This is a genomic window from Peribacillus sp. TH27, assembly GCF_016650915.1.
Classification (GTDB): Bacteria; Bacillota; Bacilli; order Bacillales; family DSM-1321; genus Peribacillus; species Peribacillus butanolivorans.
Genome location: NZ_JAEKEV010000002.1, coordinates 1,095,760 through 1,211,102, shown reverse-complemented (window position 1 = coordinate 1,211,102; position 115,343 = coordinate 1,095,760). Strand labels below are relative to the sequence as shown.

Genomic DNA, 115,343 nt, shown 5'->3' with positions numbered 1-115,343 from the left:
GGTTCGCAGGTACAGGCTGGCGGCGGAAGCTGTTCATAAACTTTTCTAAAACCCTTCTGATTTCAGGAGGGCTTTTTTATACTCGTAAATCCTTATACAGTGCCCATTCGTGACACATATCCCAAAACATGCGCATAAAATAACCTAGGTTTAAAACAATACAGCAGTTTTCAAACAATAAAAATTCTACGCACACTAGACTTTTACCACGCATAGGATGAATGGAAACTGTATGAGGAGGGTTCGCTAGCATGTCACAATATAGAGAGATAATTACTAAAGCGGTGGTGGCAAAGGGACGGAAATTCACAAAGTCCTCACACACCATTTGCCCGGCTCATCATCCTTCTAGCATTCTAGGTTGTTGGATCATCAACCATAAATACGATGCAAAGAAAGTCGGCAAAAAGGTAGAAATTCACGGCAGCTACGAAATCAACGTTTGGTATTCCTATAACCATAATTCAAAGACGGAAGTTGTTACTGAAAAAGTACAATATACCGACGTGATTTCGCTGAAATACCGTGATCCGGATTGTCATGATGACCATGAAATCGTTGCACAAGCTGTCCAACAGCCTAATTGTTTAGAAGCTTGCATCTCCCCATGTGGACAAAAAATCATTGTCCATGTGGAAAGAGAATTCTTTGTAGAAGTCGTCGGCGAAACAAAAATTTGTGTCGCTGTAAATCCAGATGGCCGCTGTGAGGATGACTGGGGCTCTGATTTCGATGATGAGGAATTCGAAGATTTAGATCCGGATTTCCTAGATGAATTCGAAGACGAATAGACGAATAGAATATAGAAAGTCACTACCGGATGACATTCCCTTCATCCGGTTTTATTTAATTTGAAGAGGGACAGGCTTTATGCAGGCATATTGATATACCAGTCCCAATAAGTTTACGGATAAAATGTTAAGTTTTACTTGTTAATACCTGTAGAGAATTAGTGAATTTATCGGCTTTACTCACAGGTTCAGGGATTTACCATGCAATATCGAATACAGGCAATGTTGCTTTCCCATATGTTATAATAAAAGACATATGTGAGTAATAGATTTTAGTTAGGAAAGGTTTTGAAGGAATGGCTGGATATACTCCGATGATTCAACAATATTTAAAAATTAAGGCAGAGTATCAGGATGCCTTTTTATTTTTTCGTTTAGGCGATTTTTATGAAATGTTTTTTGATGACGCGCTGAATGCGTCACAGGAGCTCGAAATAACATTAACGAGCCGAGAAGGTGGAAGTGAAGACCGAATTCCAATGTGCGGGATTCCGTATCATTCGGCGGCTAATTATATTGATATATTGATAGAAAAAGGATTTAAAGTGGCGATTTGTGAACAGACAGAAGATCCTAAGCAAGCCAAAGGGGTAGTTCGCAGGGAAGTTGTCCAGCTGATTACGCCGGGAACGAAAATGGATAGCAAGGGTCTTCGTGAAAAAGAAAACAATTACATTGCGACGATCACTCATTTTTCTAATGACCAGTTTGGTTTTGGATACAACGATTTATCGACAGGTGAAAATAAGGTCACTTTGATTGAGAACTTTGATGAGGTACTGAATGAATTTGCCATCCTTGGTGCGAGCGAAGTTGTTATTGCTGCTGATTTTAATGAAGAATGGAAAAAGAAACTTCAGGAACGGGGCGCTGCCGCTTTATCATTAGAGGACAATTTGGAACATAGTGAGTCGTTCGTTCCTTTACTGCATCTATTAAAGGACGAAAAGCAGATGACAACGACCTCTCGTTTATTGAATTATTTATATCGTACCCAAAAACGAAGTCTTGATCATTTGCAGCCGGTTCTTGCATATGAGACGTCACACTATATGAAAATTGATTATTATAGCAAACGAAATTTGGAATTGACCGAAACCATCCGTTCCAAAGGTAAAAAAGGATCATTATTATGGCTTCTTGATGAAACGAAAACAGCAATGGGTGGACGTATGCTTAAGCAGTGGATTGACAGACCACTCATTAATAAAAAACAAATTGAGCGGAGACAAAGTCTTGTTGAAACACTGAAAAGTCAATACTTCGAACGTCAAGACCTCCGTGAGCGCCTGAAGGAAGTGTACGATTTGGAGCGGCTTGCCGGACGGGTCGCCTTTGGAAATGTTAACGCGCGGGACTTGATCCAGTTGAAACGTTCGTTGCAACAGGTGCCTGTCATCCGTGAAATTGTAAAGTCAATGGCCTCTAATCAGGATATTTCTGTTCTTGCCGATAAATTGGATCCATGTGAAGAAGTGACAGATTTGCTCGAAACTGCGCTTGTTGAAAACCCGCCGTTGTCCGTTAAGGAAGGGAATATTATTCGAGATGGTTTCCACACTGAGCTGGATACATACCGAGATGCCAGTAGGAACGGAAAAACTTGGATTGCTCAGCTTGAACGAGAGGAACGGGAACGCACAGGGATTAGGTCATTGAAAATCGGTTATAACCGTGTGTTCGGTTATTATATTGAAGTCACCCGGGCTAATCTGCATCTGCTTGAAGAGGGGCGCTATGAACGGAAGCAGACTTTAACGAATGCTGAACGTTATATCACACCTGAATTAAAAGAAAAAGAAGCGTTAATTTTACAAGCCGAGGAAAAAAGCATCGGTTTAGAATATGACTTATTCCTCAATCTTCGCGAAGAGATAAAAAGCTATATCCCGCGTTTACAAGATCTAGCGAAAGGCGTCAGTGAGCTAGACGTTCTACAGTGCTTTGCCACTATTAGCGAAGAGCGTCATTATGTGAAGCCGGTCTTTTCAGAGAATCGAAGAATTTTTTTGAAGGAAGGACGACATCCTGTAGTCGAAAAAGTGCTTCAATCACAGGAGTATGTCCCAAATGACTGTTTTATGGATAGCGAACGAGAACTACTCTTAATTACAGGTCCGAATATGTCCGGGAAAAGTACGTATATGCGTCAGATTGCGTTAACATCTATTCTGGCACAGATTGGCTGTTTTGTATCAGCAACTACAGCTGAATTACCTATTTTTGATAAAGTGTTTACTAGGATTGGAGCGGCCGATGATCTGATTTCCGGCCAGAGTACGTTTATGGTCGAGATGCTCGAAGCAAGAAATGCGATCACTAATGCGACTGAAAACAGTCTGATTTTATTTGATGAAATTGGACGTGGGACCTCCACTTACGATGGTATGGCACTTGCTCAGGCCATCATAGAATATATTCATGAAGAAATTGGAGCAAAGACACTCTTTTCAACACACTATCACGAATTGACTGTACTCGCATCGGAGCTACCTAAATTGAAAAATATCCATGTTAGTGCAATTGAGCAAAATGGAAATGTTGTCTTCCTTCATAAAATAAAAGAAGGACCAGCAGATAAAAGTTATGGAATTCATGTGGCTAAGCTTGCTGATTTGCCGAAACAGTTAATTGACCGTGCAGCAGATATTTTAGCACAGCTAGAAAATGAAAATGGCCAAGCAAAGGAATTGCCTGCACAGCCAGCCGTTGTTTCAAAAGAACAAATTACTGAAACTGCTCCTAAAGCTGAGGTCAATGAGGCACAGCTATCCTTTTTCAGAGAAGAGGCTCCTAAAGAAAAAATAAGTTCTTCTCCTAAGGAAAAAAAGGTGCTCGATGACATTAAATCGCTTGATATCCTGGAAATGACACCACTCGAAGCGATGAATATTCTTTATAAATTGCAAAAGAAACTAAAATGAAATATTGAAGTGAGGCGATGAAAATGGGAAAAATCATACAGCTTGACGAGGCTTTATCGAATAAAATCGCTGCTGGCGAAGTTGTTGAACGCCCTGCCTCAGTCGTGAAGGAACTTGTGGAAAATGCCATAGATGCTAACAGTACCATCATAGAAATCGAACTAGTGGAGGCTGGACTTGGTTCTATCCGAATTGTAGACAATGGAGATGGGATATTAGCTGATGATATTGAGGCAGCTTTTAAACGTCATGCTACAAGTAAAATAAAAGATGAGAATGACCTTTTCCGGATTCGGACGCTTGGTTTCCGAGGCGAAGCTATGCCGAGTATCGCTTCAGTTTCCCGTTTCGAACTGAAAAGCTGCACAGGTGAAGGTGTAGGAACACGTATACTTCTTGAAGGGGGCATCGTTAAGGAACTCGAAGCTTCTTCCAGTCGGAAAGGTACGGATATCATGGTTTCCGACTTGTTTTACAATACACCTGCCCGGTTGAAATATATGAAAACAATTCATACCGAACTCGGTAATATTACGGATGTCGCTAACCGGCTGGCACTTTCCCACCCGGATGTTTCGATTCGTTTATCACACAATGAGAAGCGTATCCTGCATACGAATGGTAATGGGGATGTGCGGCAAGTACTAGCAGCAATCTACGGTATGAATATCGCGAAAAAGATGATTCCGATTCAGGCAAGCTCTTTGGACTTCACTCTATCTGGATATATCGTTATGCCCGAGGTCACTCGTGCCTCACGGAATTATATATCAACGATGATAAACGGTAGGTTTATTAAAAACTATGCACTTGTGAAAGCAATCTTGGATGGATATCATACGCTTCTTCCTATTGGACGTTTCCCGATTGCTTTATTAAATATTGAAATGGATCCAATTTTGGTCGATGTCAACGTTCATCCATCTAAAATGGAGGTAAGGCTTAGTAAGGAACAGGAATTGTACAATCTTGTGTCGGAAACAATTAAATCTGCTTTCAAAAAACTGTCTTTAATTCCAAGTGGATATACACCCTCACCAAAGCTGGAACAGGTAAAAAGTGAGCAAACTACGCTAGATTTAGATCATGTCGTGGAAAGCGGGAAGCGGGTCCTTGAAGAAGCAAAGAAAGAAGCCTCACTCCTGAAGAATACCTTGATTCGAGAAAATCAGGAACAGAAGAACTATCAAGATCCTGTTGAAGAAATCGTGAATATCGAACCAATAGAGGAATTAGTTTACAGAAGTGACGAACAGCAGCAAATGGAAGACACGTATATCCCGGTCATTCCGGAAGACGAAAGAAGACCATATTTCGAATCCGCAAAAGGGTATACAACATATACAGTCGAACAAGAGGAAGAGATCGAAATCGATGAATCGGCAAGCCGCATCCCGCCCATGTACCCTATAGGGCAAATGCATGGTACGTATATTTTCGCCCAAAACGAAAAAGGCTTGTATATCATCGACCAGCACGCTGCCCAGGAACGGATTAAATACGAATATTTTAAAGAAAAAGTCGGACGTGTCGAAAACGAGCTACAGGATATGCTGGTTCCCATCACACTTGAGTTCTCGACCGACCAATGTATCCGAATCAATGAATACCAGCATGAACTAGAAAAAGTAGGCGTCTATTTAGAGGAGTTCGGCTATAATGCCTATATAGTTCGGTCACACCCTCAGTGGTTTCCTAAAGGTATTGAACAGGAAATCCTTGAAGAAATGATTGAACAATTGTTATCTATGAAAAAAGTCGACATCAAAAAACTCCGCGAAGAAGCGGCGATCATGATGAGCTGTAAAGCCTCTATAAAGGCAAACCGTCATCTGCGGAATGACGAAATTCAAGCACTATTAGATGAACTAAGACAAACAACAGACCCATTCACCTGCCCACACGGAAGACCTATCATCATCTCATATTCGATTTATGAGATGGAGAAGATGTTCAAGCGGGTTATGTAATTATAAACGCTGGAGAACCCTTTATTTACAAGGGATTTCCAGCGTTATTTTGGTGAAATGACCACTAAATGACCACATTTATTGGTCTATGCTCTTTTTACCTAGAGCTTTTGAAAAGTTCTCTGCTGAAGAGTCCTGTATATTCTAAGTAACATGACTATATTTATCTAAGGTTATAGAAACATTTGAATGTCCTAATCTTTCTGATACCACTTTAGAATTTTCTCCGATCTCCAACATTATAGTTGCATGTGTATGTCGTAAATCATGAAATCGAATCCTCTTCATTCCTGCAAGCTTACTATCATAAAGAAACTGCTTGAGTATCGTATTGGGATTGACTGGTTCTCCGCCAAAAGCAGAAACGACAAAGTGATCCTCTATTAACTTCAACCCCACTTTTAATAGTTGTGCCTGTTTCTTATTCCTTTTTCCGTTATGTGTTTTAGGTGTTTGTAAAACAAGACCTTGACCTGAAATATAATAAAGGGAATGCTGCACAAAAATTTTCTTTTTGTTAAAATCCATATCCTTCCATTTTATCAATGGAATACATGTGGTGGTGTTCCTATGCGACTAAGGATGGAAGACCAAAACAAGTTTCCAATTTGGGTAAGTGTATTTGGAAATTAAAAAATGCTGTATATGGCAATATTTTTTTGTATGTAAAATTAGCCGAAAATATATAAAAATATGTATATTTTTCGACTTATAAAAATGTTCAATTAGGTACTAAAGTGCCAGTTCACCGTTCGCTAAACAAAGACATCATCTCAACTTGTTCTATATCACTCTTTTATTACGATATCTTGCTTTGAAAAAGCGTACTCCAATCAAATAATTTTTTAATTCTGTGTACTAACAACTGTACTTGAACTTAGGCTCTGTCTGAATATAAAAGGCATTTCTTACTTGTGCACTCCAATTTGCAAAGGCTGATCTCCATTCAGGAGTGTTAAAGAATTGATCTACAGTTTGAGTTTCAGAATGCCAAACTATAAATAGGTTGAGTGGGGCAATTCCTCCTGCCCAAATTCCATTATTTGCGTCAGTATTTTCTTCCCTTACTAATAATAAGGGTAGACCAAATTGAAAAGCCATTGAAGGTTCTACTTGTGAATAAACTGATCCTTCCCAGAACGGAGTGGATGGTGGAAGGGGTCCCTCATTGACGCCAACTGTCTTAATTTGAAAACGACGGAGGTTTACTGCCAACATTCCATAGCTTGATGAAACTAACCGACGAATATCGGTTAAAATGGCTTCGGGATAACTTTCGCTTAAAGGTAATGTACGTGGAAAAAGCAAAGCATTCTCAATCTCAAAAATTAGACGGTTTAGAAACTGTCGTTGGTTATCATTTAAATGAGTTGTCGTACTTAAAAATATGGGAATACGATAAGCACGGTCAATACACTCTTGGTGTGCCGATGATGAATATACTTCTTCCTTTAAAGGTTCATTTTTAGAATTGCTTGAGGAATCTGTACCTTTATTATCTTTATATTTATCTTTATCTTTATATTTATTTTTATCACTACCCACTTTTCTCATCTCCTTTTTTAATTAATATATGGGAAGGGATTAAGTATTGATTGGACATAACAATCTGACTTCTATCCCTTTTTTTGATAAGGACTTTAAAGAACAAAAACTAATAATTTATGCCTAAATTTGATTTTTTTGTTTTAAACCTACAGACTGATTAGTATTTGTACTATCAAATCAGGGTGACGATGGAAAAGGAGGATTATAAGATTTTCCGATTAAACCAGCAGGAATCTATTTTGGATTAAATAAAATAATGAAGACCACAATAAGTGGTCCCTTTTATTTGTTCAAAAATCAACATTAATGTTTAACAAAGCCTAATAACGAAGGGATGTTTTGAAATGGCAAATTTAAAAAGAAACATGATCGAATTGGTAAAAGAAGTGAAGGAAGCTGAAATTGAAACGGTAAAGTATCTCACACCTGAATTTATTCCTTTTTCTGTAGTTTATGAAGCAATCGATATGACACAAGAAATTGATAAAAGCGAAGAGGCTAAAAGTGCTGCATCTTAAAAAGAATTGATTGATAAACTGTTAGATTTTGTAGCAAACAAGATTTATAACAAGCAAAAGAAGAACTATTCAATGGCCTTCATGCCCCAGATGATATCCAAACCCTGCAAGAACAAATTATTTTTGTGCACAGGGCCGTCAAAATGATGAAACAAATAAGTTTTTGGCGGTGAGAAGCACCCATAAGCCGAATAGTTCTTTTTATTTTGTATACAAATGGGGTGAAAAAGATGAATGTTTCAATTGGGTTATTGATCACTCTTATTGGTTCATTATGTACGGAAACAGGGGCTGTCCTAGGATTGTTAACATATAGCCGAAATAGAAAAAACGATATCAAAAGTAATGTCAAAAATGATGCTACAGAATCGGCAATCATTAGAACAAAGTTAGACAATATTGGTCAATCAGGTGATTTAATTAGGATAGATTTTAAAGCATGTGATCAACCTTGGACTGCATTATTAGAAAGTTAGTTCTTTGATGAAGAACTAAATAACTTACTAAAGCCCCTATTGTATAAAGTATTTTGAATATGTTGTGAGAAATATCTCATTGAATCAATTTGAATTTGTCATACAAAGCTTGTAATTTTTATAACCTTAGAAAGAAGTTAATTATGATCAGAAAGGAGCGGAAATATGCTTCTCTCTAAATTTGTAGATGAACTTCCTATCCCACCTATTTTAAAAGCTCGATGGAAAGATCAATTTCATACTTATTATGAAGTGAATATGACAGAATTTAAACAATCACTCCATAGTGAGTTAAATGATACAACTGTATGGGGCTATGAAGGCAGCTATCCAGGACCTACAATTGAAGTAGAGAGCGGAGAAAAAGTGTTTATCAAATGGATCAACAATCTTCCAGAAAAACATCTTTTGCCGGTAGACTATACGGTACATGGTGCCCATTTGGATGTACCAGAAGTACGAACGGTAGTACATGTTCATGGCGCTAGTGTTGAACCGGAAAGTGATGGCTACCCGGAGGCTTGGTTTACAAAAGGATTCAAACAAGTGGGTCCATATTTTAGAAAGCAAATATATCAATATGATAATAACATGCGGGCTTGCAACCTCTGGTATCATGATCATTCACTTGGTATCACAAGACTCAATGTATATTCTGGATTGGCAGGGTTTTACTTTGTAAGAGAGCAACGGGAAAGGTTATTAAATTTACCAGCTGGTCAATACGAAATCCCACTTATGATTCAAGACAAAACCTTTAATTATGATGGTTCTCTTTATTACCCAAGAAAGCCAGAAAAACCAGTTGTGGAATTAGAAACATCGATAGTTCCTGAATTTTTTGGGAATACAATCCTAGTGAATGGCAAAGTATGGCCCTTTTTAAAAGTGGAACCACGTAAATATCGATTTAGGCTGCTTAATGCATCTAACACCCGTTTCTATAGGTTCAAGCTTGATTCGGGACAACTTATTTATCAAATCGGAACGGATGGAGGATTAATGGAATATCCGATAGGAGTCAAAGAAATCATATTGGCACCTGCAGAAAGAGCAGATGTCATCATTGATTTTACCAATCTTGAGGAAATGAATATTATCGTGAAAAATGACGCTCCCGCACCTTTTCCAGATGGGGATCCTGCAAATGCAGTAGGTATAGTGATGGAATTTAGAGTCTCTCTTCCTCTTACAAGTATTGATACCAGTGTTATTCCGTCGTATATGGAGCCTTTTCCAAAGATTATTGAACAGTCGGCTTCAAAGGAGAGATACTTAACTTTAAATGATAATATGGATCAGTACGGACGGGAATTCATGTTATTAGATAATAAACCGTGGGATGCTCCTATTACAGAAAATCCAAAATTGGGATCAACCGAAATATGGTATCTAATTAACTTAACTACAGATACTCACCCTATTCATCTTCACTTAATTGATTTTCAAATATTAGACCGGAGAGATTTCGATGTAGAAAAGTATAACAAGGAGAGAATTATCCATTATACGGGCCCCGCGTTGCCACCCGAACCACAAGAACGAGGAGGGAAGGATACAGTTAGAGCTAATCCTAAACAAGTAACTCGAATTATCATGAAGTTTGGTCCCTATACAGGATTGTATGTTTGGCACTGTCATATATTGGAGCACGAGGATTATGAGATGATGAGACCATATATTGTTATCCGATAATAGACTGTATCCTGTCAATCCTCAATGCACGCTAGGGTATATTTTGATACAGAGCATGCGATTTTTTTGAATGTATTCAAGGAGATTTGAAGCGTAATATAAAAACTAGTGATAAAGTTACTTTTTACTCATTTATTTAATTTTATCAATCCTATGTATTCATGACTTTTCATTTCCGAATAGAAAACTTGTGGTCATTTTTGTGGTCATTCATATTATGGTGGTCACCCAATGTGGCAAATAAGTATTATTAAATCCAGCACATACTTGGATACGATTATTCAATACTAGGATTTATCTTTTTCAAATTTCATATTCCGACTAGTTTCTTCTATAATATATGAGAATTTAAAATTGATTCCTCTCTATAATTTAGTGGAGTATAGCGAAAATATATGAAATCGACTTTTTAAAAGAGTCATGTAATTAATAGCAATGGAGAACCCTTTTTATATAGGGTTCTCCATTGTTTTTTGAATGAAAAAATCATTTAATAACACCTATTTATTTTTCTAAACCTGTCTTTCAAATTTTTTTAAAAATTATCAGAAGATGAGTAAACTTTTAGTAAAAATAATACTGAGGATTAGATGGAATTTGATAGTTATATGCCGGAGTTGTATACATTTGGTTTTCATAGTGATTTATATACTGCTGCGGATATTGATGTGTAACCCCTTCACTAGCTCTGTTGCAGTTAGCAGGTGGACCAATAAATGTTGCTGGTTTGACTGGTGCAATTGCTTTTTTCCATTGGTTTTCATCCATGCAATAGGTATGCGCCATAATATCCGGAGGTGTCAATTTCAAGATATCCGAACCAAGAATTACTTCGGGCGTTGGTGCATTAAAAATAGCAAGTAGATGTGTGTCATCAACAGTCGCCACTTCATAATGCCACCAACCTTGTGGAACGTTGGCTACTTGACCAGGTGTAATAGGATAATTCTGTATTTGTTTTGTAAAAGGATTCAGTAATGAAACAGTTGCAGCTCCAGAAATACAGTAAACTAGTTCTGCAGCATTTTGGTGATAATGCGGTTCCACCACATTGTTGACGCTCAGGAAAATATCTAGTAAAGACGTATTTTCAAGTGTGTTCAATTGTTTGACACCTAATACATTTATATAATTTTGATTATCTTTTTTTACGAGGAGACTTTTATTTATATCAAAAGTGAATTGTGTTGATGGTGAAGTGTAGTCCATATATGAAACCATAGTATATCATTCCTTTTAAAAATCGAAGTTTAATGCAGGATATGTATATATTCATTTTAATGTGCAAATGCCTAGTTAAAAATAAATTGTTGTACAGTTTGTAACAAATGCAAATGGGAATCCGATGTAAGAGTAATATAATAATTAATTCACCTAAGGTGTTTATAAAATAAAAGCACTTCAATTTAATACTATTAATTTAAATAATATAAAAAGTTCAGGCGTATAATTTCAAACGTCTGAACTTTGTTTAATTGGTTATATTAAATAGTAATGCTTAATTTTATTGTGCGAGAACTAGGAAGTTCCTTGACCCAGCTAGGATAAATTTCGATTGTAAGTTAGATATATATTCCATTTTATTCTGTGGCAAACAGCTCTATAAAAATCCAAAACATTAATTCGTATCAAGGCCTGTTGGCATATACCTTACTTTTGATAGACATTGAAGAATAGATGTACAAACCAAAGCAGTGATTGACTTTATTGCATATCAAGTAATGAAAATCAATCGTAAAAAGAAACGGCAATTCAGTTTTAGATTGCCTAGATGAGACTCTTTTTGTAGAGATTAGCCAGAGTTTGACGATATGGGTACCCATATTAGTTTTGTATTTAACGCTAGAAGATAGAAGGTATTAATTGAGCATTATTCTTCTATAATATTGAAATGAAATGGCTTATCTGAATTTTCACTATAGTCTAATTTTAAATAAGCAGAATTTTCCCATTGCGTGTTATGAAATTACAGTGATATAATGTTTCCTATGATTTTAAAAGTTTAACATAGGAAGTGGCTAAATTGTCGAACAATTCAAAAGAAAGTAAATTCGTCCCGTACGTATCTGCATCTAAATCTCTACCAGAATTAACTGTAACAGCTATAATTCTAGGGATTATTCTTGCCGTCGTATTTGGGGCAGCAAATGCATACTTAGGCCTACTTATTGGATTAACTGTCTCTGCTTCAATACCCGCAGCGGTAATCTCCATGGCTATTTTAAGAGGGATTTTTCGTAGGGATTCAATTTTAGAGAACAATATTGTGCAAACGATGACCACAGCAGGTGAGGCCATTGGTGCCGGTGCTGTATTTACTATTCCAGCATTATTCATGTGGGATATCGAAGTGAGTCAAGCATTTATCATTTTCGTTGTATTAACTGGGGGATTCCTAGGAGTCTTTATGATGGTTCCCCTTCGTCAACTTTTAATTGTGAGAGAACATGAAACATTACCTTATCCTGAAGGTACGGCATGTGCTGAAGTACTGAAGTCAGGTGAAAAAGGTGGTACAAGTGCCAAGTTAATCGGAGCCGGATTAGTAATCGGTGGAGTTGTTAAAGCGCTTGGTGATGGATTTAAGCTTTTCAAAACAGAAGTTGAAACAGGAATTTCGAATTTTAAAAATGCAGTAGTTGGTCTTGATGCCTTTCCTTCTCTTTTGGGAGTAGGTTATATCATTGGACCACGTGTTGCTGGTCAAATGCTAGGTGGAGGGTTATTAGCCTGGGTCGTTCTTATACCAGCAATTAGTTTCTTTGGAAGCACCAATACAACAGCTATTTTCCCTTCTGATGTACCAATCGGTGAATTGGACGCATGGGGAATATGGGATAACTATATCCGTTATATTGGAGCTGGTGCAGTTGCTACTGGTGGATTAATCACTTTAATTAAAACATTACCTATTCTTTTCAGTTCAGTTTTTGATACTCTTAAAGGCGTAAAAGCTAATAAAGGACATCTTAAATCTGGTTCTATACGTACTGAAAAAGACATACCAGCTAAATACGTTTGGTTGGGAACAATCATTGTTATTTTAATCATTGCTTTCACACCTATAACAGATGTAGGAATCATCGGTGCGATTGCAATTGCGATTTTTGGATTTTTATTCGTAACAGTGGCTTCAAGGGTTGTTGGAATCGTCGGAAGTTCTTCTTCCCCTGTTTCTGGAATGACTATAGCCACACTATTAATTGTAGCGATTGTTTATAAAGCTACTGGTTTTACAGGTACAACGGGAATGGTGGCCGCTTTAACCGTGGCTGCAATCATTTGTACAGCACTTGCTGTTTCAGGTGACGTTTCTCAAGATTTAAAAACAGGTTATATCGTAGGTGGAACGCCATGGAAACAACAAGTTGCTATGATGATTGGTGTTGTCGCTTCTGCATCAGTGATTGGGTTTATCCTAGTTCTTATGGATAATGCCTATACAATGGGATCTGCAGAACTTCCTGCACCTAAAGCGGCACTTATGAAAATACTTGCTGAAGGTGTTCTTGGAGGAGACTTACCTTGGACCCTTATCTTTATCGGTGCGGCCATTGCCATCACTTTAGAGTTTTTCGGTCTAAATTCACTAGTTGTTGCAGTAGGTATTTACTTGCCAGTTCATACTAGTGCCCCAATTATGATTGGTGGATTTGTACGTTTCTTCGTTGAATACTTCGCGAAAACAAAAGAAGCACTAAAAGCACGAGTAGATAGAGGTACATTATTTGCATCTGGATTAATAGCAGGAGAATCATTAATTGGTGTGTTTATTGCAATATTGATTGCAGCAGGAGTTCAAGTTCCAGCTGCTGCGAAATTAGCAAGCAATCTGATTCCATTCTTACTATTCCTTGCTCTAGCTGGATTGCTCTGGTTCATATCTAGCAAAGGGAAAAAAGAAGATGCTTCGTAAACGCAAATCACAAAAGAGGAATCTGTTAACAATGGTTCCTCATTTGGAAAGACGCGTCACTTTGGAACATGATTCTTCGGAAGCAACCTTTTTGATCATTCAACGGACCAATTTTGTGGAAAGAATAACGATTCGTTTTTTCAAACAGCCTTCAGTTCGCCGAATCAAGCTAGATAAATTTGGAGCATTTGCTATTCAACAAATGGAATTCCAAAGAAATGTTAATCAGATTTCTGAAGCTATGAGCGAACATTTTGGTGAGGAAGCAGAACCAGCCCTACCACGGTTAATGAAATTTTTGGAAATTCTTGAGGTTCATGATTGGATCATATGGGATGCAGATGAAGAGAAATGAAAAACAAGCTGAAGCATATTTTGATGCTTCAGCTTGTTTTTTGCTGTTTTGGAAAGTCTAGTATAGAGAAAACATATAGAATAATTATTCGAAATGATATCAAGGTAGTCAGGAATTTTATTTCATTATTTCAAGTTACACCTATTTATATATTAAAAAATGAACAACGAGTATAATTATTTGTAATCTATTTATTGTAGGTGTATTCTAGACATGTTGGGCATAAATAAAAAAAAGTAAGAACGTTATATTCATGAAAAGCAGGTGGAGAATTATGGGGAGAGTACAAGGTAAAGTAGCGTTAGTGACAGGTGGAGCATCTGGTATTGGATTATCTATATCCACATTAATGGCTAAAGAAGGCGCAAAAGTCGTGATAGCTGATTTTAATGAAGCAGGAGCTAAGGAAGCGGCAGAAAGCATTAAAAAACAAGGTGGAGAAGCAACCGGAGTATTTTTAGATGCTGGACAGGCAGATTCGATTAAGGCTGCTGTTGACTTTACAATAGAACAATACGGAACTATTACAGTACTAGTTAATAATGTTGGCTTAACTAACTTACATAAAGATCTTGATGTCGTGAATTTAGATTTGGATGAATGGGATCGACTTATGGATGTAAACTTGAAAAGTGTACTATTAGGAAGCAGATTTGCTATTCCACACATGATTAAAGCAGGTGGAGGTTCCATTATCAATACTGCATCAATGGCTGGGTTTGCGGGCGATGCCGTACGATCAGCTTATGGCGCGTCAAAAGCAGGTGTTGTGAACCTGACTCGTTATATCGCTGCACAATATGGTAAAGATCATATTCGTTGCAATGGAGTGGCACCAGGCCTTATTTTAACTCCTGCAGCAAAGGATAATATTCCTCCAGCTGTACTCGATATATTTGCCAAGTATAATGCATTGCCATACCACGGTGAAGCGGATGATATCGGATATACCGTTGTATTCCTTGCATCTGATGAGTCAAAATTCATTACAGGACAGACGATCCAGGTGGAAGGCGGCCACTATATGGCCAACCCAAGTATCTCCGATTTCAATGAATTTGTAGCAAAAGCACAGTCGAAATAACGATAGAGTAGATATTCATATAATAAACTTTACCCCGAATAGCACTTTTATCATTCGGGGTTTTTAACATTAGCTAGAAGGCATCTTATGAAAATAATAATGAAAAAATACAATCCTCGACATAAACAAGGGCTTACGATTAAATTAATTTTTTTATATAATAAACCATGAAAAATCACAATTCCATTTAAGCAGGTGTGTCTAAATGAAAGAAACATATTATGATGAATTGCTAAACATCAAAACAGTAGGAGAACAAAAGGAATTTAATAAGTCTTTGCATTATCATCGTTATGAGCCAACGCCATATAGCGCACTAGAACAATTATTCAAGAAGTATCAATTAAAAAGTAGTGATCGCATTGTGGATTTTGGTTGTGGTAAAGGGCGATTGAATTTCTTTATTCATTACTTATTTCAAGCTTCTGTTGTTGGAGTAGAAATGAATAGAACTTTCTATATAGAAGCTATTGAAAACCGATATAGGTATATGAAAAAAACGAATAAAAACAAAGATAATATAGAATTTCATTGTTGTTTGGCAGAAAATTACGAGATTGATTTGCGAGACAATCGTTTTTATTTCTTTAATCCGTTTTCCGTGCAAATTTTCATGAAAATCATTAATAATATATTGCTTTCATTCGAAAAGGAACCACGGGAAATCGAATTGGTTTTATTTTATGGATCAAAAGATTATATCTTTTTCTTAGAAAATCAAACCGCTTTTGAAATGAAAGAAGAAGTAATGTTACCAGATTTGTCTGAGCATAATCCTTATGAGAAATTTGTCATATATCAATTGTTATAGTAAACAAAACTCTTTTTGGAAGGTAATAAACTATTCATAAAAAAAGTTTCAAATCGACATGGATATTTTGCATTGAAGGAAAGGTAGTTTCTCCTTAATTATCCAAACTCCAAAAAAACTTGTGAAATTTATCTATTTATTACTATTTTTGTAGAAAGTTCACTTAATTGTGATATTTTATATCTAGGACAGAAATCTGTTACTTTACCAGTAAAAGTGCACTTCATTGATATGAGGATGTAAACAGCGGTGATCCTGCTGGTAGTTAACCGCAGATTTTGTCACTGGTAGAAAATCATTTGCGGTTTATTTTGTAAGGGGGATGATGGAGAAATGGGAAAAACAAAGAATCGGTGGCTGATTGCTGCCTCGGCAGTTGGGATTCACCTGTCGATTGGTTCTGTGTATGCTTGGAGCGTATTTACGAAACCACTTGCAAGTGAATTCGGATGGGATTTGACTGATATTAGCTTAACATTTAGTATTGCAATTTTGTTTCTTGGCCTATCCGCGGCATTTCTTGGACATTTTGTTGAAAAGTATGGTCCTAGAAAAGCTGGCATACTCTCAGCCGTTTTTTTTGGCTTAGGTATTTCGGGTGCTGGTGTAGCGATCAACATGGAATCATTGCCTTTACTTTATATTGCATATGGAGTTTTCGGTGGAATCGGACTTGGCGTAGGGTATATCGCCCCTGTATCGACTTTAGTGAAGTGGTTTCCAGATCGTAGGGGGCTAGCGACTGGTCTAGCCATTATGGGCTTTGGATTTGCGGCACTGATTAACTCACCAATCATTCAAAGTTTGATTGGTTCTATTGGAATTGCTAATACCTTTTTTACTCTTGGAACCGCTTACTTTATTATAATGATAGCTTCATCTCTTTACTTGGAGCCCCCGGAGAAAGACTGGCTACCTGATGGGTATAAAGAAAAAATTAAAATGGGAAAAGTGAAGCCATTGCAGGATCTTTCGCAACTAACGGCAAACGAGGCAGTAAAGACAAAACGTTTTTATTATCTCTGGCTTATGCTGTTTATTAATATTACCTGTGGGATTGCTATCATTTCAGCAGCATCTCCACTTGCTCAGGAAAGTATTGGATTGAGTGCCGTTGCAGCAGCTGCCCTAGTTGGGGTTCTTGGTGCTTTTAATGGCCTTGGACGTATAGGTTGGGCATCTGTGTCAGATTTCATTGGTCGCCCGAATACGTATACCGTATTTTTTTCCATACAAGTCATCGCATTCCCACTCTTGACAGTTACGGATAATCCAGTTGTTTTTCAAATTTTATTAGCGATTATTTATACCTGCTATGGGGGAGGGTTTGCTTCGATTCCAGCGTATATCGGTGATTTGTTCGGAACAAAGCAGTTAGGTGCTATTCATGGGTATATTTTAACGGCATGGGCAGCAGCAGGTCTTGTTGGACCGATGTTCGCTTCATGGATTAGAGAAACAACAGGTAGCTATTCCCAAAGCTTAATCGTTTTCACAGGTTTTTTCGTGGTTGCTTTGATCATCTCTATATTGATTCGCTTGGATATAAAGCGCTTGAAAAATATCAAGACTAACGATATTAAACAAATCGGTGTTTGATAATATCCTGACAAGTCTATTAATTGAATGTAAACATCTCCGAAGGATTGAGAAATCATAAATAAGTATGAATTGGAGTTCAGCAATAAACACCTTTTTATATTAAAGCTTTGTAGAATAATCTTGGTAAAGATTATATTATTAGCCACAGCAATCTTTATAATGATTGCTGTGTTTTTGTATTTGAAAAACCATGATTAAATAAAATATTGAATTAACCTTTTTAAATGAATTAAAAATGAGAAAACTTCCATATGGCACAATATAGGGAACATTATATTCCTTAGATTAAGAGAATTACATATAAAAAAACGAATTGCCTTATTGAAGCAAGTATCAGTCTTTTTTTAGTGTTTAAATATTTTAATAGTTTCGTTCAATAACAAAGTGTGCACGGTCGCCTCTAAAGAGGGTCTTAGAGAATTCAATAACCGATCCATCATTCTCATATGTGTATGTTTCTAACGAAAAACAGGGTGAACCATTAGGGACTTCTAACTTATCTGAAATGGAGTCATCGGCAAGGGAAAATTCCAAGTGTTCGACTGTTTTTTTTACTTTTAAACTAAACTGTGTTTCAAGCACATTAAAGAGTGATTTTTCACAGGCTTCAATATTCAGCCCAGGCGTTTTGTACCAAGGGAGATAGGCTATTTCATATTGAAGTGGGACATCGTTCACGTAACGCACACGCTCTAGCTTGTTGACAGGATCACCTACGTTTTGCTTGAAAAGATTGGCTAGGGTAGCGTTTGCTTCGATAACCTTTAAGCTTATGACCTTTGTAGAGGGGTTTTTCCCTTGCATCGTGACTTGCTCAGAGAACTTTTCAACCGTGCTTGTAAGAAATTGCTTCACTTTATTTTCCGAAACGAAAGTCCCTTTGCCTTGAACACGATAGATATAGCCTTCGACAGTCAATTGCTGTAAAGCAGTGCGAACTGTTGTCCTGCTTACTCCGTATATTTTACAAAATTCCGCTTCAGTTGGTAATTTTGTATTCGTTTGATATTCGCCGTTTTTTATTAGATCGATAATTGATTCCTTAACTATGGAATGCAATGCCGCTTCTTTATTCATGGTTTCCAAAGTGATTCCTCCTTAACTCTTTCCAATATATACATTAAGATTATCTCGGATAAGTTCAATAATCAACATTAAATAATAAATTTGTAGTAACAAGTAAAAATTTGTGTTGATATTTTCTATATTTGTAACTACAATATAAATACAGAGGCAATAATACCCAGTTTAGTAATTATCTTTTAAGGAGAGTGATGTGAAAAAGACAAATCATTGGTTGAGCAAAAAATGTGTGATTTCATTTATTGTAAAAATACAGAATAATCAATTATTAAAAAGGGGGGTAATTTCAATGAATATCTTATTATGTTGTTCAGCCGGAATGTCTACAAGTTTGCTAGTTACCAAGATGGAAGACAGTGCAAAGAAACAAGGAGTAGATTGTAAAATATGGGCTGTTGGTTCTGCAGAAGTGAACAACGAAATGGATAAGGCTGATGTCATTTTATTAGGTCCACAGGTTCGATATCTTCTTTCTAAGTTACAGGAAGCAGGAAAAGAAAAAGGAATTCCAGTCGCAACCATCAATCCAATGTTCTATGGTCTATGTAATGGTGAAGAAGTACTAAAACAAGCCACTACTTTAATAAAAGGAGAATAAGGATATGATGACTTTTATTGATAAGTATATTATGCCTGGAGCTGTAAGGGTAGGGAATAACCGTCATTTACTTGCAATTCGTGATACGTTGATTGGAATGATAGCGATTACAATGATCGGGTCGTTTGCTGTCCTGTTTAATAACCTTGGGCAAGTCATCAAGCCTTATGGAAGAATGATGGAGGCCATTTTCGGCCCTGCATGGAATACGCTTGGCAGTGATATTTGGTTTGGAACCTTTGCGTTTATGACGGTATTCGCTGTGTTCGGTATTTCTTATAAACTAGCAAGATCGTACGGGGATGACGGTTTTGAAGCAATGTTGGTTTCTGCAGCCTGTTTTTTCTTATTATTGCCTCAAATCGGCAATGTCACTTTAACCATCGATGATAAGGATGTTACAGGTGGAGCGTGGGGATTCGTCAGCGTAAATTATTTTAATGCAACAGCCTTATTTACAGGAATAGTCGTTGCCCTTTTAGCAACAGAGATATTTGTTAGACTTTCAAGAGTAAAATATTTAGTCATTAAATTACCTGATGGAGTACCACCAGCAGTAGCTCGTTCATTTGCAAAGTTAGTGCCGGGTATGGCAACAATCTTTTTTGCTGGTGTGTTCGGACTACTTTTCCGTAAAGTTACAGATGGACAGGTATTAAATGACTGGCTTAGTAAAGTAATTGTCTCCCCCTTACAAAGTGCTGTAGATTCACTGCCATTTGCCATTTTACTAGTATTTCTTGTTCATTTATTATGGATGATTGGTTTACACGGACCAAATATCCTTGGTGGAATTACAACACCGCTTTTTGAAAGTTCGGGAGTGAAAAATATTGATTTATACGCACAAGGTGTCAAAGATATGGACCAATACGGAGTACTGGCAGGTTCTTTCCTAGATGCATTTGTTTATTTAGGTGGATCTGGAGCAACATTGGGTCTGATCATTGCAATGGTCATTGCCGGCCGAAAACGTTATAAACAGATGATTGCACTTGGAGGGGCACCAGGGGTGTTCCAGATTAACGAACCCATTCTATTTGGATTGCCTATTGTTCTGAACCCAATGTGGTTCATACCATTTGTCCTCGGTCCAGTAATTACAACAGTTATTTCTTATATAGCAGTAAGTAGCGGAATGGTTTTTCCAATTGTCGCTAAGATACCTTGGGTTACACCACCGATTATTGGAGGATTTCTTGCTACAGGGGGACATATGTCGGGAGCGGTATTAGTTGCTATAAATTTAGTCATTTCAACAGTGATTTATTTACCATTCGTTTATGCCCAAGTGAAGATAGACACAAAAAATAAAACAGAGCTTACAAAAGATTCAGAAACGCTAAACGTTTAAGAAAGTAGTGATAAAAGTGGAAAAAGAAGAATTATACCAATTATCATTTCAACTGATTTTATATAGTGGAAATGCGAGAAGCTTCGCAATGGAAGCCATGCAAGAAGCGAAGAAAAAAGAATTTAATTCTGCTAGATTGAAAATCGCTGAGGCAGAAACAGAATTATTACAAGCCCATAAATTTCAAACTCAATTAATCCATGCAGAAGCAGGGGGAGACCAATTTGACCTTCCAATTCTCCTCGTACATGCTCAGGATCATTTAATGACAGCCATGACGTTAAAGGATCTTGCGATAGAAATGATTGATCTGCGTGAAGAGTTTTTAAATGCAGATGCTGTGAAGGAGGGGACAGCAGAATGAGTAAGGGGTTAAAAATTGTCACAATTGGCGGCGGCTCGAGCTATACGCCGGAACTGATTGAAGGTTTTATTAAATACCATGAAGAGCTTCCTGTAAGCGAGATTTGGCTTGTGGATATCGAAGCGGGAAAGGAAAAGCTTGAAATTGTTGGGGACTTGGCAAGAAGGATGGTTGAAAAGGCTGGTGTAAAGATTGATGTTCATCTAACATTAGACAGAAAGAAAGCGCTTAAAGGAGCTGACTATGTAACAACTCAGCTACGTGTTGGTCAGCTCGCTGCTAGGGCTCTTGATGAAAAGATTCCACTGAAACACGGAGTTATTGGACAGGAGACGAACGGACCAGGTGGACTTTTCAAGGCATTTAGAACAATTCCTATTATTCTTGATATAGCTCGTGAGATGGAGGAAGTTTGTCCGGATGCATGGTTGATTAACTTCACAAACCCTGCTGGTATGGTAACGGAAGCTGTGTTACGTCACAGTAATATTACCAAAGTCATCGGACTTTGCAATGTACCGATTGGTATGGAGCGTGGAGTAGCCGATTTAATGAACGTGGAGCCCTCAAGAGTGCGGATCGACTTTGCTGGTTTGAACCATATGGTTTACGGCCTCGATGTATTCGTTGATGGGAAAAGTGTGAAAGATCAAATCATTAATCTGATAACAGATCCAGCTAAAGCCGTTACAATGAAGAATATTCACGCAATGGGCTGGGAGCCAGAATTCCTTAGAGCTTTAAATTTGTTCCCTTGTCCATACCACAACTACTATTACAAAACAGGAGATGTGCTTGCTCAAGAGTTGAAGGATGCTGAAAAAGGAGAAACACGCGCTGAGGTGGTTCAAAAGCTTGAAGAAGGATTATTCGAGCTATACAAAGACAAGGGGCTGGCTATTAAGCCACCACAGCTTGAAGAGCGAGGAGGCGCTTACTACAGCGATGCAGCAGTGCGTTTAATTTGCTCGATGCATTCGGATAAGTGTGACATTCAAGCGGTAAATACTATCAACCATGGTGCAATTGAGGGAATTCCGTATGGTTCGGCTATTGAAATTAGCTGTGTGATTACTAAGGATGGTCCGAAACCAATTAACGTAGGAGAGCTTCCAGTGGCGATTCGTGGTCTAATCCAGCAAATCAAGTCATTTGAAAGAGTGTCCATCGAAGCTGCAATCTCAGGTAACTATGATACTGCATTGCTTGCTATGACGATTAATCCTCTCGTTCCAAGTGACCGGGTTGCGAAACTTATTTTAGATGAAATGCTTGAGGCGCATAAAGATTTCTTGCCACAGTTTTTTGAAAAAAAGGAATTGCAGGATAACCTATCATGATTGAAGTTCTTGTAAATGCAGATGATTTCGGGTTAACTAAATCAGTAAATTATGGAATTTTGGATAGCCACAAATATGGAATTGTCAATTCAACAACAATCATGATGAATGCAAAAGCAACGGAGCATGCGATTGAAATCGCAAAGAGGACGCCCTCGTTGAAAGTCGGTATACACTTGGTATTGACATGGGGGACACCTTTGTTGAGCGATGTGCCGAGTTTAATTGACGATTCCGGACACTTCAAGAAACAAGGGGTGGTATATGGTGAACCAGCCGACATTTCTTTGCTTGAATTGGAAAGAGAGTGGTCAGCTCAGATTGAAAGATTTTTAGAATTTGGTCTTTATCCGTCTCATTTAGACAGCCATCATCATGTACACGGGATTGAAAATTTTCTGCCGGTTGTAAAAAATCTGACAGAGAAATATCAACTTCCTGTGCGTAATGCTGGAAAACATTTTGCTGGTGTCCAAACCGTTACAGATGTTTTTCTTGATGATTTTTATGGAGAAACGGTGGTTGAAGATTATTTTCATAATCTCAAGGGTCGGGTAATCGATGGGCAAAGTGTGGAAATAATGACTCATCCTGCTTATATGGATGAAGATTTGATGCAAGTATCTTCCTATAATAGTAATCGCTTAAAGGAGACCAGGATTTTGACAAACGCAAGATTGCCAGAGGGTTTTATCCTTAGATTTGGCATCAACCAAGTTATTTAGTAGGTTCTTTTAGGGGCAAAGATTGTTTCTATATTTTATCGACTTTCAAAAAGGGACCATTCATCTCAAGGATGAATGGTCTCTTTCTATCCTTAGATAATGTATGGAATTTCTCTAAATGGGGGGGGTTTATGTAGGTATCTTCTGTTCAGGATTTGTGAAGTAGGGGAGGAAAGCCAAGAGACTTGGGTTGAAGTTTTTGGTGTAGTTGCAGACGTATCAATGAAAAATCCTTAATAATCTATATGAACTGGACCACGGGACTGAGAAAAAATATCTAGAATAGCTATTGTGAGTATGACCCTCGATCAAGCAATCATTTATTTTACTTCACGTTCCCCTTGTTCCAGTTCATGGAATACTCGATTTCCAAGCTTCCATTTAAAAATAATCATTTAAAATGGAAGCTTTCAATCATAGTGCAATATTACATTTCTTTAGTTCAACATTTCACTTAATAAGCAAGGCTGAACATTGCCTTAATATGAGACAGGTAACGAACATTACTTGCTTCTTTCATTAATGAAGCTGGTAGACCTTTAAGTGGGGTGTTATTAGCTCCAACTGTAGCAACAGCATCCTTACGACCAAGGCTAGCAAGTGTTCCTGAGTTTACAGGTGAAAATTCTTCTAGTTTTTTGCCTTCTAATGCTGCATATAGGTTGTAACCAACAAGTTCTCCCATTTGCCAAGCATTTTGTGCAGTTGGTGCGTATGGGCGGCCACCTTCTGGAGGGAAAGCAACAGCACTATCTCCTACAACAAATACGTCATTATGAGATTTAGATTGTAGATACTCATTAACAGTTGCTTTACCACGATCTACTTCAAGACCTGATTCACCAACGATAGGAAGAGCAGCAACGCCACCAGTCCAAACAAGCGTATTAGCAATGATAGTTTGTCCATCTTTCAAAGCAATTTCATTTCCTTTAACACCCGTTACAGGCAGACCTGTTAAGAATTCAACGCCACGTGCTTCTAAGCTTACCACTGCACGTTCAATTAAAGGATCAGGTAATACTGGAAGGATTTTTGGACCAGCTTCAACAAGCTTGATTTTCAAGTCTTTGAAGTCTACGCCAAATTGTTTAGCGATTTTAGGGAAATGATCAACGATTTCACCAACTAACTCAACGCCAGTTAATCCACCGCCGCCGATTACAATCGTTGCATCTGCTTCATTTTTTGTTTGTGCATATTCACGAATACGATCTTCGATATGTTTGTAAATTTTGTTAGCATCATTTACAGATTTTAGCACCATGCTATTTTCTTCAAGTCCTGGAATACCAAAGAATCCTGTTTGGCTACCTAAAGCTACAACAAGAGCATCGTATGATAAAGTAGAACCATTAGAAAGTTTTACTTCTTTTTTATCTACTGAGAAAGATTCCACTTTCGAAATGGTAAGATCGATATCTTTTCCTTTGAAAAGTTTCTCTAAAGGTATTGAAACAGCTGGTTCAGAAATTGATCCGCCTGCAAGACGGTGAAGTTCTGTGATGATTTGGTGTGTTGGGTATTGGTTCACCACTGTTACTTGGACTTCATCTTTATTAAAATATTCACGAACAGTTAATGCAGATAGTAATCCAGCATAGCCTGCACCTAAAATGACGATTTGTTTTGACATATTAATCCCCCGTCCTTACTAATTGAAAGTTTAAAGATTTATTTTTTTAGACTATTTCGTTCTGCTGAAATTTCAAGAAAAGCACTCGCGAAACGGAAAAGCTTTTGTGCTTGTGGGTCTTTCATCATTCTTAACAAACCGAAAAGACCGATTACATCATTGTTTTCTTCTGCACGATCTTTAGCTTCGATTGCATTAGCTGCAAGCCCTTTCACTGAATCAACTACAGGTACAGCGATTTCTGTAATCGCACTAACCGTATCCTTTTTTAATACTTCATCAGTTGCTACTGATTGAGCAAAATCATAAGACTTTGTCAAGATACTTACTAGTTCAGTCAATTTTGGCAATTGCTCAACTAAAGTATTCAATGATTCCTGAACCTCAGGCTTTAAAAGCTGATCCAGAATATCCAGTTGTTCTTGGTTTGCAGTGAAATTAAATGATTCTTGTTCAGGCTTTGTTTTTGAAGCTACATCTACCATATCTATTTCCCCTTTACGTTAAACTTAATTTACTTTGTATTAAATTTAAATCTTCACTACTTATCATACGACTCTAGACACTTAATTTCAAATATATTTTTTATGTTATGAATATAACTTTAAAGTTATTAATTTAAGTTAGTATTTGGGATTTATCATTCATCTTAATATTTCAAGAAAACATTAGAAGTATTCTATGTATAACACTTATTTCCATGGGGATTTAAATAGACTTCTTCCTCCTCAGTAACAGCATTTTACACCAAAAATAGGAGACACTTTACTTCCTTGAAATAATGTTAGTACCAAACAAATAATAATTGGACGTTTTCACGTGTACTCCATGTCATTAGGATTACTAGAATTTATAGTTGTTATTCAGGATTTTTTAGAAACTAATTATTTTGTTCATATGAGAAAAAAGTCAAAGAGGAACCATGAACTTCTTGCGGCTTTTGCTGACCAGTTGTTCAAGACGAAAAGATAAGTAAATGAGGCACAGATCCTTACTTAATAAAGTTTTTTTCTTTTCTTATCTTATCGTTGATATATTCAGGAAAGGGATTTTATTAATGCATTTCTAAATATCAAAAATACATTTTGAGGTAATCTTGGATCCGCAAGTGAGAGGAATGAGGTAGATAGTATAATTTTTACTTCATTAAATTGTTTTTTATTTTGGATTATCGTTTATGCTTCATTTCTAGGGAATTAAATTTCGAATGTGGATATTACTTACTTCCTTGTGCTTTTGGTTTAATCTTGAGTGTCAAAAGCGTATAAAAGCTTTCAAACACGAAAACTTTTCAAAAAAATCTCTGAGGTTAAAGTTCTTCAAACGGATCTAGGCAATTTAAAGCAGTGAGCTCAGTGAGTATATTCAAATCCAACTGAAATTAAAAGTAGGAGGGACCACTTGAGGTAAATACCGAAGTTAGGTGCATGGTGGATGCTAAAGCCTATCTAGGATAAGAAACTTGGGTAGGAGCATCTTTGGTTTTCGACGGAGGTAGGGATAAGGCTGATTTAAACATACTGTGTTAAATCCTCCAAGGAAAAATAAAGTAGTTTGGAGGAAGTGTGGACCGTTGGTGAATGAATCATTCCATTTGAAACAATTGAAGAAGCGATTAAAGTAGTTTAAGTATTTTCTTCTTCAATGTAGTGTAGTACTTTGAGAAAAACGCAATATTTAAACAAAGAAAAAATCCCTGTTTGCGATTAAAAAGTAGGGATTTTTTTGCATCATAATGAATAAGGGAAAAGGATTCGGATTGGTGTTTATTCAAGAAAAGCACCCGTTAGCTTAATGATAGCTTGATGTTATCTTAATTGAAAACTCACTCTTGTGTTTCAATGGTTTCCTAACCCATAAACAGATTCCATTGCCCCAATCATTGATAGAATAGTGCTCCATTTATTAGGATTTGCTATTATGTTCCACAGTTATGACGACATTTCCCTTCTTGTGTCCTTTCTCGACATATCTATGAGCTTCAACTATCTCTTCAAACGCATAGTATCTGTCAATGACCACTTTTAACTTCCCCGTCTCAACAAGTTCTTTGAGGAAGTTTAGAGCTTCGGAATTTTCAGGTGAATTTTGACCCAAAATTAATTTCCTGTTGCTTGTCAATTTGGTCCATAGCATTCGCACACCAGGTAATGGTACAGTGACGTTTATATAGGTTCCGTCCTTCTTTAGGGATTTCATACAACCTGAAAACGAACTTTTGTCTACCGCTTCAAAAATAACATCGTAAGTCTCGCCCTTACTCGAAAAATCTTCTCTAGCGTAATCAATTACCTGATCGGCTCCCAGAGATTTTACCAATTCTAAATTCGTGGTACTGCATACCCCTGTAACATCTGCTCCGAAATACTTGGCAATCTGTACTGCATAACTTCCTACACTTCCTGAAGCACCATAGACAAGAACCTTTTGACCACTCTTAATGTTAGCTTTTCTAAGATAAAACAATGCTGTTCGTGCCCCAATTGGAATGGCAGCGGCTTCTTCAAAAGATAAATTGTTGGGTTTAATAGATACTGGTCCATTTTCAGGTAGACACTTATACTCGGCATAAGCACCATAACCAATTTGGGAAGCTGCAAAAACCTGGTCACCTTCCTTAAACTGCTTGACATCTTTACCTACTGACTCAACTTCCCCAGATAACTCCAAACCCAATATAGATTTTTTGGGACGTCTAAAACCAAGTGTTATTCGAGCAGGCAGCCAAACAGAAAGAGGAACTGTAAAACTCCTTGACCGAATATCTGCTACTGTTACGGTAGTCGCTTTTACTTTTACCAGTATTTCATTTTCCTTAGGAGTAGGTTTTTTTACCTCTTTCAACTGAAGAACGTCGGGTGGACCGTACTTTGTATACACAATTGCTTTCATTTATCCTCCTCCACTTCGTTCTATTCATTCATATCTACGAACACGAATAAATAGAACGAAGTTTTCACTCTTTATTATCAACTGCTGCCTTCCAACGAGATGTTCAGTATTGGGCATAACTTCTACTAGTGTTTCTGCAGCCTTCTTCGCAACATTTGTTGCACCTGCTTTTGATATAGCTTTGTATAATTTCTCTTCAGTCGATGCTTTCGTGTGTAACCCAATAGGATATTCTAAAACTATTTCATAACAGAAGGAGAACCCAATTTCTTGAAAGCTTTGTTCAAAACTGGGTGAGTAACCTATAATAATTTTTGAACTTGATTTTTGCTTCGAGTAAGTTGAATATTTAAATACCAATATCGCATAACGGTTCTAAATAGGGATTGTAATACCGTTTGTGGTCTAATAAGGGTAACGCCTTGCATGAAGATGTAATAGCTTATGCCATCCCTAAAAGACACTACCTTTGCACCCATTGAATTTGAGTTTCATTGATCCCTAAATTATTTTTGCGAAATTCTCCAACAGATTTATTTTCAACTTGGAACAAATCATACCCTTCATTTAGTAAAGCCTGTTGAACCAAATATGAATAATGTCCACAAGTGGGCTCTAGTAAAATCAAAAAATCCTCTTTTGTTATACTAAACTGTCTTTCTATTTGTCTTAGAGCTTATAAAAACTGAGCAATTCCAGAACTATCGATGTTGAATTTCATGGTTTTAGTGCGTTTCCAAGCTATCCTTTCGGGTGTAAAAAAGCATATAATTTAATACAAGAAGCGACATGAAAGCTAGCTCCTATATTAATGTCAGGATTATATTGAAGATGAAAACAAGAGTAATTGAACAAGAATGAGTCTTTATGAGCATCTTCTAAACCCAAAAATGCCCGCATTTCAAGTGAAATGTGAGCATTTTTTTATCTACCTTAAATTAATTAATATTAAATATCTTATGCTTCATTCAATAAGAAACTAACTATGAAGGACATCATATACGTTGGCTATTTTAGAACTTCTTTAATGAATGTCGTCAGGATAATAGATAAGTATGTAAAAACTAACTAGTTCTTTTGAAGAGTTTATATAGCTATGTTCAGTACTAGAACTAAAGTTAATTGTTTCATTAGTAGTTAATACAAACCCCTTACCATGTATATCAATTGTAAGTTCACCACTTTTTATCAGTATATATTCTTCACCGAGATGCTTTTCTGATATATGACTATATCCAGGCTTTAAGTCTACTGTAAAAATTTCGAATTTTTTTCTGGATGATATGGAAAGATAGAATAGACAAGATAATTTCCATTATTATCAATTACTGGAGGTAGTTGATTAATGTTTATTTTTTCAATTTGTGGCTTTACAGCTTCCTTCATAAAAACAGAAAAAGATACTTGCAATCCATTTGCAATTTTCCATAGAGTAGTGACGGTTGGACTAGACTTCCCTTTTTCAATTTGAGCTAACATCGCTTTGCTAACTCCCGTAAGATTAGCTACTTTATCTAAACTCAATCCTCGTTTTTTTCTTAAATTGACAAGATTATTGGCTATAACCTCTTCAATAGGTTCCATAAATAATCCTCCATTAAACTTATTGTTGTTTATTATAACATACAAATGTACAATATAACAAACAAGGAGGTATTAATGAAGTGTTAAAAGTAATTGATATGGACGAAAACATTCTTACATTTCATCAAGGGGTAAAAGATTGCATTCCAACCTTAATAGGATACATCAGTATTGGAATTGCAGCAGGAATTGTTGGAGTATCTTCAAATCTGAGTATTTTAGAAATTGCTTTATTATCAACATTAGTTTATGCAGGTGCATCTCAGTTTATCATTTGTGCATTATTAGTGTCAGGAAGTCCAATTTCAGTCATTATATTAACGACTTTTATTGTGAATTTACGAAATTTTTTATTAAGTATGACCCTAGCTCCTCACTTTACTAAATATTCTTTAATGAAAAATATTGGTATTGGAGCACTTGTTACAGATGAATCATTTGGTGTTGCCATTAACAAAATTATTAAAGGTGAAAAGATTAATGATCAATGGATGAATGGATTAAACATAACAGCCTATATATCCTGGATCATATCCTGCGTTTTAGGAGCGATCTTTGGTAAATGGATTTCTAATCCAGAAATATTAGGATTAGACTTTGCTTTAACAGCAATGTTTTTGACATTACTTGTTTTACAATTACAAAGCATTAAAGAAGGCAAACTTAAGCTTTACATATCTCTAGTCCTGTATGTTGTAATAACAATGTTCCTTCTATGTATGTTTGTTCCTTCTCATATAGCTATTATTTTAGCGACTATTATTGTTGCAACAATCGGGGTGATGAGAGACAAATGAGTTTTAACTTAACCATTATTCTTGTAATTTTGGGATGTGCAATTGTAACCCTTATTCCAAGAATTATTCCATTTTTGGTTGTAAGAAATATTACTCTTCCAATGCCCATAACTAAATGGCTTTCATTTATCCCTATTTGCATTCTTACAGCACTTGTCGTTGACAGCATTATCATTGAAGATGAATCTCTAATATCAATTGATTGGAGTGTACTTACTGTTATTGTACCAACTCTAATTATAGCCTTATGGACGAAGAGTTTATCAGTTACAGTAATAGCTGGAATAGTTCTTATGGCTATTGTAAGGTATATATTCAATTAACAGTTTTAATAAATGCATATTAGATTAGCTAATATTTAATTAATTTCATATTTGAGAATCAAAGGTGTTTATTCAGTTATCGGGAGCATGAGTTTAAGAATGGGGGTCGCCACGCCATAAAATCGTCACATTCAACCTTTTAATAGGGGTGTGGTGATTATTGGCATTTTGGATAGGATACAGAACTTGAATGTTGAAAACCAATACCTGTGTTTTTGCTTCTTTCATTCTAGCTATATAGACTAAATCTTTTGTTTTATGTTCTAGTTTTAAGACCTTCTTCTACACATTTTTTCAAAATTTATATTCGCTCTAAGCGGGGAGAAATCCTTTTTTAACAACGTTTGTTCTTAAGTTGACATAGAATTGTAATAAAAAAATATCAGAAAATACTGAAAAAATTAGTAAAATTATGTTAATATATTTAAAAAAAGTATTTTTCAAGGGTCTCATCGAGAGAAGAGCTAGGGGGCGTTGTCAAAGCTTTAATGGTCGCCAGGACTTATTCCGTGAATTATCATCGTAAAGAATAATCAACTTGGCTATTTATTTTAGCAAAAAGACTGAATTTTGGCTGAAAGGTAATAGGTAAGATACCTATATTGTTAAAAAACCTCAAAAATAGCCCCTAATTTGAAATTTCGAAGTGAATATTTCTTGAAGAATCAGGATTAGCATGTAGTGAAGAGTAATATATTAATAGTATGTTGCTACACATAAAATTGAAATGGAGTTGATAGAATGGTAAATATTACTGGATACGGAAAAGGCTCGCAAGATGCAGTAAATAACTTTGAAAAATATGTGGGTTTTGAAATCCCTGGGGATTATAAACAATTTCTCCTTGAATATAATGGTGGTACCACTACTGTACAAAACTGCAAGTTTTTTGTGGATGCGTTAGACACCCTCGTTTGTTTAAATGTATTATATGGATTGGATCTTGAGGAAAAAGAGCTTGATTTACAGAAATGGCATGAGGAGAATAAAAAAGACTTACATAAGAATTGTATAATCATAGGTAATGACACGTATGCTGGTAAAATTTTGCTTATATATAACGAAGAGGAAAAAGGAGTTTATTTCTGGGATCAGGGTTGGTATTCGGATCCATCAAGCCAGGATGAAAATATATATAAGGTTGCAGAAAGTTTTAAATCTTTCATTGAGGGACTGAAGATCCCAGAGGAAATCTAATTTTATTTGAATCCCCTTGATTGGCTCTGACCTTTCAAGGTTTTTTATTGTGAATTTACAAAGAAAGCACAGATTGATATGATTTCTGAGTAGAAGGGAAATTATTACATAAACAAGAGATGCATTTTCGAATAGGTATATTAATTTCGCAACTTGTAAAATTTGGTATTGCAAACTATTCGTTAGAGGAGGAAAAGATGTATAAAATCTTTTTGGTTGAAGACGATGTCAAAATAGCTGCAATTTTAATCAATTATTTAAAAAGATACGGGTATGAAGTTTCTGAAGCTAAGAGATTAGACCATGTCTTTGTCGAGTTTAAAGAGATGAAGCCTGATTTGGTTTTAATGGATATTAATCTACCTTTTTTTGATGGCTTCCATTGGTGCCGCCAAATGAGGACGATTTCAAAAGTTCCCATTTTATTTATCTCAGCAAGGACTGATGAAATGAACCAAGTCATGGCAATTGAACATGGTGGTGATGATTATATTACAAAACCATTCCATTTGGAAGTCGTACTAGCGAAAATAAAGAGTGCTCTTCGACGGGCATATGGCGAGTATGCGGGAACATCATCACTCCATCAACAGGTAAAAGAAATGGATGGATTAACCCTTTATACGGAAAAGGCGATGATTGAATACCAGCAAAATCAGGCGATATTAACCCAAAATGAGTTTCGTTTATTGAATTGTTTAATTCGACAGTACGACACCATTGTTTCTCGTGAAGATTTACTTGAAGCCTTATGGAATGATGATTCATTTGTTGATGATAATACTTTGACAGTCAATGTCACAAGGGTACGGAGAAAACTCGAAGACATTGGCGTCAAACATGCCATACAAACCAGCAGAGGAAAAGGGTATCGGCTCAAGGTAATGCAAGGTGAAGATAAGTGAATCTACTTTCCTTTATAAAAGACCGTCTTTATTTTATATTTTATACCATTCTATTAGGATGTTTGCTTATTCTTACATATGTATTAGTCATTCTAGAAGCGGGAAATCAGATATCGATATCTAATATCTTCTATATGATTGTTCTCTTCATTTTTATGCTGTTACTATTTTTAGCGATTGATTACATAAGGCATTACCGTTTTCTTAATCAGTTAGTAAGGATGAAGCAAGAACCGAGTTTGACTTTTGAATTTGTCGAAATCTTTATGAATCCTGTGACAAAGGAACAAAAAACATGGATTGAGCTTTTTCACCAAATGAACCAGGCTACTATTACGCAATTACAAGAACAAATAAAAATGAAGGAACAATATGAGCTTTTGATTCACCAATGGGTTCATCAAATGAAGACGCCTGTTTCAGTCATTTCTTTACTAATTCAAGAAGGGAAAAGGACATTTTCGGATGAGTCGATGAAGGGTTTTCTTAAAGAGCTTGGAGAGGAAAATGACCGTTTTCGCAGGGGGCTGGAAATTATTTTACACGGAGCAAGGCTGCAGCGTTTTTCTGAGGATGTAAAGGCCGAGCCGATTGATTTAATAAATCTAGTCAAGCAAGTAATTAACGAGGAAAAAAAACAGTTCATTCAACGGACCATTTATCCCAAGCTTGAAACTGAGAATGAGAATTTTCAAGTGCATTCAGATCGTAAGTGGCTCCACTTTTCCATCAGTCAAGTTGTCTTTAATGCATTGAAGTATTCAAGGCAGGGAGTGGGGGATACTATTACGTTCAGCATTACAGAAAAAGGTCGTGATATTGTCCTTTGCATTACGGATCAAGGCATAGGAATTGCCCCTCATGACTTAAAACGAGTGTTTGATCCATTTTTTACAGGAGAAAATGGACGAACACAACAAGAGTCGACGGGAATGGGATTATACTTAGTAAAGGAAATCGTTAACAGGCTTGGACATAGGGTTAGCATTCAATCGACTGTTTCTGAGGGATCTACAGTGCAATTTCTCTTTAACACAAATACCTTACATGAAAGATGACAAAATTGTAAGGTTGTTAGGCGGTTATGTAATAAACATCGATGTGAGCCTCCTGCTTTATTCTTTATACTTTACTTTAGAAAGAGGAGGTCATATAGATGGCGATATTAAAAACAGAGCAACTATCCAAAACCTATTTTCAAAAGCAAGGAAATTTATTTCATAAAGCGTTAGACAACTTTACCATGGATGTTCAAAAAGGGGAGTTTGTTGGGGTGATGGGACCATCCGGGAGCGGAAAAACAACTTTGCTGAACCTAATGGCAACCATTGATAGGCCCACTTCTGGGAAAGTCATTTTAAATGAAAAAAACCCTAATGAATTGAAAAACCGTGATCTTGCTTTGTTTCGCAGGAGGGAAATTGGTTTTGTTTTTCAGGATTTTAACCTTCTTGATACACTCACAGTTCGTGAAAATATTCTTCTTCCTTTAGCGTTAGATCATTATAAACAGCAAGAAATGGAAGATCGAGTAAATCAGTTGGCACATCTTCTTAGTATAGAGGGAATTTTAGATAAACGGACTTTTGAAATTTCTGGAGGTCAACAGCAACGAACCTCATGTGCAAGAGCAATGATTCACGAACCATCCATTATTTTAGCGGACGAACCGACAGGTAATTTAGATTCCAAATCTGCCAAGCAGGTGATGGATACCTTCACAACGCTTCAGAAGGAAAAAGGGGCATCCATACTAATGGTCACCCATGACCCAACTGCTGCTAGTTTTTGTGATCGGATTCTATTTATTAAAGATGGTAAGTTCTTTTCTGAGGTTCACAATGGAGGGGTAAGACAGAGCTTCTATCAACGGATTTTAGATACGTTGAGTGTACTGGGAGGTGGCTATCATGAACCTTCGACATCTCGCTAAGAGAAATATCCAAGGAAATACCCAACGTTATCTTGCCTATTTTTTCAGCATTGTCTTTTCCGTTTCAATCTTTTTTATCTATGCATCCTTTATCTTTCATCCTGACATAGTCAATGCAAATATTAGTGGTGGGCAGATTGTGCGTGTTGCGCTTATTGCGGCTGAAATAGTAATCATTGTTTTTTCCGTTTTCTTTATCTCTTATTCTAATACAGCTTTTATACAGCCGCGAAAAAAAGAGTTTGGTTTGCTCACACTATTTGGAATGTCTAAATCTCAACTTAGAAGACTAATTTATATGGAGCAAACGATTGTGTCTCTTGTATCGATTGCGATTGGGGTAGGTTTGGGATTTTTATTCTCAAAGTTGTTCCTAATGATTGTTTCGTCTTTATTAGCGGTCGATGAACCATTAGCATTTGTCTTGGTCCCTAAAGCTTTTGTTTATACGATTGTTGGTTTCTTTTTATTATTTCAGTTATTATCACTCCTATCTTTGTTACAAATCGAAAATTTAGAGGTAGTCGATTTACTAAAAGATAAACAAAAACCAAAAAAGATGCCATTCGTATCCAAGTGGTTAATTGCATTATCCGTAATTTGTTTAAGTATTTCTTATTATTTGGCAGCTACTATGACACTAAACAATTCATTACTACGAGTATTGCCGATTTTATTTTTCGTGCTGATTGGTACTTATTTTTTATTCAGCCAAAGTATTGTTGCTATGTGCAGAAGGCTGTATAGGAAGAAGAAAAGCTTATATAATGGGACGAATTTAATTACTCAAACTAACCTTATTTTTGATATTAAGAATTATTCGAGATTATTCTTTTTGACTTCGATTATTACTGCTGTCATTTTGACAGCAGCTGGAACGCTTTTTATGTTCACTGCAGATTTAAAGAAGCAGGGGATGGATAACATTCCACAAGCAATCGGCTGGATAGAAAATGATGCTTCTGTTTATTCCGTTATTGAGCCTTCAGAAGTAGAGAAAACCTTAAAGAAAGATGGATTTAAGGTACCCTACAAAGTCAATGTGACAGGTGTGCCGGTTACAACTATGATTCCCCAAATAGGTACAGGAGAACCTAGTGAAAATCAGTCATTATTAATCTCGGAAAGAGACTATAACAAAGTCGCAGCATTTCGAAAGCTAGACCCTGTCGAGTTGTCGGGAGATGAAGCATTATTTATTTTTCCTTATGCAACACTAGATTCTCAATTCGTACAACGAGGTGATCAAAAGGAACTTCATTATGGAAAAAATATCATACAGGTAACTATGTTAGGGCAGCGGAATCAAACCGTAATAGCCCCAATCGGATTAGCAACTACTCTGATGGTTGTCGATGATAAGTTGTATACTGATATTACTGATAATGTGCCTCTAAAACAAAAGGTAAGGGTGCGCGGGTACGAAGTTAAAGATTGGGAGGATGCATTAGAAGCATCTGAGAAAATCGAAAAAATAGCTATTAACCCTGAACAGAATAAAGTGCAAACAAGAGCACCGATTTATGAGAAAGTGAGGCAGGGAAGTATGTTAACTCTATTTATCGGCCTGTTTGTCAGTTTATTATTCTTTATCGTCCAAGGAAGCATGATGTATCTTCGTGTGTTTACGAATTTGGAAGATAAAAAAATCCAAATTAATGCTCTGCATCGAATGGGGTTAACAGGAAAAGAAATCCGCAAAATCCTAAGTGCTGAGATACGCATTCTATTTTTTGTTCCTTTTGTAATTGGGATGATTCATGCGATCGTTGCTTTCATCGCATTAAGTAATTTATTGGGCTCTAATTTGCTCGGCTATTCGGCTATAGTTATCGGAACCTATTTTCTTCTTCAGCTACTATATTACCAAGTAACAAAGATAATGTATGAGCGGGCAGTTATTAGTACGATTAAATAGAATAAGGTGCCAATTAAGAAGGAATCAGACGCTTATTCTCTGATTCCTTCTTGTTTGATATTAAGATATTGAATCCAGAGGTTTTTTCTGGTGTGAGCTACGACTATGAGTGGGAACCTTTGGTGTTCCCTTTCAAATGTTTCTATCCTCATTCTTAAGGAACAGGCCAAATTCAATTTGATTTTTTCAAAATCTATAAGTAGTTCAATAGTGCCAGCAAGAGTGAAACAGACTGTTTTTTGGTTTAGCTAGATAATATGTTACTAAAAGGTGAATGAAATAATGTGAAAATTGGTATGTATTGTACTCATAAAACCTTTTCATTCTTGAAATATTTTCATATAAAGGGTAAAATTATTTATTTCAAGAGGCAATAGAATATTATTGGCTTTTTTGAATGTTAATAACATAGTTTAGGTGGGGGAACGTATAGTTAGATGTTGGATTTTATTAGTTTATTTGTAAAATATAAGGAAGTGGAATGGTTTTTTTAGTTTATAAAAATTGGATTTAAAGTAGTTTGAAATGTAAAGAGTTTCAGGATCATAGCAAGTTGAGAAAAATTCAAAAGAACGAAGTGAATTATCTGGTAATTATTTGATTAAATATAGTCTTATAAGCCTGCTATTATAGAGGTGATTTGATTTTTCTCTATTTCTTTGTCCCTTTATATAGTAAACTCAGAATGGGTTCGTTAACTTTTAACTGCTAGAGATGAGGTAAATTTAATGCTATGAAAAATAAAAAGTTAAGGGCATTTCTTTATTTGACCATTATTTTATTAATACTATTTATTCTTCTAAACATGTTTTCTACTTATTTAAGTATTAAAAATTCTGTTCAGAAATCTGTTGCGAATCAAAACTTGGTAGCTGCTAAGTCTATTGCTGACTCAATGGATATAGAGGCGTATAAACGTTTCCTCAATAACCCAGTAAAGAGCCAAGAATATACGGATATAGAAACCTACTTAGAGGATGCACGTGAAAAAATTGGGGCTTTGTATGTATATACTCTGATGGTGGATAATCCGAAAGAATCGAGAGCTATGATTACCGGGTTTTCTAAAGATTCTAAAAAGGAATTTCCTATTGGAGGGGTGTGCACGGTTCCTAAAAAGCAGGTCAAACAAGCCTATGAAGGAAAAAGCTTTATTACTGGAATACTGAAGGATCCAGCATATGGCGAATATTTGACTGTAGGGGTGCCAATAAAAGATCATGAAGGCGCCATTATTGGTTTTTTAGGTATTGATGTGGGCGCAGAGGATATTAATACCATTAACGGAAAGGTATTAAAAAGCAGTATTGCCATCCTCGTTTATAATGGGGGCTTTGTTATTATGCTGTTAGTTACCTTTTTTGTGATTCAAAAATGGTATCAAAAAGAATTGAAACGGGAAGTGGGGGATACTGAGGATACGTATCAATCAGAATTTCAATCACTTATCGCTTCTGTCCGCTCATTAAGACATGATTTTTCAAATCATATTCAAGTTATACATGGACTTCTCAAGCTTGGTGAAAATGGTAAAGCATTAGATTATTTAACCGGTCTCTCAAAAGAAGTGCGATCGATTGAATCGATGAAATTGGATGTGAATCATCCTGGCTTATCTGTACTTTTAGAGACGAAAAAGCTCTCAGCCCAGAATTATAACATCGATATTACACTTGATGTTTCTCCTAATTCTTTCAACATGGTCAAAACAATTGACTTGATTAAAATGTTATCGAATGTAATCGACAATGCTATTGAGGCAACGACTGAATTACCTGAGCAAGAACGCCGAATGAATATAATCTGTAAAGCCAACGAAGAAAAGTATACGTTTGAGGTTACCAATACCGGACCTATGATTTCTACTATAGATCGGGAAAATATTTTTGTCAGCGGCTTTTCTACCAAAAAGGCACAAAAGGGGGAGGTTAGAGGACAAGGCCTGTTTATCGTAAAAGACTTAGTTAACAGGTATGATGGTGACATTACCGTAAAGTCTAATGAGACAGGAACCACCGTTACGATGATGATACCTGTATATGGAAGAATGAGCTAGTTCCTTTTGTAATAGAGAATTTAATGATAGGAAAGTAAATAGACCGGTTTGATACGGTCTATTTTTCTTTTTTTATTATAGAATGCATTACATACAGATTTAGGTGGTTAATAATATGGTTTGTCTCTTATTTAATCTCTCAAGTTTCATTCCCTTATTCATAATAATTTTAAGTATCCCATTTATTCAGAACCTTCTTTTAGTACCTTTAATAACTATGTTGCTAGGAGCCTTGATACGACTGGCCTTACGAAAGATTACTTATGAAAAATACAGACATCCGATAAGCGGGCATCATCAGTAACCTTTTCGAATGGATTGGTAAATTACGAAACACACTACTATAGAAGAAACTATATTTTTTACAATAGAGGTCTGTTTTACTTTGAAGTCAAGATGGCCGGTCAAGCAAGTCTGAATATCTATTTCTTTTCACCATTACTTTCAACGGGAATGAAAACCTTATGTTGATTGTTCGAAAGTTTTTTAAGTGTTTGATATAAATATTTTTTGTTGTGCCTATTCCTGGAGCCATTTGATGTAAAGAACGCTGAACAACACCCTCCCAGTCGATATGTAATAGCGAATATAAGCAAGTATCGAATTCAGTAGAGGATACATTACGTAATAGATAATGGTATGTTTCTTCATAAATCATTTTTCTCGACTCCTTTTAGGGTGCGTAGTCATCTTTTCTTCAGAGAGAAAAGCACCTTTATCGTCTAAATAAACCTTTTAATGAAAAAAGTAGCATCACTTAAAAAAATATTAATCACCTTGTTTTAGTGAATATTATTCAGGGTGGTTTCGATAGAAGATGTGAATAAACTAATAGCTTTTGGACATAATGGATAGATGTTTGGCTGCTTTCCCCGAGATTATGATAAGATAGGGAAAAATCATATAAGGCAGTGAGAATGTTGAAACAACAAAAAAGAAAACTTCTCGTTATCATCGGACCGACTGCTGTTGGTAAGACGAAAATGAGCATTGAGTTGGCTAAACAATTTAATGGTGAAATTATCAGTGGAGATTCCATGCAGGTTTATAAAGGGATGGATATAGGGACTGCGAAAATCAAGAGAGAAGAAACAGAGGGAATTCCTCATTATTTGCTTGATATTAAGGAACCGGATGAACCATTTAGCGCGGCTGAGTTCCAGGAGCGTGCTAATGCATGTATCGAGGATATCCAAAACAGAGGAAAACTCCCTATTATCGTCGGTGGTACAGGTCTATACATACAATCGGTCATTTATGATTATCAATTTTCAGAAGCGCCATCTGATCCCAGTTACAGGGGTATGTTGGAAAAACAAGTTAAGGAATTAGGAATCGATCCTGTTTTTGAACAATTACGGAGTGTTGACCCAGAAAGTGCAAAACGTATTCATCCTAATAATGTAAGAAGGGTAATCAGAGCACTTGAGATTTTTCATTGTACAGGAAAAACGATGAGTGAGCAGTTGGATGAACAGCCGACAGAAATGAAATATGATACGTGCATCATTGGTTTGACAATGGATCGGGAAAAATTATACCAGCGTATTGATCAGCGCGTCGACGGGATGATAGAAGAAGGGCTGATTCAAGAGGTTCAGTCATTTTATGATCAAGGTTTGAGGGATTGCCAATCAATACAGGCTATTGGCTATAAAGAGATCTATGATTTTATTGATGAAAGAGCATCATTAGAGGAAGCAATAGAGGCTTTAAAGCAAAATTCTCGCCGATATGCTAAAAGGCAATTGACTTGGTTCCGGAATAAAATGGATGTAATTTGGTTTGATATGACCAATCTAGAAGATTTTTCAAAAAAAATACATGAAATATCTGGGTTTATAGCAGGAAAGCTTTTCAATAAAGGCGAATACATAAATTTAGAGAGAAAAGAGGAGGACTAATACATGAAACAATCAGTAAATATTCAAGATCAGTTTCTTAATCAATTACGAAAAGATGGTACGTATGTAACGGTATTTTTATTAAACGGTTTCCAAATTAGAGGACAGGTTAAAGGGTTCGATAATTTTACTGTTTTATTTGAATCAGAGGGCAAGCAGCAATTAGTCTATAAACATGCGATTTCTACATTCGCTCCACAACGTAATGTCCAAATTGATTACGAAGTGAAGGAATAATCATATAAATGGATCAAAAAGACAGGCTTCGCTTATAGCGACCTGTTTTTTTTTTTTGAGCCTACTCTTGTATCTTTTTCAAGGATTCGATTATTTTACGCACACGTTTTGAATATATATTAAGGGACGGATTATTTTCCGGGAAAGCGCAGGAAATGACATTTTCAAAAAAAGAATTGATGAAATGGAGATAAAATTGTCGTATTTATATTCTAGAGGTGAGAATCCTGTTTAATTAAGTCGCCGTTTGAAGAGGGAATTAGCTAATTATTCTAAAAGCTTAGGAAATCATGAAGAGTAATAAGGGAATTTCCCGATTGGTTTAGTTTAAAGGCTGTGCTCATTACTACGGCATATGGCCATCATAAATCGAATGAAAATTGTGGCGTCAGGGGTCCAAGATGGAGAGGTGAATGCATTGGAACAACCGATCCGTATGAAAAATAACGGGCAAATCAACATTGTGTTTAATGCGGAAAATAGAAAAGCGCTACAAAAGGATCTGCCGATAAAAGAAAAAGAAATTTTAGTGCAAGAAATTCCCCACCAGCATGTAGCATTAAAGGAAATTGAAGATGAATTAAAAGCGCTAGTTGGCATGGAAGAAATGAAACGGATGATAAAAGAAATATATGCCTGGATCTACATCAATAAGCAGCGGGAAACAAGAGGGCTGAAGACTGGTCGTCAAGCGCTCCATATGATGTTTAAAGGAAATCCTGGAACAGGGAAGACCACTGTTGCACGTTTAATTGGAAAGTTGTTTCAAAAAATGAATGTACTCTCGAAGGGGCATTTAATTGAAGCGGAGAGGGCAGATTTGGTCGGAGAATATATTGGTCATACGGCCCAAAAAACGCGTGATTTAATTAAAAAGGCCATTGGCGGGATATTATTTATTGATGAGGCCTATTCCTTGGGGAGAGGAGGCGAAAAGGACTTTGGCAAAGAAGCCATAGATACGCTCGTGAAACATATGGAGGACCGACAACACGAATTCATTTTAATTCTTGCAGGATACTCACGAGAAATGGATTATTTTCTCAGTCTAAATCCTGGCCTTCATTCCAGGTTCCCGCTTGTTGTAGATTTTCCAGATTATACGATTGATCAGTTGATGGAAATATCTGATCGAATGCTTCAGGAACGTGAATATATTATGAACAGGGATGCTGAGAGAAAATTAAAAGATCATTTAATCATATTACGTTCGTTTCGTGGACCTATATCGTTTTCTAACGGCCGCTATATCCGAAATGTTCTTGAAAAGTCGATTAGGGCGCAGGCAATGCGGCTATTAATAGAAGATTCGTTTGAAAAAGTCGATTTACTCACTTTAACCAGCCAGGATTTAATTTTTGAGGATGATGAGAAAGAATGACATACGAAAGCCCACCAAAAATGGCGGGCTTTCAGATTTATGTTTTTGGTACCCATTTTTTATTAGGAAGGTGCCAATTATATGTGTAGGAAAGGACGCGCAATAAAGTGATAGCGGTAAAGAGCGTATATAGCTGCCATGACTGAGATAAGACTCCGCTGCCTAACGCTAAGCCTGCAATGATGGCCCAGACTGCGTAGATTTCTTTTCTAAAGACTAATGGTTTTCTTCCGGCCAGCACGTCACGGACTACCCCGCCGCCGCATCCTGTTAACGCAGCTGAAACAATAATGGCGCTTATGGGATGATTCAGATCAACCGCATACATGGCCCCTTGTATAGCAAAGGCAGAAAGACCAATCGCATCACTTAAGTTCCCCCATCTGTCCCAATGCTTTGATAGAATGGTAGGAAAAACAAAAACGATGGTGATAGATACTAATGCAATGATAAAATAGAAACTTTGATCCCATAATGTTGATACAGGTACACCAATCAATAAATTTCGGATTGCTCCTCCACCAAAAGCGGTTACGATTCCTAAAATATAGACTCCTAAAATATCATACTCTTCTTCCATGGCAATAATGGTCCCGCTTATGGCAAATGCAATTGTACCTATGAGGCTTAATACTTCCCATGTCATATGTTTTTCCCTCTATGTCTTTTCAATTTGATGTTAAAGTCAAATTTGATTTTAGCATGTTATCGAATAATTTAAAATGGTTAAAATCTTTGTTTTTACGAAAGTTTTATAAGTTTAATTTTTTTTGTTATGATTAACTGAAATCTTTCATAAAGGTGGTGCCGATTTGGATGAATCAATGAAGGAAACGGCTGTATTAATAGGATGCCAAACAACAGAGGCTGACGAGCGTTTTGAATATTCGTTGGATGAGCTGGCTTCGTTAGCGAAGACGGCGAATGGCGAGGTGCTAATGACAATCACTCAGAAAAGGGAAAGGGTTGATCCGTCTACATATATAGGTAAAGGAAAAGTGGAGGAACTTCAGAATTTAGAAGAAGAGTTGGAGCCGGATCTATTTATCTTTAATGATGAATTATCTCCAAGTCAGATTCGTAATCTTTCTAAACATTTGCAAGCAAGGATCATAGATCGGACACAGCTTATTTTAGATATTTTTGCTCAGCGAGCGCGCTCAAGAGAAGGGAAGCTGCAGGTTGAACTGGCTCAGCTTCAATATTTATTGCCGCGTTTGGTGGGGCAGGGTACGGCAATGTCCAGGCTTGGAGGCGGAATCGGTACAAGAGGACCTGGAGAAACGAAGTTAGAAAGCGACCGCCGCCACATTCGTGGGAAAATTGATGAAATCAAACAACAATTAAGCGGGATAGTTAAGCATCGTGAACGGTATCGCGACAGAAGGAAACGAAATAAAACCTTTCAAATTGCCCTGGTCGGATACACGAATGCGGGTAAATCAACGCTGTTCAACCGTTTAACTGAGGCAGATTCTTTCGAGGAGAACCAGTTGTTTGCTACACTTGATCCGATGACTCGAAAAGCCATTCTTCCTAGCGGATTTACCGTGCTACTGACGGATACTGTTGGCTTTATACAAGATTTGCCGACTTCTTTAATCGCAGCATTTCGCTCGACACTCGAAGAAGTGAAGGAAGCTGATTTATTGCTCCACGTTGTCGACTCCTCAAGTTCGGATTACTTTAATCACGAGAAAACGGTACACGATTTGCTAAATGACTTAGAAGTCCCTTCCATTCCACAGCTAACGTTGTATAATAAGAAAGATAGGATTCACACTGACTTTGTAAGGTCATCTAGTAATGCTTCATTATTAATAAGTGCCTATGATCATTCAGACCTGAATCAAATCATGGAAGAAATTGAAAAGTATGTGATTGATGAAATGATCCCGTATAATGTTTTCCTCCCTTCAAGTGAGGGTAAACTATTATCACAGCTGAAAAATGAAACCATATTGCGCACTCTCTCCTTTAATGAAGGATCGGAAAGATATGAATGCAAAGGTTTTTGTCTAGCTGATCATCCATTAACCGGCCAGCTAGAGAAATATTCATTATAAAGGGGAATTTAGATGTATCAGCAGTTAACACATGGAGAAGTGTTAAAAAACATTGCCCAGGAAGTAGAAGCAATGATTTCTCCGTTACATAAACAAGTTGATGAACGAATTGAAGAAAATCAATTTCGTGTGTTACAAAGTTATCAAGCACATCGAGTGAGTGATTCTCATTTCATCCCTACGACAGGGTACGGATATGATGATATCGGCCGCGACACTCTTGAATTGATTTATGCCGATGTCTTTGGTGCAGAAGCGGGATTGGTGCGTTCACAAATAATTTCGGGTACACATGCGATTTCAACTGCTCTGTTCGGCATATTACGTCCAGGGGATGAATTGCTGTACATAACTGGAAAGCCATATGATACATTGGAAGAGATTGTTGGTATCCGAGGCTCGGGTATCGGATCTTTGCGTGATTTTCAAATTAGTTATAAGTCTGTTCCGTTATCGGGATATGGAACAGTTGATTTTGAAGCCGTTAAACAGGCAATTCAACCGAATACGAAAATGATCGGAATCCAACGCTCAAAAGGGTATGCTACACGTCCTTCCTTTACGATTGATGAAATTAAAGAGATGATTTCTTTCGTTAAAGAGATAAACCCTGAAATCGTCGTGTTCGTAGATAATTGTTATGGGGAGTTTGTTGAAACTCAAGAGCCGTGTCATGTAGGGGCAGATTTAATGGCTGGTTCTCTCATTAAAAACCCAGGTGGCGGAATAGTAAAGACAGGTGGATACATTGTCGGTAAAAAAGAATTGGTCGAAGCTTGCTCTTATCGTTTAACATCACCAGGAATTGGTGCGGAAGCTGGTGCCTCGCTTTATAGTTTGCAGGAAATGTATCAAGGATTCTTTCTTGCGCCCCACGTCGTTGGACAAGCCGTTAAAGGTGCCATGTTCACTGCTGCCTTTTTAGAAAAAATCGGTATGAATACGTATCCTAGATGGGATGCGAAACGCACCGATTTAATTCAATCTGTCCAATTTGATGACCGGGATAAAATGGTTGCCTTTTGTCAGGCCATTCAATATGCATCACCAATCAATTCGCATGTGACACCATATCCTGCATATATGCCTGGCTATGAAGACGATGTGATCATGGCAGCAGGAACCTTTATTCAGGGAGCAAGCATTGAACTGACAGCAGATGGTCCGACAAGAGCTCCTTATGTTGCCTATGTTCAAGGTGGATTAACATATGCTCATGTTAAAATCGCCGTGTTGACTGCTGTGAATTCTTTAATGGATAAAAAACTGATCCAATTGTAATAAGAATACTAGCTGAATTTTTTCAGTTTTCGTCTCAGAATCCAGTTTAACTGGATTCACAGAAAAAATAATAGTCATAATATTTGATAAGTTACAAATCATTTTGCTTTTCTAAAAATATCACGTCATAAAATGTAACATCATCTTGACAAGTTTAATAACATGTAATATGATTATATCAGATAAAAAAAGGAGGATGCTAAGAATGAGTGGCAACAACATTCGGCGTTCGATGCCTCTTTTTTCCATCGGAATTGTGATGCAGCTAACTGAATTGTCTGCGCGTCAAATTCGATACTACGAAGAGCATCAACTAATTACTCCTATGAGAACAGATGGAAATCGTCGGGTTTTTTCTTTAAACGATATTGATCGACTACTTGAGATTAAAGATTTAATCGAACAAGGAGTCAATCTGGCCGGCATAAAAAAAATTTTCACTGTAAAGGAACAGAACTTACCTAAGACTCAAGATTTAGAACAAGCGGAAAAGATAAGACAGGACCTTAGTGACGAGGAGCTTCGTAAGCTTCTACGTACTGAGCTTTTACAAGGCAGTAAGCATCGAACATCTCTTCGACAAGGGGATATGTCCCGTTTTTTCCAATGAAAAATATGATTTATGAATTATTATTTAGGGGGAATTAAAATTGGCAAAGTTCACACGTGAAGACATCACTCGTTTAGCAAAAGAAGAAAATGTTAAGTACATCCGTTTACAGTTTACTGACATTTTAGGAACGATTAAAAACGTTGAAATCCCAGTTAGTCAATTAGAAAAAGCTCTTGATAACAAAATGATGTTTGACGGATCTTCTATTGAAGGCTTCGTACGTATCGAAGAATCTGATATGTACCTATATCCTGATTTAAATACATGGGTTATCTTCCCTTGGACTTCTGAAAAAGGTAAAGTTGCTCGTCTAATTTGTGATATTTATAATACAGATGGAGCTCCTTTTGATGGAGACCCTCGTACTAACTTAAAACGTGTCCTTGCTGAAGCAAGAGAAATGGGCTTCACTGATTTTAATCTTGGACCTGAACCAGAATTCTTCTTATTCAAACTAGATGCAGCTGGAGAGCCAACTCTAGAATTGAATGATAAAGGCGGATACTTTGACCTTGCACCTACTGACCTAGGAGAAAACTGCCGTCGCGATATCGTTCTTGAACTTGAAGAAATGGGATTTGAAATTGAAGCATCCCACCATGAAGTAGCTCCAGGACAACACGAAATTGACTTTAAATATGCAGATGCAATTTCAGCATGTGATAACATCCAAACTTTCAAATTGGTTGTTAAAACGATTGCTCGTAAACATGGTTTACACGCAACATTCATGCCTAAACCATTGTTCGGTGTTAATGGATCAGGTATGCACTGTAACGTTTCTTTATTCAAAGGAAGCCAAAATGCCTTTTACGATACAGAAGGAAAATTAGAACTAAGTAAAACAGCAGAGCAATTTATCGCAGGTATCATTAAGCATGCTCCTAGCTTCACAGCGGTAACAAACCCAACTGTTAACTCATACAAACGTCTAGTGCCTGGTTACGAAGCTCCTTGTTATGTTGCTTGGTCTGCTAAAAACCGTAGCCCATTAATTCGTATCCCAGCTTCACGCGGTGTTAGTACTCGTGTTGAGGTACGTAGTGTCGATCCAGCAGCCAATCCATACTTGGCACTTGCTGTAATATTGAAAGCTGGTCTTGACGGTATCAAAAACAACCTAACTCCTCCAGCTCCAGTTGACCGTAACATTTATGTAATGAATAAAGAAGAACGTGAAGAAGTAGGAATCGTAGATCTACCAGCTACTTTATATGCTGCATTGGAAACATTAAAATCCAATGAAATCATCAAAGAAGCTCTTGGTGATCACTTGCTTGAACACTTCATCGAAGCAAAAGAAATTGAGTGGGATATGTTCCGCACACAAGTTCACCCATGGGAACGCGAACAATATATGTCTACTTATTAATAGTTTAAAAGCCTTGGCATTACTGAGTTTCTCAGTTGCCAAGGCTTTTTTTTATTTTGATGATATGAGAGGAAATTAGATGATTGACCACATTTTGACCACATTTCATACTATTTCATATTTAATTGTTCATAATCCATGTATTTTGAATATCCAACTACACTTTTTTCTTCGAGTTCCTTTGACATGTGAGCGTAGACATCTGCTGTTGTTTGAATTGATTTATGTCCTAAGCGTTCTTGCACATCTTTTAAACTTGCCCCGGATTCAAGAAGTAAAACAGCGTGGGTATGACGTAAACCGTGAATGGTTATATGTTTTGTAATTCCTGCTTTTCTACATATGCGAATAAAGGCCCTGTGTAAGGTGGATTTTGAATAGGGAGGCCATTCCCGCGTTCGAAAACAAGATTTGTTTCTCTATGATACCTATTTGCCAATTTTAATTTGATTTCCTTTTGCTTTATGACATGACGCGATATCAAAACAGCCAGGGTGTCATCTATTAAAACTTTTCTATAAGATGTTTCAGTTTTAGGTGGACCGAACATTTTATCTATATCCAAAACATCATAATTTAATGTTTTGTAGATTTTAATTTTATTATCAGTGAAATCTAAATCCAGTACCTGGAGAGCTAGAGCTTCACCCTTTCTTAAGCCAGTATCGATTAGTGTTTTAAATAAAATAAAATAGCTCCAATTTTCTTTTAGAGCGACATCTAAAAATCTAATCACTTCATCTTTGCTTAGATATTCTAAATCATCATCTTCTTTTATTTGGTTTATTGTCTTATTAGGGATAGTAACTCCAGAACAAGGGTTTTTAGATAACATTTCAAGAGAAACGGCTTTATTCATTGCGTTAGAAAGAGTGGTGTGGATTATTTCTACTGTTCTTTTACTATTTTCTTTATCAGCGAGTTTATTAATGATTTTTTGATAATGTGTTGGGGTTAGATCTTTAATTTTCATATGACCAATTAACGGAATGATTTTCTTTTGGACATTTCGCTCATGAAGCTTATATGTATTTTCTTTCACTGCGTTTTTTTTATAAGTGATTAACCAATCAGGCAAGTAATCTTTAAAAAGGATATCTTTGTTATAAGCCTGTCCGTTATTTATTTTAATGTCTTTAAGGGCTTCCTCTACCTTAAAAGCAGCTTCTTTTTTGGTATCTGCACGTCGTGTAATTTGAGTTCTTTTACCAGTAGCGGGATTGCGGGGACCTTCTTCAGTACACTTCCATTTGTAGCCCTGTTTATTTTTAGCAGGGACTTTTTGATAATAAGCAATAACGATTCACATCCTTTATTGTTTGTCGGTAATCACTGTCTACAGTATTAATACGTATACATTTTTGAATTCTCAGCAATTAATTGAGAAGTGTAAATTTGATTTTGATATCGATCAAATCTTTGTGCAGCAAATTCATTTGTGACATTAAAAGTATTAGCTAAATAATAAATTTCTTGATTACGATGGTTTGGCATATCCAGTTTTAAAAGCATGAAAGTAGGAATGCAAAAATGATAAGCAAAATAATTTGCCTGATTTTCCTGTAACTCTAAAAACTGTTTAGGCATATAGATTTGATTTCCTTCATGTCTTAAAATATGGCAAAGCTCGTGAGCAAATTCTTGCCACTGTTCCTGAGACGTTAATCGTTCATCTATGATAATATCTTGCTCGAAATAACAACTTGTAATATTTTTAAAAGTAACAACCATACCTAGCCTTGCAGCAATATCTAAAAAATCAAGCTGATGTGGATGGTATATATCCAAACTGTAGTAAAAATTCTTAATCCAATCTTCTAGCAAAGAAGAATGATATTTCATGATGCACCTCCAATAAGGGAATGTATGTACCGATTACTAATGGACTCTAAATTAATCACTTTTTATTCAAAGATTTTATTCATGCTCACCCCCCTAGGATTTATAAATAATAGGTAATACGAAATGGGATAAAATAACTATATAAAGTGCATAGCTAGCCCTTTAGAAAGGCTAACTAAGGAATTATTTTTTTCTATCTCTTTCCTGAATAAACTCCCAAAATCGAATTAGCTCTTCGATCTTTTCCTCTGGCGCGTCTTGAAGATCCTTGAAAAATATTTGAGTTTTAGGGTCTAGGAATTTCTGCCACATTTCATCAGAAGAATTGCTTTGCTCGTTTCCTGTGATTATGTAATCGATTGTAACTTCATACAAATCTGCAAGTTTCTTTAAAGTTGTAAAATCTGGTTGCCTTTTAGCTGACTCATAGCTGGATAGAGTGTTATTCTTAACCCCAATTTTTTCTGCTGCAAATTTTTGAGTAAGTCCAGACCTTTCACGCAACAACTTCAATCTATCGCCAAAGTCCATAATTAGCCCTACTTCCTTCTATACATAATAATCAATACCATTTTATCACCATTTCTCTATTTGAGAAAATAAGTTCACAAATTGAGAATAAAATACTTTACATTCACAAAGAGAGAATTTATACTACGAATATAAGGTTCTCAAAATGAGAAGTTAGGTGGTGAAACTTATTGAAAGAAGACCTTGGTATTCGTATTAAAGAATTGCGTATTAAACAAGGACTGACGCAAGTTGATTTTGCTAATAGGCTTGGTTATAAACATCCTTCTATCATCAGTGAGATTGAATCTGGTAAGAAAGGATTAAGTGCTAATAAGTTACCTTTAGTTGCCCATGTCTTAGGTGTAGATATAAATTCGCTTTTTTTTACCAAAATAGTTCACAAAACGAGAACTATTAAAAATTTAACTTAAGGAGGCGTTTCAAATGATTCAAGTAAACCTTGATTTTGCTGATGAAAACTTTCGAGAAGTGCTTCGTCAAGAAATAAAAAATGCCATGGTCGATGTAGTCCAGCAAAATCAATTACCGCCAATGCTCACAAGAAAACAGTTGATGCAACTTTTCAACATCGGTGAAACAAAAACATCTGAATTATTAAACCGTCCAGACTTTCCGGTTTTCAGAGAAGCTGGTGTATTGATTCCAACACATTTACTGTTCAAGTGGATTGAGCGAAACACCCGCTGGATTGATGAAAACACAAGCTATTTCAATAAGGAGGTCGTTTAATGACACAACTAAATCATGGCGAACAGCGTCGTCTTGAAAAAGGTGTAGCACGTCGAGTCTATGGATTCACAGATGACAAGAAAGAAGCTGCCAGGCTTTTTAAGGAATTGTATCGAGAAATCAAAGATAGATTCGGCGTGCCTACTTACAAAGATGTGAAGAGCAAGGACCTTCAATCTGTTATACAACTCATTGAAAACTGGTCACCTTCATCTTAGCAAGTTTCACCAAGTTGAAGTATTCCGATTTGGCATATAAAGGTGGTGAAAATAATGAAATTCGGATCTGTTCTTCAAGCATGTAGGGAGCGGGCCGGTCTATCACAAGAAGAATTAGCCCACCAACTGAACCGTACACAGTCTTGTGTTTCTAAATTTGAGAAAGATCGTAAAGTTCCCGACATAGGGACGTTCATGCAATGGGTTCAGGTAACTAATGCACCTGAATTAGCAGTAGCTTACCTTTATGGTATGGACGGTATAAATATGATTCATCAGCTATTACCGATGATTGGAGGATAAATTTTAGGAAGAACTATCAGTATTTTAAGAAAAATAAATTGGGGGGAAATAAAGTGAAGATTATCGCAGGGGACTGGTTGAAATTATCTCTTATGCAGAAACACAATCTATTAAAAAACATCATAAAAAAAGAGCAGTGAGCTACCGACTCAACTACTCAATATTTCAATTTAAATATATTTTAGCAGATTAGTTCTGCTGAGGCAAACGTTCGTTCTTGCTTTTAATTCTAATAGTGGGTTTCCACTGAAATGTGAGAAGTCAAAAAAATGGGAGGTTAATTAAGTGGAAAGAACAATTAAATCCTTCGAAGTAGCTGCTGAAGCAACTAATCCTTTTATTTATACATTTAAGGTTGGTAAGGAATTTGGTGGTGAAACTGTGGATGACATTATCGAACATGATGGAGTGTTCAAATTGTTTAATCGAAAGGATGAGTGTATCACTGAAATTAATTTACCTGTTGTAAATGTGAAATATGAGTACATGGAGGGATATTAGGTGCCTAAAAAGAATCTTGAACATTCGAAAACTGGTTATTCCAATTTGGTAGCACAAACAGAACATGGCGGGATTGATTATTTTGGTAATGAAATTCTAGTAGGTGATTCAATTATCATCAATAAAAATAATGGTGAAGTCTTTCTTGAAAATAGTTTAGAAGATTATCTGATTGAAGTATTAGGTTTTCAATTTACTACTGCGGAATGAAAAATGACCCCTGTTCGCAGCAGGAGTCACTAAATCGTAAAACAATTTTATTACAGTCATTCTAGCATAAACCCTAGTGAAGGTAAACGAGGACTATTTATGTCAATGAATATGAATACAATACCAGAGATATATGAGTTGAATAAAAAGTGACTGTGCCATCAGCAGTAAATCTTTAAAGATGAGGGGGATGAATCTTGCAGGGGTACATCAAGGATTTTAGAAAAGAGTTGGATAGCGCTATTTGGATGATGCCCCCTTTATATCATAGGGTTTGGCAATATCTAAAATATCAGGTCAATCATCAGGATAAAAAGATTCCTATGAATGATGGAACCTTCCTAACGATAAAGGGAGGACAGCATCTAACTTCTGTCAGAACGATTGCTCATAATATCGGTTGGTATGAGGGAGCGGTATATAAAGAACCAAATCCCAAAACGATTTCTACCATTCTAGCTTGGTTAGAAAAGCAATCGATGATCAAGATAAATCGGGGAAAGGGTAACAGACAATACACACTGATAAGCCTAATAAATTGGGATTTGTATCAAGTAAAAGAGTTTGAAGGTAACGGTGAGGAAACAGTGAAGAAACAGCTAACGGATATAAACAAGAATGAAAAGAATGATAAAGAACTTGCTGCTGTTGATAACGTGCCGACGCCAGAAGAAAGTGACGGGGTGCCTACGACCGGTCCAAAGGATGATCCCATGTTTGCGGGAGAAATATTACAAACTTCTGAACAAGCAGTGCAATCTCTTTTAAATCGATTCATTCAACTTAGAGCCTACGGTTTTGATTTTTCACCAAAGGATGAGGATGCTGCCAGAGAAATTGTGGCTGGTGGGGTTCCTTTACACGAATCATTAGTTTACCTTACCGATTGTTTTGAACAGTACAAGCCTAAGCACAGTCGTGATCGGATTAACAGTTTATCTTATTGTGCTGGTTTTATTTTAGATAGGCATCAGAAAGAATTAGAATCTCAGAATCTTGCGAAAAGGAGGATACCCGATGGCAACAAAGTCGATAGAGGAAGCACTGTCAAAACTTCTTCAAAGGAGCAAACCATTACAGGGGGCCAAACCGGTTGGCTTGGAAGAAAAAAAGCCTGATTGTCTCAAGTGTAAGGATCAGCAGATTATTATATACCGGGTTCATGAGAAAACGAAATGGCTTGTAGACACAAGATTCGTAGAAGGCCAAGAAGTGGCTAAGCTCACACCGGAAAGCATGGTCTTAGAAAAGGATTATTTTGCTGGGAAAGTTTGCAGTCCTAAAGAAGCAAAGGAATGGCATACAACATTTTCTAAACGTTGTGATTGTGTCCAAAAGAAAAAAGCAGAGCGCCTCATGAAAGCCAGCGAAATTACGGAAGAATTTAAAAAGCTTGGCTTTAAAAATTTTCTTATGAGAGGTAAGCCACAGGTTATATCTGATGCTTACGAATGTTCTTTAGCTTATTTTCAGAGTTTCTCAGAAATACGGAAAGAAAGAGCTAATAGTATCTCTCTACTTGGACAGCCTGGAGCTGGGAAAACGCATTTACTAACGGCGATATCTAATAATCTGATTAAGAAGCTAAACGTGCCAGTGTTATATTTTCCCTATGTGGAAGGGTTCAACGATTTAAAGGACGATTTCGACAAATTGGAGGCCAAGCTGGAACGTATGAAGCAGGTGGATGTCCTCTTTATTGATGATTTGTTCAAGCCTGTCAAAGGGAAGCCAAGAGCTACAGAATGGCAAGTTGAACAGCTATACGCAGTGATTAATTACCGATATCTAAACCATAAACCCATTCTCGTTTCTTCTGAATTGATTGTGGACGAACTAGTGGATGTGGATGAAGCGCTAGGGACCCGGATTTATCAAATGTGTCAGGATTTTACGGTTGTGATCCAGGGAGATAGAAAAATACTTAATCATAGATTGGCAGGGATTTAAATGAATTTACTAGGCTTTGATGGACCGGCCCCGCATTCAATAATTTATTGGCAGTTGGAAGGAGTGAACCAATCGAAAACGGTTTGTTATTCCGATAAGGAAGAAAAGCTGTCATTAAAACGTTTCCATACAGCTGGTGACTTTTATAGCACTTATGACAAGGCTATTGTGAAATACGGAGAAAACAATATTGAGTATGATCATGTAAATCAGCATATAAAAGGAGCTTGAAGGTGATACAACAAAAGTATGGCAATAACTGTGTAGATGGTCACAATGAGAAGAACTAAACGGGTCCTTTGATCATAAAAAAATTATTCTACTGGTCAATTATTTTAAAAATAAAAAAACCAGGATTTCTCCCGGCTTTTGGTTCTTGTTTGGTAGCAATATTATACCATAGGGGGAGAATGAATGGGCACGAAATTATCTTTCTTTCTAGATATAGATGAGAAAAAGGTTCGCTCTCTTGTGGCTAAGGAGCTTAAGCTATACAAGGCTCTTAAAATACGTCAGCAGAATAAAAGGGAATTAGACGAGAACGGCATTACCAATCATATCTTCCCTAAACTTTTGGATAATGACGCCGAGAATGAATTCAAGGTCATACATATGGAAAGGACCTTGAATAATAGTCTTGACCAGATTGAGCAACAAATTATAGAAATGAAGTATCTTGGCCAGGAAAGACAGAATGACATTTATATATACATGGAGCTTGGGTTACAAAAAACACGCTATTACGAGAAGAAAAAGCAGGCCATCTTTATGATTGCCCAAACATTAGGTATAATATAAGTTGCTAATTCACTATACAAAAATAAAATCATTTGGAATTCACTTGACGATTTCGAGAAAAAATGTAAAAATAATTACAAATAATCTGAAATCTGAAAGAGAGTTGAAGGCAGTGAGTACAGTTTCTATTCAGTCTACAGAAGAATTCAAAAAACAACTTGTGCAGAGTGTTCATTATGGAAGTTTTTATGATTATAAGGAATATACAGATTCAAAAAAGACTACCATTAAAAACGGAAACCCTTATATTCGAATGGATTTTGTATATGAAAATCTTATTCAGACGTTTTCAGGTAATAGATACATTACAAGACCTATTACTTCTGGTAATTGGCAAAAACATCTTCAGATTATAGATACAGAAACTAAAACTTTGTACATCATTGCCAAAGATGAAAGAGTGAATACCGTCCGTTTAAATACTGATATAGATAAAAGTCCACATTACTTTGACTCATACTGCCTTATTAATGAAAGTCTTGGCAAACGCTTTGTGTTTAAAGAACTAAAAGAGAATGAATATGAGCAGATGTCTCTCTCTTTGGGTTTTTCTAATGAAGAGACTGAATCAAAAGTCGTTGGGGAACTATACAATAGAAAAAAGAAAATCTTTTTAAGTTAATTGGACAAATTGATATCGAATCTTTTGTTTTAATCCCAATAAACTTTAAAGAAGATAAACTAATTGACATTCGAGCTCATATTCCTAGAATGGAATTGGCTGACCCGTATTATTACTCAGAAGACTGGACCATGTATATCCCTGTCGAGTTTTCAGAGAGTGTAGATACAAACACAGATGACATCGAAAATAATGAAATTAAAATCGGGATTAAAAAACATATTTTGGAGAAAGATTCAGTTGAACTGCCACTAAAAAAAGAAAAAAGAAATATGGACAGTGAGACCGAATAACTTCTCTCAGGAGGAGTAATTAGATAATGAATAAAATAAATCGTTTTAATCCTTCTAGATTAAAAAATGCTCGTCTATATGAAGGAATTACTATAACAGAGTTATCCAATCTAACAAGTGTTTCTAAACAGGCAATTTCACAGTTTGAACATGGAAAAAGTCAACCAAGTTTAGAGACTTTATTTGAATTGATGAGGGTTTTAAACTTCCCTAGGGACTATTTTTTTGGAAAAGATGATGATGGAATAGAAATCGGAAGTACTTATTTTAGATCTTCTTCTACTACGAATAAAAAAAGTTATTTGTCACAAATTCAAAAAATGATTTTATTTTCTAAAATACATTCTTTCTTAGAAGAATATATAGATTTCCCACCCTTGAACCTACCGTATGTAGAAATGAATAAAGATAATTACCAAGAAAATGACATCGAAAATTTAGCTGATTTGTGCCGTGAATGCTGGGAGTTAGGTGATGGTCCTATTCAGAATATTGTACATGTTCTTGAAAAAAATGGTATCATCGTAACCTCATTATCGACAAATGAAGGGAAGGTAGACGCTTTTAGTCAAAAGCAAATTGTAAATGGCGATGAGAGATATTATATAGTGCTAGGAAATGACAAAAAGTCGGCGGCCCGTAGACAATTTAATGCAGCACATGAATTGGGACATTTGTTGATGCATGGCTGGATTACAGACATAGAGGAACTTTCAAAGGAACAATATCGTGATATTGAAAAGCAAGCAGATTATTTTGCAGCTTCGCTTTTATTACCAAGGGAAAGCTTTACTTCTGATTTACATTATCCAAATAAGTTAGATTTCTATGTTGAGCTTAAGAAAAAGTGGAGAGTATCAATAGGGGCTATGATCGTTCGTTCATATCACTTAAAAGTAATTAATTACAATCAATACCAAAACTTAATGAGACAAATGAGTACTAAGGGTTACAGGAAAGCAGAACCACTAGATGATTTAATTAGTATTCCAACTCCAAGTATTCTAGAAAAGGCCATTAAACTATTGCTAACAAATAATATATTAACAACAAAGGAAATTTTAGATAAGTTGGAATTACCTAAAGAAAAAGTGGATGAACTTTTAGATTTAAGTTCTGACACTTTAAGGTATGTTAATTCATCTATACAGCCAGTAGTAAAGCTTAGTCAAAATAATACAACTAGAAACAAACATGCCTAAATTAAACTAGAGGTAAAATATAGGGAAATAAACAAGGACAAAATCAAGAGAAAAAGGCTGCTAAACTTGCGGCCTTTTTTTTCTTGCAATTTTTATAACATTATCTCAGGGAGTCATTCCTGGGAGACACATCTGTCCCGTATCAATGGTGTACTCGAGTGTATCGAATGACTGAGAAGGTTGCCAGCTAATAAGGGGGAACAACTGGAGTCTAGCTGAATTGCGAACGATAGCTACGGGGCTACAAAGTGTGAAATTCCTTTGTAAAGACAGACTGTCATTTTGTACAGCGACCGTTACTGCAATCCCAGCCATTCTCCCAGGTGATTGATAAGAACGGGAAAATCTTTTTAAGCAATTAGCATAATGAGGTGGTAATTCTAAGGGCATTCCTAGGAGTGCTTTTTCTTTTTTCTCAAAAGAAGATTAGAGTAGGTGAGAAAAGGTGAATATTGTACAACCAATTCGCAATTTGAATACAATCCAGGAAATTAAGGAGATGTTAAAAGATCGAAATGAGCGAAATTATATTCTGTTCTTATTCGGCATACAAACCGGCTTGAGAATATCCGATATATTAAAACTGAAAGTGAAGGATGTTCAAGGTTTGTCTGTTTTTGTAAAGGAAGGTAAGACAAAGAAAACAAAAGAAGTCAAAATGCCCCCAGAACTAAAAAAAGCCATTCGGCAATTCGTTCAAGAGAAAAATAAAAATGAATTTCTTTTTCAGAGTAGGCAAAGAGGCAAAAAAGGAAGAGTAAAACCTATTTCAAGAGGTATGGCTTATATTATATTGCAAGAAATAGCAGATGAATTTGATCTTGAACGGATTGGCTGCCATTCGTTGAGAAAAACATATGGATATCATCATTACAATCAGTACAAGGATGTTGCCGTTCTTCAAGAAGCATTAAATCATAGTCATCCGGAGATTACCATGAGGTATATTGGCATCACTCAGGACAAGCAGAATAAATACCAAACAGGCTTAAGAATCTAAAAAAACTTTTTTTAGCCAAACAGTTAGACATAAAAACACTATTGTTCAACTCGTTTTTAAAAGGGGTCTGAAAGCTTCATATAGCAACGTTTAGAAGGTGGTGGCGAGTTATACTCCCTATGTCTTGAAGATAACTCAGAAGGATGTTTTTGGCTAGATTTTAAGCACGATTGGAACGTAGTAATTCGGTTGCCAATGATGGAAAGGTTCTTGATTGAAGAGCGTTATATGTGCCAAGAAGCAGAATACTTAACAGATTTTAATGTATATTGTCATAAATTCAAACCTCCAATCAGTCATGTAACATATGGGAAATATCGATGGAAAGCCTTTTATCGTTTAGCCCTAAATATGAATATTGCTGTCACAAAAATAGTTTAAGCCACATCACTGTGGCTTTTTATTTTTGTATTCCATAAAAGGTAAGTCTTCATTTTCTTCAATACTTTTCCGCAAATCATTATATATTTCCATATAGGCGTTGGCAATTGCAGAAAAAGCATCAATATTATATTCTCTTATATTTATAGGCTCTGTTTCACCTGTGAAATTAATAATATTATTTTTTATTTTATGACCATATAAATATCCGAAACTATTTGGGTGAGAAGTTTCAGATAAATCGTCATAAATACCTCTATATGCTTGCTTTTCTATTTTCTGTTCTCTTCTTCTCATAACACTATCTATAGCGTCGATTAATTTCATAACATTAAAGGGGTCCTTAGCTTCCGGAATTAAACGTTTATCTTTTACACCAAGATATAAGGTTTCTAATATCTCATCTAAATTATGTTCATCTATCTCACCTTTTTGATATTGTAAGTATTTTTTCTCGAATAAAGCCAGGGCTCCAGTAGTTTCGACCAGTGCACGTGTAACAAGTGTAGTGGTGTGAAAGTTTTGATTGTTTAGTCCATCAAAAACACCACTTACTAACTTGTTTGCTCTAAATAAATTTGACTGTATAAATATAATTGCATTTTGTCCAATCAAAGATTTGGGTTTAGGTCCAATAAGAGTTAATTTTTTTATATGGTTTTTGGAGAAAAATCTTTTCAACTCAATTAAATCTTCAATTACAAATGTTTTATCATCATTTGTTAACTGAGTTTTAATGGTTTTTTTTAAATACATTACATAACACCCTTCCGAATAAAATTTCAAAACGTTTCTATTATTTTACACAATATATGAAATATATTTTATAAATTATTAAATAATTCTTTGTGTCATTAGCTTTTGATCCTGTTAAATTTATATCATCGAGAATAAAGAAAAGGGCGGCACTTAATTGAGTGTCGTTTTTTTATGTCATAATTTGACGAACGATAGGGATTGTTCAGTTCTTTCCTTTTGTCCATAATTAGGGCGAAAGGGTGATGCTCGATAATGAAGAAGAAAAATGATTATATGTTATATGTTGCTATTTTGCTCTTAATATTAGGAGATTTATTACTGCTAGGATATATTCTTAATTTAATATTTAATTGGGATACTACGATTATTGCTGGAATAATTAGTTTTATTGGGTCAATCTTTGGGGGAGTAATTACTTATTTTGGTGTAAACAAGACATTAAGACACAGGGACAGGGAATTGTTTTTAGAAACTGCAACAGAAAAGCTGATTTTATCAGATGATTTGATTCAAAAACATAAAAAGTATCTTAATTCTGCATTTCTTTATGAAAACACAGGAAATGTAGGAAATATGGAACCTGATGCTATTAATAAAGCAGTTCAAAATTTACTTAAAGAATTTTATGAGTCCTTAGAACTAAGAAATAAAGATTTTTATAAAACTATGGATTATGACGCTTTAAGGATATTGATGTTTCATCAAAAAACCATGAGTTTTTTAGTATTAAAAACTAATTTCAATGAAGAAGATAGAAAAGATTCTATAGAAAAAATAAGGTCAGTCTTTAATATTTTTAATGATAATAAAGAAAAACTCGAAGAATATTATTATAAAAATAAAAGGGAGATATAAGGCATCCAGAGGGTGCTTTTTATTTTGGAGAAAGAAAGGTGAACTCGATGAAGTTTGCTGACCATTTATCTAAATCGGATATTCAGAAATTCAACCAACTTAGAAGAGGCAGCAAGCAGAGTAAACCTAATCCAGGTCAAAAAGGAAAGAAGAATAATTTTAAAAGATTTGCTGGGAATTAATTGTGATACTTACAAAAGAGATAGTGAATCTATAAAGAGGAGGTAGTTTATCACCTTTTGTCGAAGTATAGTGATGGGGGGATAATTTATATGGATTTAGATAATGAAAATTATATTAAACAGGATGAGAAAAGGTGGAGAGAACAAGACTGGTACTGGTTACTAGGAATATTAATAGGAATAATTATTTTACTAATCGCTTCAATATTCGCTAAGAGTGCTAAGATCGAATTGAATTTTTCTATAATCTCTAGTGCTGTCTCAATTGCTTTAGCATTGGTTGCTATATTTATTGCATTAAAACAGGATAGTGAAAACCAAAAAACAAATCGTAATATGAACGAAGCACTTGTTCGAATGGATGGGAAATTAAGTAATGTTGGTGAAAAGGTTTCGGAGATTAGTATTGAAGAAATAAGAAAAATATTAGATGCAAGAATACAATCTACTTCTGATTCTATTCAAGAAACACTGAGTGAAGAGGAAGGTCTTTCTAAAGATGAGGTAATTACGATAATAAAAGAAGAATTTTCGAATTTTAGTGCTTCTATAGGTAATTTAGCCAAAAGTAAACCTGAGAAAGATTTAATGAAAAGTGTTAGTAATTATCTGCATATGCAAGAAAAAATAAAACAATCTTTAATAAATATATTTTATGGTAAATACTTAGGTACTGAACTAAGTTTAATTGAAGTAAAGCATATCCTTTTTACCGAATATAATACTTCTTCTCAATTATCAATCATAAGAAGAATATTAGAGAGCTTGGTAAGTGAAAATAAGTTAGAACAACTTATGATTGAAATGCCAGATGAAAAAAAGAAATATCATATTAGATATAAAGCAGCTAGCACCTAAATTAGGTGCTTTTTTTTATGAACAATGAAACAATACGCAGAGAAATCCTATAAGTTAATGACTGGGGGAACAAGCGAATGAATAGGAATTGGTACTAGCTTGGAAGAGTACAAGACAGTGGAGCAGAAAAAGAAGTTCTATAGGACAGTTGACTGGAACAAGCTAAGGCAGCAGGCATTGGAGAGAGACAACCATGAGTGCCAGCAGTGTAAGCGTGAGGGCAAGGTTCATGTGGACTCAATCAAGGTGGAAGGTGAACGAAAGAGTGTAGAGCTTAACGTCCATCATAAGTATGAGATTGAACACTATCCAAAGTTAGCATTGGTATTAGATAACCTTGAAACCTTATGTCTTCAATGCCATAACAAGATGCATGATCGTGTGTTTGGAGCGACAAAGAAGAAGAAGTGGGATGATGAGATGTGGTAAGGCCCCCCATAAAAGGTTTCATCAAATATTTCAAACCCGGGGACCGGGGAGGGGCTCTGCCGTCCAAAAAAAATCAAAAAAACCATTGCTATATTAGGGGGGTAAAAAAAGAGGGGGGGTGTTTTTGTGAGTGGAGTTGTAAAAATTTCAGAATTGGAAAACCAATTGATGAACCGAATTGATAGAGACGATCTAATAGAAGTTGATAAGGTAATGCGGTATATAGCGATTGTTAAGCAAATTAGAAAGCTTCAAAGTGCAATTAATAAAGGCGGAGTGATGGCAACAACTATTAATGCAAATCAGGAATTCACTAAAGCAAATCCTGCTATAAATGAATTAAATAAGCTCACAAAAACATTAATCGCTCTTGAAAAATCCATTAAATTTGCGATGTTTGATGTATCAGATATACCTAAAAATGATAAGAAGGATAATGACGGACCAGAAGTCAGTGATTTATACTGATACATCAAAAATATGTAGATGTTTATATTGAGGCGTGGCGAAAGGGTCGTATTATATTAAATCAAGAGCGAATTGATTTAATAAGACAATTAGAAACCGAAGTACTTATTCGTGACGATATATATTTCGATGAAAAGCAAATTGATCAATGCATAAATTACATTGAAAAATGGTACTTCAAATTAGAACCTTTTCAAAAATTTATTATTGCATTTATATTCCTTAAATATAAAGAACGCGACAAGCTATTTTATAAAGATATCGTGATTGTTATTGCTCGTGGGAATGGGAAGAATGGTTTGATTTCTGGACTTGCTGATTACTTCATCAGTCCTGGTCATGGAATTGAAGGATATAACGTAGATGTTGTGGCCAACAGTGAAGATCAAGCGGAAACGTCCGTAAAAGAAATCTATAACATGAAGGAGAAGAACAAGAACTTCATGAAGAACTTTTTCTCTTGGACTAAGACAAAGATTACTGGAAAAGCTACTCTTGCTGAATTCAAGTTCCGAACATCCAATGCCGACACAAAAGATGGTGGCCGTCCCGGATGTTTGATTTTTGATGAAATTCACATTTACGAAGATACAAAACTAATAAACACGCTAAGCTCAGGATTAGGTAAAGTAAAGCATAGAAGAAGAATTTATATATCCACCAACGGTCATGTCCGAGGTGGATTTTTTGATAGGTTTATTGAACAGTGTTTAGAAGTCTTAAGAGGCGGAAGTAGACGTAAAAACCGTTTTGTTTTCATTTGCAAAATGGATAGTAAGGATGAAGTCGAAAATTCAGAGTTATGGGAAAAGGCAAATCCTATGTTTAGTCAGCCAAGGAGTCCATATGCTGATGAACTGTTCGACACAATCATGGATGAATATTTAGATTTGGAAGATGACCCATCAGGGCGACCTGAATTCATGGCCAAAAGGATGAACCTTCCTCAAGAAGATAATACGGTTAAGATAGCATCCTGGGAAGATATCCAAGCGACTAATAAGCCTATTCCATATGATCGACTAGAAAATAAAACATGTGTAGGTGCAATTGATTTTTCATTCATAAAAGACTTTACAGCATGCGGTGTTTTATTTAAGGATGGTGAAAATTATATATGGGAAAGCCATCAGTTTGCAAGACGTGATTTTATCAAAGAAGCAAAATTAAAACCTCCAATATTTGAGTGGGAAGAGGATGGGTTGATTACATTATTGGATGAACCCGTTATTGATATCAGTTATATGGTCAATTACTTTTGTGAAATGAGAGATAAATACGGGCTAAATACTATTGTTGGAGATACGTTCCGTCTGGATATTGTAAAACAAGCATTAGAGGAAGCGGGGTTCAAAGTTTTATATATACAAAACCCTCATGCAATCTATGCAAAACTTGCTCCTAGAATTGAAATGCTCTTTGCCCAAAAACGTATTATTTTTGGAGATAATCCATTGATGAGGTGGAACACAAATAACATTGTTGTAAAAGTTAAAAATGATGGAAATAAAGACTTTGTCAAAAAAGATGAAGTTAGGAGAAAGACAGATGGATTTTCAGCTTTTGTCTACGCTCTGTGGCAAGCTGATGAAATACTAGTCGATGATGTGGACTTTTTCTTGGATGATATAGAATTTTAATAGGCTCTGTAAAAGGATGTTATTGATTTTCTTGTTGAACTATCGGGGCAGTTTAGTTAAGGAAGAACTTAGATTATTCTAGAGATTGAAGAGGAATTTTTGTTAAAATTAAAGGATGAAGAATTCGAAAGGATATCTAAGCTAATGATGAAAACAATTCTTATATATTTCGCAGGATTATTAGTTTATCTTATATTGATAGCTAATTATGAATCTCGATTTGATAATCCATCTGCCATAATCTCTACTTTAATTTTTATAGTTTCAATTTTTATCATTGATATTTTAAAAAGAATATTTATCAAAAAAAATAAAAGACTTACTTCAACTAACGGGTGCTTTACTTCAATAACAGGGGTTGCTTGCGGCAACTTTTTCTTATGGAACTATCGGGGCAGTTTAGTTGAAGAAGAGGTATTTTTAAGAACGTGTTGAAATAGTTAATAAATGGAGATAATTCGATTTAACATTTTTTGGGTGGAGAGTTGATTCGAAGAAAAAATCTTGAATACATACAGCTTCTCGTTGAAACTAGAAATGAATCTGCATTAAAACTTTATAAATCTATTGGATATGAAATTGAAAAGGAAGAAAAAAGATATTGGATTAATTAATAGGGGGATTCCTAGGCGAATGAAATACTTAACCGATTTTGAAAATAAACTAAAAAAAGACAAAGTTGATAGCGCCCTTGTTCAACTCAATAACACTGTGTTATTTGAATATTATCGAAACAATAAGATGAAAGAAAAACAACATAAAATATATTCTGTCACAAAAAGTATCTTATCCGCACTGATCGGGATTGCGATAGACAAAGGGTATATCGAAAATGTTAACACACCTATAATTAATTACTTTCCGGAATTTAATAAAGATAAAGAGAATCAGAGAATCACAATCAAGCACCTGCTGACAATGACGTCAGGTTTACATTGGCCGGGTAATAGTGGTATGATACCCAGCAAAAATTGGGTCAATTTTGTACTTCATCAGGGCATTGATAATCCCCCTGGAAAAGAAATGGTCTACAGTTGTGGTTCTTCACACTTGTTAAGTGCAATAATACAAAAGACAACTGGATTAAATACAGAAGTCTTCGCCAAAAAGTATTTATTTACGCCTCTTGGAATAACAGATTATAAGTGGAACCATGATGCTCAAGGCACAGCCATAGGTGGATTCGGATTAACGATGAAAACGGTTGATATGTTAAAAATCGGTACGCTATATTTAAAAGATGGAGTATGGAAATCCAAACAAATCGTACCCTTTCACTGGATTGAGGAATCTACAAGTCCCAAGGTCAAAACTGATGAAAATTATTCATACGCATATCACTGGTGGAATATAACATTCGACAATCAAATAGGTAGAATTTTTTTTGCGTATGGATTTGAGGGACAGTATATTATTGTCGCACCTGACTATCAATTGGCAACGGTTTTCACTAGCAGTATTAAAGATGATGAATTAAGACCTTTATTTTATTTAAAGGACTATCTATTGCCTTATGTCATCAATCAGTAAGTGCTTTTTCGGTCTCGTCTCTTTTTTTATTTAACTAACGGGTGCGTTAGTTCCATAGGATCTAATAAAGTAGACCACAATAAGTGGTCTCTTTTATTTGTTCAAAAATTAACAATAATGATTAACAAAGCCATTTTAAAAAAGGAGGTGAGATATTGGGAATATTAGATCTGGTGAAAAGCAGAAATAAAGAACTTGAATTCATGTTTGATTTTGATTTAATCCAAGATACTTCCAAGAAAATTCACATGAAACAATTGGCTATCCAAACATGTATTAATATGATTGGCCGCACCATCAGCCAATCTGAATTTTATGTGAAGAAAGATAAAAAGATTGTGAAGGATGAAATGTATTATCGATTAAATGTAAGACCCAATCCAAACATGTCAGCAAGCCAATTTTGGCAGACGGTTGTTCACAAGCTGATATATGACAACGAGTGTTTGATTATCCAGTCAGATACCGAAGATCTATTAATTGCTGACTCATTCACACGAGTCGAATATGCCCTGGTCAATGATTCATTCAAAGATGTAACCATTAAAGACTATACATTTTCCAGGACATTTCAAATGAGTGATGTTATTTATCTGGAATATAGCAATAAAAAACTCTCGACTTTATTCGATGGTTTATATTCCGATTATGGAGAACTATTTGGAAGAATCATAGAATTTCAGAAACGTAAGAATCAAATTCGTGGCTTCGTAGATATAGAGGCTGTCACTGATAAATCAGAAAAGAAGCAGGAACAACTACAGACTTATATCAACAAAATTTACAATGCTTTCACCTACAAGTCAGTAGCTATTGTTCCACAACAAAAAGGCTTTAAATTAGAGGAACTGAAAAACGCTACTCAGCTTCAAAGTGTGGATGAAGTCGCAAAAGTAATTGATGGTTTTTTAGATCAGGTTGCCAAAGCCTTAGGTATTCCAGTTTCGTTACTTCACGGTGATATAGCTGATGTAGAAAAGCCTACACGAAATTACATGACGTTTTGCATTGATCCTTTTTTGAAAAAAATTAGGGATGAATTGAATGCCAAGATGATTGATAAAAAGGAATACCTGGCAGGTAAGAAGATGGAAACTAAACGGGTTTCTTACAGTAATATGTTTGATGTCGCCACTGCTGTCGATAAGTTAAGATCATCCGGTACTGTAAACGGAAATGAACTGCGTGAGGAACTTGGTTTGGAAAGGGTGAACGATCCTATGATGGATAAATACTTCATAACCAAAAACTATCAAGAAAGTTCAGAAGCTCTTAAAGGAGGTGAGAATAAAGATGAAGCATAAAATCAAAGGTGACATTATTAACTGGAATTCGAGTATCTGGGATTTTAATAATCGTATGAGAGCCATAAAAGAAGATGAGGACATTGAACTTGAAATCAATTCATATGGTGGTGACGTGTTTTTAGGTATCGACCTCTGCAATACTTTACGATCTCATAAAGGGAACGTAACTGTAACTATCACCGGTCTTGCCGCAAGTGCTGCGTCAATTATCTGTATGGGTGCCGATAAAATCAAAGCATATTCTAATACTCAAATGATGGTCCATAATGCTTGGACAGTTGTAGCTGGTAATGCAAAAGAGCTTAGGAAGGCTGCTGACGATCTCGAAAGCATAGGTGAATCTGTATTAGCCTCTTATACACACAGAATTGACGCTGATACGGCTAAAAAACTATTAGACGAAGAAACATATTTATCGGCTTCAAAAGCGTTAGAACAGGGCTTAATTGATGAAATTATTGATGCCGAGCCAGAAGAAGTCGAGTCAGAAATATTCGAGAACAAAGCAAAAGCATTTAACAATAAAATTACGGCTGCTGTTGCACCGAAGCAACCTATCTCTGCATCAGCATCAGGCATCGACGAAAACACATTAAAACAAATGTTTGCTGAACTTAAAATTGAAATAAAAAATGAAATAAAAAAAGAGCCTGATCAAGACCCTGTTGAACCAAAACAGAACTTGAGCACGCTCTTTTTACATTTATAGGAGGTATGGATAATGACGATTAAATTTAATAATTTTGCAGAGAAAAAACAGGCATTTGCTAAAGCAACACAGGAGGGTAGTGCTGATGAACAGTCTGCTGCGTTAAATAATATGCTGGAAGCGTTGGCTCAGGACGTACAGGGCGATATTATGAATCAAGTTAATACATCTATGCTTGACCGTTCCATCATGCAAGCCAGGGGCGCTAATGTCCTTACGAGTGAAGAGACAAAGTTTTTCAATGTCGTGATTGAAAAGGGTGGGTTTAAAGATACAGAAACACTTCCTAAAACAACACAAGAACGGATTTTTGATGATCTAGTTGAAGGGCATCCATTACTGCAGCAACTAGGTATTCAAAATCTTGGTGCGGTTACAGAATTCATTTATGGAGATCCGGAAGGTGCTGCAGTATGGGGCCCATTATTCGGAGACATCCAAGGGCAACTAAATGCAACGTTTAGAAAAGAGTCTATCAGCCAACTTAAGTTAACAGCTTTTATTCCTCTATCAAACGACATGCTAAAACTTGGACCTGTATGGGTGGAACGCTATGTTCGGACTATGATTTCAGAAGCAATGTCCGTTGGTCTTGAGCGTGGATATGTTGCAGGGACAGGGAAAGACATGCCGATTGGATTGTTAAAAGATTTGAAGGGATCTGTTGTGGACGGTGAATATCCTGACAAGAAGTCTGCTGGCATCCTTACATTTGAACCAGGTAGGGCGACAATCAATGAATTAAAAGGTGTTGTAGAAAAATTATCTATTCGTCCAGTTGGAAAAGATGAAAAAGAAAAGGTACGCAATGTGGCTGGAAAAGTTGTAATGATTGTCAATCCCTTTGATAACTTTAGCATCCAAGCTAATGCGACCGTCCAAAATGCTGCGGGGATTTATGTGACAAGCTTGCCATTTAATCCAAACATTACTGAATCCATGTTTGTGCCAAAAGGCAAAGTTGTATTCTTTATTCGTGGTGAGTATATTGCAGCTGTCGGTGGAGCGATGGAAGTGAAGAAATTTGATCAAACATTAGCGATGGAAGATGCAACACTTTATATTGCAAAACAATATGCTACTGGTAAGCCAAAAGACAATTACGCAGTACAAGTTTATGACTTAGACTTAGACTTGGAAGGCGGCCTTGAGGGGTGATTTAATTGGTCACAGATGAACTATTAAAAGAATTTAAAGAACGTATGCATATTTCCCATTCGAGTGAGGACGACAATTTAAAAAGATTGTTGTCCTTTTCTATTGAAGACTTGCAGGATAAATGCGGGTATTTTGATATAGAAAAGAACGGAAGGGCCAAGGAGCTGGTTTTTGAACGTACTCGTTATACCTATAATGATGCCCTTGAATACTTCGATGATAATTTTCTTAGTCAGATTACTAGTTTGGGATTATCGATAGCATTAAAAGAAGGTGATCCAGATGAAGCCGTTTAAATATAAACCACCAAAGGTTAATACAGGAGACTTGCGTACTCCCGTTATTTTTTATGAGTATGCAGCAAATGAAGGACCTGAACCGGGTGAATCCGAAAAAAGGGTTCTCTATCGTACTTGGGCCAAGATTGATAATGTTTGGTTGAAAGACTTGGAGATTGCTAAGGCTAACGGGACTTTATCTGATATCACGATCAAGATACGAGACCCACAAGCAGACTATATCCCAAATAATAAGCATTATCTTTCCATTGATGCTCCTGAATACCGAGACAAGCGATATAATGTCAAACACGTTCAACCTGACTTGCAGAATAAGGCGTTTATCACAATCGTAGCGAGGCTAACCGAATGAGTGTAAAGATCAAAGGTGAAAAAGCACTGGTTGCAGAACTTGAAAGACGTATTGGAAAAATGAAGGCGCAGCAATTAAGTGATAAAGCCTTAAAACGTGGTGCCCAAGTATTTATAAAGGAACTAAAAAGTCAATTTGCATCCTTTAAAGATACCGGAGCATCCATTGAAGAAATGAAAATATCAGAGCCGATGTGGGTAGCTGGTGTTAGGACTGTTAAAGTTTATTGGCGTGGTCCGAAAGAACGTTATCGAATCATTCATTTAAATGAGTTTGGCACCGTACAAAACCCAAACCCAAAAGGGAAGGGTTCAATTGCAAGAGCAATGAGAAACGCTGAAAGGGCTTATCGTGAGGCAATTAAACGATCAATAAGGGAGGGAATTTAATGGATGTATTAGGGATGGTCTATAATGAGCTGATTGCTGACCCATATATTAAGGAGAAGGCTTCTGGAAGGATTAAATTTTATGATTTTCCTGAAACCAGCAGCGTGACAATGGCTCCTAATATCATCATAGATCCATTAGATGTACCTCTTCCTAAAGATTTCGCTGATGATACCTGGCTAACTTATGATTGTCTTTATCAAATTGAAGTGTGGTCAAAGAACAGGACCAATTCAAGAGAATTATCTGAACAAATCGGAAAAGTTATGTGGAATTTTGGTTTTCATCAAGGTACTGGTCCCGATGAATGGGATGAAGAAACAGGAATCTACCGGGACGCCAGAAGGTATCGGGGAAAATTATACAGAGACGATCTAGACACTTTATAAGGTGTCCTTTTTATTATTTAAAATAGGAGTGATTAATTTGGCAGAAGAGAAAAAAAGCTATAGAGCATCAACCGGTGTAAATGAATTTTATTATGCGGTTTTAACAGATGACGATGACCATTCATTTACGGCTGGTGAAATTACCCGGATTAAATTTTTACAAAATATTGAGGTAGAAATGCCGCAAGAAGCGATGAGGGCGTATGGGGATAATGGTACAGCTGAAATTGCTATTTCAGGTGGAAATGTAACAGTATCCACTCAATTTCACAAAGTACCGATTCAGGATAAGAATATTTTATTTGGTTTAGAAAAAGTGGATGGTCTTTCTTCTATTGGCGGTGAGGATGTGCCACCTTATGTGGCAGCGGTATTTACCAAGACATTTGAGGACGGTTCTAAAGAGTGGGTGGGGCTTACAAAAGGAATGTTCATGCGTTCTAAAATTTCCGGTAAAACCAAAGAAGAAAACAAAGAATTTGATAATGAAGAAGTTACTGGAGAATTTATGGAGCGTTATGTTGAGGGAGCCTCTTCTGAAAAATCTGTTCTTTTCGGTGCTGACAAAAAAGGAGAAACAGATAAGCGTGATTCTTTATTTCAAAAGATATTTGGCAAGCCTTATCCAGGAACAAATGATGGAGAGCAAGGTGGTGTTGAAGGATAATGACAAACTTTAAAGCTTTTGTAGTTGAAGATATCCAGGTCAACAGATTAGTAGTATTAGCAGTCAAAGAAAAAGAAAATGAAATAAATATTCGTTTAGCCCAAGAAGGCGAAGTCCCTGACTTTTTAGCAACAAGAGCGATCACAGAAGGTGAAGAGGTTTATGTGACCATTAAGAATAGAGAAACGTGGCAGGTCGAAGCGGGAGAAGACATTCAAGCAGGAGTTTCTGTTGGGACTGGTAAAGATGGAAAAGTAGTTGAAGCTCTTGGAGAAGATGCACTTCCTATCATCGGATATTCCATAAATGCGGCAAGTGCGGGGGAAGTTGTTAGCTATGTCCGTAACGTAAAAGGCGGAGGAGAAGGTGTTCCGGGCCCAAAAGGCGACAAAGGCGCTACTGGTGCTAAAGGTGACAAGGGTGTTGATGGATTCCCGACGGAAGAACAGTGGAGCGAATTATTAGCAAGAGTAGAGACACTAGAAGGATAAAGAGCAAGAATATTCTTGATTTAAGGCTCTGTTAAAGGGTGTTGTTGATTTTCTCGTTGAACTAATGGGGCAAGTTAGTCGAGTATGGATATATTTTTAGAAACAAGATTTGTTTTATAGAAAAAAATTAAGTAGTAGCCCTTTCTAATTAATGACTGAGCACATTTTACTGTAATTCCACCATTATCCTGAACATTTTTTTAATAAAATCATTAAATAATGAGAGGACAACCTCAAAGAATGGGAGGAATGATTTATGTGTGGTTCTAATGGTATGGGCGGTTGTTGCCCTCCAGCACAAACGTTTCAAGAACAAATTTGTGGTAATTTTAATAATCCAGGTATTGGGGTAATAGATCAGGTGGTATTTAATGCTCCAATTGGCGATTATATCGAAGGGACTTTTGAAATTTTTAACTCTGCATCCAGCTCAGGAGTTGTAACAGGTACAGTCAATACTTCAGTCGGTCCTTCTGTTGGTGTAGGACCCGTTCCACCAGGAAATACCTTTGCAAGTGCAGTGAGAAATCCGATTTCTTTCAGCCTTGATATACCAGCAGGATCAAGTGGTACGTACTGTATTACTCTGTATAAGCGTGTATTAGCATAGTTTAGTTAAAAGTAAAAAGGAGTTCTCATTTTGTATAGAGGACTCCCTTTTGTTGAGAGCAATACTGGGTGATATTTGAAACGAATGTCTGAAATTGTAATAGTGTATAGAGTTGTCCGTTTACAGAAATGAGGAATCATTTGTGGGAAATGAAAAGAACAAGAACAAGAAATGTAAATGTAAATGTAAATGTAAATGTAAATGTAAATGTGAATGTAAATGTGAAAAAAAGAAAAAAAAGAAAAAAAAGAAGACCAGGTCACCTGAGAAAAGTTGCTTTCCTATACCAAATTGCGATAAAAAAATCTTCTGTACGGATATTTGTGGAAATATTCATTTAGATCAGGATGTTCACGATTTGGAGATTTGGAAAAAAGAGCTGAATGAAAAAGCGATGGTCACCGTTTCCGTTTTCAACAGTGCCTGGAGTATTGGTTCTCTTCAAGTTTTCGTGGTTTGTATGGAGGGAAGTCCTGTAGTATTAAATATACCAAAAGGAAACACACTTTCCGCAACCATAGAAGATGTTATTTCTATTTTCGTGGTACGTGAAGAGGGAGGAAGAGTCGAGGGTAAATTCTGTTTAGAAATTTGTTTTCCTTTCCATGACAAAAAATCCTTCTTCAACTAACGGGTGACATCCTATTAGCTGGTTTAGTTGAAAAAGAAGCACTAAAGAAGACCACAATATAAGTGGTCTCTTTTTATTTGTTCAAAAATCATCATAAATGTTTAGCAAAGCCTAATTTAAAAAACGAAGGGATGTTTTGAAATGGCAAATTTAAAAAGAAACATGATCGAATTGGTGAAGGAAGTGAAGGAAGGTGAAATTGAAACGGTAAAGTATCTCACACCTGTATTCATTCCTTTTTCAGTAGTTTATGAAGCAATCGATATGACACAAGAAATTGAAAAAAGCGAAGATGCTAAAAGTGCTACCTCTGAAAAAGAATTGATTGATAAACTGTTAGATTTTGTAGCAAACAAGATTTATAACAAGCAATTCACAAAAGAAGATTTATTTAATGGCCTACACGCCCCAGATGCTATCCAAACCTTACAAGAACAAATTATGTTTGTGGCTCAAGGCCACCAAAATGATGAAACAAAAAAGTTCTTGGCGAAGAAGGGTTAACGGATGAAGACTTTTCCCCAGCCAAGCAAAAAGAATATATGGACAAACTCATCCTTAATCTCATGAAAGATGGTAAGGATATCAACGAAATATTGGGTATGCCTTACTATTTTTTACTTGAAATATTAAGAGAAGAAAATAAACCAAAACAGGAGAAATCCTTAATCGCCGCATTCGGAGGTTAGGGATTTTTTTATTGGTATGAGAAGGGAGGGGGATTGATGGAGAAAATAGAAGGCCTTTCGATTGAACTTGACCTTGACTCCACAGCCCTCAATCGTGGTCTAACTGGGGTAAAAGATAAGTTAAGGACTGTAAACAGTGAAATGAAGGCAAACATGTCAGCTTTTGACCGTGGTGATCGTTCTATTGGGAAATACGAAACACGTTTATCTGGATTGAATAGGAAACTAGAAGTACAAAAAGAGGTCACGAAACAAGCCAAGGCTGAGTACGAAAAGATGGTCAGAGAGAATGGAGAAGGGTCGAAAAAAGCGGATGAAGCAGCCAAAAGCTATAACAATGAAGTTGCTGCTCTAAACAACTTAGAACGCTATGTTGGTGGTGTAAAAGAAGAACTAAAAAAAATGAAAGAAGAACAACGAATTGCTTCTTCTGGATGGACAAAAGCTGGCGACTCTCTTATTAATTTCGGAAATGGTTTGAAATCTATATCAGACAAAACAAAGGATTTAGGAAAAAGTTTAACCAAGAAACTTACTTTACCTGCTGTAGGGGCGGCATCGGCACTAGCGAGCATAGCGCTGGTTAAAGGGTTTAATCGCCTAGTCGGAATAGATACAGCCAAAGCAAAATTAAAGGGGCTGGGTCACGATGCTAAAGGCGTAGAAAAAATAATGGAGTCAGCCCTCGAATCCGTTAAAGGGACATCATTCGGATTGGACGAAGCTGCAACAACGGCAGCTAATGCTGTGGCTGCTGGAGTTGAAGAGGGGACGGAATTAACAAGGTATTTATCCTTAACTGGTGATGCGGCAGCAATAGCCGGGGCAGGGTTAGGTGAGATGGGATCTATCCTAAATAAAGTCCAGACATCTAATAAGGCTTACAACGGGGAATTACAGCAATTATCTGACAGGGGATTGCCCGTTTATCAGTGGTTGGCAAAGGAAGCAGGAGTGACCGGAGAAGCGGTATTTAAAATGGCTTCCGATGGTGAAATATCCTCCGAAATGCTGATGAATGCCATTGAAAAAAACATTGGCGGAGCAGCTGGAAAAATGGGTGAAGAATCATTTACTGCTGGGATCGCTAATATGTGGGCGGCTGTTGGTCGCCAGTTGTTGAAAAGAGGTTTTATATGATTAGTTCTGTATCTACTAATCAATTAAATTAATCGATAGAGTTGCAAAGGGATTATTTTAAATCTGAAATTTTGAAAATGAATTATTTCAAAACTCCTGAGGGTCGACAATTATATGAACTTTCCTTATCCGAATTAGAAAGCATTTTTGATACTGAAAAAGCAAAAAGCCAAAGCGAGGAAAATACATGACTCTTAAAGGAAAACGTCGGTTGAAAAAGTCTCTGGTAAAGAGAAAAAAGGATAGGTTGACTCGTGCATTCAGAAACATTTTTGTTATGTCGGGTTATTTGGAAGAGTAGAGGAGGACTGTTATTGATGGCAAAGAAAATTCAACCGGTTATCATTCGTCGTCAAAGGAAGTATGAAGCTGAGCAAGCTATCAATGATTTAGAGGCGAGAGGATTTGAGGTTATTTCTCCTCTTAAACAGCAAAATCCTCAATCTGAAGTGCTTCATAATCTTTCATTCGAACAGAGGAGATTCAAGGTAGAAGATTTTTCTTCTCCTTGGATTGCTAAGTTAAGAAGAATCGAAGAGTAGACACAAACTGTGATTGTTACAGTCCGAAAAAAGTAACTATCCTCGGACGAAATAGCTACTTCTAAAATCGGTTTCCTATATTTAAGGGAGATATAGGTGTTCTGCTCATTTTAATATATGTGTCAAAGATTGAAAGATAAAAATATTATCTGTTTTGATGGAAAGTCTGTATAAAATGTTCATATTCCAACATTCCCAGTTTGAAATATTACTTATTACACAGTATTTAATCTTATAATCGTCAACGAACTGTAAAACAATTTTTCACTTGATAGGCTTCTTTCCTCTCTCTTGTTAGTGGTAATCAGACTTTAAGTGCCTGTCATTACAACATAGTAGGGCCTGACTAATTCAATTTTACTAGTAAGGCAGATGGGAAAAGGTAGATTATTTAAGACGTTTGGGATAAGATGAGTCCCCTTCTTTAATTTTGGAAAAAAGATTTAATCTTGTTTCATCAGGTTTATTTTCTGATTGCATTTTCGAATTAATATTTAATTTGGTGGAGAGTTGTGTAAGTGCATGCTGAATTTTTTCTATATCTTCTTTGGTTGCGAATTTCTTATTATTAGTGAGTAAATATCCTAATTGTCCACTGGGTTCGATAGTGGCCCATTGTACATCTTTTATATTTTCTATCCCATTTTGTCGTAGGAGCATTTCAAGTGCATCAACAGAAAGTCGAAGTTTTATTAAATTTTTTTCATTTATTGAGCCATTCTCGATAACAATCTTTGACTTGCCAGTTAAAAAAATTTCGGCAACATCCCATTTCATTTGGATGTATTCAATTAGTAGTAAAGTTCCAATGAGAATGGTTGCAATCGCAAAAGTAACCCAAAGATTTTCGCCAATAACAGGGTGTATTAAAAGGGTCCCTATAAAAATCATGATAACAGTTGTTTCAGTAGTCATTTTGGAGACAGACCTTCTACCTGAAATGCGTATTAATAATATTCCAAAGATGACAATTAACATCGTTTTCCATATCCAACTTATATCCATAATTTAGCACCGCCACGTTACTTGGTGCTATATAGTCTTTGATTAATAGTTAGTTGATATACAGTTTTGATAAAAATAATGCGGGACACAGACGAACGATATCGCAGATCGAGGGAAAGGAAGGTATCAACGATATGGGCTATTCCCGAGAAGAACAAGAAACTTCGTTGATTGATTTTTGACAACAGTACAGGCAAGTGGAGCGTTTACTCTATTGTTCCTAAACACATTCGAAAACTCTCTAATTTCCGTCTTTATGTTCAAATGCGTAATAAAAGGTCTTGATATATATCGTAAGCCTGTTTTAACTTAGGGCTGACAGAAAGGCACTTATTCAGCACTTCTGATTCAGTGCCGATGAAGCGGTCGCAAGAATGAGTAAACAATTGGCAACCATTGCAACTGATATGAATCATCTATATAATTAGATGAATTACGTATAAATGGAATCCCTAATAAGGGCCATTTACTAGATTTCCTAGATGAAATTAATATGATGGCTGTGCATCGGCGAATCAGTTTAAACTCGTAAATGTGAATGATGACAAATTCAAAACTTAACAAAATCGGAGGAATAAAAATGGCAAAACCAAACATGTGTCAAAGCTGTGGAATGCCCATGAAAGTGTCAAGTGACTTTGGAACTGAAAAGGATGGGACACCGTCAGAAAAATACTGTCACTATTGTTACGAAAATGGTGAATGGATGCATCCTGATGTAACATTCGATGAATTTTATGCATTCAGTTTAAAAAGGTTTCAGGAATCAGATATGAATCGGGTTGAAAAATTTTTTCTCAATAAAATGTATACAAAAAAATTCTTAAAAAAATTAGAGCGCTGGCGCTAAAACACAAAATTGTGCAGGTGATGAATATGAAAACGAAATCAGAACCAAAATCAGGTGGTTGGAAGCCATTTTATTACCTAATCAAACAATCCCATCCGTCCGAGAAAAAAACTCGAATCTTAAATTATTGGAATAACGCAGGAGTTGTAATTCTCTAAGGTGCATGAGTGTAGTTCTAACTGCCAATTGGAGGGCTTTTTTTTATTTCACTAACGAAGAATTTATGTAAATTACTTCAACTAACAGATGCTTATCTTCAATAAGATAACTAAAAGATATTTCATAATCGGGCGCTTTAATGAAGTAACTAAAGCCTAATTTCTCGGTGTTAAAAGTGAGAAATTAGGCTTTTTATATTTGGATTGCTTTACCGTTGTAAATCTGTATTTTCCTGATGTTACTCCCTTAGCGTATGTTTTTCGAGTTTTGTTGGTAGGACCCCAGTAGGAACAAACTGTGCGGTAACTAAAAAACTAAATCGCAACAAATTTCAAGTCGTCTCTAAATTTTGAAACGGCTTTTTATTTTAGGCTCTGTTAAAGGATGTTGCTGATTTTCTTATGGCGGAATAGATAAAAAAGGCCGACCAATAAGGGTCGGCTTTTTTTTATACTATTTTTAACAACATGCGCCATATCCGTAACCGCCGCCGTAACCGCCGCCGTAGCCGCCTCCACCAACAAAGCTAGCTCCAACAATGATTAAGAGTATAAACAAAACGACTATAAAGGCGAAACCTCCACCAAATCCAAAGCCGTCGTCACACCTTGATTCACAACCTGACATAAAGACATCTCCTTGTTTGTTTTTTAAGGAGGAAAAACTTAAATGGGTTATATTACCTTATGCTCTAATCAGGAAAATGACACTTAATCTTTAACAAAGCTTTATTTAAATAAAAAGGAGACGATGAAAGATGATCTTTTCTAAACTACCCCAATTAGTCGATATGAGAGGGGAATTAAAATCAAAAGGCATGTATTCAAAACGTACGAAAACAATCACTCACCGTGTATCACCATTCACTTACAAAAAAAATTTGCAACGGAAAAAGGGCTATGATTGTATATGCGAATGATATAGACAAACTCACTTATCATGTAGGGAACAGCAATCAATTTTCGCTTGGTATCTGTGTTGCTGGAGACTATCGATATGACGATATAGATGAAGCCACACTTGCAAATATTGCAGAACTTCACACTGCACTTGTTAAAAATGGGATAGGGAAGTGTGATAAAGCCCATAATGAAATGCCAGGTTATAGTTGGAAAGCTTGTTGTGAGTATAACTACAGAGAAGTTTTTGATTGGAAAGGTTCAAAGACACCAGCTAAACCATCTCCAGCACCTGATGTTTACACTATCCAAGAATGTAAGAAAAGGCGGGGCATGTGAATTATACACAATCTGGATTATAACTAATTCAAAGGGGTATTTTAACCTTATTTTGCATCGGAAAGGCAAATAAAAGTGGATGAATTAATGGCTCTATTTTAGAGGGAAGGATTTCCGAACGATAAACGGACACTGATTCATTTTGCATGTGATAAAGTAATAGTATGGAAGTTTTGAAGAAGACTTCTAAATAAGGCGTGATGGTTTTTAGCTGTTGCACCTTTTCCCTTTTTACCTGAATGGTTTATTATTCGTGGTTGCTTGGAATATGGCCGAGCGACCCTTCTTTTTGTTCACTGTAAACCAGACAAAATGTGATGATTACTGTTCTTTTGAAATATTATTATTCCTTTTCTTTTTTACTAAAAGAATGATAGCAATGATAAAAGCTATTACGCTATATATCCAGGTAAACATAAAAGCAATGCCCAATCCGATATTTGCATCCACATATTCGCTGTTCACATGATCTATGGCTAAATATAGAAGCGGCGCACCTCCAATGATGAGCAGGATGACCAATAGAACATTCTTTTTCGTATTCCTGGTTGATAAAAAAATAATAATGAAGGATAGCAAGAGAAACGCTTCTGAAGCTATCGTCAAAGTTACCAGATTGCTCATAATAATTCACTCCTAATCATAGTTACATAAATGGAATACATTTTTTTAGATGTGTTCCCTTATATCTATGTTCCTTTTCGTCCCTTTTTCATAAATCCCAAAATATTTTTTATTTACCTTTGTTTACTGCTGATTATTGAAACTACTGCGGCACATACATAACTACATGATCGTTTAACAAGTGACCCGGTTAGTGTAGCCGTGGTGTCTGGTTTAGAGTGAATATTGGCATCACTCAGGACATGCAGAATAAATACTAAACAGGGTTGAGAATCAAATAAACCTTTTTTTTTGCCTAAACAGTTAGACATAAAAACTTTATTGTTCAACTCGATTATTTAAGGGGCCTGAAAGCTTTATAAAGCAACGGTTTGACGATGGTGACGAAGTTAAACTCCTTATGTCTTGAAGATAACTCAGAGGGGTGTTTTTGGCTAGATTCAAGCGAAATTCGATATGGAATAGTAATGTTTATACATATTAAATCGAAACAATGACCGTACGAAACTTCCATTAATTTGGGTGCTAAAGATTAGCCTAAGTCATAACCGAATTTACAAAGTGACTCGTTTGAGTCGCTTTTTTGTTTGAAAAGAGAGGCAGTCCAAATCAAAGAAATGGAAAATGTGCGCTAGGAGCATCACCCTCAATTTTTAAAATCCTATTAGTAACAGCTGAATGGATTGTTTATTGGTCTTAATTACAATATCTTACCAATTAGCTCCGGTGATGAAGTGAATCATTTGAAAATTAACCACTTTTCATATAATCTTACACATAATGGTTACTAAAAGTTAGCTTTCTCAATAAATAAGAGGTTAACAGGAGGAATTCAAATGAATCAAATAAAAACTAAGCTTTTTGAACCTGTAACAATTGGTGCATGGGACTTAAAAACAAGAACAGCAATGGCTCCTATGACACGGTCGTTTGCTGATGATAAAACTGGTGTTGTGAATGACCTAACCGTAGAGTATTACCGAAAGCGAGCTCAAGATGCAATCGGACTTATCATTACGGAAGGTGTTGTAATTTCACCAAGAGCAAAGGGTAATCCTGGCGTTCCTGGGCTCTACACTCAAGAACAAATTAATGGTTGGAAAAAAGTTACCGAAGCTGTACACGCTGAAGGCGGAACCATTATTGCGCAAATCTGGCATGTCGGCCGTGCAAGCCACCACGAAATTGCAGGAGGACTTCCACCACAGGCTCCTTCCCCTTTTGCTGCTGAAGGAAAGGTTTCACGATTCGGAAAACCTTTTGATATTCCTGAGGAAATGACAGAGACAGATATTGCAGAAGTAGTCAGCCAATATGCGCAAGCTGCAAAAAATGCGATGGAAGCCGGCTTTGACGGCGTGGAAATTCATGGTGCACATGGCTACTTAATCGACCAGTTTAACTCTGACACTTCCAATAAAAGGACGGATCGGTACGGCGGTGATTTAAAACAACGCCTGACATTTATGAAGGAAGTGCTAACAGCAGTCATTGATACGGTTGGAGTAGACCGTACCCTTATTCGTTTCTCGGCTTTAAAAATTGACCAGCCATCTTACATGTGGGAAGATCCTGAATCAGCGATTCAAACGTTTATTGAAGCTTTTAAAGAAACAGGCGTCAAAATGATTCACCCTTCTACAATGGAATTTACCAAACCGATTGCCAGAGGGCTAACCATGCATGAATTGGTACGTCGCCACTGGGATGGAGTTATAGTTGGTGTAGGCGGGCTTGATGCTGAAACAGCAGAAGACGCACTAAAAAAAGGCACCATTGACGTTGCCGCGATTGGCCGTCCGCTTATCGCCAATCCGGATTATCTTGCACGAATTAAGCAGGATAAAAAACTTGTTGATTACGAAGCAAAAAAACATTTAATTCAATTGGTTTAATAGAGAAAAAACAGGAAGCTTACTTGTTCATGTCAGCGTACCTTCTTTTCGGGGCAGGTTAGTTTTGAAGTTAATTAGGGGATTTGCAGGAATGGGAGTAAGTATGGTAGGTACAATTATACTTGGAATAATCCTAATTTTAATATTAATTACAGATTCAAATAAGTAAGAAAATTGAAAAGAACCATTTGATTGATTAATGATGTTCTTCTTAAACTAACGAGAGCGATACTTCAATAAGAGGTATCGTTTTTCTTATTGAGCTAACAGGTGCGTGAAGGATTCCTAGACAAAATGAAAGAACGAGCTATGAACATCCTTGAAGGAAAAGACCTGGTTGACCCTTTATTCCCTTTCATCTGTAAAATTGGATGACCCTAACGAGTTTTGGGAAAAGGCGAATCCTATGTTCAGCGAACCAAGGAGCCCATATGCCAAAGGATTATTCAAAAAGGTATTAACTCAATTTAAGCAACTTGCTAATAATCCAGCTAACCGAGAAGAATTCATGACCAAAGGGATGAATCTTCAGGAAGTGGACTTGGCAAAAAGTGTAGCAAGCTGGGAAGATATCCTGGCCACAAACAGACCATTCCCTGACTTATCGCACCGAACCTGTGTAGGCGGTTTGGATTTTGCCAGTATCAAAGACTTTGCTGCAGTCGGGTTGCTTTTTAAAGTCGGTGAGGATTACGTTTGGAAATCCCATTCATTCATTCATTCGTAAAGGGTTTTTGGATATCGTTACGCTAAAGGTACCTATCAAAGAATGGGAACACCTAGGGCACATCACCATTGTGGATGAGCCTTTTATTGATATCCGTCATATTGTTAATTGGTTTGTAGAGATGCGTGGGCAATACGGACTGACGAAAATTGTAGCTGATACTTTCCGTTTGGATTTAGTAAGAACCGCATGAGAAGCAGAGGGATTTGAATTAGAATTTATACGTAATCCTAAAGCCATTCATTCCTTATTAGCGCCGAGGGTAGAAACATTGTTCGCTAAGAGTAATATCATCTTTGATGACAACTCACTCATGCGTTGGTATACCAATAATGTCTATGTTCACATTAAAAAGGATGGGAACAAGGAATATTTGAAAAAAGACGAATTTAGAAGGAAAACAGATGGTTTCCAGGCGTTTATCTACTCTTTATTTAAAGCAGATGAACTTTTAGTGGATGACGTGGACTTTTTCTTGGATGATATAGATTTTTAAAAGGCTCTGTTAAACGATGTTGTTTATTTTCTTGTGGAACTATCGGGGCAGAATAGTTGAAGAGTCGCTGTTTGATCTTTATTCAACAATTGGGCCATTTAGCTTAGTAAGAGGTTGAATAAAACCCCACTTTTTTATGATCATCCTTCCTAGAGATTCCTCCAACTTATACAAGCCTTACCCAACCAAATATTTCTGTTCCATATCCTATGATCATTGTTATTAATCCTATTAATATATCCCCAGCATTATCAGTCTAGGTTGCATATTTTTTATTATTTACATTAAATATGATGTATAGGTACATTTTTTTGAATTTTAAACGAAGAAAGAAAAATAGGGAATTTGGAAAATGAATTGTTTCATAGTTTAGCCCGAATACTAAATTAAGGTTAGGGGTTGAATTGATGGTATTAAAAATACGACTGACAGGACGAGTCATCTTTAAAGGAGAACCAGGATATGAACAGGCACGCCTAAACTGGAACCCGTACGTTGATACCTTTCCCCTTGTATTTGTTTTTGCTCAAAGCACGAAGGATGTTACAAATGCTATAAAATGGGCACGAATGAACAATGTGCCGATTCGGGTTCGGAGCGGACGACATGCATTGGACAAAAATCTTTCAATAGTTAAAGACGGTATTGTTATCGATGTGAGTGATATGAAAAAGGTGCAGTTAATTAGGGAGAAAGAAGTAGCTATCGTCCAAACTGGCATCAATGTAGGTCCACTAGTAAAGAAATTAGCACAGGAAGGCTTCATGGTCCCATTCGGAGATAGCCCAACCGTTGGAATTGGCGGAATCACCTTGGGTGGAGGGATGGGGCTACTTCAGCGATCAATTGGCTTTATCAGTGACAATCTCATTGGATTGGAAATGGTTGACGCCAATGGAACAGTCTTAAACGCAAACAAAAACAACAATTCAGACCTTTTATGGGCTTCTCGCGGTGGAGGTGGGGGTAATTTCGGAATTAATACTGAATATAGGTTCAAGGTACATCATGCCCCCGCTGAAGCAACAGTATTCGAAATTATTTGGCCATGGAACCAACTAGAGAAAGTTTTCAAGGCGTGGCAAAAATGGGCTCCTTTTGTTGACAACCGACTAGGTTCTATATTAGATATTTTCTCTAAAAATAATGGGTTGCTTCATGCAACAGGACTATTCCTGGGTTCAAAAACGAAACTAACTAGCTTGTTAGAGCCTTTAACGAGCGTAGGTACTCCAACAAAGGTGTTTATCCAAGAATTGTCCTATCCGAATGTTGTTGAACATCTGATACCAGATGAACCAATCCCTGGAAGAGCAGACCGGAATTATAAATTTTCATCGGCTTGGGCGACATGTCTGTTTCCGGATGAAGCAATCAAGATCATGCGCAGTTTCCTAGAAGAATCGACCGGAACCGAATCCAGTTTCTTTTTTCTGAACTGTGGTGGCGCTGTAAGTAGAATCTCTTCTGAGGAGACTGCTTTTTTTTGGCGCAGTCCGAAGTTTTATTTGGAGTGGAATACAACCTGGACACAAGACTCTGAGGCATCAAGGAATCTTGCATTGGTTGCAAGAACACACCAGCAGTTGAATCCTTTCGTTGAAGGGGCCTACGTAAATTCTCCAGATCAGAATATTATAAACTTTGGACCGGCTTATTATGGAACCAACTTTGATAGATTACAAAGAATAAAAGCCAAGTATGATCCCGAAAATGTATTCCACTTTCCGCAAAGTATACCTCCTAAATTTTAAATATATCTTTTGCATTTATCATTTTTTATGTATTCAGATATCTAGAATTGTTAGTAGGAAGTAACAACTTCCAATAACTGGCATTATAGTGCGACTAAGATCAACATTAATGTTAAAAGCCTTAAAAAAGGGAGGTGAGAAATTGGGATTTTAGTGAAAAGCAGAAATAAAGAACTTGAATTCATGTTAGTCTTTGATTTAATCGAAGACACTTCCAAGAAAATTCACATGCAGCAATTGGCGATTCAAACAGGTATCAATATGATTGGCCGAACCCATCAGCCAATCCGAGTTTTATGTAAAGAAAGATAAAAAGTTTGTGAAGGATGAAATGTATTACCGGTTAAATGTCAGACCTAACCCGAACATGTCAGCCAGCCAATTTTGGCAGACTGTTGTTCACAAGCTGATATATGACAACGAGTGTTTGATCATTCAGGCAGATTCGGAAGATTTATTGTTTGCTGACTCTTTTTCACGAATCGAATATGCCCTAGTAAATGATTCATTCAAAGATGTAACCATTAAAGACTATACGTTTTCCCGTACATTTCAAATGAGTGATGTTATTTATCTGGAATACAGCAATAAAAAGCTATCTCCATGTTGGATGGTCTGTATTCCGATTATGTGGAACTATTTGGTAGAATCATAGAATTTCAGAAACGCAAGAACCAGATACGTGGCGTTGTTGATATAGAGGCTGTCAGTGATAATACGGAAAAAGGGCAGGAAAAACTACAGAATTATATCAACAAGATTTATAAAGCTTTCTCCGGAAAGTGCATGGCTATTGTTCCTCAACAAAAAGGCTTTAAATACGAGAAAATGAAGAATAGCCAATCACAAAGTGTATACGAGGTAAACAAGGTTATAGATGGTTTTCTCTTGCGGCTTTTTTTCGGCGGATCGAGTGTGGGAACCTCTCAAACGCAGTGGGCATAAGCTGATAGTATATGTCGATTTGAAAGGATGTCTTGTACATGTTTCCTTATCTTCAAGAAATTCATCAATTCCCCTATCCCGATTATAGGTCTATGCCCCACGGCTATTATTACTCCCCTTATTCTGAAGGATGGTGGCTCTGGAGCGATGGTGCCCCCGAATCGGATGAAAGATACCGTTTACCCGCACAGCAACGGCTTACCTTCGTACTTGTGCATGGTTCTTGGGCTGACGCTCACTTCTGGGACGACGTTGCGGCGGTTCTGCGCAGTCGAGGGCATGCCGTCTATACGCCGGAATACGCAGGTCACGGCAAAGATCCGAACAAAGATGTCACGCATGAGATGATCACGAAGTCCGTCGTTGATTTTATAACGAAACTGGACCTACGCAACTTTGTTCTCGTCGGGCACAGCTTCGGCGGAACTGTCATCCAAAAGGTTGCAGAACAGGTACCGGATCGCATAAAACGCCTTGTCTTCTGGGACGCGTTCGTACTGAAAGACGGCGAATCAGTTGCCGACGAGTTCTCGCCCAAAATGAGGCAAGGTTTCGAGCAGCTCAGAGCCGGCTCGAAGGACGATACGATCATGCTTCCGTTTCCGCTGTTTCGGGATTTGTTCGTCAATACGGCCACTTTGGAGGAAGCCAAACGGATGTATACAGGCATCACTCCGGAACCGGCTAAGCCGCTTTTCGAGAAGCTAGATCTTAAAGCGTTCTACGCGCTGCCTACGCCCAAAAGCTATGTCTATTTCTACCAAGACAACGCATTGCCACGAGGAGAGGGCTTCGGCTGGCATCCGCATATGTCCATACGGCTCGGCCAGTTCCGCCTGATCGTCAGCGACGGCGACCACTTTACGGACACGCGTACAAGGCCGGATATGGTGGCGCAGAAGTTTTACGAGGCGGGCCGGGACTGACGTGCTGTAAGAGCATTTTATTGTGTGGCCAGAGCAAGATCGATCCGTAATCCGCCAAGATTCGGGAATTGATCGAAAAGGAAACAGGAGGTATTTAAAAAGGCCATCCTTTGCAGGGTCCCTCTTTAAGTATTAGTAGTATCTAATTAACTAACACTTGAAGTGTTTCCAAATACTCAATATAGAATTAACGGAAGTAGTAGGAACAACTAGGCAGTGATTATAAGCATGAACTTTCTAACAGCGATTGTTCCACTTGGTTTTGCTTTGTATGGAGTATATAAAAATCAGTATTTAGTAACCAAGAAAGCTCAGAAATAAGAAGAAGTTTCGAAAAAACAAGGATTAAAATAAGCTGCCCACTGGGTGGCTTTTTATTTTAAATTAAAAGGAGACGATGGGAAATGACTATCAAAAACAAAAACGAAAAGTGGCTATCCTACACGAAAAAATTTCAAATGCCCGAATGGATTACTTACATAAAGTTTCTACCGAAATCATCAAAAACCACGATGTTATTGGAATGGAAGACTTGCAAGTGTCGAATATGATAAAAATCACAAACTAGCTAAAGCTATTAGTGAAGTATCTTGGTACCAATTCAAAAAAATGTTGGAATACAAAGCAAAATGGTATGGCAAACAAATCGTGACCGTATCTAAAACGTTTGCTTCTAGCCAATTGTGTTCTAGCTGCGGTTACCAAAATAAAGAGGTTAAACATCTGAATCTTCGTGAATGGGAGGCCCTTTTTGTTCTACTCACCACGATCGAGGTATTAACGCAGGACTCAATCTAATGAATGAAGCCATAAGGCTTCTAACCGTAGGAACTACGGGAATAGCCTAATTAAAAATTGGCCGATAGGCTAATGTTCTTAGGAATCCCCAACTTCAATCAGACCGTAAGGTCGATAAGTGGTGGGTAGTTCAACCATGAACTAATGAATTAAATATCTTTTTTAATTTTGTTCAACAATCGTGCCATTTTGTGGAATAACTCTTTTTAGAAATTGGATATTTATGTGAAAATTATGGAGAAGAATGTGGAGAATTATACTTAAGTTCCAAATACAGGAGAACCTTGTCTAAGAAGTCGCGGAATATAACTTCTTCAAAGACGACGAGTAATTTCAAGAGGACAAGCAACATAATATCTGCTCTATTGTAAGAGAAATACAAATATTTGGGATGAAATTAAGATGTTCGGCTTTTAAATTTCCTGAAAAATAAACAAACGAAGGAACATGATTGCTCTCTTGTTTGTTTTATATTTCAATTCAATTAAATCCAAGAAGGAGATTTATCTGGTATTAAGTAGAATTTTATAGTTATAAATCATGGAACAATTTCAAAAACAGTACCTTGGTGAAAATCAGTCACTTTCATAGAGCCATAAACCCCTAAATATAGTCTTGTTTGATCCAGATTCGTTCCCAAATTAACATAATAAGCTGATTGAGACCCAAAATTATAATCGGTTTCAATAACACTAAAATCATTTAGTTTACAATCTGTACCTACCCTGGTATAAGCTAAAACCCCTCTAACCGGTGGCTGAGATTCTTTATCCTTGGCAAGATCGGTAAACACAACGCTTCCCGTTAAATTGGGGATTCCATTCCCCATATATGGCTGAACTCCCGTAAGTGCAGTTCCTCCAAACTTATCGGGTCGGGGATCTTTATGAAAATAACTAGTTATAGGCTGAATACGCTTCACTGAAGAATTTATTGCTTCATTGTAATAAGCAATTGTTTTCTCATCCAAAGTTGGATTTGCAGAGCAGCCCCTTATAAACGAAGTAGGAAAAGCACCTTCCCATCCTCGCCAGCCAAAGTTAATAATTCCTTCTAGGTCAGGTTTAGATTTCATTAAAGAAGCTTGAATAAGCTGAGTAACCGGTATTGGTTTATAATGAACGAATGAAAAAATCGACTCTACCAAATCCTGTCCGACATTTCCCACATATTTGATATACTGATTATAAAACTTTTGAAATGAAATGCCTGGTATATTGCGAACCCCTTTGGCAATTACCGTAAGCGTTTCTTGAATAGGTGCGGGAAGTTCATTAAAACGTGTGATTACCGGTGGATTATAGATAAATGTATTCTTAACTATATCAATTTCAATTATTTTACCAGCAATTTCCATATCATCCTGACTTAAATTAAATGGATCATAGCCTGATCCACCATCTCCGGTTGTTAAAACAAGGTTTCCGGTTTCAGGTGAAAAGTTTAAGCTATTGACACCATTATGATTGAAAAATGGTCTTCTTAAGTTAAGTAATGTTCGTCGTTTTTGAGGTTGACCATTCGATTGTAAAATCCATTCTTCAACTGTATCAATATGATCATATTGATTTTCTCTATTTATCCATCTTAGGTTTAAAGTTCTGGGATCACACGGGTTAGGCCTAAAAGGTTCAGAAAGAGCACCTGGACCTTGTGTTCCAGCTACTGAATAATGAAGATAAAACAGACCGTTATAATTAAATTCTGGATGAAACGCTAGCCCTAGCAGTCCTCGTTCATCATATCCTCCACGAGAAACACCTAGTTCAGAATCACCAAGTTTTATGATTCGGGGGCGAATATCTAAAAAAGTCCTTATAACCCCGTCCCCTATGTAAAAGATCTCTCCTACCTGAGTTACAATAAATAATCTTTCAATTGAGTCACCCGGAAGTATTGCTGTTTTCAAAACAGTGGGTAAATTTATTTTACTTACAATGGGCCGTAAACTAACCTTAACTTTTATCAACTAACTTTACACTCCTTCTTATTGTTTTCTTTTATAAGAATATGATTAGAACTGTTCTATTAGAATCAAATTAGGGCCGGGGAATTTCGGGAATTTACTTAATAATATAAACATATATAGAACAATCTCTTTCTAAACATCTTCAATAAGAATTTCAGCTTGAATCCGTATTTTTGTCGGTTGTCCTTCATAAATAACATCTACGGTTCCAATTTCTTTTACTTGGTTGTCTTCTTTCATTAAATAGTATTGATTTCGTCTTAACTAAAACCTGAATCCAATATTGAGGATGATAACGGTTTAAAAAAAGTTCTACCTCTTCAAGACCAAAATTCATTCCTGCTGCATATGATGCTTCTTCGTAGTCATTTGTATTATTTTTTAGTTAACGATAAAAATAGCCGGACAAACGTTGGCTCGTTTTGAACGTCACAGTTCATCAAATATATTCGATTTTTCAACTCAACAGTCATTCGGCCATGTCGGTGAAATGTCTATCGACCAAACCAGGGATATGGACTTTGTATCCGCGGAAAGAACTTTGGCTTTAAAGTCGTACGAGTCAATCTTAAAACCGGCAAATTAGGACTTCCTTGTGAATAAAAAAGGTGAGGAGAATTCCCATGGTTGTATTCGTCCAGTTCAAGCAAAATTTAGTCCGAAGGAAAAGTCTTTATATATTGTCGATTTTGGAATCTTAGGAATTCGGACTATTGGAAAAAAACGATCCCTAAAACCGGTTCTATATGACGCGTTAAGAAGGATAGAGGACTTGGACTTTAATTGAAATGACAGCTGTTTACTCTGAATTACCACTCGAAATATGATTGATTTTCTTTTCTTTTTTAGTGATGTTAGTAGGTATAAGTGATGTAATGATGGCGATTGCATAGATAAATGCGTTTTATGTGAAGTTTCTTATGTACCGAAAAAAGGATGGAGTAATAAAGCTTATGTGCTGTAAGAAGAGAAGGAGGAACTCATGAATTGGTTTAGCATTTTATCACATGAATCATACATGCTCCACCATTATTTTAAAACGTTTTCTTATTCTGAAAAGCTCGTATTAGCCGCCCTTTTTTCTGCACTTGCAGCTATCCTGCAGTCAACCGGAAACTTTCTCCCAGGGATCGGTTATTTAATCAGTCCTTTTGCCACTCTCCCTATCTTGATTTGTACCATTATATCTATTCCCTTTGGGCTTCAAAGTTATGTTTTAACGTTTCTTTTACTGATTCTGATCCAACCTGGCGAATCTTTTGTTTTCCCGTTTACAACAGGGATAGTAGGTTTAGGACTTGGAATAGCTCTTCTTATTTTAAAAAGACGAATTGGCATCATAGTTTTTACGTCTATATTATTAATGGGTGGAATTTGTTTTCTTTTATATATTGTCCATTTCCCTGTTTTAGGACCAATCGCCAGTACATCTCTTTCATTAAAGGTTATAGGATTTATTTACATTTTTTCTTTTATATATAGCTGGGTATGGGTTGAATTAAGCAGGTTTATCTTTAAGAAATGGTATAAATTGATGGGGGAAAAATAGGTAAGCAAGTTTAGGGCACATTGCTAGGAATATGACATGCACTCTTTCTTTGTAAAGGTTCATATAGTTTAATAAGATGTTAGTCACAAAAGAATTTCTTGTTAAAAGTATACTCATATTAGGATCATTTTCGCTACTCCGTTAACGGGCGCTTTAATGAAGTAACTAAAGCCTAATTTCTCGGTGTTAAAAGCGAGAAATTAGGCTTTTTATATTTGGATTTCTTTACCGTTGTAAATCTGTATTTTCCTGATGTTACTCCCTTAGCGTATGTTTTCCGCGTTTTGTTGGTAGGACCCCAATAGGAACAAACTGTGCGGTAACTAAAAAACTAAATCGCAACAAATTTCAAGTCGTCTCTAAATTTTGAAACGGCTTTTTATTATGCATAAATAGAGCGTTCAAAGAGGTCATGTTTTGACAATTGAAATCGGTGTAATCAACTGCTAGTGTTATTATTGATTTCTTTACATTTAACAGAAATAGGGACAAGGATGTTAAAAGTGATGCTACAGAATCGGCAATTATAAGAACAAAATTAGACAATATTGGTCAATCAGTTGATTCAATTAGGATTGATTTTAAAGCTAGTGACCAACGTTGGACTGCATTGTCAGAGACTGTTATACGTATAGATGAAAGTACAAAACAGGCACATAAACGCATTGATCAAATCGAAAAAAAAGGAGATGTTTAATATAGAAAACGAAGTCATGCACCAAGTATTAATTTTTAAAACTATTTTAGCACCAATAGTAGCAGCAGTGGTTCAAGTCGTTAAGCAAACCGTTACTATACCAAACAATATTTTTACCTAACTTAAGCTTGGTAATCGGACTAGGAATAGGTTCAGTTTCTTTTCCATTCACAGATATGGATATTGTTTTGAGGTTATGGGCTGGTGCATTCGCTGGTCTTGGTGGAACAGGGCTATATGAGTTAATAGCAAAAAGAGAAGGAACTTCAAAATAAGCTGCCCGTTGGGTGGCTATTCTTTTAAAAAAAGAGGAGGATATTAATATGACAACTATAAAAGGAATTGATGTTTCACATTGGCAAGGTGTAATTAATTGGAACAAAGTCGCAAAAGATGGTGTGAAGTTTGTATTTATTAAAGCAACCGAGGGAACGAGTTATTCTAAGCTTTCCTACTTTAAAGAAAATGCTCCTAAAGCTTTGTCAGCGGGATTAAAAGTGGGGGCCTATCACTATGCTAAGTTTGCTACTGAAGCAGAAGCAAAGGCTGAGGCTGCGTATTTTATAGATTCTATCAGTTCTATTGGTTTAAATTACCCTGCTGTTCTTGACCTTGAAGAAAACAAAAAAAAGGCAAAGAAAAAGACGCTAACTGACGCCGTTATTGCATTTTTAGAGGCCATTGAAGATGCAGGACATACTGCTATGTTATATACAGGTAAATCCTTTCTTGAAAATGCTTTAGATGAATCAAGATTGAAGAAGTATACTTTGTGGATTGCTCGATACAACAGCACATTGGGACGTAGCGCAGATATTTGGCAACATTCTGATTCAGGTAAAATAAATGGTATTAGCACAAAGGTAGATTTAAATGTAGCCTATAGGGATTTCACGGACACAGAAAATACTGTTAGCCCGCCCAATACATCCAGTACATCCACAACAACTTATACTGTAAAAAAAGGCGACACACTTAGCTTGATTGCAAAAAAATACAAAACAACCGTAAAAGCCCTAGTAAGTCTTAATGGAATTAAAGACCCAGACAAAATTAATATCGGTCTGAAACTTAAAGTCACTGGATCAGTATCAACAAATAGTACCAAAAAGTAACATACTGTTAAAAGTGGCGACACCGTATCAGCATTAGTTAAAAAATACGGAAGTTCCACAACCCAAATTAAAAATTGGAATAGTTTAAAGGATATCGATAAAATTTATGTCGGTCAAAAATTACGTGTGAAATAAGTAAAAGTCCTTCTCTTAATTTAGAGGGGACTTTTTAGGATTTAAGTCTTATTCAACTCCCCGTTATTTAGGAACTTTTACTACCTTTTAAGAGATATATTACTGAATGTGGTTTGCCCCCGTTAGCATTCGTGAGAAAAATTAACCTAACCGAGCGAGTTCAAAATAATTATTTGAACTTCTTCATTTTCCTCTTTTCAATATATATCCAACTATAATAGAACAGCCAGAAGACCAAGGGTACTAAAAGTACATAAGGTTTAAATTCTTTTGAATGATGATATTGATATATTATTAAAATTATTCCTATAATCAATGCTGGCGGTAATAGAATAAAATATTTTTTCTTATCCAATTTACCTCTCACCAGTACATCGTTTTGTCATTCAAAACACTCCTCTCACTAAAAATGCAATCAATCCATATATTAACATAAATTCATTCCTCTAGTTTTGTGAGTTATAGGATGAGGTGGTCCAATTACGACCGATTCTTTAATTGGAGTTAATACATCGGCTATTTTTGTAGCATCAACACCATATGCTAGTTGGAAAACTTCTGGAGGTGTTAGTCGTAACGTATCAGAACCTTCTGCTGCTTCACGTTGGTCATTGTTAAAAAAGAGGTGGAGATGCAATTTTTCTGACTTAGGTATAATCCAATGCCACCAAGCCATCGGAATAAAAACAACTTGACCAGGTTTCACCATATAGGTATGCAATTTATTAGTATCTGGGTCAATAAGTGAGATTTGGGCTTCACCTGAAACTATAACATCTAACTCCCAAGCGTTAGGATGCCAATGTGGTTCCCGAATATGTCCCTTTGTAAGATAGAGGTCTGCAAAAGCACCACCCACCATTGCAGGAATTTGGGTCGAGGTTATCTCATATAAAACATTTTCAGGGTCTCTTTGGTGGAAGATACTATTCTTTGAGTCAAAAAAGAGATTAGGTGTTCCGCTTGTTTTTTTTATGTTTGTATTGTCAGGGACAAATCCAGTGTTCCTGTTCAAAGGTTGGTGAGTTATAGGAATAGGCGGTCCAATTACGACTGATTCTTTAATTGGATTTAATGCACTGGCAATTTTGTTAGCATCAACACCGTATGCAAGTTGAAAAACCTCTGGTGGTGTTAGTCGCAACATGTTAGAACCCTCTGCTGATTCAAATAGGTCATTGTTAAAGAACAGGTGCATATGCAATTTTTCTGACTTAGGTATAATCCAATGTCACCAAGCCATGGGAATAAAAACAACTTGACCAGGTTTTGCAATATAGGTATGCAATTTATTAGTATCTGGGTCAACAATTGAGATTTGGGCTTCACCCGAAATAACAACATCTAACTCCCAAGCGTTAGGATGCCAATGAGGTTCCCGAATATGTCCCTTTGTAAGATAAACGTCACTAAAAGCACCATTGCAGGAAGTTGTGTCGAAGTAACCGTAAATACAACATTTTCAGGGTCTCTTTCGTGGAAGATATTATCCTTCGAGTCGAAAAAGAGATTAGGAGTTCGACTTGTTTTTTTTATGTTTGTATTGTCAGGTACGAATCCAGACTTCCCCATGAATCTTCCTCCCATTGCCTAAGAATTTTTATATAATGCGAATAATAAGGTATTACTATAATGTTATATGGGATAACGACATGCAATATGAATCAGATAAGTACCTATAGGCAACTGAAACCTATTACATAAAATGAACATAAGGTGAAGGTTGTAATAGGGAGCCTCTTATCTTTTTCGTTTACACTACAATAATTACTGGCGGAACAAGTCACAAAAAACTTAACCTAGTTAAAAGGATGCTTTTATTAAACAGGGGGATGATCGCGACGGCATCTTTCTTTTCTTTTGATTAAAGGGGCGGGGCGTTGAATATGATGCCGTAAGTTATGAGGAATCGTATACATAAAGCCTGTTGACATAAAAACATCAATTTTCATATACATAGGCTATAACCTAATAATAGGTTGGCGGTGTGAAATGAATAATGAAATTTAAAGAGATCTTTGGTTCTGTGATAGTAGTTGTGGGAACAATTTCTGCTGCGATTGGAGCTTCGCCACTGTACTTCATAAAAACTAATTTGCGTGAAGACCTAAGTTTGTGGAGGAACGTCTTACAGTCAGGGGGTAATGCTTTACAAGCTGAAGGGCAAGGAGACGCCCTTCGAAAAATTGGGAAGGAATTTCAGTCAATTGGGAATACTACCGTCATTACTGGGTTGGTTATTAACTTAAAAAAACAAACAGCACAGAAAATATTCATTACCGGGAACTGGATACAAGCGTTAGGTGGACTTATTAACGTGGGACACGGAATCGAGCTCAATCCCCTCCCAGGCCATTCAGAAAACATTATTGGAAACCTATTACTATCTACAGGGAACTCATTACAGGCTATTGGAGGAGTATATGAATAAGAAAAGAACAGAAACACAGATAATAACTCAAATCAGCTCAAGATTAATCGGGCATTTATCGGGTGATTATCGGGCAGTATTTTAATTCTAATGGATTTACCAGCTTCCCGATTATTGCCCGAAAAAAAGTTTCCACTAATCAATTAAATAAATCCATAGTTTTGCAAAGGGATTTTTATAAATCTGAACTTTTGATAATGGATTATTTCAAAACTCCTGAGGGTCGACAATTATATGAACTTTCCTTACCCGAATTAGAAAGCATATTTGATACTGAAAAAGCAAAAGTGAGGAAAATACATGACTAATAAAAAGAAACGTCATTTGTGTAAATCTTTACTACCGGGCTTGTTGCTTTCTCTTGAAAATTAGACGGAACCAAACAAACTGTATCAAAACTGCAATAATTACACCGACCAGAGTATCTGTCATTCTATCTATGGCATAATGTTTCGTTTGGTGTTCAAGTACAAAGACAAATAATATCGTGAGTGCGACTTGATGAATTACTGTTTTGTTAAATTTTAACCACTGTGTGATATAACATCCTAAAAGAATTAATAGTCCTAAATTCCATCCATTTATACTCATATGTCTTGCAATGAGTACAATTACGGAAATACCAATCATGGTTCCAATTACACGTTGTATGGATCGTTGGACCGTTATGTCAATTGTTGATTGAAGGCATAGGATGACCGTGAGTGGAGCTAAGTAAGGATGATCAGAACCCAATAGTTTTGATAATTCCCAGGACAGAGTAGAACCTATTGCCATTTTCCATATTAGAATTGAAAAGTTCTTATTTGGAACTTCGTGTTTTTTTGTTTTCATATTCACCTCGGTGTAATATTCTACCTTTTTATAGAATCCTTCCTATGGTGAATTTTTATGTATATAGATTAATTGTTTTTTTATGTAGTTGAACAAGCCTAAGAAGAAAAAGAAGGTGACCAAAGTATGACGCTGAAAGGGAAACGTCAGGAAGAAGGGTATTAATGTCCAGGCATATGCAGCCGATTATTATACGTCGTCAAAGGAAGTATGACGTTGAACAAGATATCAAGGATTTAGAGGCGAGAGGATTTGAGGTTATTTCTCCTCTTAAACAGCAAAATCCTCAATCTGAAGTGCTTCATAATCTTTCATTCGAACAGAGGAGATTCAAGGTAGAAGATTTTTCTTCTCCTTGGATTGCTAAGTTAAGAAGAATCGAAGAGTAGACACAAACTGTGCAGTAAAAAAGCCAATTAGAATTTTCCAATCAGCTCCTGTTTTTTAGATTTTTACCGGTTTCAGTACCCGCATTGAAAATAGATACTACCATAATAAAGAAAAAAAGAATTTGTATTGCTGAGTTGGCTTTCCAATATCCCAAAAAATTCATGAACACAAGAATGACAAATAAAAGAGCAGTAACTATGGTTATAAAAAGGCGTACGTTAAGAGACATTTTATTCCCTCCTTATATATGTAAAATATATTTATAAAAAGGTTACCATGATAAAGTTGGTTTTAAAACCATTAATTGATTTTATTACTGCACAGTTCGAATAAGCCATGCATTAGGCAATTAAGGAGGGTGCTAAATTGAAGTACATTTGCAATGATTGCATATTAATTATTGAAATCCATGGGAAACTAGCTCCTCGTAAGAAGGCCCATTGTCCAAATTGAGGGGATAATGTTGCTACGGAAAATTACATTACGCCTTTAAATAAAACAGCAATTGGAGAGCAAAAACATTATAGAAATTATTATTGGTAAACAAAGAAATGGTCCCATTGGAACCATATCACTTGCATTCATCAAAGAATATGGGGTGTTCCTCAATCTGGAGCGCAGACATGACGGTTTGAGAGCTTTATCATGAGTCCGTCAAAAACAAGCATACATCACTCCGTTTGTTGATTGAATTTCTGGTATACGAAAAAAACACGGTCAACTTTACTGACGATAAATCAGTACTCGATCTTTTTTTAAAGGAGAATAATAGGCCGAGAATGAATGAGTTGTTGAAAGAATATCAGAAAAGTATTTATGGGTCAGCTATATGATGCTGCACAATCTCAAAACCAAATGAAACGGAATTTTGTCTTGGGAAAGTTGATAGCACTTGAAGTGACTAACTCCCATCACGGACAGTCCATTGAATTACTGGATTATGATGATTTGAAATATGAGTTAGTTCTAGCAGAGTATAAAGAAATCAATGCAACCAGTGACGCTAATAAGTGGTTTTAGGAGGAAAAGCAAATGTTAAAAATTATTGATTTAAATACTTTCGCAAAAGAAAGATAGGGGGTGGATCAAGTGGCATAGGAAGCGAAAATTAGTTTAGAAGCAAATATGATTTATATTGTGAGCAACCGAAAACTCACTCCGATGATTCTACCAATTGGAGTTTTCGGGGAAACAATGATTATGTGGCAAAACGATAATGCTGTTCCAAAAGAGAGCATCGGAAAATCAAAGAACCAAATCGATTAAAAGAATGCTTGGATTGCGTTAAAGTGGCTGAAGAATAGTGGACAATGACTGTGAAGGAAGAATGTAGAAAAAGTAACTTCCGGAATATAGGATCAGTTTGATATGGATTTTTGATATTTGTACAACCACTTATCTAACTCTTGACTAGATTTAATCGTTTCGGGATGAGAAAGTCCTTTTAAGGTTCCAATTTCAATCAAATGGGCTCTCAAGCAATCAATATTGCTTTTCATTTCATTAAGGGATAACACTTCAGTTTTCAAAACCTTTCTCTTGTTCATTTGTAATAATCTTCAAAAAATAAAATCAATAGGTAATATTATAGATAATATTTAACAAAGAGACAAGAGTTTTACAAAATCTTATCAAACAACTATTAACTAGACCCTTATCATTATTGACTGGACCTCATAAGTATAGGGATAAAATTACCGTACAGTATGAATAAGCGACCCATATTCCTCATTTTTGAATTAATAAAATATGAAAAAGAATGTAACGAAGTAGGTGAATTGATATATTCAAACTGTGAGAGAAGGAGAAAATTAATAATAAAAGCCCCAAATAGGGGCTTAAATTTAATATCTGAATGGCATCGGCGGACAACAAGGATTATGTGGCATTCCACAAATAATGTTTTGAGTGCAACACTCATTCACCACAGATTGTGTATGCGGGAAATAATGTTTATACGTGTTCACATGCTTATTCACGGTTGTAGTATGTGAAGGATGAACAACAGGTATCACCGTGTTCGATACATTCGTATTAACAAATTGCTTTGTAGGTGAAATTTGAGGTGGATCATACTGAGTAGGAAAAGTTTGTGGCGGACAATATTGTGGTGGACATTGGCCGCAGTTTGTAGAACCCCATGATTTATTATACATTTCAAAACCTCCAATTATTATTTTATAAACCTTTGATAGTTTATGAACTGCAATAATAAATGGACTAGTATTAATGCCTCTTTTCAATACACCTACATTGAAAAAGCTAAATTTATATTGCACATATACAATTTCTATATGATAATATTGCGCAGTTCGAATTAACTATGACGATATGTAACAGCATTCCAAATGTATCTAATCCAACATTTTGATGCGTTTAAAGCTAGACCACACTTATGCAGACAAAATCTGTGAGATAAAGTAATTCAGTTTTCCGGCCTTTATGCGTCTCTGATAATTAATCACAAATAAAAATAACATCAGTTAACAGTAAGATATCGCACTGTATTTTTTCTAACCGTTAAATCATTGCATTTGTAATAATCATCTATATTTATTATTGGTTTCATTTTCGGTAAAATAGCTATTTTTTTCTTACTAAATTAACAGGTGCAAGAGGTTAATAGGGGGCTGCTGATGCACTGACTCTTTTACACGAATCGAATATGCGATTTTTGAGGATACTTTCACAGATGTGACCGTTAAAAATTTTACTTTTAACCGTTCCTTCAAAATGAACGATATTATTGACCTGGAATACAGTAATAAAAAGCTATCAACTATGCTTGATGGTCTATATGCCGAATATGGGGAACTATTTAGTAGAATCGTAGAATTTTAGAAACGCAAGAATCAGATACGTGGTGTGGTTCATATAGAGGCTGTCAGTGATAAAACGGAATAAGGGCAGGAAAAACTACAGAATTATATCAACAAGATTTATAGAGCTTTCTCCGGAAAGTCCGTGGCTATAGTTACTCAACAAAAAGGCTTTAAATACGAGGAAATGAAGAATAGTCAATCACAAAGTGTGGACGAGGTAAATAAGGTTATAGATGGTTTTCTCGACCAAGTTGCAAAAGCGTTGGGCCTTATGTGGCAGCAGTGTTTACCAAGACATTTGAGGACGGATCTAAAGAGTGGGTGGGCTTACAAAAGGAATGTTCATATGTTCTAAAATTTCCGGTAAAACCAAAGAAGAAAACGAAGAATTTGATAATGAAGAAATAACTGGAGAATTTATGGAGCGTTATGTTCAAGGGGCTGGAAAATCCTGTTCGGAGCTGACAAAAAGGTGAAACAGACAACCGTGATTCTCTATTCCAAAAGATATTTGGCAAGCCTTATCCAGGAAAAAATGAAGGAGAGCAAGGTGTAGTTGAAGGATAATGTCAAACTTTAAAGCTGTTGTAGTTGAAGATATTCCCGCTAACAGATTAGTAGTATTAGCAATCGAAGATAAAGAAAATGAAATTAATATTCGTTTAGCTTAAGAAAGAGAACCTGACTTTTTAGTAACAAGAGCGATCAAAGAAGGCGAAACTGTCTATGTAACTATTAAGAAAAGAGAAACGTGGAAGGTCGAAGCGTGAGAAGACATTCAAGCAGGTGTTTCTGTTGAAACTGGTGAAGATGGAAAAATCCTTGAAGCTCTTGGAGAAGAGGCGCCTCCTATCAGCGGATATTCAATAAATGCGGAAATTGCAGGGGAGGTTGTAAGCTATGTCCGTAATGTAAAGGACGGAGGAGAAGGTGTTCCGGGTCCGCAAGGCTCAAAGCGACAAGGGTGCTGATGGATCCCGACGGAAGAACAGTGGAACGAAATAGTAGCGAGAGTAGAGACACTAGAAGGATAAAGAGCTGGAATACTCCTGCTATATCTTTATTTAATTTAATGCTCTATTAAATGATGTTGTTGAATAACTTGTCCTCAAAAGGGTTTGTATATTCATCTTCTGTCAATAATGGTTATGAAATCACAAATGAGCTGAGTAAGCTAGAAAAAAGGAAAAAAATTTTGCTCTTCTTTGTTTTTTTACCGTTTGTATATAACTTACCGTTTTGTCGTGAAAGGAACTTATCAAAATGCTCGAGAAGGGTAAAATCGGAAGCCGTCAACTGACGATATTAGTGATATTATATACGGTTGGTGATTCTATTTTAGTTATTCCCTCCATTGTCGCTTCTGAAGCAAAACAAAATGGTTGGGTTTCTGGTATTTTTAGCGTGGCGATAGCACCGTTATTGGTTGTCTTTTTATATGACGCTTTAAGGAAATGCTATCCTGATTTAACATTAGTGGAATACAGCCAAAAAATTTTGGGTAAGTGGCTGGGAATAGCGATTTCGCTTCTATTTATAAGCTACTTTTTTATAACCACAGCGACTTACCTGAGAGAAATTGGTGATTTTATGACAAGTCAGATTATGCCTGAAACTCCAATTCAAGTGATCATGTTTCTTTTTATGAGTATCGTCCTCATGTCCGCACGTCTCGGTTTGGAACCTTTGGCCCGAAGCGCGGAAATATTGTTTCCTTTTGTTGTAATACTTTTATCATCATTGATGATTCTTCTATTGCCTGAGATTAAATTTCAAAATCTGCAACCCGTCTGGGAGGGAGGAGTGAAACCAGTTATACGGGGGTCTATACCATTTATTGTCTTTCCCTTTATAGAACCGGTTGCGGTTCTGATGATCCTCCCGTTCGTGAGTCAAAAAGACAGAATAAGAAAAAGTCTGTTTGTCGGTCAATTGTTGGCTGGAAGTGTTTTGATCATAATAACAATGTTAGCCATTCTTGTTCTTGGTGTCGATTTAACAGCAAAAGAAATTTATCCAAGCTATAAATTGGCTCAGAAAATCAATATCGCTAATTTCCTGACGAGGCTGGAAGCAATACTAGCCATAATATGGTTCATCACAATTTTTATTAGATTTAGTTTGTTTTTTTATGTGACCGTTTTAGGTCTGGCACAAACGTTAAAATTGCAAGATTATCGTCCTTTGGTTTTTCCATTTGGTATGATTTTGATTGTCTTTACATTGATTATGGCACCCAATACCGTCTATTATAGTAACTTTATTTCAGACATCTGGCCTTTTTATGCAATGACATTCGGGTTTCTGTTACCATTGTTATTACTAACAATCGCCAAAGTTCACAAAAAATGATGGACCAAACTAAGATTGGGTATTATTTGTTAAGTAACTTCTGTGGAATTCTGTAATTTTTACACAAACCATCCATGAAAACCTTTATAGTTATCTTAACAATAAACGCTATTAGAAGATTAGGTGTTATACCATTAAAGGGCGCAGTTCTTTAATAAGGCATGCTTTCCTTATTGAACTAACAGTTGAAATAGTTCCACAGGATGAACTAAAGAAGACCACAATAAGTGGTCTCTTTTTATTTGTTCAAAAATCAACATCAATGTTTATCAAATCTTTAAAAAACGAAGGGATGTTTTGAAATGGCAAATTTAAAAAGAAACATGATCGAATTGGTAAAGGAAGTGAAGGAAGGTGAAATTGAAACGGGAAAGTATACAGAATGTATTAATACTTGGGGAGGTGAACTTAGGGACCGTGTGGAAATTGAGGATAATAGGATAACTGGTCGATTTATCGACATCCTGCCTAGAAGAGGGGAAGACATAGGTAAACGGTGGGAAATCGATAAAGACATCCTATCTATTACGGAAAACAAGAAGCAGAATTCCACGAATGTACATATCTCTAGGTAATGAACCTAAACATCCTACTTATCTTTACATAATCTAAATCAAATAAAGAATTGGGGGGAATTACTAAAAATGTATGATTTAATAATAAATGAAGATATAAATGCAAATTATTTAAGAAGAATTGCTGTTGGTGTTGGTGGTATTGGTCACATCGGAGGTTTTGGTCATGTCGGAGGTTTTGGTGGTGTTGGTCACGTTGGTCACGGTAGTGGTGTTGGAGGTAGTGCTGGTGGAGCTCCAGTTGGAGGTGGAATTCCTTTTGAAGAAGGTCTTGCTGCAGGAGCGTTGTTTGCAGGACCCTATTATGGTGGCTATGGATATGATGGTTATGGATATCCAGGATATGCTCCCTACCCATACCCATACCCATACCCCTACCCATACTCATACTACCCTTATTGAGAAAAGAAGTTAGTGGCTAAGAGCAACTATGAGAGAGCGAATATGAAATTGTATAGATACTTCTAATTTTAAGGCCCTTCTCATTAGAGAGAGGCTTATTTCTGTTTAAAAAGGCAAATCATCCTCAATTATAGGCCTACCCTTCTTAATTAACTCCGTAATATCATTGTCTCCGTTATAAACCACTTTATCTATCCTGAAATCTTTACTAGAACCAAATTCATTTTGAATCTGTTGAATCCACTCGTAGGCTGCAATTGCAGCGGCCCAATCAGGAGCTTTCTTAAATCCCGAATTAGCGACTGGGGAATCCTCCAAATCTGCAAAAAATTAGTTTCTTTTGTATGTAAGTACCATCTATATTTAACATTCATATTCCCATCAATCAATGGCCTGTAATAACGCCAAGTAATAAAATTAAATAACCATAAATAATGTTAAGTTCAATGGAATGCAATTTCCTTAATTGGGGAAGAGATTTTTTTACTTTCTAAAGAACGTGTGCTCGTTTGTAATGATTAAAAAGGGAGGTCCTCTTAAGATGTCTATTCGTGACCGAGGAATTCTAAAGTGGCAAGTAGCCTTAATTTTACCTGAGCATAAAGCATTTCAAAAGCAAATGAACGAAGACTATTTTAGACAAGAAAAACCAATTCTTGATGATTATCAAAAAGAAGAATATGAAAATCAAATTCATTACTCGATGGAAAACCATTTGCCGATAAAGTTTCAATTATATAATAAGAGGTTTCCTAGAGAATTACAGGGTCATAGTGTATACATAAACTCAATTAATAAATTGTTACATATTCAAAAGAAAGATAATTCATTTGAATATATTCAGTTTGATGAGGTTATTGGTGTGATCGTAGAGGATTAAAAAAAGTCCTTCTCATAGTTGAGAGGAGCCTGTTTTTCTGTTAAAGAAGGTTGTGAATTTTCTGCTTGACCATTGGCGCAGATTCTTCTGTAGCTCTTTGAAATATAGGTTAAACAAATTTATGCTATAACTCTTGATAAACGTACAAAAGCATGTTTTGAGAAAAGATTGTTTATTTTTGTGTTCCTTCATCAACTCGAACAAATCATATTTGCACCAGAACCCATTTGCTAGTGAGGATATAGCAATTTTAGTAGGTTGATTAACTGATTATGAGTCTGAATTTCCTGGGGCAGCACTTAAAGTGTTTTAAGCTAGAATACACTTGTATAGCGTCAGACTGTATGTCCCACTTGTTCCTGCGGGCATTTGAATAACAAAAGAAATCGGATTTTGTACAGTTTTACCAATCGTATTTCCTGGTGGTACTGGCCCGATCGTAGTTGTAACAGGAGCTGTTGATGAATTGACTGTACCTGTTACAGTTGAAACGCTTGCAGCAGAATTAAAAATCTCAAAAGTCCCTTCAATGTAAGCACCAACGGGAGCAGTAAATACCGTCTCATCTACTACTCCAATTGTTGGACCATTAAAATTACCACAAATGCTTTCTTGATATCTGAGCAGGAGGACAACAAGAGTCACTAAAACACATTGTATATTTCTCCTTTCGAAAAATTTTTTCCAGATACGTTTTATCTGTGCGATACTTAATCTTCATTCCTGTAATAGAGTATGAAAGATTTATAGAAATTTCTTATATATCTTGTCCGTTTTAAAAGATATAGAGTAATAACTTAGAAAAAGGTATTCCTTTATATCTTTATTACGCTAGAACACGCTTATACAAATTGATACAATATGACCCACTATCTCCAGCACCTGCTGTAATAGTAAAACTAGTAGGTTGATTAACTGATTGTGAGTCAGTATTTCCTGGAGCAGCACTTAAAGCTATTGCTGGAGTTGATGTCCCCGTAGCCGTTACTGTAGCCGTACTAGAAGCTGAGTTGAAAATTTCAAAAGTTCCTGAAGAATAAGCGCCTGCTGGAGCAGACCATATTTCAACACCTGCTAAAGGTCCGTTAAAATTACCACAAATTTTTTCTTGAAACACCTGTGCAGGAGGGCAGCAACCTCCGTTAATTCCATTTGAACCACACATTATGAATTCCTCCTATTTACTATTAAACAGCTTGTATTAGCCATTCAGTATTATAGAATGTAAATTTTGCAATCTTGCAACTGACATGAGTGTAACATTTGCTGAATTATTTTTATTTCATTAAAAGAACTAGAAAAGGTGGAAGGCAATTTCCCTTAAAAATGAGGAATACAGGGGAAGGATAAAGAATAGAATAGAACCCCTTGAGGTCTTATTTATCTTTTTTATGTTTACGTTGGTCATCACAAATAACAGGAAAGCATACTTCCAAAAAATATTTCCCCTCAGTTCTCCCTGTGTCTATCCTAAATACGATAATCGATTCGGCAGCATCTACTGTTGCTGAAAGCGTATTGCCAGAAGGAACGGAGAATTCAACTGGGCTTCCATCATTTCGAATCACGAGAACCTGAACCGATGCAGTGCTCATAGCGCTATTGAATACAGAGATTGTTACGGTAGCGTCCATCGCAATTCTCGCTTTCCAAATTTCTAGACTCGGAACCTGCTCGGTCAATAACAGATTACCACATGTGCTATTGCATACAATTGGTACTGACATTTCTGTAGGTACATTTACTTTCACTTTGATTTTTTTCTCGACTTTGCATTTGCATTTTTTGTGCCCACAAACTCTACATTTTTTATGCTTGCATCTGCATTTACTGTGCTTGCAATCTGAACATTTTTTTTGTTCACTCAAATTACTAGCACCTCCTAATTCAAGTTACTATATTTCTATTAACATACTGGACAAGTTGCCTGTACTTATAGCTCGAACAATGGTTTTATGATTAAAAATGGGACTACTTTTGGCGTATTTATGGGAATCACGTTACTTCATTTAAAATGTTTGCTATTGGATTAAGTGATTTGCTTCAAAAATGGAGGTTGCTGAATTTATAAAAACAAATCATGAAGACCTATAGGTGAACCCATAAAAAACATTAGGTGATCCGAAATATAATTGACAACCATCTGACCACATAATAAAAATTAAAAGGTGAAAAAACTTAATGGGAATTTGTATACAATCTATCTAAAACCTTATTAAATAAGCATATATGTATCATTCTGAAAAAGTAAGAAAGGCGAAGATATGTTCCGCACATAAGTTCACCCATGAGAACGCGAACAATATATGTCAACTTATTAATAACTAAAACCCTTGGCGCCTTTCGTGTCAGGTTTTTTTATTTTGTGGGCAGATTTTCCGGAAATATATTAAATAGATAATTGCCCATCGATTGCCCACCAACGTGAGCAAAAAAAATACATCAATTATTCTATTGATGTATCAGTTTGTAGACAAAAGGGGTTCGGAATGTTTTAATTCCGGACCCCTTTTGAAATTCCCTTTGAATTTTGCTCAAGAATAAGAGATTGGGCCTCTACGAGCCCACTTTATTAAGCCATTCTTGGACCTTGCCATGTCCAATTGGCTATCTTCTTTAAATTCATGGCAGCGAAAGTAAGCATCGCCTGCATCGACAATTTTTTAAGTCCCCTTAAAGTAGTCCAACGCATACCATGCTTTTCTTTTGCATCTGCGAATACACGCTCTATTGTTTCTTTACGTTTCGCATATATAGGTTTTACATCCTTGTGATGACGCAGATGATCTGCTTCTTCCATATAATTTTGCCAGATATGGCGTGTCACCACTTTTTGATTGTCTTTGCTTACTGTACACTGTGATAAAAATGAGCATGTCGCACAAGTGTGTTTGGGTGATTTGTACTCGCGATAGCCCTCTTTATTTGTTGTTGAGTACTTTAAAATCTCGCCCGATGGGCAGAGATAACAATCAAAATGTTCATCGTAAACATAGTCATGCTTGCGAAAGAACCCTTCTTTTGTTCGTGGACGTGTATAGGGTAAAGCTGGTGTGATTTCTTTCCCAAAAAGGTAGCTTGTAATGGCTGGTGTTTTGTAAAGTCTGCATCTGCGGCAACAGCTTCAGGTTTTCCAACTTTCTCAATCACTTGTTCAACAAGAGGCTCTAAGATATGACTATCATGCGTATTTCCCGGTGTTACAATCGTCCCCAGCACAAAACCGTTGCGGTCCGCAGCCGCATGAAATGAATAGGCAAACTGTTTTGTTCGTTCATCTTTTACATAGTAGCCACTCTCAGGGTCAGTTGTACTTTCTTTAATTTCTTTGGTTTCTTCTTTATCAAATTTATCCGGTGGAAAAGGCTTCTTTCCATTGTTTTCACGATCTTGATTTATTTCTTCTTGAAGGCGTCCTTGATATGCTCGTGTTTCCTTACGAACGATTTTCTTTTCGAATTTTCGCTTATTCGCACTGGCTTTCACATGTGTTGAATCAACGAATACGTGCTCTGCACTTATTAACTTTCTTTCTGAAGCTGTCATTAAGATACGATAAAAAATCCGTTCAAACAGGTCTGTATCTTTAAAGCGACGCTCATAATTTTTCCCGAACGTTGAGAAGTGAGGTACTTTATCATGGAAACCGTAACCTAAAAACCAACGGTAAGCCATATTCGTTTCAACTTCTTCAATCGTTTTACGCATCGAACGAATACCGAAGGTATATTGAATGAATGTCAATTTAACTAAAATAACTGGATCAATACTTGGGCGCCCTATCTCTGAATACATATCTTTCACCAAGTCATAAATGAAAGTGAAGTCAATGGCCCCCTCAATTTTACGAACCAAATGGTTCGCTGGCACCAGTTGATCCAAAGTAATCATTTCAAGTTGATCTCGCTGAATAGAATTATGTTTCGAAAGCATCGTCATCACCTCAAGTTTTAATACTTCTATATTAAAACAAAAAGGACTGTAGGCAAAAGTGGTTATATCTAATTGTTAAAACAAAGTTGATTGGAACGGAAGGTGCGAGACTCCTGCGGGAAATGCGTGTCCAAGGGAGACCCCACAGGCGCAAAGGCGCCGAGGAGGCTCCCTGACCGCCCGCGGAAAGCGAGTGCCTGGAGTGGAAATCAACGTCGAATTTTTACAACCCCTCAAAAAAACTGTAGACAAACTCGATTTTCATCGAGTTTGTCTACAGTCTGATACATCAATTATTCTATTGATGTATTTTTCAAACTTGTCCATGTTTGTCTTTTCTATCTTTTTGCTTATATGTGCGTTAACATCAGAAGTTATAGCAAGGCTGCCATAACCTAATCTTTCCTGAATATATTTCATATCTGCTCCAGCTTTAAGTAGGGGCACCGTATGTGTATGACGTAAGGATAGGCAGAGAAGGCAACTCAGATTTTTTTAATATACGACTGAATGCATTAAATAAAATAGACTTTGGCATGAAGCTACCACCATCTATGCAAAGTACTAGATTTAAATCATGGTGGTGTAAATGATTCAAGGTTAGTTTTTATTGATTTTGATGCATATGATGATGTTGAATTACTTGAGTAAGTGTTTGGCTAATTTTTGGTTTACCCCTAATATAGTAATAGCATAGAAGTTTTGAAAGAGACCTCTAATATTATGGGGAATTATGAGATCGGAAAAGTGGGGATAATTACTAAATCTTTAAAAAAATCTGGGGGGCAGGTTAAGAACTGATATAAGAAGTCCACTATCGTGGAACCGTTTTTCTAAAAATACTAATTTGTTAAAAATGAGGTGATGAGATGATGAAGCACATATTATTATTTGTTGTTTTATTAATGGTTTCCTATTTTATTTTAGACTTCACTTTTATTAAGGCTGTTCTTTATTCAATTATTATGGTGATTATTGTTAGTTTGATTTATTTTTTTGATAAGCATAGAAATATGGATTCGCATTAAAAAAATAGAAATTGAGATTAAAAGTAAAAATTTAGAGGGTGATACAAGGCATAGATAAACTTGTCTGTCCAAAATCCTCTAGCCATTGAAAAAACCCCGATTTCACAATTTACCTAATAAAGATTCTCCATTCACTCAAACATATTTGCTTAAGTGTGAACCGACGACTGGAAAACTATAACACACTGTAAAAAGTTATTTCTCTTTGCCTGTAAGTTGACCTCAATTAATGATCATGTTCTATCACCTAAATAAAATTCAAATAACTCCTCACATCTATTTCTCAATCAAGGGTTAAAACTAACAGGACCTCTCCTACCGAGAGGGGGTATTATATTTCTTGATAAATGTAGTTAGTAACAAGAAGTAAAACTCCACGAATGTACATATTTCTAGGTAATGAACCTAAACATCTTCTTTATCTTTACATAATCTAAATCAAATAAAGAATTGAGGGGGATTTACTAAAAATGTATGATTTAATAAAAAACGAAGATATAAATGCAATTGATTTAAGAAGAATTGGTTTTGGTGGTGGGGGTCACTTTGGAGGTTTTGGGAGACCATTTGGTTTTGGGAGACCATTTGGTTTTGGGAGACCATTTGGATTTGGGAGGCCATTTGGATTTGGGAGACCATTTGGTTTTGGATTTCCTTTTCTAGGAGGTCTTGCTGCAGGAGCGTTGCTTGCAGGGCCCTATTATGGTGGTGGATATGATGGCTATTATGGATATGATTATGGATATCCAGGATATGCTCCATACCCAGCCCCATATTCATACTACCCTTATTGAAAAAGAAGTTAGTGGCTAATAGAAACTTTGAGAGCGCCTATATGAAATTGTACAGATACTTCTTATTTTAAAGCCCTTATCTTTTAAGAAGGGCTTATTTTTATTTAAAAAGGTAAATCATCCTGAATTATAGGTGTAACCTTCTTAACTAACTCCGTAATATTATTATCTCCGTTAAAAACACTTTTTTTCCTGAAATCCTAACTAGATCCGTATTCACTTTGAATCTGCTGAATCCATTCGTAGGCGGTAATTGCAGCTGTACAATCTGGATCATTCTTGTAGTGTGAACCGACGACTGGAAAACTCCACTCTGTAAAAAATATTTCCCTTTGCGTGTAAGTTGACCTCAATATTAATGTTCATGTTCTATCACCTAAATAAAATTTTAATAACTCCTCACATCTATTTCTCAATCTAGGATTAAAATAATTATGTATTTCTTCGTATCCATACCGACTAATTAGACTAGTGATCTTACGAGAGATATAGCTATTTATAATGCTGATCAGTAATTTGATAGAGCTGTCAGGAGGAAATAAGCAGGAAATTATCTCCTAATATCGAACTGTTAGATAAAGGAGATGGTAAAAATGAATCTGAGAGTTAAATATAGGCTTTTTATTCATGTTGACGGAGGTCTTACTCCCGAGAAATATGACCGATACGAGATACTAAACGTCAGAGAAGATATTGATCCTGATGATACTAAGGATTACCAAGAACTTAATATAAAGTTAGGAAAGTCGATTAATCGGCCTGTAAATGAATTTAAAATGAAAAGCTTTGAACCAATGTAGGAGCATCCTTGCGATGGTGTTTTTTACTTGCAGGAAATTATCTCCTTTAGTCGAAATGTTGTTTGATTAAGGCATAGAAAATTTATAATAAGCAAAGGGACGGCACTCATGAAGAGAGAGTCGTCTTTTTATGGATAAAGAAGGAAATAACCTGTCGTTTGGAGAATATGACGAGAGGGGGTGGGATAATTGCGACAAAATAGTGAACTGGTTTTAACTAAAGAGGATATTTTAAGAATGATTGTTAAACACCTTGATGTATTCCCGTTAACTAGTCTAGAGGCTATTAGAGAAGTGATTAGGAGTTCTTTAAAACAACAAGGCTTAATATTTGGGGTAACTGAACATTCAGGTGGCGGTACTATAACCAATAGAGAAAGAATATCAGATGAAGATACCCTTTTAATTAATGATTGTATTTATGACCTTTTATATACTCGTGTTATCACGCCTGGTATTAATGATGATAATCTTGATTTACCTTGGATTCATGTTTCTGATAAAGAGAAACTCAAAACATACCTAAATGAATAGTAATCATTTTAGTTCAAAGCACTCATTTCATTGGGTGCTTTTGCCTTTTTTAATAAAAGGGGATTATCTCTTTTGTCAAATTGAGTAGGCGACAGGAGTTGATGACACGAATACATTGAAACTTATTTATGTAATATTAAATGATCTTGAAAAAAACGAGGAGGAACGACCAAACTTAATAAATTATTAATGTTGCGTGAATCAGTAATAATCAAACTTGGTGTCGGTTTGGGCTGGGCTATACCTACGTTAAAAGGATGCAAGTCTAGAAGAGAATATTTAATAAATTTAAAATTATGGCTAGAGAAATGAGAGACTTTTTAAAATGATAATTCGAAAGCATAATAATGGGTGCTTTTCATTTGCAGGAAATTATCTCCTTGTGCCGAATTTATAGGACAAAGGGAGTTGATAAAATGGATAGTAGTCAATTATCAATTTTTACATTGGAAACACTAAAAAATCACAAAACAAGTACAGGTGTTAGTGTAACCCAATTTTTAAAACAAAAACATCCTAATGGTGATTGGGTAGTAAATAAGGATGAAATAGGTTATTACGTAAAAGTAGCACATTTAACAATGAAATATCGATGGAAAATAGTTGGTGAAGTTATAGAGGCTATTAATGGTAGAGCTGTACAACTTACACCAGATTTACATCCAAATAAAGTTAATATAGACGCTATAAGAGAAAAGGTCCAATTAATGATCTATGATTTTGTTAGAAATACCTTTGGAGAGATTGAAAGCATGGAAGAATCCATTAAAAAAGCTTCTGTAAAATTCAATCTTACTGAAAAAGAGGTTGAGGCAATATATCTATCCAGAGAGGTTTAAACTTAAGTTATACTTATACCTTTTAGAAGCAAGTGCAATTATAACTAAATAAAACTGCTCCCTAAGTAAGGGAAGGTAAAAAGATGTAGGATGATTTAGTCTATGTTTTCACAAACTTTTCTAGGAACCACTTAGAATTACAAGGTGCTTTGTAAGTACTAGCTAAGGAAAAATCGAGATTGCAAAAGCTCTAAATTCAAAGGGGATTTCGAAATAGTCAATGGATTAAACCAAGTACACTAGAAGTCTTCTTAGCAACAATGAATCTAATGTGAAATGAGATTCACAAGCAGTTCGCAGCTCATACATCCCGATTTCATTTATAAGCAGCCATACTAATTGGGTATGGCTGCTACTATTCCCTTTTTATTTTTTCGGGATTGTGAAGGGTGGTTAATGTTTTGTAACCCGTAATAATTCTTAAAGCTCTTCAATTTCCACTTCAGAGTAACCTCTAAAGATTAAAAATCTTCTTTTCTATTTGAATTTTTACAAGTATCTAATATCGGCTTTTTCCTTTATAGCAGGTTTTCAATAACTCTTTAGCGCGTTTAGCAGATATCTCATATTCAAATTCACATACATCAATATCATCTTCAATGTGTTCGTAGAGGTAATTAATCATTTCTATGAAAGACCTAAAGATTACAGTTGTTTTATTCGCTTCGATGTCTTATAAAAGTTATTTCTGGTTTAATTTTATTTTTTCTATACAATCCACGTATGTCTATCTCCCGAGATGGTAAAGAAATTTTCTTCTTTTATCTCCCATTTGTTTAATAAATATTTTGATTCATATATTCCTTCATTCTTTTAAATTCAGTATAAAAAATCAATGGCAATATGATCATAAAAATATACGAATTTGCATGACTATTATTCATGGAGGTATCAAAATATGGAGGGAATTACCACTTAAAAGAACTACACTAGAAGACTTTCCCTCTACTAAGTAAACAAAGCTTAGGTCTTCTCGTTCTCTAAAGTCGAGGGTGATTTTTTAAGAATACTAAATTGTATTCCATCATAATATGCATTAGTTAAAAATATGGAGTAGGTGGCCATGTAAATGGGTTTTGTGGAGATGATACCAGGACGATTGTACATTGGAGGACGAATTTCTTCCGATGATTGGGGTTTTGTTCAGAGAAATATATCAGTCATCGTGAACCTACGTACGAAACCTGATCGTCCTCCATTTGATTTTTCAAGAAGAATAATGATATGGGTTCCTATTACTATATGGGTAACTCCTAGTTTAGAATTGGTCGATAACTTGATCAAACAGCTTAATCAATTGTTTGACCAGGGCTATCGAATATTAATTCACGATACTTTAGGAATACAACGATTGGGCTTTATCATTACTGCATTTTATATGCAAAAATATAGATTAAATCGAGAAGAGGCCCTTTACTTGGTTAAACAAAAAAAACCTGATATAAAACCCACTGAAAACTATCTGCAATTGCTAACTCAGTATGAAAATTATTTAAACCTGTAAGAAAAAGACCCATGTATGTACTTATCACTGTCAAATAGACAGTTATAAAAAAAGACTATATTCAATCGGAGCTCGATCATTTAGTCGTTTTTGGAACTTGTATGATAAAAAACTAGAAGCTCTTGGTATTATCCGCCAGATAGCAATGAGGAGAAAAAATATGCTGCAGATTGCTAATGCCATTATTATTCAACCAGTGAAAGTTGAAATGTCCGGTCTTTAAAACAACTACACTTGTGAATCTTAATTTAGATAAATCTTTAGATGCAGCTTTTTTCACACTGAAGCTGCCTTATTTACTGTTGATTTCCCATGCTTTTTTATAGCGTTTTGTATATCAATCAGGCAATTGCAAATGAAAACTAAAGATCTTTCATAAAAGTTGAATAAAATATAGGGATGGGATTTTTTTTATTCATAAAAGAACGTTTGTTCGTGTGTGTATTTGATGAAATTCAGCATTTTTTCATTAGAGAAAAAGAGCTAAATAGCAAAAACTCCTTATGAAAGGAGTATAATAATTTATTAAATATATAAAGGTTTTTTAGGGACGAAATATAATTGCTATATACAAAGGGAACTGCCCATTATGTCGAATATTCATTATAAATTTCCTACAAACTGATAGCTATTTATATTATCACGTTTTGTTGAACACAAAATGATTGTTATTGGTGATAATTAGGATAGATGACGTTTTGTAAGAAAATCACTTCTCTTTTTAGGGATTCGGAAACTTGGAGTAATGAGTTCACATCCTTTTGCAATGAGGTGATTTGATTTTCCATTTTCCTCATTTTCCTACTTTGTTCCTTTGCTTCTTGTTCTTCTTTTTTTTCTAATATAGCGGATTGTTCTATTTCAATCGCGACACCACTTGATGAAACTAAGTCACCAATTGTAATTATAATGGCACCTATTAAAGCTAATGCAAAGCCTACATTTGATTCTGAACCAGAACCTGAATCTGAATCTGAATCTGAACCTGAACCTGAACCTTTTCCTTTTCCTTTTCCTTTTCTTGAACTTGTTCCTGAACCTGTTCCTGCTCTTGATGTATCGGGGTTTTCTAAACCCTCTACTTCTTCAATTTCTTCTACCTCTTGAGCTTCAACTGCAATCCCAAGAACAGTAAGAATGTTTCCTATGTTAACAATCAATGAACCAAATAAATCAATCTTATCTCCAATATTAGTAGGTAAGGAATTTAAAATATGATCTTCTTCGGGTTTCCACTGGTTCAAAACTTCTCACCTTCTTGGCTGTTACTTTATTTTTTTAAATAAGCTCAATGTTGCCACATTTAGCTCTTGTTCGATGTCTTTTAATTTGGAAATTGCATTTTGTATATCGTCTTCATTCAATTCTGTTAGGGTTTCATTATCAATTCTCCATAATAAATTATTCAAACAATCTAAAATTTCCTTGAATGATTTTATTAATAACCCATGTTCCCCATCCAAAATATATGGGGGAACAATAGTCTCTAGAGATTGGACACTACACTGTCCTACACTAATCGCATTTTTTAAATCTATACAGTACTGGTCATAATCAGAAATTATTCCATCAATATAAGTAGGATGTACCATATTAGAGATATAAACTAAATTTCCTCCCACCAATTGTAGAGTTTGCCCGTATTTCTTTAAATTTCTTCTCATATAATTTCCTCCTGATAACCAAAACACATTGGGCTTTTATCTTTGATAATGTATGCGATGGAAATAAAATGGTTCAAATAAAAATAAGGGTTCATTTGTATAAAATAATGATAAAAACTCTTCTCATTTGTGAGGGCTATTTATGCTAATGTTCCCCTGTAAAAATGGGGATTTTCCCCCTACAGCATGTTAATACCTTTCATCACTGTTTGAAACATGGATGGGGAGTTTTCAAGGAATCGCGACAAAGTATTCGGATAACTGCTCCTATTGATACCGTTGGCCCGAATTGGGTAAGAACTTGGTTTTCATCAGTTAGCTAATGCAAATTCAATGGGGTATGTTCGTTGATGCGATAAATAAATAATATTGGGCACTGGTTTAGATACATTTAAGAAAATAATGAATATTGGATGTATACGATAGGTGGCAAATGAAGTATTAATTCATTTGAACGAAGCTAAAGAACATTGGGAAAAAAGTAGTTTTTGAGACAATTCTTATTCAGTTAACGGGTAGCGTAATTAAATAAGGAACACGAAAATTATCAATCTTTTTTATTAAAGAATATTCGATTAAATATTATAAGAGCAGGTTTTGAACAATCATTTTTCAAAACACGCTCTTTTCTATGTTCGTTTATTAAGGGAGCATTAATTTAAAATAAATTTTATTTCAAAACTAAAAATTTTACTCACTTACATTAGTAATATATGGTATTATTTAAAATGGTATTATTTTCTAAAATATGCAATCTGGGGTGGAATTTACATGGAGTTTTTTACTAAGTGGTCGTTTAAGAACAAGGCAGCTGTTTCATTAGTAACCATTTTTATTTTGTTGATAGGAGTTGTTAGTTATTTTAAACTGCCTATGGAATTTTTACCATCTGCTGATAATCCACAAGTTACGATTGTCACAATGGGGCAGGGCACTGATTCGAAAACGATGGAAACGCAAGTTACAGATCCGATAGAAAGGGTTGTTACAGGAGTAAAAGGAAAGAGTTCAGTATACTCCACTACTGGAGATGGATTTTCAAAAGTAGATCTATTCTTTGAATCGGGATCTGATATGAAACAAGCAAAACTTGATGTTCAAGAGGCTTTAGACAATGTAACATTGCCTCAAAATATTGCAAAGCCTACTGTTACACAGCTTAATACCTCAATGATTCCTATTTCATTTATTGCTGTGACTTTTAAGGAAGGATTAACAGCTGAAAATCTAGACTTTGCTAAGAAAGAATTAGAGCCTCTATATAAAGATATTAAAGGAGTTTCAGATGTACAGACATTTGGAGTTTCTCAATCTGTTCTTTCAGTTAAAGTGGATAATAAACAATTGGCTAAAAAGAAAGTCTCCATTCAAGATGTAATGAGCGTCCTTAACGGTCAGAATACAGCTCTAGCCGTTGGCGAGAAGGTGATTGATGGGAAGACAAGTAATATTAAGGTTATCGGTGATTTAACGAGTATTGAAAAATTAAAAGCGCTAAAGGTCACTTCAAAGGTCACGCTAGGAGAGATAGCAAAAGTTGACGAAGCGAAGAATGGTAACCTCATTAGTCGTTTTAACGGAAAAGAAAGCATTGATATAAGCATTATTAAGGACAGCCAATCAAATGCTGTCACAATCAGTAAAGAAGTTGAAAAAGTATCAAAAGAAATTAATGAAAAGTATCCTGACCAGAAATCAACTATCTATTTATCTACAGCTGATATGGTGGAGACTTCTGTTCAGACGATGGTTAAAGAAGTGCTACTTGGTGCACTATTCGCCACTATTGTGATTATGGTCTTTTTACGAAATGTACGGTCTACATTTATTACAATCGTATCCATACCGTTATCTCTTGGCTTCACGTTATTTTTGCTGTCATTGTCAGGAGTGACGTTAAATATATTGACGCTAGGCGGTGTCGCTGTAGCGATTGGTCGCTTGGTGGACGATAGTATTGTTGTTATTGAAAATATTTTCCGGAAAATGCAACAAGAGAAGATTTCAATCCAATTGGTTATGGATGCAACAAAAGAAGTAGGAGTGGCGATAACAGCTTCAACACTTACTACTGTAGCCGTCTTCTTGCCAGTAGCTTTATTGAACGGAGGGCTTCAAGAATTTCTACTGCCTTTTGCTTTAACGGTCACTTATTCTTTGCTAGCTTCTTTAATTGTAGCATTAACTGTTGTTCCGTTAATGAGTGCAGGATTGCTGAAGAAAGCGAAGTTGCCAAAACATCGACCAGCTAAGCGTTTTACTAAGTTGGTTACTTGGTCATTAAACCATAAATGGATGGTCTTGATTGTTGCATTGCTGTTGTTTGTCGGTTCAATTGGCACATATTTTGCTATGCCAAAAGGAGCAATTGATAATTCTTCAGCTGACTATGTCTCCGTGACGTTAACTTATCCAAATGATCAGCCCTTTGATAAAGTAAAAGAAAAAGCGATTGAACTCGAAGAAACGATTCAAGATATGAGTGAAGTGGATAATGTGTTCATGCAATTAGGAAACTCTGCCGAAGCGGCTCAATATGGCGCTGTCACATCACCTACAGAAGCGACTTTTGGTATCTTAGTGAAGGATAAAGCAAACATAGATACAATCTTGGGGGAAATCGAAAAGCAAAAAGAAAACTATCCTGATGCGAAGCTTACTGCCACCGCTTCTTCATTTATGATGGGGGCATCAAAGACGAACATTACGATAGACGTGATTGGCAGTAATGTTGAAGATTTGGAATCGACAGC

127 protein-coding genes and 6 pseudogenes (2 of these 133 only partly in view) are annotated in these 115,343 nt (G+C 36.1%); 100 read left to right on the top strand and 33 right to left on the bottom strand.

The window, feature by feature from the left end; genetic code table 11:
- From JFU24_RS07210 to mutL, 4 genes are all read left to right on the top strand, one after another.
- Positions 1-39 carry the end of a RicAFT regulatory complex protein RicA family protein gene (locus tag JFU24_RS07210; RefSeq protein WP_053345401.1) on the top strand. 390 nt of this gene lie to the left of the window's left edge, so only the last 39 of its 429 coding nucleotides appear in the window; its start codon lies beyond the left edge, outside the window; its stop codon occupies positions 37-39.
- Between the two features lie 212 nt (positions 40-251).
- On the top strand, positions 252-791 hold the full coding sequence (locus JFU24_RS07205; protein WP_056526911.1) for an outer spore coat protein CotE: 540 nt from the start codon (positions 252-254) through the stop codon (positions 789-791).
- 296 nt (positions 792-1,087) lie between these two features.
- Positions 1,088-3,715, top strand: a complete 2,628-nt coding sequence (gene mutS, locus JFU24_RS07200; RefSeq protein WP_201249800.1) for a DNA mismatch repair protein MutS — start codon at positions 1,088-1,090, stop codon at positions 3,713-3,715.
- A 23-nt stretch (positions 3,716-3,738) separates the two neighbouring features.
- The gene (gene mutL / locus JFU24_RS07195; RefSeq protein WP_201181369.1) at positions 3,739-5,685 is read left to right on the top strand and encodes a DNA mismatch repair endonuclease MutL; all 1,947 of its coding nucleotides are present in this window, start codon (positions 3,739-3,741) and stop codon (positions 5,683-5,685) included.
- A gap of 144 nt (positions 5,686-5,829) precedes the next feature.
- Here mutL and JFU24_RS07190 read toward each other — a convergent pair whose 3' ends face one another.
- Positions 5,830-6,231 carry a site-specific integrase gene (locus JFU24_RS07190; protein WP_201181368.1) on the bottom strand — a complete coding sequence of 134 codons (402 nt, stop codon included), beginning with the start codon at positions 6,229-6,231 and terminating at the stop codon, positions 5,830-5,832.
- 312 nt (positions 6,232-6,543) lie between these two features.
- Positions 6,544-7,239 (bottom strand): hypothetical protein, encoded by a 696-nt coding sequence (locus tag JFU24_RS07185; protein ID WP_201249799.1) that lies wholly within the window; start codon positions 7,237-7,239, stop codon positions 6,544-6,546.
- Positions 7,240-7,577: 338 nt separating this feature from the next.
- Between JFU24_RS07185 and gpG (JFU24_RS07180) the strand changes: the two genes are divergently transcribed.
- From gpG (JFU24_RS07180) to JFU24_RS07170, 3 genes are all read left to right on the top strand, one after another.
- Entirely contained in the window at positions 7,578-7,751 is a 174-nt protein-coding gene (gene gpG / locus JFU24_RS07180) for a phage tail assembly chaperone G (protein ID WP_201181366.1), read from the top strand.
- 230 nt (positions 7,752-7,981) lie between these two features.
- Positions 7,982-8,227, top strand: coding sequence for a hypothetical protein (locus JFU24_RS07175; RefSeq protein ID WP_201221358.1), 246 nt, complete (start codon positions 7,982-7,984; stop codon positions 8,225-8,227).
- Between the two features lie 165 nt (positions 8,228-8,392).
- Positions 8,393-9,922 carry a multicopper oxidase family protein gene (locus JFU24_RS07170; protein ID WP_201181362.1) on the top strand — a complete coding sequence of 510 codons (1,530 nt, stop codon included), beginning with the start codon at positions 8,393-8,395 and terminating at the stop codon, positions 9,920-9,922.
- A 564-nt stretch (positions 9,923-10,486) separates the two neighbouring features.
- Here JFU24_RS07170 and JFU24_RS07165 read toward each other — a convergent pair.
- Positions 10,487-11,143 (bottom strand): cupin domain-containing protein, encoded by a 657-nt coding sequence (locus JFU24_RS07165; RefSeq protein WP_201221354.1) that lies wholly within the window; start codon positions 11,141-11,143, stop codon positions 10,487-10,489.
- Between the two features lie 802 nt (positions 11,144-11,945).
- Between JFU24_RS07165 and JFU24_RS07160 the strand changes: the two genes are divergently transcribed.
- The 5 genes from JFU24_RS07160 to JFU24_RS07140 all read left to right on the top strand — a co-directional run bounded on the left by JFU24_RS07160 (position 11,946) and on the right by JFU24_RS07140 (position 17,687).
- The gene (locus tag JFU24_RS07160; RefSeq protein ID WP_201181360.1) at positions 11,946-13,838 is read left to right on the top strand and encodes an OPT family oligopeptide transporter; all 1,893 of its coding nucleotides are present in this window, start codon (positions 11,946-11,948) and stop codon (positions 13,836-13,838) included.
- Positions 13,828-14,193: a PqqD family protein gene (locus JFU24_RS07155; RefSeq protein ID WP_053345410.1), complete on the top strand. Its 366-nt coding sequence runs from the start codon at positions 13,828-13,830 to the stop codon at positions 14,191-14,193. The genes JFU24_RS07160 and JFU24_RS07155 overlap by 11 nt, the downstream gene beginning before the upstream one ends.
- Positions 14,194-14,467: 274 nt before the next feature.
- Positions 14,468-15,277 (top strand): SDR family NAD(P)-dependent oxidoreductase, encoded by an 810-nt coding sequence (locus JFU24_RS07150; protein WP_098175292.1) that lies wholly within the window; start codon positions 14,468-14,470, stop codon positions 15,275-15,277.
- A gap of 205 nt (positions 15,278-15,482) precedes the next feature.
- On the top strand, positions 15,483-16,088 hold the full coding sequence (locus JFU24_RS07145) for a methyltransferase (protein WP_201181358.1): 606 nt from the start codon (positions 15,483-15,485) through the stop codon (positions 16,086-16,088).
- A gap of 333 nt (positions 16,089-16,421) precedes the next feature.
- A complete protein-coding gene (locus tag JFU24_RS07140) occupies positions 16,422-17,687 on the top strand; it encodes an L-lactate MFS transporter (RefSeq protein WP_201181356.1) in 1,266 nt (421 codons plus the stop codon).
- A gap of 363 nt (positions 17,688-18,050) precedes the next feature.
- On the opposite strand, the gene JFU24_RS07135 is transcribed toward JFU24_RS07140, so the two are convergent.
- Positions 18,051-18,767: a GntR family transcriptional regulator gene (locus tag JFU24_RS07135; RefSeq protein WP_053348019.1), complete on the bottom strand. Its 717-nt coding sequence runs from the start codon at positions 18,765-18,767 to the stop codon at positions 18,051-18,053.
- Between the two features lie 295 nt (positions 18,768-19,062).
- Here JFU24_RS07135 and JFU24_RS07130 point away from each other — a divergent pair, with 295 nt between their 5' ends.
- From JFU24_RS07130 to chbG, 5 genes are read left to right on the top strand one after another with little or no spacing between them, the layout of a single operon-like run.
- On the top strand, positions 19,063-19,371 hold the full coding sequence (locus JFU24_RS07130) for a PTS sugar transporter subunit IIB (protein ID WP_053348020.1): 309 nt from the start codon (positions 19,063-19,065) through the stop codon (positions 19,369-19,371).
- A gap of 4 nt (positions 19,372-19,375) precedes the next feature.
- Complete coding sequence (locus JFU24_RS07125) at positions 19,376-20,725, top strand: PTS sugar transporter subunit IIC (protein WP_201249798.1); 1,350 nt, start codon at positions 19,376-19,378, stop codon at positions 20,723-20,725.
- Positions 20,726-20,741: 16 nt separating this feature from the next.
- Positions 20,742-21,089: a PTS lactose/cellobiose transporter subunit IIA gene (locus JFU24_RS07120; protein WP_056526942.1), complete on the top strand. Its 348-nt coding sequence runs from the start codon at positions 20,742-20,744 to the stop codon at positions 21,087-21,089.
- The gene (locus JFU24_RS07115) at positions 21,086-22,429 is read left to right on the top strand and encodes a 6-phospho-beta-glucosidase (protein ID WP_053345416.1); all 1,344 of its coding nucleotides are present in this window, start codon (positions 21,086-21,088) and stop codon (positions 22,427-22,429) included. Before JFU24_RS07120 ends, JFU24_RS07115 begins: the two co-directional genes overlap by 4 nt.
- Positions 22,426-23,154, top strand: a complete 729-nt coding sequence (gene chbG, locus JFU24_RS07110; protein ID WP_201221348.1) for a chitin disaccharide deacetylase — start codon at positions 22,426-22,428, stop codon at positions 23,152-23,154. Before JFU24_RS07115 ends, chbG begins: the two co-directional genes overlap by 4 nt.
- A 454-nt stretch (positions 23,155-23,608) precedes the next feature.
- Here the strand turns inward: chbG and JFU24_RS07105 are convergent, their stop codons facing one another.
- The 5 genes and pseudogenes from JFU24_RS07105 to JFU24_RS07090 all read right to left on the bottom strand — a co-directional run bounded on the left by JFU24_RS07105 (position 23,609) and on the right by JFU24_RS07090 (position 29,266).
- Complete coding sequence (locus tag JFU24_RS07105; RefSeq protein ID WP_201221346.1) at positions 23,609-24,790, bottom strand: NAD(P)/FAD-dependent oxidoreductase; 1,182 nt, start codon at positions 24,788-24,790, stop codon at positions 23,609-23,611.
- Between the two features lie 38 nt (positions 24,791-24,828).
- On the bottom strand, positions 24,829-25,275 hold the full coding sequence (locus JFU24_RS07100; RefSeq protein ID WP_053345419.1) for a DUF1641 domain-containing protein: 447 nt from the start codon (positions 25,273-25,275) through the stop codon (positions 24,829-24,831).
- A gap of 1,420 nt (positions 25,276-26,695) precedes the next feature.
- Entirely contained in the window at positions 26,696-27,682 is a 987-nt protein-coding gene (locus tag JFU24_RS07095; protein ID WP_201221342.1) for an NAD(P)-dependent alcohol dehydrogenase, read from the bottom strand.
- Positions 27,683-27,751: 69 nt separating this feature from the next.
- Positions 27,752-28,495 (bottom strand): annotated as a pseudogene (locus JFU24_RS31280) (IS110 family transposase); the annotation flags it as partial.
- A 211-nt stretch (positions 28,496-28,706) separates the two neighbouring features.
- Positions 28,707-29,266 (bottom strand): annotated as a pseudogene (locus JFU24_RS07090) (helix-turn-helix domain-containing protein).
- A gap of 98 nt (positions 29,267-29,364) precedes the next feature.
- Here JFU24_RS07090 and JFU24_RS07085 point away from each other — a divergent pair.
- From JFU24_RS07085 to spoVK, 11 genes are all read left to right on the top strand, one after another.
- A complete protein-coding gene (locus tag JFU24_RS07085) occupies positions 29,365-30,063 on the top strand; it encodes an AzlC family ABC transporter permease (protein WP_201183366.1) in 699 nt (232 codons plus the stop codon).
- On the top strand, positions 30,060-30,386 hold the full coding sequence (locus JFU24_RS07080; RefSeq protein WP_201181351.1) for an AzlD domain-containing protein: 327 nt from the start codon (positions 30,060-30,062) through the stop codon (positions 30,384-30,386). The genes JFU24_RS07085 and JFU24_RS07080 overlap by 4 nt, the downstream gene beginning before the upstream one ends.
- A 741-nt stretch (positions 30,387-31,127) precedes the next feature.
- On the top strand, positions 31,128-31,583 hold the full coding sequence (locus tag JFU24_RS07075) for an SMI1/KNR4 family protein (protein WP_201249797.1): 456 nt from the start codon (positions 31,128-31,130) through the stop codon (positions 31,581-31,583).
- 197 nt (positions 31,584-31,780) lie between these two features.
- On the top strand, positions 31,781-32,488 hold the full coding sequence (locus JFU24_RS07070) for a response regulator transcription factor (protein ID WP_201181348.1): 708 nt from the start codon (positions 31,781-31,783) through the stop codon (positions 32,486-32,488).
- Positions 32,485-33,546, top strand: a complete 1,062-nt coding sequence (locus JFU24_RS31025) for an ATP-binding protein (protein WP_201249796.1) — start codon at positions 32,485-32,487, stop codon at positions 33,544-33,546. Before JFU24_RS07070 ends, JFU24_RS31025 begins: the two co-directional genes overlap by 4 nt.
- A 98-nt stretch (positions 33,547-33,644) precedes the next feature.
- On the top strand, positions 33,645-34,421 hold the full coding sequence (locus JFU24_RS07060; RefSeq protein ID WP_053345427.1) for an ABC transporter ATP-binding protein: 777 nt from the start codon (positions 33,645-33,647) through the stop codon (positions 34,419-34,421).
- Entirely contained in the window at positions 34,399-36,339 is a 1,941-nt protein-coding gene (locus JFU24_RS07055; RefSeq protein WP_201249795.1) for an FtsX-like permease family protein, read from the top strand. The genes JFU24_RS07060 and JFU24_RS07055 overlap by 23 nt, the downstream gene beginning before the upstream one ends.
- Positions 36,340-37,072: 733 nt before the next feature.
- Positions 37,073-38,395 (top strand): ATP-binding protein, encoded by a 1,323-nt coding sequence (locus tag JFU24_RS07050; protein WP_201249794.1) that lies wholly within the window; start codon positions 37,073-37,075, stop codon positions 38,393-38,395.
- 917 nt (positions 38,396-39,312) lie between these two features.
- A complete protein-coding gene (gene miaA / locus JFU24_RS07045) occupies positions 39,313-40,299 on the top strand; it encodes a tRNA (adenosine(37)-N6)-dimethylallyltransferase MiaA (protein ID WP_201181343.1) in 987 nt (328 codons plus the stop codon).
- Positions 40,300-40,302: 3 nt separating this feature from the next.
- Entirely contained in the window at positions 40,303-40,536 is a 234-nt protein-coding gene (gene hfq, locus JFU24_RS07040; RefSeq protein ID WP_034313436.1) for an RNA chaperone Hfq, read from the top strand.
- Positions 40,537-40,954: 418 nt separating this feature from the next.
- Positions 40,955-41,917 carry a stage V sporulation protein K gene (gene spoVK / locus JFU24_RS07035; protein ID WP_053348021.1) on the top strand — a complete coding sequence of 321 codons (963 nt, stop codon included), beginning with the start codon at positions 40,955-40,957 and terminating at the stop codon, positions 41,915-41,917.
- A gap of 37 nt (positions 41,918-41,954) precedes the next feature.
- Here spoVK and JFU24_RS07030 read toward each other — a convergent pair whose 3' ends face one another.
- A complete protein-coding gene (locus JFU24_RS07030) occupies positions 41,955-42,563 on the bottom strand; it encodes a trimeric intracellular cation channel family protein (RefSeq protein WP_201181342.1) in 609 nt (202 codons plus the stop codon).
- A 178-nt stretch (positions 42,564-42,741) separates the two neighbouring features.
- Here JFU24_RS07030 and hflX point away from each other — a divergent pair, with 178 nt between their 5' ends.
- From hflX to glnA, 4 genes are all read left to right on the top strand, one after another.
- Complete coding sequence (gene hflX / locus JFU24_RS07025; RefSeq protein ID WP_201183364.1) at positions 42,742-43,983, top strand: GTPase HflX; 1,242 nt, start codon at positions 42,742-42,744, stop codon at positions 43,981-43,983.
- Positions 43,984-43,995: 12 nt separating this feature from the next.
- Complete coding sequence (locus JFU24_RS07020; protein WP_201249793.1) at positions 43,996-45,264, top strand: methionine gamma-lyase family protein; 1,269 nt, start codon at positions 43,996-43,998, stop codon at positions 45,262-45,264.
- A 205-nt stretch (positions 45,265-45,469) separates the two neighbouring features.
- Positions 45,470-45,874 (top strand): MerR family transcriptional regulator, encoded by a 405-nt coding sequence (locus JFU24_RS07015; RefSeq protein ID WP_201181339.1) that lies wholly within the window; start codon positions 45,470-45,472, stop codon positions 45,872-45,874.
- A 40-nt stretch (positions 45,875-45,914) separates the two neighbouring features.
- Entirely contained in the window at positions 45,915-47,249 is a 1,335-nt protein-coding gene (glnA, locus tag JFU24_RS07010; protein ID WP_053345435.1) for a type I glutamate--ammonia ligase, read from the top strand.
- 110 nt (positions 47,250-47,359) lie between these two features.
- Here glnA and JFU24_RS31275 read toward each other — a convergent pair whose 3' ends face one another.
- The 4 genes from JFU24_RS31275 to JFU24_RS06990 form a co-directional block, all read right to left on the bottom strand.
- A complete protein-coding gene (locus tag JFU24_RS31275) occupies positions 47,360-47,599 on the bottom strand; it encodes a tyrosine-type recombinase/integrase (protein WP_446728300.1) in 240 nt (79 codons plus the stop codon).
- The gene (locus JFU24_RS07000) at positions 47,560-48,327 is read right to left on the bottom strand and encodes a tyrosine-type recombinase/integrase (RefSeq protein ID WP_201249792.1); all 768 of its coding nucleotides are present in this window, start codon (positions 48,325-48,327) and stop codon (positions 47,560-47,562) included. The genes JFU24_RS31275 and JFU24_RS07000 overlap by 40 nt, the downstream gene beginning before the upstream one ends.
- Positions 48,328-48,593: 266 nt before the next feature.
- Positions 48,594-49,091 (bottom strand): ImmA/IrrE family metallo-endopeptidase, encoded by a 498-nt coding sequence (locus JFU24_RS06995; protein ID WP_201249791.1) that lies wholly within the window; start codon positions 49,089-49,091, stop codon positions 48,594-48,596.
- A 183-nt stretch (positions 49,092-49,274) separates the two neighbouring features.
- Positions 49,275-49,622 carry a helix-turn-helix domain-containing protein gene (locus JFU24_RS06990; RefSeq protein WP_201249790.1) on the bottom strand — a complete coding sequence of 116 codons (348 nt, stop codon included), beginning with the start codon at positions 49,620-49,622 and terminating at the stop codon, positions 49,275-49,277.
- 170 nt (positions 49,623-49,792) lie between these two features.
- Between JFU24_RS06990 and JFU24_RS06985 the strand changes: the two genes are divergently transcribed.
- The 14 genes from JFU24_RS06985 to JFU24_RS06920 all read left to right on the top strand — a co-directional run bounded on the left by JFU24_RS06985 (position 49,793) and on the right by JFU24_RS06920 (position 57,451).
- Positions 49,793-50,035, top strand: a complete 243-nt coding sequence (locus JFU24_RS06985; RefSeq protein ID WP_201249789.1) for a helix-turn-helix domain-containing protein — start codon at positions 49,793-49,795, stop codon at positions 50,033-50,035.
- Between the two features lie 13 nt (positions 50,036-50,048).
- Complete coding sequence (locus JFU24_RS06980) at positions 50,049-50,354, top strand: DNA-binding protein (RefSeq protein WP_201249788.1); 306 nt, start codon at positions 50,049-50,051, stop codon at positions 50,352-50,354.
- The gene (locus JFU24_RS06975) at positions 50,354-50,572 is read left to right on the top strand and encodes an ORF6C domain-containing protein (RefSeq protein WP_242485299.1); all 219 of its coding nucleotides are present in this window, start codon (positions 50,354-50,356) and stop codon (positions 50,570-50,572) included. Before JFU24_RS06980 ends, JFU24_RS06975 begins: the two co-directional genes overlap by 1 nt.
- Positions 50,573-50,626: 54 nt before the next feature.
- Positions 50,627-50,875, top strand: a complete 249-nt coding sequence (locus JFU24_RS06970; RefSeq protein WP_201249787.1) for a helix-turn-helix domain-containing protein — start codon at positions 50,627-50,629, stop codon at positions 50,873-50,875.
- Positions 50,876-51,160: 285 nt separating this feature from the next.
- Complete coding sequence (locus JFU24_RS06965; RefSeq protein ID WP_201249786.1) at positions 51,161-51,376, top strand: hypothetical protein; 216 nt, start codon at positions 51,161-51,163, stop codon at positions 51,374-51,376.
- Positions 51,377-51,586 carry a YqaI family protein gene (locus JFU24_RS06960; protein WP_201249785.1) on the top strand — a complete coding sequence of 70 codons (210 nt, stop codon included), beginning with the start codon at positions 51,377-51,379 and terminating at the stop codon, positions 51,584-51,586.
- A gap of 197 nt (positions 51,587-51,783) precedes the next feature.
- On the top strand, positions 51,784-52,704 hold the full coding sequence (locus JFU24_RS06955) for a hypothetical protein (protein ID WP_201249784.1): 921 nt from the start codon (positions 51,784-51,786) through the stop codon (positions 52,702-52,704).
- On the top strand, positions 52,604-53,536 hold the full coding sequence (locus JFU24_RS06950; RefSeq protein ID WP_201249783.1) for an ATP-binding protein: 933 nt from the start codon (positions 52,604-52,606) through the stop codon (positions 53,534-53,536). The genes JFU24_RS06955 and JFU24_RS06950 overlap by 101 nt, the downstream gene beginning before the upstream one ends.
- Positions 53,537-53,767, top strand: coding sequence for a hypothetical protein (locus JFU24_RS06945; protein ID WP_201249782.1), 231 nt, complete (start codon positions 53,537-53,539; stop codon positions 53,765-53,767).
- Between the two features lie 183 nt (positions 53,768-53,950).
- A complete protein-coding gene (locus JFU24_RS06940) occupies positions 53,951-54,334 on the top strand; it encodes an ArpU family phage packaging/lysis transcriptional regulator (RefSeq protein ID WP_201249781.1) in 384 nt (127 codons plus the stop codon).
- A 112-nt stretch (positions 54,335-54,446) separates the two neighbouring features.
- A complete protein-coding gene (locus JFU24_RS30720; RefSeq protein ID WP_201249780.1) occupies positions 54,447-54,956 on the top strand; it encodes a DUF5986 family protein in 510 nt (169 codons plus the stop codon).
- A complete protein-coding gene (locus JFU24_RS30715) occupies positions 54,956-55,249 on the top strand; it encodes a DUF5986 family protein (protein WP_342214741.1) in 294 nt (97 codons plus the stop codon). The genes JFU24_RS30720 and JFU24_RS30715 overlap by 1 nt, the downstream gene beginning before the upstream one ends.
- Positions 55,250-55,275: 26 nt before the next feature.
- The gene (locus tag JFU24_RS06925) at positions 55,276-56,451 is read left to right on the top strand and encodes a helix-turn-helix domain-containing protein (protein ID WP_201249778.1); all 1,176 of its coding nucleotides are present in this window, start codon (positions 55,276-55,278) and stop codon (positions 56,449-56,451) included.
- 445 nt (positions 56,452-56,896) lie between these two features.
- A complete protein-coding gene (locus JFU24_RS06920; RefSeq protein ID WP_201249777.1) occupies positions 56,897-57,451 on the top strand; it encodes a tyrosine-type recombinase/integrase in 555 nt (184 codons plus the stop codon).
- A 387-nt stretch (positions 57,452-57,838) separates the two neighbouring features.
- On the opposite strand, the gene JFU24_RS06915 is transcribed toward JFU24_RS06920, so the two are convergent.
- Complete coding sequence (locus JFU24_RS06915) at positions 57,839-58,588, bottom strand: hypothetical protein (protein WP_201249776.1); 750 nt, start codon at positions 58,586-58,588, stop codon at positions 57,839-57,841.
- Between the two features lie 255 nt (positions 58,589-58,843).
- Between JFU24_RS06915 and JFU24_RS06910 the strand changes: the two genes are divergently transcribed.
- From JFU24_RS06910 to JFU24_RS06800, 24 genes are all read left to right on the top strand, one after another.
- Positions 58,844-59,446: a hypothetical protein gene (locus JFU24_RS06910; RefSeq protein ID WP_201249775.1), complete on the top strand. Its 603-nt coding sequence runs from the start codon at positions 58,844-58,846 to the stop codon at positions 59,444-59,446.
- 38 nt (positions 59,447-59,484) lie between these two features.
- Positions 59,485-59,628 (top strand): hypothetical protein, encoded by a 144-nt coding sequence (locus JFU24_RS06905; RefSeq protein ID WP_201249774.1) that lies wholly within the window; start codon positions 59,485-59,487, stop codon positions 59,626-59,628.
- A gap of 90 nt (positions 59,629-59,718) precedes the next feature.
- Positions 59,719-60,486, top strand: coding sequence for a hypothetical protein (locus tag JFU24_RS06900; RefSeq protein ID WP_201249773.1), 768 nt, complete (start codon positions 59,719-59,721; stop codon positions 60,484-60,486).
- Between the two features lie 99 nt (positions 60,487-60,585).
- Complete coding sequence (locus tag JFU24_RS06895) at positions 60,586-60,915, top strand: HNH endonuclease (RefSeq protein WP_201249772.1); 330 nt, start codon at positions 60,586-60,588, stop codon at positions 60,913-60,915.
- 126 nt (positions 60,916-61,041) lie between these two features.
- On the top strand, positions 61,042-61,383 hold the full coding sequence (locus JFU24_RS06890) for a P27 family phage terminase small subunit (protein ID WP_342214678.1): 342 nt from the start codon (positions 61,042-61,044) through the stop codon (positions 61,381-61,383).
- Positions 61,380-63,023: a terminase TerL endonuclease subunit gene (locus JFU24_RS06885; protein WP_201250891.1), complete on the top strand. Its 1,644-nt coding sequence runs from the start codon at positions 61,380-61,382 to the stop codon at positions 63,021-63,023. The genes JFU24_RS06890 and JFU24_RS06885 overlap by 4 nt, the downstream gene beginning before the upstream one ends.
- 99 nt (positions 63,024-63,122) lie before the next feature.
- Positions 63,123-63,458: a hypothetical protein gene (locus JFU24_RS06880; protein WP_201249771.1), complete on the top strand. Its 336-nt coding sequence runs from the start codon at positions 63,123-63,125 to the stop codon at positions 63,456-63,458.
- Positions 63,459-63,656: 198 nt separating this feature from the next.
- Positions 63,657-64,553 (top strand): serine hydrolase domain-containing protein, encoded by an 897-nt coding sequence (locus JFU24_RS06875; protein WP_201249770.1) that lies wholly within the window; start codon positions 63,657-63,659, stop codon positions 64,551-64,553.
- A 155-nt stretch (positions 64,554-64,708) separates the two neighbouring features.
- Complete coding sequence (locus JFU24_RS06870) at positions 64,709-65,857, top strand: phage portal protein (RefSeq protein ID WP_242485298.1); 1,149 nt, start codon at positions 64,709-64,711, stop codon at positions 65,855-65,857.
- Positions 65,847-66,569: a head maturation protease, ClpP-related gene (locus JFU24_RS06865; protein WP_201249769.1), complete on the top strand. Its 723-nt coding sequence runs from the start codon at positions 65,847-65,849 to the stop codon at positions 66,567-66,569. Before JFU24_RS06870 ends, JFU24_RS06865 begins: the two co-directional genes overlap by 11 nt.
- 12 nt (positions 66,570-66,581) lie before the next feature.
- The gene (locus JFU24_RS06860) at positions 66,582-67,727 is read left to right on the top strand and encodes a phage major capsid protein (protein ID WP_201249768.1); all 1,146 of its coding nucleotides are present in this window, start codon (positions 66,582-66,584) and stop codon (positions 67,725-67,727) included.
- Positions 67,728-67,771: 44 nt separating this feature from the next.
- Entirely contained in the window at positions 67,772-68,023 is a 252-nt protein-coding gene (locus tag JFU24_RS06855) for a phage gp6-like head-tail connector protein (protein ID WP_201250889.1), read from the top strand.
- Positions 68,010-68,378, top strand: coding sequence for a head-tail adaptor protein (locus tag JFU24_RS06850; RefSeq protein ID WP_201249767.1), 369 nt, complete (start codon positions 68,010-68,012; stop codon positions 68,376-68,378). The genes JFU24_RS06855 and JFU24_RS06850 overlap by 14 nt, the downstream gene beginning before the upstream one ends.
- Positions 68,375-68,767, top strand: a complete 393-nt coding sequence (locus JFU24_RS06845) for a hypothetical protein (RefSeq protein WP_201181327.1) — start codon at positions 68,375-68,377, stop codon at positions 68,765-68,767. Before JFU24_RS06850 ends, JFU24_RS06845 begins: the two co-directional genes overlap by 4 nt.
- Positions 68,767-69,156, top strand: coding sequence for a hypothetical protein (locus JFU24_RS06840; protein WP_201181325.1), 390 nt, complete (start codon positions 68,767-68,769; stop codon positions 69,154-69,156). Before JFU24_RS06845 ends, JFU24_RS06840 begins: the two co-directional genes overlap by 1 nt.
- Before the next feature lie 37 nt (positions 69,157-69,193).
- Positions 69,194-69,823 carry a major tail protein gene (locus tag JFU24_RS06835; protein WP_201249766.1) on the top strand — a complete coding sequence of 210 codons (630 nt, stop codon included), beginning with the start codon at positions 69,194-69,196 and terminating at the stop codon, positions 69,821-69,823.
- Positions 69,823-70,314 (top strand): head fiber protein, encoded by a 492-nt coding sequence (locus JFU24_RS06830; RefSeq protein ID WP_201249765.1) that lies wholly within the window; start codon positions 69,823-69,825, stop codon positions 70,312-70,314. The genes JFU24_RS06835 and JFU24_RS06830 overlap by 1 nt, the downstream gene beginning before the upstream one ends.
- 256 nt (positions 70,315-70,570) lie before the next feature.
- Positions 70,571-70,924, top strand: a complete 354-nt coding sequence (locus JFU24_RS06825; protein ID WP_201249764.1) for an S-Ena type endospore appendage — start codon at positions 70,571-70,573, stop codon at positions 70,922-70,924.
- Between the two features lie 142 nt (positions 70,925-71,066).
- Entirely contained in the window at positions 71,067-71,555 is a 489-nt protein-coding gene (locus tag JFU24_RS30710; protein WP_201249763.1) for an S-Ena type endospore appendage, read from the top strand.
- Between the two features lie 141 nt (positions 71,556-71,696).
- Entirely contained in the window at positions 71,697-72,059 is a 363-nt protein-coding gene (gene gpG, locus JFU24_RS06815) for a phage tail assembly chaperone G (protein WP_201249762.1), read from the top strand.
- A gap of 38 nt (positions 72,060-72,097) precedes the next feature.
- Positions 72,098-72,244 carry a phage tail assembly chaperone GT gene (gpGT, locus tag JFU24_RS31270; protein ID WP_446728288.1) on the top strand — a complete coding sequence of 49 codons (147 nt, stop codon included), beginning with the start codon at positions 72,098-72,100 and terminating at the stop codon, positions 72,242-72,244.
- Between the two features lie 36 nt (positions 72,245-72,280).
- Positions 72,281-73,384, top strand: coding sequence for a tape measure protein (locus JFU24_RS06810; protein ID WP_201249761.1), 1,104 nt, complete (start codon positions 72,281-72,283; stop codon positions 73,382-73,384).
- Between the two features lie 41 nt (positions 73,385-73,425).
- The gene (gene fbpA / locus JFU24_RS30185; RefSeq protein WP_274608126.1) at positions 73,426-73,575 is read left to right on the top strand and encodes a Fur-regulated basic protein FbpA; all 150 of its coding nucleotides are present in this window, start codon (positions 73,426-73,428) and stop codon (positions 73,573-73,575) included.
- 123 nt (positions 73,576-73,698) lie between these two features.
- Complete coding sequence (locus JFU24_RS06800; RefSeq protein WP_201249760.1) at positions 73,699-73,926, top strand: hypothetical protein; 228 nt, start codon at positions 73,699-73,701, stop codon at positions 73,924-73,926.
- A gap of 387 nt (positions 73,927-74,313) precedes the next feature.
- Here JFU24_RS06800 and JFU24_RS06795 read toward each other — a convergent pair whose 3' ends face one another.
- Positions 74,314-74,931: a DUF421 domain-containing protein gene (locus JFU24_RS06795; RefSeq protein WP_053345446.1), complete on the bottom strand. Its 618-nt coding sequence runs from the start codon at positions 74,929-74,931 to the stop codon at positions 74,314-74,316.
- A gap of 580 nt (positions 74,932-75,511) precedes the next feature.
- Between JFU24_RS06795 and JFU24_RS06790 the strand changes: the two genes are divergently transcribed.
- Positions 75,512-75,781 carry a zinc ribbon domain-containing protein gene (locus JFU24_RS06790; protein WP_201221197.1) on the top strand — a complete coding sequence of 90 codons (270 nt, stop codon included), beginning with the start codon at positions 75,512-75,514 and terminating at the stop codon, positions 75,779-75,781.
- A gap of 672 nt (positions 75,782-76,453) precedes the next feature.
- On the opposite strand, the pseudogene JFU24_RS30705 reads toward JFU24_RS06790, so the two are convergent.
- A pseudogene (locus JFU24_RS30705) lies at positions 76,454-76,567 on the bottom strand (YjcZ family sporulation protein); the annotation flags it as partial.
- A 272-nt stretch (positions 76,568-76,839) separates the two neighbouring features.
- Here JFU24_RS30705 and JFU24_RS06780 point away from each other — a divergent pair.
- Entirely contained in the window at positions 76,840-77,178 is a 339-nt protein-coding gene (locus JFU24_RS06780; RefSeq protein WP_201249758.1) for a peptidoglycan recognition protein family protein, read from the top strand.
- A 321-nt stretch (positions 77,179-77,499) separates the two neighbouring features.
- Here JFU24_RS06780 and JFU24_RS06775 read toward each other — a convergent pair whose 3' ends face one another.
- Positions 77,500-77,802, bottom strand: a complete 303-nt coding sequence (locus JFU24_RS06775; RefSeq protein WP_201249757.1) for a hypothetical protein — start codon at positions 77,800-77,802, stop codon at positions 77,500-77,502.
- 836 nt (positions 77,803-78,638) lie between these two features.
- Here JFU24_RS06775 and JFU24_RS06770 point away from each other — a divergent pair.
- From JFU24_RS06770 to JFU24_RS06730, 9 genes and pseudogenes are all read left to right on the top strand, one after another.
- Positions 78,639-79,697: an alkene reductase gene (locus tag JFU24_RS06770; protein WP_201249756.1), complete on the top strand. Its 1,059-nt coding sequence runs from the start codon at positions 78,639-78,641 to the stop codon at positions 79,695-79,697.
- Positions 79,698-79,967: 270 nt separating this feature from the next.
- A pseudogene (locus tag JFU24_RS06765) lies at positions 79,968-80,920 on the top strand (terminase TerL endonuclease subunit); the annotation flags it as partial.
- A gap of 407 nt (positions 80,921-81,327) precedes the next feature.
- Positions 81,328-82,674: an FAD-binding oxidoreductase gene (locus tag JFU24_RS06760; protein WP_201249755.1), complete on the top strand. Its 1,347-nt coding sequence runs from the start codon at positions 81,328-81,330 to the stop codon at positions 82,672-82,674.
- Between the two features lie 153 nt (positions 82,675-82,827).
- The gene (locus tag JFU24_RS06755) at positions 82,828-82,986 is read left to right on the top strand and encodes a hypothetical protein (RefSeq protein WP_201250992.1); all 159 of its coding nucleotides are present in this window, start codon (positions 82,828-82,830) and stop codon (positions 82,984-82,986) included.
- A 7-nt stretch (positions 82,987-82,993) separates the two neighbouring features.
- Entirely contained in the window at positions 82,994-83,329 is a 336-nt protein-coding gene (locus JFU24_RS06750) for a hypothetical protein (RefSeq protein ID WP_342214677.1), read from the top strand.
- Positions 83,278-83,619: a hypothetical protein gene (locus JFU24_RS06745; protein ID WP_201250991.1), complete on the top strand. Its 342-nt coding sequence runs from the start codon at positions 83,278-83,280 to the stop codon at positions 83,617-83,619. Before JFU24_RS06750 ends, JFU24_RS06745 begins: the two co-directional genes overlap by 52 nt.
- 38 nt (positions 83,620-83,657) lie before the next feature.
- A complete protein-coding gene (locus JFU24_RS06740) occupies positions 83,658-84,545 on the top strand; it encodes an alpha/beta hydrolase (RefSeq protein ID WP_201221185.1) in 888 nt (295 codons plus the stop codon).
- A gap of 228 nt (positions 84,546-84,773) precedes the next feature.
- Entirely contained in the window at positions 84,774-84,866 is a 93-nt protein-coding gene (locus tag JFU24_RS31265; protein ID WP_201181296.1) for a phage holin, read from the top strand.
- Between the two features lie 88 nt (positions 84,867-84,954).
- Positions 84,955-85,393, top strand: a pseudogene (locus tag JFU24_RS06730) (RNA-guided endonuclease TnpB family protein); the annotation flags it as partial.
- Positions 85,394-85,881: 488 nt separating this feature from the next.
- On the opposite strand, the gene JFU24_RS06725 reads toward JFU24_RS06730, so the two are convergent.
- Entirely contained in the window at positions 85,882-87,312 is a 1,431-nt protein-coding gene (locus JFU24_RS06725; RefSeq protein ID WP_201249753.1) for a PQQ-dependent sugar dehydrogenase, read from the bottom strand.
- 982 nt (positions 87,313-88,294) lie between these two features.
- Here JFU24_RS06725 and JFU24_RS06720 point away from each other — a divergent pair.
- From JFU24_RS06720 to JFU24_RS06710, 3 genes are all read left to right on the top strand, one after another.
- Positions 88,295-88,861 carry a hypothetical protein gene (locus JFU24_RS06720; protein WP_201221181.1) on the top strand — a complete coding sequence of 189 codons (567 nt, stop codon included), beginning with the start codon at positions 88,295-88,297 and terminating at the stop codon, positions 88,859-88,861.
- 825 nt (positions 88,862-89,686) lie between these two features.
- Positions 89,687-89,833: a hypothetical protein gene (locus JFU24_RS31260; RefSeq protein ID WP_309558915.1), complete on the top strand. Its 147-nt coding sequence runs from the start codon at positions 89,687-89,689 to the stop codon at positions 89,831-89,833.
- A gap of 48 nt (positions 89,834-89,881) precedes the next feature.
- Positions 89,882-90,673, top strand: coding sequence for a GH25 family lysozyme (locus JFU24_RS06710; protein ID WP_242485296.1), 792 nt, complete (start codon positions 89,882-89,884; stop codon positions 90,671-90,673).
- Positions 90,674-91,235: 562 nt separating this feature from the next.
- Here JFU24_RS06710 and JFU24_RS06705 read toward each other — a convergent pair.
- The 3 genes from JFU24_RS06705 to JFU24_RS31250 all read right to left on the bottom strand — a co-directional run bounded on the left by JFU24_RS06705 (position 91,236) and on the right by JFU24_RS31250 (position 92,380).
- Positions 91,236-91,955 carry a cupin domain-containing protein gene (locus JFU24_RS06705; RefSeq protein ID WP_201250888.1) on the bottom strand — a complete coding sequence of 240 codons (720 nt, stop codon included), beginning with the start codon at positions 91,953-91,955 and terminating at the stop codon, positions 91,236-91,238.
- Between the two features lie 84 nt (positions 91,956-92,039).
- Positions 92,040-92,192, bottom strand: a complete 153-nt coding sequence (locus tag JFU24_RS31255; RefSeq protein ID WP_446728159.1) for a cupin domain-containing protein — start codon at positions 92,190-92,192, stop codon at positions 92,040-92,042.
- A complete protein-coding gene (locus JFU24_RS31250) occupies positions 92,153-92,380 on the bottom strand; it encodes a hypothetical protein (RefSeq protein ID WP_201250990.1) in 228 nt (75 codons plus the stop codon). Before JFU24_RS31250 ends, JFU24_RS31255 begins: the two co-directional genes overlap by 40 nt.
- 427 nt (positions 92,381-92,807) lie before the next feature.
- Between JFU24_RS31250 and JFU24_RS06695 the strand changes: the two genes are divergently transcribed.
- Complete coding sequence (locus JFU24_RS06695) at positions 92,808-93,239, top strand: DUF6944 family repetitive protein (protein WP_242485295.1); 432 nt, start codon at positions 92,808-92,810, stop codon at positions 93,237-93,239.
- Between the two features lie 62 nt (positions 93,240-93,301).
- Entirely contained in the window at positions 93,302-93,547 is a 246-nt protein-coding gene (locus tag JFU24_RS31020) for a Fur-regulated basic protein FbpA (protein WP_309558917.1), read from the top strand.
- A gap of 31 nt (positions 93,548-93,578) precedes the next feature.
- On the opposite strand, the gene JFU24_RS06685 is transcribed toward JFU24_RS31020, so the two are convergent.
- Complete coding sequence (locus JFU24_RS06685; RefSeq protein ID WP_201181293.1) at positions 93,579-94,073, bottom strand: FUSC family protein; 495 nt, start codon at positions 94,071-94,073, stop codon at positions 93,579-93,581.
- Between the two features lie 164 nt (positions 94,074-94,237).
- Here JFU24_RS06685 and JFU24_RS06680 point away from each other — a divergent pair, with 164 nt between their 5' ends.
- Positions 94,238-94,462: a hypothetical protein gene (locus JFU24_RS06680; RefSeq protein WP_201181292.1), complete on the top strand. Its 225-nt coding sequence runs from the start codon at positions 94,238-94,240 to the stop codon at positions 94,460-94,462.
- A gap of 41 nt (positions 94,463-94,503) precedes the next feature.
- Here the strand turns inward: JFU24_RS06680 and JFU24_RS06675 are convergent, their stop codons facing one another.
- Complete coding sequence (locus JFU24_RS06675; protein WP_098177535.1) at positions 94,504-94,692, bottom strand: hypothetical protein; 189 nt, start codon at positions 94,690-94,692, stop codon at positions 94,504-94,506.
- A 270-nt stretch (positions 94,693-94,962) separates the two neighbouring features.
- On the opposite strand from JFU24_RS06675, the pseudogene JFU24_RS06670 reads away from it, so the two are divergent.
- Positions 94,963-95,112, top strand: a pseudogene (locus JFU24_RS06670) (DnaB-like helicase C-terminal domain-containing protein); the annotation flags it as partial.
- A gap of 167 nt (positions 95,113-95,279) precedes the next feature.
- The gene (locus JFU24_RS06665; protein WP_201181291.1) at positions 95,280-95,483 is read left to right on the top strand and encodes a hypothetical protein; all 204 of its coding nucleotides are present in this window, start codon (positions 95,280-95,282) and stop codon (positions 95,481-95,483) included.
- Between the two features lie 338 nt (positions 95,484-95,821).
- Here JFU24_RS06665 and JFU24_RS06660 read toward each other — a convergent pair whose 3' ends face one another.
- Both JFU24_RS06660 and JFU24_RS06655 read right to left on the bottom strand, forming a co-directional pair.
- Positions 95,822-95,992, bottom strand: a complete 171-nt coding sequence (locus JFU24_RS06660) for an aspartyl-phosphate phosphatase Spo0E family protein (RefSeq protein WP_242485294.1) — start codon at positions 95,990-95,992, stop codon at positions 95,822-95,824.
- Positions 95,993-96,307: 315 nt separating this feature from the next.
- A complete protein-coding gene (locus JFU24_RS06655; RefSeq protein WP_201181289.1) occupies positions 96,308-96,619 on the bottom strand; it encodes a CotD family spore coat protein in 312 nt (103 codons plus the stop codon).
- A 983-nt stretch (positions 96,620-97,602) separates the two neighbouring features.
- Between JFU24_RS06655 and JFU24_RS06650 the strand changes: the two genes are divergently transcribed.
- The 5 genes from JFU24_RS06650 (at position 97,603) to JFU24_RS06630 (ending at position 101,494) form a co-directional block, all read left to right on the top strand.
- On the top strand, positions 97,603-97,761 hold the full coding sequence (locus tag JFU24_RS06650; protein ID WP_201221170.1) for a hypothetical protein: 159 nt from the start codon (positions 97,603-97,605) through the stop codon (positions 97,759-97,761).
- A gap of 787 nt (positions 97,762-98,548) precedes the next feature.
- A complete protein-coding gene (locus JFU24_RS06645) occupies positions 98,549-99,637 on the top strand; it encodes a GerAB/ArcD/ProY family transporter (protein ID WP_201181284.1) in 1,089 nt (362 codons plus the stop codon).
- 302 nt (positions 99,638-99,939) lie between these two features.
- Positions 99,940-100,212 carry a hypothetical protein gene (locus tag JFU24_RS06640; RefSeq protein WP_201181282.1) on the top strand — a complete coding sequence of 91 codons (273 nt, stop codon included), beginning with the start codon at positions 99,940-99,942 and terminating at the stop codon, positions 100,210-100,212.
- A 69-nt stretch (positions 100,213-100,281) separates the two neighbouring features.
- A complete protein-coding gene (locus tag JFU24_RS06635) occupies positions 100,282-100,614 on the top strand; it encodes a hypothetical protein (RefSeq protein ID WP_201221166.1) in 333 nt (110 codons plus the stop codon).
- 541 nt (positions 100,615-101,155) lie between these two features.
- Positions 101,156-101,494, top strand: a complete 339-nt coding sequence (locus JFU24_RS06630) for a YolD-like family protein (protein ID WP_201181278.1) — start codon at positions 101,156-101,158, stop codon at positions 101,492-101,494.
- 309 nt (positions 101,495-101,803) lie between these two features.
- On the opposite strand, the gene JFU24_RS06625 is transcribed toward JFU24_RS06630, so the two are convergent.
- The 5 genes from JFU24_RS06625 to JFU24_RS06610 form a co-directional block, all read right to left on the bottom strand.
- Positions 101,804-102,139 carry an S-Ena type endospore appendage gene (locus JFU24_RS06625; protein WP_201181276.1) on the bottom strand — a complete coding sequence of 112 codons (336 nt, stop codon included), beginning with the start codon at positions 102,137-102,139 and terminating at the stop codon, positions 101,804-101,806.
- Between the two features lie 181 nt (positions 102,140-102,320).
- Positions 102,321-102,659 (bottom strand): S-Ena type endospore appendage, encoded by a 339-nt coding sequence (locus JFU24_RS06620; protein ID WP_201181274.1) that lies wholly within the window; start codon positions 102,657-102,659, stop codon positions 102,321-102,323.
- 211 nt (positions 102,660-102,870) lie between these two features.
- Positions 102,871-103,245: an S-Ena type endospore appendage gene (locus tag JFU24_RS06615; RefSeq protein WP_201249752.1), complete on the bottom strand. Its 375-nt coding sequence runs from the start codon at positions 103,243-103,245 to the stop codon at positions 102,871-102,873.
- Between the two features lie 821 nt (positions 103,246-104,066).
- Positions 104,067-104,441: a transposase gene (locus JFU24_RS30165; protein ID WP_342214740.1), complete on the bottom strand. Its 375-nt coding sequence runs from the start codon at positions 104,439-104,441 to the stop codon at positions 104,067-104,069.
- Complete coding sequence (locus JFU24_RS06610; protein ID WP_242485293.1) at positions 104,435-105,427, bottom strand: transposase; 993 nt, start codon at positions 105,425-105,427, stop codon at positions 104,435-104,437. The genes JFU24_RS30165 and JFU24_RS06610 overlap by 7 nt, the downstream gene beginning before the upstream one ends.
- A gap of 1,498 nt (positions 105,428-106,925) precedes the next feature.
- Between JFU24_RS06610 and JFU24_RS06605 the strand changes: the two genes are divergently transcribed.
- The 5 genes from JFU24_RS06605 (at position 106,926) to JFU24_RS06585 (ending at position 110,926) form a co-directional block, all read left to right on the top strand.
- Positions 106,926-107,249, top strand: coding sequence for a hypothetical protein (locus JFU24_RS06605; RefSeq protein WP_201249751.1), 324 nt, complete (start codon positions 106,926-106,928; stop codon positions 107,247-107,249).
- A gap of 593 nt (positions 107,250-107,842) precedes the next feature.
- On the top strand, positions 107,843-108,049 hold the full coding sequence (locus JFU24_RS06600) for a hypothetical protein (RefSeq protein WP_053345473.1): 207 nt from the start codon (positions 107,843-107,845) through the stop codon (positions 108,047-108,049).
- Between the two features lie 189 nt (positions 108,050-108,238).
- Positions 108,239-108,583 carry a hypothetical protein gene (locus JFU24_RS06595; protein ID WP_053345474.1) on the top strand — a complete coding sequence of 115 codons (345 nt, stop codon included), beginning with the start codon at positions 108,239-108,241 and terminating at the stop codon, positions 108,581-108,583.
- Between the two features lie 416 nt (positions 108,584-108,999).
- Positions 109,000-109,422, top strand: coding sequence for a hypothetical protein (locus JFU24_RS06590; RefSeq protein ID WP_201249750.1), 423 nt, complete (start codon positions 109,000-109,002; stop codon positions 109,420-109,422).
- 1,069 nt (positions 109,423-110,491) lie between these two features.
- Positions 110,492-110,926, top strand: a complete 435-nt coding sequence (locus JFU24_RS06585; protein ID WP_201181267.1) for a protein-tyrosine phosphatase family protein — start codon at positions 110,492-110,494, stop codon at positions 110,924-110,926.
- A gap of 668 nt (positions 110,927-111,594) precedes the next feature.
- Here JFU24_RS06585 and JFU24_RS06580 read toward each other — a convergent pair.
- Together JFU24_RS06580 and JFU24_RS06575 are read right to left on the bottom strand one after the other, a co-directional pair.
- Complete coding sequence (locus tag JFU24_RS06580) at positions 111,595-112,170, bottom strand: hypothetical protein (RefSeq protein WP_201249749.1); 576 nt, start codon at positions 112,168-112,170, stop codon at positions 111,595-111,597.
- A 21-nt stretch (positions 112,171-112,191) separates the two neighbouring features.
- Positions 112,192-112,590, bottom strand: coding sequence for a hypothetical protein (locus JFU24_RS06575; RefSeq protein ID WP_201224976.1), 399 nt, complete (start codon positions 112,588-112,590; stop codon positions 112,192-112,194).
- 771 nt (positions 112,591-113,361) lie between these two features.
- Between JFU24_RS06575 and JFU24_RS06570 the strand changes: the two genes are divergently transcribed.
- On the top strand, positions 113,362-115,343 hold the 5' portion of the coding sequence (locus JFU24_RS06570) for an efflux RND transporter permease subunit (protein WP_201224975.1). 1,054 nt of this gene lie beyond the right edge of the window; 1,982 of the gene's 3,036 nt are visible here — the first part of the coding sequence; its start codon is at positions 113,362-113,364; its stop codon lies beyond the right edge, outside the window.

Coding starts and splice junctions, on each gene's coding strand:
- JFU24_RS06790 (WP_201221197.1), top strand. CDS start 75,512: ATGGCAAAACCAAACATGTGTCAAAGCTGTGGAATGCCCATGAAAGTG.
- JFU24_RS06710 (WP_242485296.1), top strand. CDS start 89,882: ATGACAACTATAAAAGGAATTGATGTTTCACATTGGCAAGGTGTAATT.
- JFU24_RS07070 (WP_201181348.1), top strand. CDS start 31,781: ATGTATAAAATCTTTTTGGTTGAAGACGATGTCAAAATAGCTGCAATT.
- JFU24_RS07140 (WP_201181356.1), top strand. CDS start 16,422: ATGGGAAAAACAAAGAATCGGTGGCTGATTGCTGCCTCGGCAGTTGGG.
- JFU24_RS07105 (WP_201221346.1), bottom strand. CDS start 24,790: ATGTCAAAACAAATCGTCATTTTAGGTGCAGGCTATGCTGGATTACTA.
- mutS (WP_201249800.1), top strand. CDS start 1,088: ATGGCTGGATATACTCCGATGATTCAACAATATTTAAAAATTAAGGCA.
- JFU24_RS06945 (WP_201249782.1), top strand. CDS start 53,537: ATGAATTTACTAGGCTTTGATGGACCGGCCCCGCATTCAATAATTTAT.
- JFU24_RS06780 (WP_201249758.1), top strand. CDS start 76,840: ATGATTGTATATGCGAATGATATAGACAAACTCACTTATCATGTAGGG.
- JFU24_RS06610 (WP_242485293.1), bottom strand. CDS start 105,427: ATGCTTTCGAAACATAATTCTATTCAGCGAGATCAACTTGAAATGATT.
- JFU24_RS31250 (WP_201250990.1), bottom strand. CDS start 92,380: ATGGGGAAGTCTGGATTCGTACCTGACAATACAAACATAAAAAAAACA.
- JFU24_RS07145 (WP_201181358.1), top strand. CDS start 15,483: ATGAAAGAAACATATTATGATGAATTGCTAAACATCAAAACAGTAGGA.
- JFU24_RS06995 (WP_201249791.1), bottom strand. CDS start 49,091: ATGAAATATCATTCTTCTTTGCTAGAAGATTGGATTAAGAATTTTTAC.
- miaA (WP_201181343.1), top strand. CDS start 39,313: ATGTTGAAACAACAAAAAAGAAAACTTCTCGTTATCATCGGACCGACT.
- JFU24_RS06760 (WP_201249755.1), top strand. CDS start 81,328: ATGGTATTAAAAATACGACTGACAGGACGAGTCATCTTTAAAGGAGAA.
- JFU24_RS06680 (WP_201181292.1), top strand. CDS start 94,238: ATGTCCAGGCATATGCAGCCGATTATTATACGTCGTCAAAGGAAGTAT.
- JFU24_RS06655 (WP_201181289.1), bottom strand. CDS start 96,619: ATGTATAATAAATCATGGGGTTCTACAAACTGCGGCCAATGTCCACCA.
- JFU24_RS06720 (WP_201221181.1), top strand. CDS start 88,295: ATGAATTGGTTTAGCATTTTATCACATGAATCATACATGCTCCACCAT.
- JFU24_RS06575 (WP_201224976.1), bottom strand. CDS start 112,590: ATGAGAAGAAATTTAAAGAAATACGGGCAAACTCTACAATTGGTGGGA.
- hfq (WP_034313436.1), top strand. CDS start 40,303: ATGAAACAATCAGTAAATATTCAAGATCAGTTTCTTAATCAATTACGA.
- JFU24_RS06810 (WP_201249761.1), top strand. CDS start 72,281: ATGGAGAAAATAGAAGGCCTTTCGATTGAACTTGACCTTGACTCCACA.
- JFU24_RS06845 (WP_201181327.1), top strand. CDS start 68,375: ATGAGTGTAAAGATCAAAGGTGAAAAAGCACTGGTTGCAGAACTTGAA.
- JFU24_RS06940 (WP_201249781.1), top strand. CDS start 53,951: ATGGGCACGAAATTATCTTTCTTTCTAGATATAGATGAGAAAAAGGTT.
- gpGT (WP_446728288.1), top strand. CDS start 72,098: ATGGACAAACTCATCCTTAATCTCATGAAAGATGGTAAGGATATCAAC.
- JFU24_RS06950 (WP_201249783.1), top strand. CDS start 52,604: ATGGCAACAAAGTCGATAGAGGAAGCACTGTCAAAACTTCTTCAAAGG.
- JFU24_RS06855 (WP_201250889.1), top strand. CDS start 67,772: ATGCATATTTCCCATTCGAGTGAGGACGACAATTTAAAAAGATTGTTG.
- JFU24_RS07080 (WP_201181351.1), top strand. CDS start 30,060: ATGAGTTTTAACTTAACCATTATTCTTGTAATTTTGGGATGTGCAATT.
- JFU24_RS06850 (WP_201249767.1), top strand. CDS start 68,010: ATGAAGCCGTTTAAATATAAACCACCAAAGGTTAATACAGGAGACTTG.
- JFU24_RS06770 (WP_201249756.1), top strand. CDS start 78,639: ATGAATCAAATAAAAACTAAGCTTTTTGAACCTGTAACAATTGGTGCA.
- JFU24_RS06980 (WP_201249788.1), top strand. CDS start 50,049: ATGATTCAAGTAAACCTTGATTTTGCTGATGAAAACTTTCGAGAAGTG.
- JFU24_RS06775 (WP_201249757.1), bottom strand. CDS start 77,802: ATGAGCAATCTGGTAACTTTGACGATAGCTTCAGAAGCGTTTCTCTTG.
- JFU24_RS07135 (WP_053348019.1), bottom strand. CDS start 18,767: ATGAATAAAGAAGCGGCATTGCATTCCATAGTTAAGGAATCAATTATC.
- JFU24_RS06600 (WP_053345473.1), top strand. CDS start 107,843: ATGAATCTGAGAGTTAAATATAGGCTTTTTATTCATGTTGACGGAGGT.
- JFU24_RS07030 (WP_201181342.1), bottom strand. CDS start 42,563: ATGACATGGGAAGTATTAAGCCTCATAGGTACAATTGCATTTGCCATA.
- JFU24_RS07115 (WP_053345416.1), top strand. CDS start 21,086: ATGAGTAAGGGGTTAAAAATTGTCACAATTGGCGGCGGCTCGAGCTAT.
- JFU24_RS07130 (WP_053348020.1), top strand. CDS start 19,063: ATGAATATCTTATTATGTTGTTCAGCCGGAATGTCTACAAGTTTGCTA.
- JFU24_RS06585 (WP_201181267.1), top strand. CDS start 110,492: ATGGGTTTTGTGGAGATGATACCAGGACGATTGTACATTGGAGGACGA.
- JFU24_RS06795 (WP_053345446.1), bottom strand. CDS start 74,931: ATGGATATAAGTTGGATATGGAAAACGATGTTAATTGTCATCTTTGGA.
- JFU24_RS07205 (WP_056526911.1), top strand. CDS start 252: ATGTCACAATATAGAGAGATAATTACTAAAGCGGTGGTGGCAAAGGGA.
- JFU24_RS06745 (WP_201250991.1), top strand. CDS start 83,278: ATGTTGGATGGTCTGTATTCCGATTATGTGGAACTATTTGGTAGAATC.
- JFU24_RS07175 (WP_201221358.1), top strand. CDS start 7,982: ATGAATGTTTCAATTGGGTTATTGATCACTCTTATTGGTTCATTATGT.
- JFU24_RS06630 (WP_201181278.1), top strand. CDS start 101,156: ATGTCTATTCGTGACCGAGGAATTCTAAAGTGGCAAGTAGCCTTAATT.
- JFU24_RS06665 (WP_201181291.1), top strand. CDS start 95,280: ATGGGTCAGCTATATGATGCTGCACAATCTCAAAACCAAATGAAACGG.
- JFU24_RS06605 (WP_201249751.1), top strand. CDS start 106,926: ATGTATGATTTAATAAAAAACGAAGATATAAATGCAATTGATTTAAGA.
- JFU24_RS07060 (WP_053345427.1), top strand. CDS start 33,645: ATGGCGATATTAAAAACAGAGCAACTATCCAAAACCTATTTTCAAAAG.
- JFU24_RS07100 (WP_053345419.1), bottom strand. CDS start 25,275: ATGGTAGATGTAGCTTCAAAAACAAAGCCTGAACAAGAATCATTTAAT.
- JFU24_RS07085 (WP_201183366.1), top strand. CDS start 29,365: ATGGACGAAAACATTCTTACATTTCATCAAGGGGTAAAAGATTGCATT.
- chbG (WP_201221348.1), top strand. CDS start 22,426: ATGATTGAAGTTCTTGTAAATGCAGATGATTTCGGGTTAACTAAATCA.
- JFU24_RS06645 (WP_201181284.1), top strand. CDS start 98,549: ATGCTCGAGAAGGGTAAAATCGGAAGCCGTCAACTGACGATATTAGTG.
- JFU24_RS07075 (WP_201249797.1), top strand. CDS start 31,128: ATGGTAAATATTACTGGATACGGAAAAGGCTCGCAAGATGCAGTAAAT.
- JFU24_RS07150 (WP_098175292.1), top strand. CDS start 14,468: ATGGGGAGAGTACAAGGTAAAGTAGCGTTAGTGACAGGTGGAGCATCT.
- JFU24_RS07050 (WP_201249794.1), top strand. CDS start 37,073: ATGAAAAATAAAAAGTTAAGGGCATTTCTTTATTTGACCATTATTTTA.
- JFU24_RS06635 (WP_201221166.1), top strand. CDS start 100,282: ATGTATGATTTAATAATAAATGAAGATATAAATGCAAATTATTTAAGA.
- JFU24_RS31265 (WP_201181296.1), top strand. CDS start 84,774: ATGAACTTTCTAACAGCGATTGTTCCACTTGGTTTTGCTTTGTATGGA.
- JFU24_RS06640 (WP_201181282.1), top strand. CDS start 99,940: ATGGCAAATTTAAAAAGAAACATGATCGAATTGGTAAAGGAAGTGAAG.
- JFU24_RS07155 (WP_053345410.1), top strand. CDS start 13,828: ATGCTTCGTAAACGCAAATCACAAAAGAGGAATCTGTTAACAATGGTT.
- JFU24_RS06975 (WP_242485299.1), top strand. CDS start 50,354: ATGACACAACTAAATCATGGCGAACAGCGTCGTCTTGAAAAAGGTGTA.
- JFU24_RS07055 (WP_201249795.1), top strand. CDS start 34,399: ATGAACCTTCGACATCTCGCTAAGAGAAATATCCAAGGAAATACCCAA.
- hflX (WP_201183364.1), top strand. CDS start 42,742: ATGAAGGAAACGGCTGTATTAATAGGATGCCAAACAACAGAGGCTGAC.
- JFU24_RS06970 (WP_201249787.1), top strand. CDS start 50,627: ATGAAATTCGGATCTGTTCTTCAAGCATGTAGGGAGCGGGCCGGTCTA.
- JFU24_RS07185 (WP_201249799.1), bottom strand. CDS start 7,239: ATGAGAAAAGTGGGTAGTGATAAAAATAAATATAAAGATAAAGATAAA.
- JFU24_RS06685 (WP_201181293.1), bottom strand. CDS start 94,073: ATGAAAACAAAAAAACACGAAGTTCCAAATAAGAACTTTTCAATTCTA.
- JFU24_RS06915 (WP_201249776.1), bottom strand. CDS start 58,588: ATGTATTTAAAAAAAACCATTAAAACTCAGTTAACAAATGATGATAAA.
- JFU24_RS06825 (WP_201249764.1), top strand. CDS start 70,571: ATGTGTGGTTCTAATGGTATGGGCGGTTGTTGCCCTCCAGCACAAACG.
- JFU24_RS06910 (WP_201249775.1), top strand. CDS start 58,844: ATGAAGAAGAAAAATGATTATATGTTATATGTTGCTATTTTGCTCTTA.
- JFU24_RS07020 (WP_201249793.1), top strand. CDS start 43,996: ATGTATCAGCAGTTAACACATGGAGAAGTGTTAAAAAACATTGCCCAG.
- JFU24_RS06865 (WP_201249769.1), top strand. CDS start 65,847: ATGAAGCATAAAATCAAAGGTGACATTATTAACTGGAATTCGAGTATC.
- gpG (WP_201181366.1), top strand. CDS start 7,578: ATGGCAAATTTAAAAAGAAACATGATCGAATTGGTAAAAGAAGTGAAG.
- JFU24_RS06875 (WP_201249770.1), top strand. CDS start 63,657: ATGAAATACTTAACCGATTTTGAAAATAAACTAAAAAAAGACAAAGTT.
- JFU24_RS06990 (WP_201249790.1), bottom strand. CDS start 49,622: ATGGACTTTGGCGATAGATTGAAGTTGTTGCGTGAAAGGTCTGGACTT.
- JFU24_RS06590 (WP_201249750.1), top strand. CDS start 109,000: ATGGATAGTAGTCAATTATCAATTTTTACATTGGAAACACTAAAAAAT.
- JFU24_RS06900 (WP_201249773.1), top strand. CDS start 59,719: ATGGATTTAGATAATGAAAATTATATTAAACAGGATGAGAAAAGGTGG.
- JFU24_RS07165 (WP_201221354.1), bottom strand. CDS start 11,143: ATGGTTTCATATATGGACTACACTTCACCATCAACACAATTCACTTTT.
- JFU24_RS07015 (WP_201181339.1), top strand. CDS start 45,470: ATGAGTGGCAACAACATTCGGCGTTCGATGCCTCTTTTTTCCATCGGA.
- JFU24_RS07095 (WP_201221342.1), bottom strand. CDS start 27,682: ATGAAAGCAATTGTGTATACAAAGTACGGTCCACCCGACGTTCTTCAG.
- gpG (WP_201249762.1), top strand. CDS start 71,697: ATGGCAAATTTAAAAAGAAACATGATCGAATTGGTGAAGGAAGTGAAG.
- JFU24_RS06840 (WP_201181325.1), top strand. CDS start 68,767: ATGGATGTATTAGGGATGGTCTATAATGAGCTGATTGCTGACCCATAT.
- JFU24_RS06740 (WP_201221185.1), top strand. CDS start 83,658: ATGTTTCCTTATCTTCAAGAAATTCATCAATTCCCCTATCCCGATTAT.
- JFU24_RS06675 (WP_098177535.1), bottom strand. CDS start 94,692: ATGTCTCTTAACGTACGCCTTTTTATAACCATAGTTACTGCTCTTTTA.
- JFU24_RS06830 (WP_201249765.1), top strand. CDS start 69,823: ATGACAAACTTTAAAGCTTTTGTAGTTGAAGATATCCAGGTCAACAGA.
- JFU24_RS06705 (WP_201250888.1), bottom strand. CDS start 91,955: ATGTTGCGACTAACACCACCAGAGGTTTTTCAACTTGCATACGGTGTT.
- JFU24_RS06695 (WP_242485295.1), top strand. CDS start 92,808: ATGAAATTTAAAGAGATCTTTGGTTCTGTGATAGTAGTTGTGGGAACA.
- mutL (WP_201181369.1), top strand. CDS start 3,739: ATGGGAAAAATCATACAGCTTGACGAGGCTTTATCGAATAAAATCGCT.
- JFU24_RS06620 (WP_201181274.1), bottom strand. CDS start 102,659: ATGTGTGGTTCAAATGGAATTAACGGAGGTTGCTGCCCTCCTGCACAG.
- JFU24_RS07125 (WP_201249798.1), top strand. CDS start 19,376: ATGATGACTTTTATTGATAAGTATATTATGCCTGGAGCTGTAAGGGTA.
- JFU24_RS06860 (WP_201249768.1), top strand. CDS start 66,582: ATGACGATTAAATTTAATAATTTTGCAGAGAAAAAACAGGCATTTGCT.
- JFU24_RS07170 (WP_201181362.1), top strand. CDS start 8,393: ATGCTTCTCTCTAAATTTGTAGATGAACTTCCTATCCCACCTATTTTA.
- JFU24_RS06925 (WP_201249778.1), top strand. CDS start 55,276: ATGAATAAAATAAATCGTTTTAATCCTTCTAGATTAAAAAATGCTCGT.